Annotated in this window: 94 protein-coding genes, 4 tRNA genes and 3 pseudogenes (1 of these 101 only partly in view); 53 read left to right on the top strand and 48 right to left on the bottom strand. The window is 68.2% G+C overall.

Annotation, left to right across the window (positions count from 1 at the left end):
• Positions 1-195 precede the first annotated feature (195 nt).
• Positions 196-433, top strand: a pseudogene (locus A5692_RS30045) (cold-shock protein); the annotation flags it as partial.
• Between the two features lie 52 nt (positions 434-485).
• Here the strand turns inward: A5692_RS30045 and A5692_RS24055 are convergent.
• Positions 486-1,379, bottom strand: a pseudogene (locus A5692_RS24055) (PirG); the annotation flags it as partial.
• A 308-nt stretch (positions 1,380-1,687) separates the two neighbouring features.
• Here A5692_RS24055 and glf point away from each other — a divergent pair.
• The 11 genes from glf to A5692_RS24000 all read left to right on the top strand — a co-directional run bounded on the left by glf (position 1,688) and on the right by A5692_RS24000 (position 20,997).
• Positions 1,688-2,884 (top strand): UDP-galactopyranose mutase, encoded by a 1,197-nt coding sequence (gene glf / locus A5692_RS24050; RefSeq protein WP_068060881.1) that lies wholly within the window; start codon positions 1,688-1,690, stop codon positions 2,882-2,884.
• Positions 2,881-4,776, top strand: a complete 1,896-nt coding sequence (locus A5692_RS24045; RefSeq protein WP_068060878.1) for a glycosyltransferase — start codon at positions 2,881-2,883, stop codon at positions 4,774-4,776. Before glf ends, A5692_RS24045 begins: the two co-directional genes overlap by 4 nt.
• A complete protein-coding gene (locus A5692_RS24040) occupies positions 4,769-5,317 on the top strand; it encodes a phosphatase PAP2 family protein (RefSeq protein ID WP_068060875.1) in 549 nt (182 codons plus the stop codon). Before A5692_RS24045 ends, A5692_RS24040 begins: the two co-directional genes overlap by 8 nt.
• Positions 5,310-6,218, top strand: a complete 909-nt coding sequence (locus tag A5692_RS24035) for a decaprenyl-phosphate phosphoribosyltransferase (RefSeq protein ID WP_068060873.1) — start codon at positions 5,310-5,312, stop codon at positions 6,216-6,218. The genes A5692_RS24040 and A5692_RS24035 overlap by 8 nt, the downstream gene beginning before the upstream one ends.
• Complete coding sequence (aftB, locus tag A5692_RS24030; RefSeq protein ID WP_304528623.1) at positions 6,205-8,184, top strand: terminal beta-(1->2)-arabinofuranosyltransferase; 1,980 nt, start codon at positions 6,205-6,207, stop codon at positions 8,182-8,184. Before A5692_RS24035 ends, aftB begins: the two co-directional genes overlap by 14 nt.
• 328 nt (positions 8,185-8,512) lie before the next feature.
• Positions 8,513-9,571: a diacylglycerol acyltransferase/mycolyltransferase Ag85A gene (gene ag85A, locus A5692_RS24025; RefSeq protein ID WP_068060866.1), complete on the top strand. Its 1,059-nt coding sequence runs from the start codon at positions 8,513-8,515 to the stop codon at positions 9,569-9,571.
• 156 nt (positions 9,572-9,727) lie between these two features.
• The gene (locus A5692_RS24020) at positions 9,728-10,630 is read left to right on the top strand and encodes an esterase family protein (RefSeq protein ID WP_068060940.1); all 903 of its coding nucleotides are present in this window, start codon (positions 9,728-9,730) and stop codon (positions 10,628-10,630) included.
• A gap of 209 nt (positions 10,631-10,839) precedes the next feature.
• The gene (locus A5692_RS24015) at positions 10,840-11,850 is read left to right on the top strand and encodes a cutinase family protein (RefSeq protein ID WP_068060863.1); all 1,011 of its coding nucleotides are present in this window, start codon (positions 10,840-10,842) and stop codon (positions 11,848-11,850) included.
• Between the two features lie 287 nt (positions 11,851-12,137).
• Complete coding sequence (gene fadD32 / locus A5692_RS24010) at positions 12,138-14,036, top strand: long-chain-fatty-acid--AMP ligase FadD32 (protein ID WP_068060859.1); 1,899 nt, start codon at positions 12,138-12,140, stop codon at positions 14,034-14,036.
• Positions 14,037-14,107: 71 nt separating this feature from the next.
• The gene (pks13, locus tag A5692_RS24005) at positions 14,108-19,426 is read left to right on the top strand and encodes a polyketide synthase Pks13 (protein ID WP_068060937.1); all 5,319 of its coding nucleotides are present in this window, start codon (positions 14,108-14,110) and stop codon (positions 19,424-19,426) included.
• A 65-nt stretch (positions 19,427-19,491) separates the two neighbouring features.
• Complete coding sequence (locus A5692_RS24000) at positions 19,492-20,997, top strand: acyl-CoA carboxylase subunit beta (RefSeq protein WP_231984443.1); 1,506 nt, start codon at positions 19,492-19,494, stop codon at positions 20,995-20,997.
• A gap of 9 nt (positions 20,998-21,006) precedes the next feature.
• Here A5692_RS24000 and A5692_RS23995 read toward each other — a convergent pair whose 3' ends face one another.
• Positions 21,007-21,852, bottom strand: coding sequence for a helix-turn-helix transcriptional regulator (locus A5692_RS23995; RefSeq protein WP_068060855.1), 846 nt, complete (start codon positions 21,850-21,852; stop codon positions 21,007-21,009).
• 112 nt (positions 21,853-21,964) lie between these two features.
• Here A5692_RS23995 and A5692_RS23990 point away from each other — a divergent pair, with 112 nt between their 5' ends.
• Positions 21,965-22,900, top strand: a complete 936-nt coding sequence (locus A5692_RS23990) for an SDR family NAD(P)-dependent oxidoreductase (RefSeq protein WP_068060852.1) — start codon at positions 21,965-21,967, stop codon at positions 22,898-22,900.
• A 4-nt stretch (positions 22,901-22,904) separates the two neighbouring features.
• Here the strand turns inward: A5692_RS23990 and A5692_RS23985 are convergent, their stop codons facing one another.
• From A5692_RS23985 to A5692_RS23925, 13 genes are all read right to left on the bottom strand, one after another.
• Positions 22,905-24,677: an acyl-CoA dehydrogenase family protein gene (locus A5692_RS23985; protein ID WP_068060849.1), complete on the bottom strand. Its 1,773-nt coding sequence runs from the start codon at positions 24,675-24,677 to the stop codon at positions 22,905-22,907.
• A 10-nt stretch (positions 24,678-24,687) separates the two neighbouring features.
• The gene (locus A5692_RS23980) at positions 24,688-25,134 is read right to left on the bottom strand and encodes an FHA domain-containing protein (RefSeq protein ID WP_304528622.1); all 447 of its coding nucleotides are present in this window, start codon (positions 25,132-25,134) and stop codon (positions 24,688-24,690) included.
• Positions 25,131-25,598: a hypothetical protein gene (locus A5692_RS23975; RefSeq protein ID WP_067917644.1), complete on the bottom strand. Its 468-nt coding sequence runs from the start codon at positions 25,596-25,598 to the stop codon at positions 25,131-25,133. The genes A5692_RS23980 and A5692_RS23975 overlap by 4 nt, the downstream gene beginning before the upstream one ends.
• Before the next feature lie 123 nt (positions 25,599-25,721).
• Positions 25,722-26,228, bottom strand: coding sequence for a hypothetical protein (locus A5692_RS23970; RefSeq protein ID WP_068060845.1), 507 nt, complete (start codon positions 26,226-26,228; stop codon positions 25,722-25,724).
• Positions 26,229-26,388: 160 nt separating this feature from the next.
• The gene (locus tag A5692_RS23965; RefSeq protein WP_068060842.1) at positions 26,389-29,589 is read right to left on the bottom strand and encodes an arabinosyltransferase domain-containing protein; all 3,201 of its coding nucleotides are present in this window, start codon (positions 29,587-29,589) and stop codon (positions 26,389-26,391) included.
• Positions 29,586-32,912, bottom strand: a complete 3,327-nt coding sequence (locus A5692_RS23960) for an arabinosyltransferase domain-containing protein (RefSeq protein ID WP_156766235.1) — start codon at positions 32,910-32,912, stop codon at positions 29,586-29,588. Before A5692_RS23960 ends, A5692_RS23965 begins: the two co-directional genes overlap by 4 nt.
• Before the next feature lie 69 nt (positions 32,913-32,981).
• On the bottom strand, positions 32,982-33,605 hold the full coding sequence (locus A5692_RS23955; RefSeq protein WP_068060839.1) for a maleylpyruvate isomerase family mycothiol-dependent enzyme: 624 nt from the start codon (positions 33,603-33,605) through the stop codon (positions 32,982-32,984).
• Between the two features lie 14 nt (positions 33,606-33,619).
• Positions 33,620-36,898, bottom strand: a complete 3,279-nt coding sequence (locus A5692_RS23950) for an arabinosyltransferase domain-containing protein (RefSeq protein WP_068060836.1) — start codon at positions 36,896-36,898, stop codon at positions 33,620-33,622.
• Between the two features lie 10 nt (positions 36,899-36,908).
• Positions 36,909-38,786 carry a galactan 5-O-arabinofuranosyltransferase gene (locus A5692_RS23945; protein WP_068060833.1) on the bottom strand — a complete coding sequence of 626 codons (1,878 nt, stop codon included), beginning with the start codon at positions 38,784-38,786 and terminating at the stop codon, positions 36,909-36,911.
• Positions 38,787-38,788: 2 nt separating this feature from the next.
• A complete protein-coding gene (locus A5692_RS23940; RefSeq protein ID WP_068060830.1) occupies positions 38,789-39,565 on the bottom strand; it encodes a decaprenylphospho-beta-D-erythro-pentofuranosid-2-ulose 2-reductase in 777 nt (258 codons plus the stop codon).
• 11 nt (positions 39,566-39,576) lie between these two features.
• Positions 39,577-40,977, bottom strand: coding sequence for an FAD-binding oxidoreductase (locus tag A5692_RS23935; protein WP_068060825.1), 1,401 nt, complete (start codon positions 40,975-40,977; stop codon positions 39,577-39,579).
• 112 nt (positions 40,978-41,089) lie between these two features.
• Positions 41,090-41,518: a GtrA family protein gene (locus A5692_RS23930; protein WP_068060822.1), complete on the bottom strand. Its 429-nt coding sequence runs from the start codon at positions 41,516-41,518 to the stop codon at positions 41,090-41,092.
• 52 nt (positions 41,519-41,570) lie between these two features.
• Positions 41,571-42,050, bottom strand: a complete 480-nt coding sequence (locus A5692_RS23925) for a GreA/GreB family elongation factor (RefSeq protein WP_068060819.1) — start codon at positions 42,048-42,050, stop codon at positions 41,571-41,573.
• A gap of 186 nt (positions 42,051-42,236) precedes the next feature.
• On the opposite strand from A5692_RS23925, the gene A5692_RS23920 reads away from it, so the two are divergent.
• Complete coding sequence (locus A5692_RS23920; RefSeq protein ID WP_068060817.1) at positions 42,237-42,602, top strand: DUF732 domain-containing protein; 366 nt, start codon at positions 42,237-42,239, stop codon at positions 42,600-42,602.
• 12 nt (positions 42,603-42,614) lie between these two features.
• Here the strand turns inward: A5692_RS23920 and A5692_RS23915 are convergent, their stop codons facing one another.
• The 5 genes from A5692_RS23915 to A5692_RS23895 all read right to left on the bottom strand — a co-directional run bounded on the left by A5692_RS23915 (position 42,615) and on the right by A5692_RS23895 (position 47,774).
• Entirely contained in the window at positions 42,615-43,445 is an 831-nt protein-coding gene (locus tag A5692_RS23915) for an ABC transporter permease (protein WP_068060815.1), read from the bottom strand.
• Positions 43,442-44,467, bottom strand: a complete 1,026-nt coding sequence (locus A5692_RS23910) for a glycosyltransferase (RefSeq protein ID WP_068060813.1) — start codon at positions 44,465-44,467, stop codon at positions 43,442-43,444. Before A5692_RS23910 ends, A5692_RS23915 begins: the two co-directional genes overlap by 4 nt.
• Positions 44,464-45,261 (bottom strand): ABC transporter ATP-binding protein, encoded by a 798-nt coding sequence (locus A5692_RS23905; RefSeq protein ID WP_068060810.1) that lies wholly within the window; start codon positions 45,259-45,261, stop codon positions 44,464-44,466. The genes A5692_RS23910 and A5692_RS23905 overlap by 4 nt, the downstream gene beginning before the upstream one ends.
• Before the next feature lie 11 nt (positions 45,262-45,272).
• Positions 45,273-45,719 (bottom strand): bacterial proteasome activator family protein, encoded by a 447-nt coding sequence (locus A5692_RS23900; protein WP_231984442.1) that lies wholly within the window; start codon positions 45,717-45,719, stop codon positions 45,273-45,275.
• Positions 45,720-45,800: 81 nt separating this feature from the next.
• Positions 45,801-47,774, bottom strand: a complete 1,974-nt coding sequence (locus A5692_RS23895) for a DUF6541 family protein (protein WP_068060804.1) — start codon at positions 47,772-47,774, stop codon at positions 45,801-45,803.
• 128 nt (positions 47,775-47,902) lie between these two features.
• Here A5692_RS23895 and A5692_RS23890 point away from each other — a divergent pair, with 128 nt between their 5' ends.
• The gene (locus A5692_RS23890) at positions 47,903-49,099 is read left to right on the top strand and encodes a cysteine desulfurase-like protein (RefSeq protein ID WP_068060801.1); all 1,197 of its coding nucleotides are present in this window, start codon (positions 47,903-47,905) and stop codon (positions 49,097-49,099) included.
• Between the two features lie 121 nt (positions 49,100-49,220).
• Here the strand turns inward: A5692_RS23890 and A5692_RS23885 are convergent, their stop codons facing one another.
• Positions 49,221-50,189: an NAD(P)H-quinone oxidoreductase gene (locus A5692_RS23885; RefSeq protein WP_068060929.1), complete on the bottom strand. Its 969-nt coding sequence runs from the start codon at positions 50,187-50,189 to the stop codon at positions 49,221-49,223.
• 37 nt (positions 50,190-50,226) lie between these two features.
• On the opposite strand from A5692_RS23885, the gene A5692_RS23880 reads away from it, so the two are divergent.
• A tRNA-Ser gene (locus tag A5692_RS23880) sits at positions 50,227-50,313 on the top strand.
• Here A5692_RS23880 and A5692_RS23875 read toward each other — a convergent pair.
• The 4 genes and pseudogenes from A5692_RS23875 to A5692_RS23860 all read right to left on the bottom strand — a co-directional run bounded on the left by A5692_RS23875 (position 50,295) and on the right by A5692_RS23860 (position 53,779).
• A pseudogene (locus A5692_RS23875) lies at positions 50,295-51,432 on the bottom strand (hypothetical protein). The gene A5692_RS23880 and the pseudogene A5692_RS23875 sit on opposite strands and share 19 nt — an antisense overlap.
• A gap of 34 nt (positions 51,433-51,466) precedes the next feature.
• The gene (locus A5692_RS23870) at positions 51,467-51,658 is read right to left on the bottom strand and encodes a hypothetical protein (RefSeq protein WP_068060797.1); all 192 of its coding nucleotides are present in this window, start codon (positions 51,656-51,658) and stop codon (positions 51,467-51,469) included.
• Positions 51,659-51,687: 29 nt separating this feature from the next.
• Entirely contained in the window at positions 51,688-52,929 is a 1,242-nt protein-coding gene (gene lipE / locus A5692_RS23865) for a lipase LipE (RefSeq protein WP_068060794.1), read from the bottom strand.
• Positions 52,930-52,954: 25 nt separating this feature from the next.
• Positions 52,955-53,779 (bottom strand): crotonase/enoyl-CoA hydratase family protein, encoded by an 825-nt coding sequence (locus A5692_RS23860; protein ID WP_068060791.1) that lies wholly within the window; start codon positions 53,777-53,779, stop codon positions 52,955-52,957.
• A 23-nt stretch (positions 53,780-53,802) separates the two neighbouring features.
• Here A5692_RS23860 and A5692_RS23855 point away from each other — a divergent pair, with 23 nt between their 5' ends.
• Entirely contained in the window at positions 53,803-54,387 is a 585-nt protein-coding gene (locus A5692_RS23855) for a TIGR03086 family metal-binding protein (RefSeq protein WP_197514552.1), read from the top strand.
• Between the two features lie 14 nt (positions 54,388-54,401).
• Here the strand turns inward: A5692_RS23855 and A5692_RS23850 are convergent, their stop codons facing one another.
• Both A5692_RS23850 and hisC read right to left on the bottom strand, forming a co-directional pair.
• Positions 54,402-54,863 (bottom strand): DUF4334 domain-containing protein, encoded by a 462-nt coding sequence (locus A5692_RS23850; protein WP_068060785.1) that lies wholly within the window; start codon positions 54,861-54,863, stop codon positions 54,402-54,404.
• Positions 54,864-54,874: 11 nt separating this feature from the next.
• Positions 54,875-55,942, bottom strand: a complete 1,068-nt coding sequence (hisC, locus tag A5692_RS23845) for a histidinol-phosphate transaminase (protein ID WP_068060783.1) — start codon at positions 55,940-55,942, stop codon at positions 54,875-54,877.
• 84 nt (positions 55,943-56,026) lie between these two features.
• Between hisC and A5692_RS23840 the strand changes: the two genes are divergently transcribed.
• Positions 56,027-56,118, top strand: a tRNA-Ser gene (locus A5692_RS23840).
• A 30-nt stretch (positions 56,119-56,148) separates the two neighbouring features.
• Positions 56,149-56,221: transfer RNA gene (locus A5692_RS23835), tRNA-Arg, on the top strand.
• 206 nt (positions 56,222-56,427) lie between these two features.
• On the opposite strand, the gene A5692_RS23830 is transcribed toward A5692_RS23835, so the two are convergent.
• From A5692_RS23830 to A5692_RS23820, 3 genes are all read right to left on the bottom strand, one after another.
• On the bottom strand, positions 56,428-56,640 hold the full coding sequence (locus tag A5692_RS23830) for a hypothetical protein (protein WP_068060780.1): 213 nt from the start codon (positions 56,638-56,640) through the stop codon (positions 56,428-56,430).
• A gap of 204 nt (positions 56,641-56,844) precedes the next feature.
• A complete protein-coding gene (locus tag A5692_RS23825; RefSeq protein WP_068060772.1) occupies positions 56,845-57,360 on the bottom strand; it encodes a hypothetical protein in 516 nt (171 codons plus the stop codon).
• 19 nt (positions 57,361-57,379) lie between these two features.
• Positions 57,380-58,378 (bottom strand): phosphotransferase family protein, encoded by a 999-nt coding sequence (locus A5692_RS23820; protein WP_231984441.1) that lies wholly within the window; start codon positions 58,376-58,378, stop codon positions 57,380-57,382.
• 200 nt (positions 58,379-58,578) lie between these two features.
• Between A5692_RS23820 and A5692_RS23815 the strand changes: the two genes are divergently transcribed.
• The 5 genes from A5692_RS23815 to A5692_RS23800 all read left to right on the top strand — a co-directional run bounded on the left by A5692_RS23815 (position 58,579) and on the right by A5692_RS23800 (position 62,520).
• Positions 58,579-59,517 carry a class I SAM-dependent methyltransferase gene (locus tag A5692_RS23815; protein ID WP_068060765.1) on the top strand — a complete coding sequence of 313 codons (939 nt, stop codon included), beginning with the start codon at positions 58,579-58,581 and terminating at the stop codon, positions 59,515-59,517.
• 129 nt (positions 59,518-59,646) lie between these two features.
• A complete protein-coding gene (locus A5692_RS23810) occupies positions 59,647-59,895 on the top strand; it encodes a hypothetical protein (RefSeq protein WP_068060927.1) in 249 nt (82 codons plus the stop codon).
• A gap of 10 nt (positions 59,896-59,905) precedes the next feature.
• Positions 59,906-60,061 (top strand): DUF6131 family protein, encoded by a 156-nt coding sequence (locus A5692_RS29575; RefSeq protein WP_197514551.1) that lies wholly within the window; start codon positions 59,906-59,908, stop codon positions 60,059-60,061.
• A 151-nt stretch (positions 60,062-60,212) separates the two neighbouring features.
• Positions 60,213-60,917 (top strand): response regulator transcription factor, encoded by a 705-nt coding sequence (locus A5692_RS23805; protein WP_068060762.1) that lies wholly within the window; start codon positions 60,213-60,215, stop codon positions 60,915-60,917.
• A gap of 100 nt (positions 60,918-61,017) precedes the next feature.
• A complete protein-coding gene (locus A5692_RS23800) occupies positions 61,018-62,520 on the top strand; it encodes a cell wall metabolism sensor histidine kinase WalK (protein WP_197514550.1) in 1,503 nt (500 codons plus the stop codon).
• On the opposite strand, the gene A5692_RS23795 is transcribed toward A5692_RS23800, so the two are convergent.
• Positions 62,513-62,989, bottom strand: coding sequence for a lipoprotein LpqH (locus tag A5692_RS23795; protein ID WP_068060759.1), 477 nt, complete (start codon positions 62,987-62,989; stop codon positions 62,513-62,515). The genes A5692_RS23800 and A5692_RS23795 overlap by 8 nt on opposite strands.
• A 178-nt stretch (positions 62,990-63,167) precedes the next feature.
• On the opposite strand from A5692_RS23795, the gene A5692_RS23790 reads away from it, so the two are divergent.
• Positions 63,168-65,042, top strand: coding sequence for an alkyl/aryl-sulfatase (locus A5692_RS23790; RefSeq protein WP_369830321.1), 1,875 nt, complete (start codon positions 63,168-63,170; stop codon positions 65,040-65,042).
• Between the two features lie 74 nt (positions 65,043-65,116).
• Here the strand turns inward: A5692_RS23790 and A5692_RS23785 are convergent, their stop codons facing one another.
• Genes A5692_RS23785 through A5692_RS23765 form a run of 5 tightly spaced genes read right to left on the bottom strand, consistent with a single transcriptional unit; the run spans position 65,117 to position 69,865 of the window.
• On the bottom strand, positions 65,117-66,082 hold the full coding sequence (locus A5692_RS23785) for an NADPH:quinone oxidoreductase family protein (protein WP_068060750.1): 966 nt from the start codon (positions 66,080-66,082) through the stop codon (positions 65,117-65,119).
• Positions 66,082-66,693 carry a TetR/AcrR family transcriptional regulator gene (locus A5692_RS23780; protein ID WP_068060748.1) on the bottom strand — a complete coding sequence of 204 codons (612 nt, stop codon included), beginning with the start codon at positions 66,691-66,693 and terminating at the stop codon, positions 66,082-66,084. Before A5692_RS23780 ends, A5692_RS23785 begins: the two co-directional genes overlap by 1 nt.
• Entirely contained in the window at positions 66,690-67,997 is a 1,308-nt protein-coding gene (locus tag A5692_RS23775; RefSeq protein ID WP_068060745.1) for an acyl-CoA dehydrogenase family protein, read from the bottom strand. Before A5692_RS23775 ends, A5692_RS23780 begins: the two co-directional genes overlap by 4 nt.
• Before the next feature lie 55 nt (positions 67,998-68,052).
• Complete coding sequence (locus A5692_RS23770) at positions 68,053-68,817, bottom strand: SDR family NAD(P)-dependent oxidoreductase (RefSeq protein WP_068060741.1); 765 nt, start codon at positions 68,815-68,817, stop codon at positions 68,053-68,055.
• A 1-nt stretch (position 68,818) separates the two neighbouring features.
• On the bottom strand, positions 68,819-69,865 hold the full coding sequence (locus A5692_RS23765) for a phosphotransferase family protein (RefSeq protein WP_068060739.1): 1,047 nt from the start codon (positions 69,863-69,865) through the stop codon (positions 68,819-68,821).
• Positions 69,866-70,060: 195 nt separating this feature from the next.
• Between A5692_RS23765 and A5692_RS23760 the strand changes: the two genes are divergently transcribed.
• Positions 70,061-70,669, top strand: a complete 609-nt coding sequence (locus A5692_RS23760; RefSeq protein WP_068060736.1) for a histidine phosphatase family protein — start codon at positions 70,061-70,063, stop codon at positions 70,667-70,669.
• A 35-nt stretch (positions 70,670-70,704) separates the two neighbouring features.
• Positions 70,705-71,751: a phosphotransferase family protein gene (locus A5692_RS23755; RefSeq protein WP_068060734.1), complete on the top strand. Its 1,047-nt coding sequence runs from the start codon at positions 70,705-70,707 to the stop codon at positions 71,749-71,751.
• Positions 71,752-71,768: 17 nt separating this feature from the next.
• On the opposite strand, the gene A5692_RS23750 is transcribed toward A5692_RS23755, so the two are convergent.
• Complete coding sequence (locus tag A5692_RS23750) at positions 71,769-72,122, bottom strand: lipopolysaccharide assembly LapA domain-containing protein (RefSeq protein ID WP_067920270.1); 354 nt, start codon at positions 72,120-72,122, stop codon at positions 71,769-71,771.
• 100 nt (positions 72,123-72,222) lie between these two features.
• Between A5692_RS23750 and A5692_RS23745 the strand changes: the two genes are divergently transcribed.
• From A5692_RS23745 to A5692_RS23725, 5 genes are read left to right on the top strand one after another with little or no spacing between them, the layout of a single operon-like run.
• A complete protein-coding gene (locus tag A5692_RS23745) occupies positions 72,223-73,170 on the top strand; it encodes an ABC transporter substrate-binding protein (RefSeq protein ID WP_068060731.1) in 948 nt (315 codons plus the stop codon).
• Positions 73,167-74,258, top strand: coding sequence for an ABC transporter ATP-binding protein (locus tag A5692_RS23740; protein WP_068060727.1), 1,092 nt, complete (start codon positions 73,167-73,169; stop codon positions 74,256-74,258). Before A5692_RS23745 ends, A5692_RS23740 begins: the two co-directional genes overlap by 4 nt.
• Before the next feature lie 3 nt (positions 74,259-74,261).
• Positions 74,262-74,948: an ABC transporter permease gene (locus A5692_RS23735; RefSeq protein ID WP_068060725.1), complete on the top strand. Its 687-nt coding sequence runs from the start codon at positions 74,262-74,264 to the stop codon at positions 74,946-74,948.
• The gene (locus A5692_RS23730) at positions 74,945-75,676 is read left to right on the top strand and encodes an ABC transporter permease (RefSeq protein ID WP_068060720.1); all 732 of its coding nucleotides are present in this window, start codon (positions 74,945-74,947) and stop codon (positions 75,674-75,676) included. The genes A5692_RS23735 and A5692_RS23730 overlap by 4 nt, the downstream gene beginning before the upstream one ends.
• Complete coding sequence (locus A5692_RS23725) at positions 75,673-76,272, top strand: putative glycolipid-binding domain-containing protein (RefSeq protein ID WP_067920187.1); 600 nt, start codon at positions 75,673-75,675, stop codon at positions 76,270-76,272. The genes A5692_RS23730 and A5692_RS23725 overlap by 4 nt, the downstream gene beginning before the upstream one ends.
• Here A5692_RS23725 and A5692_RS23720 read toward each other — a convergent pair.
• A complete protein-coding gene (locus tag A5692_RS23720) occupies positions 76,235-77,179 on the bottom strand; it encodes a prephenate dehydrogenase (RefSeq protein ID WP_082963039.1) in 945 nt (314 codons plus the stop codon). The two genes, A5692_RS23725 and A5692_RS23720, sit on opposite strands and share 38 nt — an antisense overlap.
• 128 nt (positions 77,180-77,307) lie before the next feature.
• Between A5692_RS23720 and A5692_RS23715 the strand changes: the two genes are divergently transcribed.
• The 3 genes from A5692_RS23715 (at position 77,308) to A5692_RS23705 (ending at position 78,484) form a co-directional block, all read left to right on the top strand.
• The gene (locus A5692_RS23715; protein ID WP_067920185.1) at positions 77,308-77,829 is read left to right on the top strand and encodes a tRNA adenosine deaminase-associated protein; all 522 of its coding nucleotides are present in this window, start codon (positions 77,308-77,310) and stop codon (positions 77,827-77,829) included.
• Positions 77,830-77,906: 77 nt separating this feature from the next.
• Complete coding sequence (locus A5692_RS23710; RefSeq protein ID WP_068060717.1) at positions 77,907-78,365, top strand: nucleoside deaminase; 459 nt, start codon at positions 77,907-77,909, stop codon at positions 78,363-78,365.
• A gap of 29 nt (positions 78,366-78,394) precedes the next feature.
• Positions 78,395-78,484: transfer RNA gene (locus tag A5692_RS23705), tRNA-Ser, on the top strand.
• A gap of 82 nt (positions 78,485-78,566) precedes the next feature.
• On the opposite strand, the gene mtf2 is transcribed toward A5692_RS23705, so the two are convergent.
• Complete coding sequence (mtf2, locus tag A5692_RS23700; protein ID WP_082963038.1) at positions 78,567-79,409, bottom strand: fatty-acid O-methyltransferase Mtf2; 843 nt, start codon at positions 79,407-79,409, stop codon at positions 78,567-78,569.
• 192 nt (positions 79,410-79,601) lie between these two features.
• On the opposite strand from mtf2, the gene A5692_RS23695 reads away from it, so the two are divergent.
• Entirely contained in the window at positions 79,602-80,081 is a 480-nt protein-coding gene (locus A5692_RS23695) for a CAP domain-containing protein (protein ID WP_197514549.1), read from the top strand.
• Positions 80,082-80,135: 54 nt separating this feature from the next.
• Here A5692_RS23695 and A5692_RS23690 read toward each other — a convergent pair whose 3' ends face one another.
• Positions 80,136-81,269, bottom strand: a complete 1,134-nt coding sequence (locus A5692_RS23690; RefSeq protein WP_068060716.1) for a 1,4-beta-xylanase — start codon at positions 81,267-81,269, stop codon at positions 80,136-80,138.
• A 206-nt stretch (positions 81,270-81,475) separates the two neighbouring features.
• Between A5692_RS23690 and A5692_RS23685 the strand changes: the two genes are divergently transcribed.
• The 8 genes from A5692_RS23685 to A5692_RS23650 all read left to right on the top strand — a co-directional run bounded on the left by A5692_RS23685 (position 81,476) and on the right by A5692_RS23650 (position 88,310).
• Positions 81,476-81,808, top strand: coding sequence for a PE domain-containing protein (locus A5692_RS23685; RefSeq protein WP_068060712.1), 333 nt, complete (start codon positions 81,476-81,478; stop codon positions 81,806-81,808).
• Positions 81,809-81,894: 86 nt separating this feature from the next.
• Positions 81,895-82,281 carry a DUF2237 family protein gene (locus tag A5692_RS23680; protein WP_067920174.1) on the top strand — a complete coding sequence of 129 codons (387 nt, stop codon included), beginning with the start codon at positions 81,895-81,897 and terminating at the stop codon, positions 82,279-82,281.
• Positions 82,282-82,353: 72 nt separating this feature from the next.
• Positions 82,354-83,625 carry a sulfotransferase gene (locus A5692_RS23675; protein ID WP_068060710.1) on the top strand — a complete coding sequence of 424 codons (1,272 nt, stop codon included), beginning with the start codon at positions 82,354-82,356 and terminating at the stop codon, positions 83,623-83,625.
• Between the two features lie 19 nt (positions 83,626-83,644).
• Positions 83,645-84,886 (top strand): MBL fold metallo-hydrolase, encoded by a 1,242-nt coding sequence (locus tag A5692_RS23670; protein ID WP_068060705.1) that lies wholly within the window; start codon positions 83,645-83,647, stop codon positions 84,884-84,886.
• Positions 84,883-85,632 (top strand): SDR family NAD(P)-dependent oxidoreductase, encoded by a 750-nt coding sequence (locus A5692_RS23665; RefSeq protein ID WP_068060702.1) that lies wholly within the window; start codon positions 84,883-84,885, stop codon positions 85,630-85,632. The genes A5692_RS23670 and A5692_RS23665 overlap by 4 nt, the downstream gene beginning before the upstream one ends.
• A 14-nt stretch (positions 85,633-85,646) precedes the next feature.
• Positions 85,647-86,126, top strand: coding sequence for a VOC family protein (locus A5692_RS23660; RefSeq protein WP_068060699.1), 480 nt, complete (start codon positions 85,647-85,649; stop codon positions 86,124-86,126).
• 1 nt (position 86,127) lies between these two features.
• Positions 86,128-87,093: an LLM class flavin-dependent oxidoreductase gene (locus A5692_RS23655; RefSeq protein WP_068060694.1), complete on the top strand. Its 966-nt coding sequence runs from the start codon at positions 86,128-86,130 to the stop codon at positions 87,091-87,093.
• Positions 87,094-87,311: 218 nt separating this feature from the next.
• Positions 87,312-88,310 (top strand): D-2-hydroxyacid dehydrogenase family protein, encoded by a 999-nt coding sequence (locus A5692_RS23650; protein ID WP_068060692.1) that lies wholly within the window; start codon positions 87,312-87,314, stop codon positions 88,308-88,310.
• Here A5692_RS23650 and A5692_RS23645 read toward each other — a convergent pair whose 3' ends face one another.
• Genes A5692_RS23645 through A5692_RS23630 form a run of 4 tightly spaced genes read right to left on the bottom strand, consistent with a single transcriptional unit; the run spans position 88,311 to position 91,268 of the window.
• The gene (locus A5692_RS23645) at positions 88,311-88,925 is read right to left on the bottom strand and encodes a TetR/AcrR family transcriptional regulator (RefSeq protein ID WP_068060688.1); all 615 of its coding nucleotides are present in this window, start codon (positions 88,923-88,925) and stop codon (positions 88,311-88,313) included.
• Positions 88,922-89,695 carry an SDR family NAD(P)-dependent oxidoreductase gene (locus A5692_RS23640; protein WP_068060685.1) on the bottom strand — a complete coding sequence of 258 codons (774 nt, stop codon included), beginning with the start codon at positions 89,693-89,695 and terminating at the stop codon, positions 88,922-88,924. Before A5692_RS23640 ends, A5692_RS23645 begins: the two co-directional genes overlap by 4 nt.
• Positions 89,692-90,192, bottom strand: coding sequence for a VOC family protein (locus tag A5692_RS23635; RefSeq protein WP_068060683.1), 501 nt, complete (start codon positions 90,190-90,192; stop codon positions 89,692-89,694). The genes A5692_RS23640 and A5692_RS23635 overlap by 4 nt, the downstream gene beginning before the upstream one ends.
• On the bottom strand, positions 90,189-91,268 hold the full coding sequence (locus A5692_RS23630; RefSeq protein ID WP_068060680.1) for a dihydrodipicolinate reductase: 1,080 nt from the start codon (positions 91,266-91,268) through the stop codon (positions 90,189-90,191). The genes A5692_RS23635 and A5692_RS23630 overlap by 4 nt, the downstream gene beginning before the upstream one ends.
• Before the next feature lie 107 nt (positions 91,269-91,375).
• Here A5692_RS23630 and A5692_RS23625 point away from each other — a divergent pair, with 107 nt between their 5' ends.
• Entirely contained in the window at positions 91,376-92,233 is an 858-nt protein-coding gene (locus A5692_RS23625; RefSeq protein WP_068060678.1) for an SDR family NAD(P)-dependent oxidoreductase, read from the top strand.
• A 9-nt stretch (positions 92,234-92,242) separates the two neighbouring features.
• A complete protein-coding gene (locus tag A5692_RS23620) occupies positions 92,243-92,629 on the top strand; it encodes a DUF1330 domain-containing protein (RefSeq protein ID WP_068060676.1) in 387 nt (128 codons plus the stop codon).
• A gap of 3 nt (positions 92,630-92,632) precedes the next feature.
• Here the strand turns inward: A5692_RS23620 and A5692_RS23615 are convergent, their stop codons facing one another.
• Positions 92,633-93,130 carry an adenosine-specific kinase gene (locus A5692_RS23615; protein ID WP_068060670.1) on the bottom strand — a complete coding sequence of 166 codons (498 nt, stop codon included), beginning with the start codon at positions 93,128-93,130 and terminating at the stop codon, positions 92,633-92,635.
• A 335-nt stretch (positions 93,131-93,465) separates the two neighbouring features.
• Between A5692_RS23615 and A5692_RS23610 the strand changes: the two genes are divergently transcribed.
• From A5692_RS23610 to A5692_RS23595, 4 genes are read left to right on the top strand one after another with little or no spacing between them, the layout of a single operon-like run.
• A complete protein-coding gene (locus A5692_RS23610; RefSeq protein ID WP_068060668.1) occupies positions 93,466-94,542 on the top strand; it encodes an SDR family oxidoreductase in 1,077 nt (358 codons plus the stop codon).
• 41 nt (positions 94,543-94,583) lie between these two features.
• A complete protein-coding gene (locus A5692_RS23605) occupies positions 94,584-95,939 on the top strand; it encodes a wax ester/triacylglycerol synthase family O-acyltransferase (protein ID WP_068060662.1) in 1,356 nt (451 codons plus the stop codon).
• Between the two features lie 4 nt (positions 95,940-95,943).
• Complete coding sequence (locus A5692_RS23600) at positions 95,944-96,429, top strand: NUDIX domain-containing protein (protein WP_068060659.1); 486 nt, start codon at positions 95,944-95,946, stop codon at positions 96,427-96,429.
• Positions 96,430-96,475: 46 nt separating this feature from the next.
• A complete protein-coding gene (locus A5692_RS23595; RefSeq protein ID WP_068060657.1) occupies positions 96,476-97,702 on the top strand; it encodes a cytochrome P450 in 1,227 nt (408 codons plus the stop codon).
• 17 nt (positions 97,703-97,719) lie between these two features.
• Here A5692_RS23595 and A5692_RS23590 read toward each other — a convergent pair whose 3' ends face one another.
• Complete coding sequence (locus A5692_RS23590; protein WP_068060655.1) at positions 97,720-98,088, bottom strand: hypothetical protein; 369 nt, start codon at positions 98,086-98,088, stop codon at positions 97,720-97,722.
• A gap of 131 nt (positions 98,089-98,219) precedes the next feature.
• Here A5692_RS23590 and A5692_RS23585 point away from each other — a divergent pair, with 131 nt between their 5' ends.
• Positions 98,220-99,755: an HNH endonuclease signature motif containing protein gene (locus tag A5692_RS23585; RefSeq protein ID WP_068060652.1), complete on the top strand. Its 1,536-nt coding sequence runs from the start codon at positions 98,220-98,222 to the stop codon at positions 99,753-99,755.
• Here A5692_RS23585 and A5692_RS23580 read toward each other — a convergent pair.
• Positions 99,752-100,822, bottom strand: coding sequence for an ATP-dependent DNA ligase (locus tag A5692_RS23580; protein ID WP_068060650.1), 1,071 nt, complete (start codon positions 100,820-100,822; stop codon positions 99,752-99,754). The genes A5692_RS23585 and A5692_RS23580 overlap by 4 nt on opposite strands.
• Before the next feature lie 26 nt (positions 100,823-100,848).
• Here A5692_RS23580 and ligD point away from each other — a divergent pair, with 26 nt between their 5' ends.
• The gene (ligD, locus tag A5692_RS23575; RefSeq protein ID WP_068060648.1) at positions 100,849-101,883 is read left to right on the top strand and encodes a non-homologous end-joining DNA ligase; all 1,035 of its coding nucleotides are present in this window, start codon (positions 100,849-100,851) and stop codon (positions 101,881-101,883) included.
• Between the two features lie 1,699 nt (positions 101,884-103,582).
• Positions 103,583-105,580, top strand: a complete 1,998-nt coding sequence (locus A5692_RS23570) for a glycoside hydrolase family 172 protein (RefSeq protein ID WP_369830322.1) — start codon at positions 103,583-103,585, stop codon at positions 105,578-105,580.
• Here the strand turns inward: A5692_RS23570 and A5692_RS23565 are convergent.
• Positions 105,577-105,881, bottom strand: partial view of a rhomboid-like protein gene (locus A5692_RS23565; RefSeq protein ID WP_068060646.1) — the end only. The gene runs 457 nt beyond the window's last position; the window shows 305 of its 762 coding nt (coding positions 458-762); its start codon lies off the right edge, out of view; its stop codon occupies positions 105,577-105,579. The genes A5692_RS23570 and A5692_RS23565 overlap by 4 nt on opposite strands.

Raw genomic sequence — 105,881 nt, 5'->3', positions numbered from 1 at the left:
TGCTCAGGCCCGGCGTGCCCAGGCCTGGGCTGGCCAGGCCCGGAGTGCTGGCCGCGCCCCCGCCGAGCGCGGGAACCCTTCAACCAGACGGCACCGCAGAATGTTTTCTGCGGTGCCGTCGATTTTGTCCAGATTCCCGCCGCCCAATTCGTGTCGTCTCATCATTAACATTAGAAACACAAGTAACATCACCTGGTGTCTCCTAGCCGCGGGCCGACGACGCTGCTCACCGCCATCGCGGCGACTGTCGTCATCGTCTCCTGGGTGGCGGACGCAACGCGCGATCGCGGCACCGCCGGCCCGCCACCCGCCCACGACACCCAGCTGGCCGAACAGCCTCTGATCGGACTGGGCGGCGGCGTGACAGTTCGCGACATCAGCCAGGCGACCCCGTTTTCACTCGTCGCGCTCACCGGCGACCTGGCCGGCAGCGCACCCGCGGCGGCACCCGGCAGAGCGCCCGCGGCGCCCGGCAGGGCACCGGCGGCGGCCGGCAGGGCACCCGCGGCCGCACCGGGCAGGGCACCGGCCGCGCCCGGCAGGGCACCGGCGGCGCCCGGGAGCGCACCCGCGCCGCCCTGCTGCATGCCTTGCGTGATTGCCGGCATCACCAGGCCCTTGAGCAGGTCGATGGCCTGACCCGCGCCCAGCTGGTTGGCCGCCTGCATGATGTCGTTGACCAGGCCGCCACTGCCGCCGGAGCTCCCGCTGCCGCCGCCGAGGCCGGTCCCGCCGCCGATCGGCGAACCGTTACCGAAGGACGACGGGTCACCGAGGATCGGGTAGGTCCCGTCGGCGCCCGGGTCCAGGCTGGCCGGAGCGGTGATCGGCACTTCACCGGCAGCCGTCGGACTAGTGAGGCCCGGTGTGACCCCGGCCGGGCTGGTCAGCCCGGGGTTGGAAAGCGCCGGGTTGAGCCCGGCACCCGGGGTCGCCACCCCGGCGCCCGGTGTGGTCGGCAGCGCGCCGGGCGCGGTGAGCCCCGGCGTCGTGGGCGCCAGGCCAGGGCTGGCCAGACCGGGGCTGGTAAGGCCGGGGCTGGTCAAACCGGGGCTGGTGAGTCCCGGGCTGGTAAGGCCGGGGCTGGTCAAACCGGGGCTGGTGAGCCCCGGCGTCCCCAGGCCCGGCGTGCCCAGGCCTGGGCTGGCCAGGCCCGGAGTGCTGGCCGCGCCCCCGCCGAGCGCGGGAACCGGCGGCAGGTTGATGCCGAACTGCGACAGCCCCTGCGACAGCGCGCCCATCAGCTCGCCGGGCAGGTCGGTCATCATGGCCGCCTGCTTGAAGTCGTGGTGTTCGGGCTGCTTGTTGCCGGCCGTCGATTCGTAGACAAGGAAGTATGCGCAAGGACTCGCCACTGCCACGGCGGCGACCGCGCTCATGGCTGTCGAAAGCTTGCGTCGGCGTCGGTTCGGCACGGAAGTCTCCTCAATCTGGACAACTCGATCTCAACTTGTTGTGTCGGTGTGGTCCGCCGTCCTCATGTCCTTCTTGGCGAGATCCACACAGAGTCGATGGTACGAGTGAGATTGTTGTGACTGGAGTGGTGATATTGAATCGTGAGGTAATTGCCACCCCGACCGTGATCGCCCAGGCCGGAGCCTGCTGACGCCCCGTCATCGGCCCGAACGCGGATTGCTGGCCTCGCCAAATGGGTTAGGCCTGCGCGGTCGGATACCCTAAGCAACCGATGACCGCTCGTTTCGACCTCCTCGTCGTCGGCTCTGGATTTTTCGGCCTGACCATTGCCGAGCGCGTGGCTACCCAACTCGGGAAGCGCGTGCTCGTCGTGGAACGCCGTCCGCACATTGGCGGCAACGCCTATTCGGAGGCCGAGCCGCAGACGGGCATCGAGGTCCACAAATACGGCGCCCACCTGTTCCACACCTCTAATAAGAGGGTCTGGGACTACGTGCGGCAGTTCACCGACTTCACCGACTACCGGCACCGGGTGTTCGCCATGCACAACGGGCAGGCGTACCAGTTCCCGATGGGCCTGGGGCTAGTGTCGCAGTTCTTCGGCAGGTACTTCTCCCCGGACGAAGCCCGCCGGCTGATCGCCGAGCAGGCCGCCGAGATCAAGACCGAGGACGCACAGAACCTCGAGGAGAAGGCGATCTCGCTGATCGGCCGGCCGTTGTACGAGGCGTTCGTCAAGGGCTACACCGCCAAGCAATGGCAGACCGATCCCAAGGAACTGCCGGCCGCCAACATCACCCGGCTGCCGGTGCGGTACACCTTCGACAACCGGTACTTCAGCGACACCTACGAGGGCCTGCCGGTCCACGGGTACACCGCCTGGCTGCAGAACATGGCCGCCGACGACCGCATCGAGGTCAGGCTGAACACCGACTGGTTCGACGTCCGCGACCAATTGCGCGCGGACAGTCCCGACGCGCCGGTGGTCTATACCGGCCCGCTGGACCGCTACTTCGCCTACGCCGAAGGTCGGCTCGGCTGGCGCACACTCGATTTCGAGCTCGAGGTGCTGCCGATCGGGGATTTCCAGGGCACGCCGGTGATGAACTACAACGACCTCGACGTCCCCTACACCCGAATCCACGAGTTCCGCCACTTCCACCTCGAGCGCGACTACCCGACCGACAAGACGGTGATCATGCGCGAGTTCTCGCGGTTCGCCGAAGACGACGACGAGCCCTACTATCCGATCAACACCGAGGCCGACCGCGCCCTGCTGGCCGCCTACAGAGCGCGAGCGAAGGCCGAAACCGCCTCGGCCAAGGTGCTTTTCGGTGGCCGTCTCGGGACCTACCAATATCTGGACATGCACATGGCGATTGCCAGCGCACTGAACATGTACGACAACGCCCTCGCGCCGCACCTGGACGAGGGCAAGGCTCTAGTGGAGGAAGGCGCGGGGGGATGACCGCAGTAAGCCTGCTTTCCAGAATCATTCTGCCGCGTCCGGGGGAGCCCCTCGACGTGCGCAAGCTGTATCTGGAGGAATCGACCACCAACGCACGGCGGGCGCATGCGACGAGCCGCACCTCGCTGGAGATCGGCAAAGAGTCCGAGGTGTCGTTCGCCACGTACTTCAACGCTTTCCCGGCCAGCTACTGGCGCCGCTGGTCGATCTGCACGTCGGTCGTGTTGCGGGTCGAGCTGACCGGGACCGGTCGCGTCGACGTGTACCGCACCAAGTCCACCGGGGTGCGGATCTCCGTGGAGGGCCGCCAATTCGTCGGCACCGACGACCAGCCGGCCGTCGTCGAGATCGAGGTGGCGCTGAAGCCGTTCGAGGACGGCGGCTGGATCTGGTTCGACATCACCACCGACACCGCGGTCACCCTGGTGAGCGGTGGCTGGTATGCAACCGAGCCTGCCCCGGGCACGGCCAACATCGCCGTCGGCATCCCCACGTTCAATCGCCCCGCGGACTGCGTCAACGCGCTGGCCGACCTCACCGCGGACCCCTTGGTGGACAAGGTGATCGGCGCCGTGATCGTCCCGGACCAAGGCGTCCGCAAGGTGCGCGACCACCCCAACTTCGCGGCCGCGGCGGCCGGCCTGGGCAACCGGCTGTCCATGCACGACCAGCCCAACCTCGGCGGTTCCGGCGGCTACAGCCGGGTGATGTACGAGGCGCTGAAAAACACTGACTGCCAACAGATCTTGTTCATGGATGACGACATCCGCATTGAGCCCGACACCATCCTGCGGGTGCTGGCGCTGCATCGCTTCGCCAAGACGCCGATGCTGATCGGGGGTCAGATGCTCAACCTGCAGGAGCCGTCGCACCTGCACATCATGGGCGAGGTGGTCAACCAGGCGAACTTCATGTGGACCGCCGCGCCGCACGCCGAGTACGACCATGACTTCGCGGAATTCCCGTTGAACGACAAGAACTCTCGCAGCGCTCTACTGCACCGCCGCATCGACGTTGACTTCAACGGGTGGTGGACGTGCATGATCCCGCGGCAGGTCGCCGAGGAGCTCGGTCAGCCGCTGCCCTTGTTCATCAAGTGGGACGACGCGGAATACGGTCTGCGCGCCGGCGAACACGGGTACCCGACCGTCACGCTGCCCGGCGCGGCGATCTGGCACATGGCCTGGAGCGACAAGGACGACGCGATCGACTGGCAGGCCTATTACCATCTGCGCAATCGACTGGTGGTCGCCGCGATGCACTGGGACGGCGATATCACCGGTCTGATCCGCAGTCACCTCAAGGCTACGCTGAAACACCTTGCTTGCCTTGAGTATTCGACGGTGGCGATCCAGAACAAGGCCATCGACGATTTCCTGGCCGGACCTGAGCACATCTTCTCGATCCTGGAATCCGCGCTGCCCGACGTGCATCGGCTGCGCAAGGAATATCCCGACGCCGTCGTGCTGCCCGCGGCGAGCGAGCTGCCGGCGCCGTCGCACAAGACCAAGGCGATGAAGCCGCCGGTGAACCCGATGTCGATCGGGTACCGGCTGGCCCGCGGCATCATGCACAACGCGACCAAGGCCGACCCCGACGCCCACCAGCGCCCGGAGTTCAACGTGCCGACCCAGGACGCCCGTTGGTTCCGGCTGTGCACGGTCGACGGCGTCACCGTGACGACGGCCGACGGGTGCGGGGTGGTCTACCGGCAGCGCGATCGGCGCAAGATGTTCCAGCTGCTGTTCGCCTCGCTGCGCCGGCAGCGCCGGCTGGTGAGCCGGTTCGACGAGATGCGCAAGACGTACCGGGCCGCGTTGCCGGTGCTGTCCAGCAAGCAGAAGTGGGAGACGGCGCTGCTACCCGCGCACGCCGAGCGCGAGCATGCCTGACGCCCCTCCTTCGACGCCCCCTACCGGGGAGGTGGCCGCGCTGGTGGCCGTGCAGTCCGCGTTGGCCGGCCGCCCCGGAGTGCTGGCGGCAGCGCGCGGGCTGTCCCATTTCGGCGAGCACAGCATCGGCTGGCTGGCCGTCGCGGCGGCGGGCGCGCTGCTGATGCCGAAGCGCAGCTGGGACTGGCTGGTGGCCGGGGCCGGCGCGTTCGCCGCCCACGCCGCCGCCGTCCTGGTCAAGCGGGTGGTGCGGCGCAAGCGGCCGCACGACCCGGCGGTCGTGGTGAACGTCGGGACCCCGAGCCAACTGAGTTTCCCGTCGGCGCATGCCACTTCGACGACGGCCGCGGCCATCCTGATGGGCCGGATCACCGGCCTGCCGCTGCCCGCCCTGCTGGTTCCCCCGATGGCGTTGTCTCGGATGCTGCTGGGGGTGCACTATCCCAGCGACGTGGCCTGCGGCATCGCCCTCGGCGCCATCGTCGCGCGAACAACCATTCGGCTGCAGGGCCGGGCACGGGAGGTCTGGGCGAATGAGTGAGGACGTGGTGACCGGGGCCTCGGGCAACGTGGTGGTCGGGGTGGTCAAGGCGATCCGCCCCCGGCAGTGGGTCAAGAACGTCCTGGTGCTGGCCGCGCCGCTGGCCGCGTTGGGCGGCCCGGTGCACTACAACTACGCCGACGTGCTGACCAAGGTGTCCGTGGCGTTCGTGGTGTTCTGCCTGGCGGCTTCGTCGATATATCTGGTGAACGACGTCCGCGACGTCAACGCGGACCGCGAGCACCCCACCAAGAGATTCCGTCCTATCGCGGCCGGCGTCGTGCCCGAATGGCTGGCCTACACCCTCGCGGTGGTTCTCGGGGCGGCGTCGCTGGCGCTCGCTTGGTGGCTGACGCCCGACTTGGCGGTGGTGATGGCCGTCTACCTCAGCATGCAGCTGGCGTACTGTTTCGGCCTCAAACACCAGGCGGTGATGGACATCTGCATCGTGTCGTCGGCGTACCTGCTGCGGGCAATCGCCGGCGGCGCCGCGACGGGCATCCCGCTTTCGCAATGGTTCCTGCTGTCGGCGGCGTTCGCGTCGCTGTTCATGGTGGCCGGTAAGCGCTACGCCGAGCTGCAGGTCGCGGAGCGTACCGGTGCCGCGATCCGCAAGTCGTTGGAGAGCTACACCAGCACCTATCTGCGGTTCGTCTGGACGATGTCGGCCACCGCGGTGGTGCTCTGCTACGGGTTATGGGCGTTCGAGCGTGACCGCCACTCGGGATCGTGGTTTGCGGTCTCGATGGTCCCGTTCACCATCGCGATCCTGCGCTACGCCGTCGACGTCGACGGCGGGCTGGCCGGCGAGCCCGAAGACATCGCACTGCGGGACCGAGTTTTGCAGCTGCTTTTCCTGGCGTGGATCGCGACGCTTGGAGCCGCCGTTGCCTTCGGTTAGCCCCGAACTGCAGGCCCTCAAAGCGCGCATGATGCGCACCCGGCCGGTCATCAGGCGATTGGGCTGGCCGGTCTTCCCGTACACCTCGATGGTGCGGATCAGCCTGTGGATCAGCGTGGCGGTGGTCTCCGTTCTGTTCGCGTGGGGCGCCTGGCAGCGGCGCTGGATCGCCGACGACGGCCTGATCGTGTTGCGCACGGTGCGTAACCTGCTCGCCGGCAACGGCCCCGTCTTCAACCAGGGCGAGCGGGTCGAGGCCAACACGTCGACGGCCTGGACCTACCTGATGTACGTCGGCAGCTGGGTGGGCGGGCCGATGCGCATGGAATACGTGGCGCTGGCGCTGGCCCTGACGCTCTCGGTGGCGGGCGTGGCGCTGCTCATGCTGGGGGCCGCCCGGCTGTATGCGCCCAGTTTGCGGGGCCGCAAGGCCCTGATGCTGCCCGCCGGCGCGCTGGTCTACATCGCCCTGCCGCCCGCGCGCGACTTCGCCACCTCCGGTCTGGAGAGCGGGCTGACGCTGGCCTACCTCGGCTTGCTGTGGTGGATGATGGTCTGCTGGGGTCAGCCGGTGCGGAACCGCCCGGACCGCAGGCTCTTCCTCGGTGCGCTTGCCTTCGTGGCCGGCTTCAGCGTCCTGGTGCGGCCCGACTTGGCGCTGATGGGCGGGCTGGCGTTGATAATGATGCTGATCGCCGCGCGGACCTGGCGCCGCCGGGTGCTGATCGTGGTCGCGGGCGGATTGCTTCCGGTCGCCTACGAGATCTTCCGCATGGGCTACTACGGCCTGCTGGTGCCCGGTACCGCCCTGGCCAAGGATGCCGCCGGGGACAAGTGGTCCCAGGGCATGATCTACCTCTCCAACTTCGACGCGCCCTACGCGGTCTGGGTGCCGGTGGTGCTCCTCGTCCCGCTGGGCGTCCTGCTGCTGGCGGCGCGCCGCCGCCCGTCGTTTCTGCGGCCCGCGTTGGCGCCCGACTACGGCCGGGTGGCCCGCGCGGTCCAAAGCCCGCCGGCCATCGTGGCCTTCGTGCTGGTGAGCGGTCTGGTGCAGGCCCTCTACTGGATCAGGCAGGGCGGCGACTTCATGCACGGGCGGGTGCTGCTCGCGCCGCTGTTTTGCTTGCTGGCCCCGGTGGCGGTCATCCCGGTGGCCATACCGGACGGCCAGGACTATTCGCGGGAGACGGGGTATTGGGTGGCCGGCGCGGCCGGCGCGCTGTGGGTGAGCGTGGCCGGCTGGTCGTTGTGGGCGGCGAACTCCCCGGGGATGGGCGACGACGCCACCCACGTCACCTACTCCGGGATCGTCGACGAGCGCCGCTTCTACGCCCAGGCCACCGGGCACGCCCATCCCCTGACCGCCGCCGATTACCTCGGCTACCCGCGGATGGCGGCCATCCTGACCGCACTCGACAACACCCCGGACGGTGCACTGCTGCTGCCCTCGGGCAATTACATCCAGTGGGACCTGGTGCCGATGGCCAAGCCACCGCCGGGCAGCGCCGACAAGTCACTCGAAAAACCGCAGCACGCAGTGTTTTTCACCAACCTCGGCATGGTGGGCATGAACGTCGGGCTCGACGTCAGGGTGATCGACCAGATCGGATTGGCGAATCCGCTTGCGCAACACACGGAACGGTTGAAGCACGGCCGCATCGGACACGACAAGAACCTCTTCCCGGACTGGGCGATCGCCGACGGGCCCTGGGTGAAGGTATATCCCGGGATCCCGGGTTATCTGGACCAGCAGTGGGTCGCAGAGGCGGTCGCGGCCCTGCAATGCCCGGAGACCAAGTCGGTGCTGAGCTCGGTGCGCGCGCCGATGACCCCGCACCGATTCCTTTCCAACCTGCTGCATTCCTATGAATTCACCAAGTACCGGATTGACCGCGTCCCGCGCTACGAGCTCGCCAGATGCGGCTTGCCCTTACCCGAAGAGGCGCCGCCGCCACCCCGCGAGTAAGCCCCGCGCAGAAGAATTTTCGACGAATTTCACAATGCGCGCGATCCGTGGGGATGAAAAATTGCCAGCAACTTCACATTTGGGCCTTAACCAGGTGGCAGTGGGGGTCAAGCACATGCGAAAACACCGCGCAAGCGGTCGGTGTTTCGCCTGGAAATCGCCGGGTAGCGAAGGCCGGACGGCCCTTTGGGGGCCCGCCTCGATGCGACCGGGCGGCGGAAGGTGTGGTTGACTACACGAGCACTGCTGCGCGGAGATCGTATGCAGTACGACCCAATCAAGGACGCGTCCGGATGATCGGCGCGCCGAGAAGGATGAGGAAGCAAGGATGACGCTTGTCGACAGGTTTCGCGGCGCCGTGGCGGGTATGCCGCGGCGGCTCGTGGTGGCGGCCGCTGGCGCGGCGCTGCTCTCGGGCCTGATTGGCGCCGTGGGGGGCTCGGCGACCGCTGGTGCCTTCTCGCGCCCTGGTCTCCCCGTGGAATACCTGCAGGTTCCTTCCGCCGGGATGGGCCGCGATATCAAGATTCAGTTCCAAAGCGGTGGCGCCAACTCGCCCGCGCTGTACCTGCTCGACGGGATGCGCGCGCAGGACGACTTCAACGGCTGGGACATCAACACCCCGGCGTTCGAGTGGTACAACCAGTCCGGCATCTCGACGGTGATGCCGGTCGGCGGCCAGTCCAGCTTCTACTCCGACTGGTACAAGCCCGCCTGCGGTAAGGCCGGCTGCGTCACCTACAAGTGGGAGACCTTCCTGACCAGCGAGCTGCCGCAGTACCTGTCGTCCCAGAAGCAGGTCAAGCCGACCGGCAGCGCCGTGGTCGGCCTGTCGATGGCCGGGTCGTCCGCGCTGATCCTCGCCGCCTATCACCCGCAGCAGTTCGTCTACGCCGGTTCGCTGTCCGCGCTGCTGGACCCGTCCCAGGGGATGGGTCCGTCGCTGATCGGGCTGGCCATGGGTGACGCCGGTGGCTACAAGGCCGCCGACATGTGGGGTCCCAAGGAGGACCCGGCGTGGGCGCGCAACGACCCGTCGCTTCAGGTGAGCAAGCTCGTTGCCAACAACACCCGGATCTGGGTGTACTGCGGTAACGGCAAGCCGTCCGACCTCGGTGGCGACAACCTGCCGGCGAAGTTCCTCGAGGGCTTCGTGCGCACCAGCAACCTGAAGTTCCAGGACGCCTACAACCAGGCCGGTGGCCACAACGCGGTGTGGAACTTCGACGCCAACGGCACCCACGACTGGCCCTACTGGGGGGCGCAGTTGCAGGCGATGAAGCCTGACCTGCAGTCGGTGCTGGGTGCTACCCCGGGTGCCGGCCCGGCCACGGCCGCTGCGGCTGCCGGGAACGGCCAGACCGGCCAGGGCGGCCAGGGCACCTAAACCCAACAGATCACCACTAGCGGCGGAAACCCCGAGGGGTTCCCGCCGCTAGTCGTTTCCGCGTGTGACTTGTTTCACTACCCCGCGGGCGGGGGAACTACGGCGCTGGCTAGTGTGCAGACAGCGACTAGACGATGGAGGGTGGAGATGAGGGTCGTGCGGGGTATGTCGGCGCTTCTTCGGGTGTTCTCCGTGGCGCTGTTGTCGGTCGGATTGATCGGCGTGACGGTGGCGGGCGGGCCCGCCGGAACGGCGCGGGCGGCCGGTTACGAGAGCCTGATGGTGCCGTCGGCGGCGATGGGCCGTGACATCCCGGTGGCCTTCCTGGCGGGCGGTCCGCACGCGGTCTATCTGCTGGACGCCTTCAATGCCGCCCCGGACGTCAGCAATTGGGTCACCGCGGGCAACGCGATGAACACGCTGGGCGGCAAGGGGATCTCGGTAGTCGCGCCCGCGGGTGGGGCGTGGAGCATGTACACCAACTGGGAGCAGGACGGCAGCAAGCAGTGGGACACCTTTTTGTCCAGCGAGCTGCCCAACTGGCTGGCCGCCAACAAGGGCCTGGCGCCGGGCGGCCACGCGGCCGTCGGCGCATCCCAGGGTGGATACGGCGCGATGGCGCTGGCCGCCTTCCACCCTGACCGCTTCGGCTTCGCCGGTTCCCTGTCGGGCTTCTTGTACCCGTCGAGCACCAACTACAACGGCGCGATCCTGGCCGGCCTGCAGCAGTACGGCGGCGTGGACGGCAACGGGATGTGGGGTGCCCCGCAGCTGGGCCGGTGGAAGTGGCACGACCCGTACGTGCACGCCTCGCTGCTGGCGCAGAACAACACCCGCGTGTGGGTCTACAGCCCGACGAACATGGGCGGTGACGACGCGGCCATGATCGGCCAGGCGGGCGCGGCGATGGGCAGCTCCCGCGAGTTCTACCAGCAGTACCGCAGCAACGGCGGGCACAACGGTCACTTCGACTTTCCCGGTGGCGGCGACAACGGCTGGGGTTCGTGGTCGGGCCAGCTGGGAGCCATGTCGGGCGACATCGTCGGCGCCATTCGGTAGCGGCGATCGCGAGCGCGGCGAAGCCGGGCGCAGCGGGCCGCCACATTCGGCGAAGCCGGGCGAAGCGGGTCGGCGCCATTCGGTAGCACGGTCGGCGCCGTTCGCTGCCACACTGGTCCGGGCCGCGGGAGCCGGTACCGTGTAAGAGGTGCAGCAGGGGTCGGGAGGACCGCTTGGCTGCGATCCACCGACTCTGCTAGCGGGAGAACATGGCTACCAACGCCCGGCGTAAGCGCCACCGAGCCCTCGCCTGGACCGCCGCCTTGGCAATGGCGGGCGTGGTGTTGTTGGTGATCGTGCTCGTGGTGGTCTTGCTGCGCGGCCACGAGTCGCCGCCCAGCGCGGTGCCGCCCGGCGTGCTGCCTCCGCCGTCGACGACCACCCATCCCCACAAGCCCCGGCCTGCTTCGCAGGACGCGTCGTGCCCCGACGTCCAGTTGGTCAACATCCCCGGCACGTGGGAGTCGGCCCCGCAGGACGATCCGGTCAACCCGCTGCAGTTCCCCAACGCACTGTTGCACAAGGTGACTACCGCGATAACCCAGCAGTTCCCCGCGTCCCGCGTGCAGGAATACACCACGCCCTACACCGCGCAGTTCCACAACCCGCTCGCCGGTGATACCCAGATGTCGTACAACGAAAGCCGCGCCGAGGGCACCCGCGCGACGGTCCAGGCGATGACCGACATGAACGCCAAGTGCCCGCTGACCAGTTACGTAGTGATGGGCTTCTCGCAGGGCGCGGTGATCGCCGGTGACATCGCCAGTGACATCGGCAACGGCCGCGGGCCCGTGGACGACGACCTTGTGCTGGGTGTGACGTTGATCGCCGACGGCCGCCGCCAGCCCGGGGTGGGCAAGGACGTCGGGCCCAACCCGCCGGGGGAGGGTGCCGAGGTGACGCTGCACGAGGTGCCCGTGCTGTCCGGGCTGGGTCTGACCATGACCGGAGCGCGGCCCGGCGGGTTCGGCGCGCTCGACGGCAAGACGAATGAGATCTGCGCACCGGGCGACCTCATCTGCGCGGCTCCGCAAGAGGCGTTCAGCGTGGCCAACCTGCCCAACACGCTCAACACCCTCGCCGGCGGCGCCGGGCAACCCGTCCACGCGCTGTACGCGACGACGCAGTTCTGGAATCTGGACGGCCAGGCGGCGACGGATTGGACGCTGAACTGGGCGCAGGGACTGATCGCCAACGCCCCGCATCCCAAACATGGATGACCCGGCCACAGGACACAGCCGTCAGGAGCCCGTTGCCCGTGCAGATCAGCGGTACCTTGTGATTTGGTGTGCCGCGGGCCGCCCCTTAACATTAAGAGGAATTTAAGAGCTATAAGACTTTGTTGCGGATCCGGTCCTGGTAGCAGCCGCCCTGGGATGAGAAGGAGGCCGGCGCCGGTGGCGCCGCGCGAGGACTGGCCCGCGTAGAGATGGAAACGTCGGCGTGGCCGACCAGAACAAAATGCCGGCGTAGCGCCGGCCTAAAACAGGTGTGACAGGAGAGCGGAATGCCGTACCACAACCCGTTCATCGTGAATGGAAAGATCAGGTTCCCCGACAACACCAACCTGGTCAAGCACGTTGAGAAGTGGGCGAGGGTTCGCGGCGACGCGCTGTCCTACCGTTTCATCGACTACTCCACCGAGCGCGACGGGGTGTACCGCGACATCGTCTGGCGCGACTTCAGCGCCCGCAACCGTGCCGTCGGAGCCCGGCTGCAGCAGGTCACCCAGCCCGGTGACCGCATCGCCATCCTGTGCCCGCAGAACCTGGACTACCTGATCGCGTTCTTCGGCGCGCTGTACGCGGGCCGCATCGCGGTGCCGCTGTTCGACCCGGGCGAGCCGGGACACGTCGGCCGTCTGCACGCCGTGCTCGACGACTGCACCCCTTCGACGATCCTGACCACCACCGAGGCCGCTGAAGGCGTCCGCAAGTTCATCCGTGCCCGTTCGGCCAAGGAACGGCCCCGCGTGATCGCCGTCGACGCGGTGCCCAGCGAGGTGGCGTCCACCTGGGTCGAGCCCGAGGCCGACGCCAACACGATCGCCTACCTGCAGTACACCTCCGGCTCCACTCGTACCCCGACCGGCGTGCAGATCACCCATCTGAACCTGCCCACCAACGTGCTGCAGGTGCTCAACGGCCTCGAGGGCAAGGAAGGTGACCGCGGCCTGTCCTGGCTGCCGTTCTTCCACGACATGGGCCTGATCACAGCGCTGCTGTCGCCGGTGCTCGGCTACAACTTCACGTTCATGACCCCGGCCGCGTTCGTGCGCCGGCCCGGCCGCTGGATTCGGGAGATGGCGCGCAAGCCCGAAGACGCACCGGATAGCGAGGTCATCACCGTCGCCCCGAACTTCGCGTTCGAGCACGCCGCAGTGCGCGGGGTGCCGAAGGACGGCGAGCCACCGCTGGACCTGAGCAACGTCAAGGCGATCCTCAACGGCAGCGAGCCGGTGTCCCCGGCGTCGATGCGCAAGTTCTACGAGGCGTTCAAGCCGTACGGCCTGCGCGAGACCGCGATCAAGCCGTCCTACGGCCTGGCCGAGGCGACGCTGTTCGTCTCGACCACGCCCATGGACGAGGCGCCGACGGTCATCCACGTGGACCGCGACGAGCTGAACAAGCAGCGCTTCGTGGAGGTGGCCCCCGATGCGCCCACGGCCGTCGCGCAGGTCTCCGCCGGCGTCATCGGCGTCGACGAGTGGGCCGTCATCGTCGACCCCGACACCGCCAGCGAGCTGCCCGACGGACAGATCGGCGAGATCTGGTTGCACGGCAACAACATGGGCACCGGCTACTGGGGCAGGGAAGACGAGACCACCGAGACCTTCCGCAACCTGCTCAAGTCGCGCGTCAGCCAGTCACACGCCGAGGGCGCCCCGGACGACGGCATGTGGGTGCGCACCGGCGACTACGGCACCTACCACAAGGGCCACCTCTATATCGCCGGCCGGATCAAAGACCTGGTCATCATCGACGGCCGCAACCACTACCCGCAGGACCTCGAGTACTCGGCCCAGGAAGCCAGCCGCGCGCTGCGCACCGGCTACGTCGCCGCGTTCTCGGTTCCGGCCAACCAGCTCCCGCAGGTGGTGTTCGACAACCCGCACACCGGCCTGAAGTACGACCCCGATGACAGCTCCGAGCAGCTGGTGATCGTGGCCGAGCGCGCCCCCGGGACGCACAAGCTCGACTACCAGCCGATCGCGGACGAGATTCGGGCGGCCATCGCCGTCCGCCACGGGGTCACCATCCGCGACCTGCTGCTGGTGCAGGCGGGAACGATTCCGCGGACCTCCAGCGGCAAGATCGGGCGCCGCGCCTGCCGCGCCGCCTACCTCGATGGCAGCCTGCGTAGCGGCGTCGGTTCCCCGACCGCCTTCGCCGGCGCTAACGACTGAACCCAGGAACCATGGCTGAACTAGACGACCCCCAGGACCAGCAGGAGAATCTGCCCGCCAAGAAGACCGACATGCGCGCCGGCGACGATGCAGAGCGGAGCGATGAGGAGGAGCGGCGCAAAATGACGGTCCCCGAGATGCGCGAGTGGCTGCGCAACTGGGTGGGCCGGGCCGTCGGCAAGTCGCCGGACGACGTCGACGAGTCGGTGCCGATGGTGGAGCTGGGCTTGTCGTCGCGCGACGCCGTGGCGATGGCCGCCGACATCGAGGACATGACCGGTGTCACCCTGTCGGTCGCGGTGGCCTTCCAGCATCCGACCATCGAGTCGCTGGCCACCCGGATCATCGAGGGCGAGCCGGAAGTGGACACCAGCTCCGACGACGTCTCGGACTGGACGCGCAACGGCCCGGCAGAGCGGGTCGACATCGCGATCGTCGGCCTGTCCACCCGGTTGCCCGGGGACATGAACACCCCCGACGAGACGTGGCAGGCGCTGATGGAGGGCCGCGACGCCATCACCGACCTGCCCGAGGGCCGCTGGGAGGAGTTCCTCGAAGAGCCGCGGCTGGCCGAGCGGATGGCGAAGGCCCGCACCCGCGGCGGCTATCTGAAGGACATCAAGGGCTTCGACTCCGAGTTCTTCGCGGTCGCCAAGACGGAGGCCGACAACATCGACCCGCAGCAGCGGATGGCGCTGGAGCTCACCTGGGAGGCGCTCGAACACGCCCGCATCCCGGCGTCCAGCCTGCGCGGCGAGTCCGTCGGCGTCTACGTCGGCGTCTCCAACAACGACTACAGCTTCTTGGCGGTGTCCGACCCGACGGTCGCGCACCCGTACGCCATCACCGGCACCGCGACGTCGATCATCGCCAACCGGGTCTCCTACTTCTACGACTTCCGCGGCCCGTCGGTCGCGGTCGACACCGCGTGCTCGAGCTCGCTGGTGGCGATCCACCAGGCCGTCCAGGCGCTGCGCAACCGCGAAGCCGACGTCGCGGTCGCCGGCGGCGTCAACGCGCTGGTCACGCCCGTGGTGACGCTCGGTTTCGACGAGATCGGGCAGGTGTTGTCGCCCGACGGCCGGATCAAGTCGTTCTCCTCGGACGCCGACGGCTACACCCGCTCCGAGGGCGGCGGCATGCTGGTGCTCAAGCGGGTCGACGACGCCCGCCGCGACGGCGACCAGATCCTCGCCGTGATCGCGGGCAGCGCGGTCAACCACGACGGCCGGTCCAACGGCCTGATCGCCCCCAACCAGGACGCGCAGGCCGACGTGCTGCGCCGCGCATACAAGGACGCCGGCATCGACCCGCGCACCGTCGACTACATCGAGGCGCACGGCACCGGGACTGTCCTCGGTGACCCGATCGAGGCCGAGGCGCTGGGCCGCGTCGTCGGCCGTGGCCGTCCCGCCGACCGCCCGGCCCTGCTGGGTGCGGTGAAAACCAATGTGGGCCACCTGGAGTCGGCGGCCGGCGCGGCCAGCATGGCCAAGGTGGTGCTCGCCCTGCAGCACGACAAGCTGCCGCCGTCGATCAACTTCGCGGGGCCCAGCCCCTACATCGACTTCGACGCGATGCGCCTGAAGGTGATCGACCAGCCCACGGACTGGCCGCGGTACGGCGGGTACGCGCTGGCCGGGGTGTCCAGCTTCGGCTTCGGCGGGGCCAACGCGCACCTGGTGGTGCGCGAGGTCCTGCCCCGCGACGTGATCGAGCGCGAGCCCGAGCCGAAGAGCACCGCCGAGGCGGCGCCCGAAGCCGCCGAGCCCCCCGTCATGGAAGCCCACGCGCTTCGCTTCGACGACTTCGGCAACATCATCCCCGACCCCGAAGCGCCCGAGGAGGACGAGTACGAGCTGCCGGGCGTCACCGACGAGGCGCTGCGGCTCAAGGAGATCGCGCTGGAAGAGCTCGCGGCGCAGGAGGCCGCGGAGCCCACCACGCCCCTGATCCCCCTCGTCGTGTCGGCGTTCCTCACCTCGCGCAAGAAGGCGGCTGCCACCGAGCTGGCGGACTGGATGGAAAGCCCGGAGGGGCAGGCGTCGTCGCTGGAATCGATCGGGCGGTCGCTGTCGCGGCGCAACCACGGGCGCTCCCGCGCGGTGGTGCTGGCCCACGACCACGAGGAGGCCGTCAAGGGCCTGCGCGCGGTGGCCGAGGGCAAGCAGCGGCCGGGCGTGTTCAGCGTCGACGGGCCGGTCACCAACGGCCCGGTGTGGGCGATGGCCGGTTTCGGTGCGCAGCACCGCAAGATGGGCAAGAGCCTGTACCTGCGCAACGAGGTCTTCGCCGAGTGGATCGAGAAGGTCGACGCGCTGATCCAGGACGAGCGCGGCTACTCGATTCTCGAGCTGATCCTCGACGACTCGCAGGATTACGGCATCGAGACCAGCAACGTCGTCATATTCGCGATCCAGATCGCGCTGGGTGAGCTGCTCAAGCACCACGGCGCCAAACCCGCCGCGGTGGTTGGCCAGTCGCTCGGCGAGCCCGCGTCGGCCTACTTCGCCGGCGGCCTGTCGCTGGCGGACGCCGCCCGCGTGATCGCGTCGCGGTCGCACCTGATGGGCGAGGGCGAGGCGATGCTGTTCGGCGAGTACATCCGGTTCATGGCGCTCGTCGAGTACTCGGCCGACGAGCTCAAGACCGTGTTCGGCGACTTCCCGGGCCTGGAGGTGTGCGTCTACGCCGCTCCCAGCCAGACCGTCATCGGCGGGCCGCCCGAGCAGATCGACGCGATCGTCGCCCGGGCGGAATCGGAGGGCCGCTTCGCCCGCAAGCTGCAGACCAAGGGCGCCGGCCACACCTCGCAGATGGACCCGCTGCTGGGTGAGTTCTCCGCGGAGTTGCAGGGAATTCACCCGTTGAGCCCGACGGTCGGGATTTTCTCGACGGTGCACGAGGGCACCTACATCAAGCCCGGCGGCGAGCCGGTGCACGATGTCGATTACTGGGTCAAGGGCATGCGGCACTCGGTGTACTTCACCCACGGCGTGCGCAACGCCGTCGACAGCGGCCACACCACCTTCCTGGAGCTCGCGCCCAACCCGGTTGCGCTGATGCAGATCGGCCTGACCACCGCCGCCGCGGGTCTGCATGACGCCCAACTGATTCCGACGCTGGCCCGCAAGCAGGACGATGTCGAGTCGATGATCTCGGCGATGGCCCAGCTCTACGTCTACGGCCACGACCTGGACATCCGCACGCTGTTCAGCCGCGCTTCGGGACCGCAGGATTACGCGAACATCCCGCCGACGAGGTTCAAGCGCAAGGAGCACTGGCTGGACGTGCACTTCGCGCACGGCAGCAGCTCGGTGCTGATGCCGGGTAACCACGTCGCGCTGCCCGACGGCCGCCACGTGTGGGAGTACAACCCCCGCGGCCTGACGGACCTGCCCGCACTGGTGAAAGCCGCTGCGGCCGAGGTGTTTCCGGACGCGCAGCTGGCCGCGGCCGAGCAGCGTGCGGTTCCGGGTGACGGCGCCCGCCTGGTCACGACGCTGACCCGGCACCCCGGCGGCGCGTCGGTGCAGGTGCACGCCCGCGTCGACGAGTCCTTCACGCTGGTGTACGACGCGCTGGTGACCCGCGGCGGCGAGGCGGGCGACGCCCTGCCGGCCGCGGTCGGGGCGGGCGCGGCCCTGGCAGCTTCCGCCAACGGGACGGTGGCCGCGCCGGAGGCGCCCGCCGTCGAGCCCGAGGCCGAGACCCTGACGGACAGCCTGACCAACCGGTACTTCTCGGCCAGCATGGGCAAATGGTCGCCGGACTCGGGCGAGACCGTCGCCGAGCGGCTGGGCCTGATCGTCGGCTCGGCCATGGGTTACGAACCCGAGGACCTGCCGTGGGAGGTGCCGCTGATCGAGCTCGGTTTGGACTCGCTGATGGCGGTGCGGATCAAGAACCGCGTCGAATACGACTTCGACCTGCCGCCCATCCAGTTGGCCGCGGTGCGCGACGCCAACCTCTACAACATCGAGGAGCTGATCAAGTACGCGGTCGAGCACCGCGACGAGGTCGAGCAGCTGCACGAGCACCAGAAGACGCTCACGCCCGAGGAGATCGCCAAAGAGCAGGCCCAGCTCCTCAGCGGGGCAACGCCGACAACGGCGGCCGCACCCGCGCCGGACCCGCAAGCGGAGCCGGAGACGCAGCCGGCACCGCCGGCGTCGGACGCGACGATCCCGCCGCCGCCCACGGATCCGTCCGGCCCGAAGGGGGCGGCGACCAACGGCGCGAAGCCCGATCTCGCGGGGGCGCTCAGCCAGGAGGCGGTGTCCAAGGCGCTGAATTCCGATGTGCCGCCGCGTGATGCGGCCGAGCGGGTCACCTTCGCCACCTGGGCGATCGTCACGGGCAAGTCGCCGGGCGGCATCTTCAACCCGCTGCCCAAGCTCGACGAGGACACCGCGGCCAAGATGGCACAGCGGCTTTCCGAACGCGCCGACGGCGCCGTCAGCGCCGAGGACGTCCTGACGTCGGACACCATCGAGGCGCTGGCCGAGAAGGTCCGCCAGTACCTGGAGGCCGGCCAGATCGACGGCTTCGTCCGCACCCTGCGGGCGCGCCCCGAGGGCAGCTCGAAACCCGCGGTGTTCGTGTTCCATCCGGCCGGCGGTTCAACGGTGGTCTACGAGCCGCTGTTGAACCGGCTGCCCGCGGACACGCCGATGTACGGGTTCGAGCGCGTGGAGGGCACCGTCCAGGAGCGGGCCGCCCAGTACGTGCCGAAGCTGTTGGAAATGAACGCGGGCAAGCCGTTCATCCTGGCCGGCTGGTCGCTCGGCGGTGCGCTGGCATACGCGTGCGCGATCGGCTTGAAGCGTGCGGGTGAAGACGTGCGCTTCGTCGGGATGATCGACACCGTGCGCGCCGGCGAGGAGATCCCCCAGACGCAAGAGGAGACCCGCAAGCGCTGGGACCGGTACGCGAAGTTCGCCGAGCGCACCTTCAACGTCGAGATTCCGGCGATCCCCTACGAGCAGCTCGAAGAGCTCGACGACGAGGGCCAGGTCCAGTTCGTGCTGGACATCGTCCAGCAGAGCGGCGTGCAGATCCCGGGCGGCATCGTCGAGCACCAGCGGACGTCCTACCTGGACAACCGGGCGCTCGAGACCGTGCAGATCGAGCCGTACGACGGCCACGTGACCCTGTACATGGCCGACCGCTACCACGACGACGTGATCGAGTTCGAGCCGCGATATGCGGTCCGCCAGCCCGACGGCGGCTGGGGCGAGTACGTGGCCGACCTCGAGGTGGTACCCATCGGCGGGGAGCACATCCAGGCCATCGACGAACCGATCATCGGCAAGGTCGGTGCTCACCTCTCGGATGTGCTGAATAAGGTGGAGGCCGAAACCAGCCAGACGAGTGAGGTGGGCAACTAGTGACCGGTGCGGAGCCTTCTCGCGCTCACACGACAGCCGAAAAGCTGGCCGAGCTGCACGCTCGGATGGAGCTGGCTATGGAACCCGGCGGCGAGAAGGCCGTCGCCAAGCGCGAGAAGAAGGGCATCCCCAGCGCCCGCGCCCGCATCCACGCGCTGGTGGACCCGGGCACCTTCATGGAGGTCGGGGCGTTGGCCAAGACGCCGAACGACCCGAACGCGCTCTACGGCGACGGGTGCGTCACCGGGCACGCCATGATCGACGGCCGTCCGGTCGGGGTGTTCTCCCACGACCAGACGGTGTTCCAGGGCACGGTCGGCGAGATGTTCGGCCGCAAGGTGGCCCGGCTGATGGAGTGGTGCGCGATGGTCGCCTGCCCGATCATCGGCATCCAGGACTCCGGCGGGGCCCGCATCCAGGACGCCGTCACCTCGCTGGCGTGGTACGCCGAGCTGGGCCGCCGGCACGAGGCGCTGTCCGGCCTGGTGCCGCAGATCTCCCTGATCTTCGGCAAATGCGCCGGGGGAGCGGTCTATTCGCCGATCCAGGACGACCTGCTCGTCTCGGTGCGTGACCAGGGCTACTTCTTCGTCACCGGCCCCGACGTGATCAAGGAGGTCACCGGCGAGGAGGTCACGCTCGACGAGCTGGGCGGCTCCGACGCGCAGGCCCGCTACGGCAACATCCACCAGGTGGTCGACTCCGAGGCCGAGGCGTTCCAGTACGTGCGCGACTTCCTGTCGTTCCTGCCGTCGAGCACCTTCGGCCAGCCGCCGATCGTCAATCCCGGGCTGGAACCGGAGATCACCCCGACCGACCTCGAGCTCGACGCGATCGTGCCGGACTCCGACAACGCGGCCTATGACATGCACGAGATCCTGCTGCGCATCTTCGACGACGGCGACTTCCTCGACGTCGCCGCGCAGCACGGCCCGGCCATCATCACCGGATACGCGCGCGTCGACGGCCATCCCGTGGGGGTGATCGCCAACCAGCCCATGTACATGTCGGGGGCGATCGACAACGAGGCGTCCGACAAGGCGGCGCGGTTCGTCCGGTTCTGCGACGCGTTCAACATCCCGTTGGTCTTCGTGGTGGACACCCCGGGCTTCCTGCCGGGCGCCGAGGAGGAAAAGCGGGGCATCATCAAGCGCGGCGGTCGGTTCCTCTACTCGGTGGTCGAGGCCGACGTGCCGAAGGTGACCATCACCATCCGCAAGTCCTACGGCGGCGCCTATGCCGTGATGGGATCCCGGCAGCTGACCGCCGACTTCAACTTCGCCTGGCCCACCGCGCGCATCGCGGTGATCGGCGCCGAGGGGGCCGCGCAGCTGCTGATGAAGCGCTTCCCCGACCCGACCACGCCCGAGGCGCAGCAGATCAAGAAGGACTTCATCGAGGGTTACAACCTCAACATGGCGATCCCGTGGACCGCCGCCGAGCGCGGGTTCATCGACGCGGTCATCGACCCGCACGAAACCCGGCTGCTGCTCCGCAAGTCGCTGAAGCTGTTGCGGGACAAGCAGTTGTGGTTCCGCACCGCACGCAAGCACGGGCTCATCCCGGTCTAAGCGTAAGTCCTAGTCGACCAGCGCCTGGGTCCCCAGGACGATGGCGAGGGCGAGCCGCTCGGCATCCTCGGTGCCGGGTTCGGCGGTGTAGATCATGATGCGGATGTCGTCGGCGGCGACGATGAACGTGTCGCAGGCGAGAGCGATGTGGCCGACCTCGGGGTGGTCGATCACCTTGTGCCGGCCGAAGTCGTGGTGCGGTTGCGGCGCGCCGGCCTCCCAGAGTTCGACGAACCGCGGGCTGTGCGCGGCAAGTTCGCGGATCAGCGACTTCAACCGCTGGTCGGCGGGGTAGCGGGCGGCGGTCAACCGCAGGTCGGCGACCAGGCCGGCCTCGAAGTCGGCTTGCTCCCGGGGCGTGTGGACGGCTCGGGTGCCAGGGCCGATCAGGTTGCGCCAGAGGCTGTTTCGCTCATTTCCCCGCCACGCCGTGGTCGGTCCCATCAGCGCGTCATACGGGGGGTTGGCGACCAGGAGGGTCCAGGTGGCGTCGTAGACGGCGACCGGCGTGTTCGCCAGGCGGTCCAGGATTCTCTGGACGCTGGGCGTTACCCGCGACGACACCATGTGCTGCCCGGGCGTGGCGTGCCCGGCCAGCCGGAAAAGCAACTCACGCTCGGAGTCGGAGACTCGCAACGCACGGGCGAGGGCTTCGACGACCTGGATCGAGGGTGACGTGGCCCGCCCCTGTTCGAGCCTGGTCAGGTAGTCGACCGAGATTCCGGCCATCGCCGCGAGCTCTTCGCGGCGCAGCCCCGCCGCTCGCCGGCGCCCGCCGACCGGGACGCCGACCGCGGCGGGTGCAACCCGGTCACGCCACTGCCGCACCGTTCGCCCGAACCCCCACGTTTCCATCCCTTCACTGTGCGCGACGCCGGCGTCAGGGGAAAGGGGTTGTCCTGGCCCTGCCAGTCCTACGAAAACGGGACGACTGCCTGAACATCCGACGAGGGCCAAGACTGCAACCATGAACGAGATCGCTTCCGGAACCGTCTTGCTCACCGGGCCGACCGGCGGCCTGGGAAAGGCTGCGACGCTGGCCATTGCCCGCCGTCCCCAGTCCGATCGCCCCGATCTGCTGCTGGTGGGCAGGCCGGGTCAGGCGCTGACCGCGGTCGCCGAGGAGGCCAGGTCGGCGGGCGCGAACGTGCATGAAATCGCCTGTGACCTTGCGCGGCTTTCCGACGTGCGCAGCGCGGGCCGGATCGCCAAGGACTTGCTGCTGTCCGGTGCGGTGCGCCCGCTGCGCGGATTGGTGGCGAACGCCGGGCTCGGGTCTGCCGACACGCACAACGCGTCAGCGGACGGATACGAGCTGACGTTCGCCGTCAATTACCTGGCGCATGCGCAGCTCATCGGGGACCTCCTGGCCTCATTCTCCGTCCCGGCCCGCGTGGTGCTCGTCGGTTCGAACACCTACTACCAGAACGTGTTTCGCCGGTGGCTGCACGTCCCGCCGGCGCGGTGGCGCGATCCGCTGGAGCTGGCCCGGCCCACCCCCGCGGACACGCCGTCGACGTTCGAGCAATCCGGGATCGCCTATTCCAACTCGAAACTCGCGCTCCTGTATTACGCGCACGAACTGCAACGGCGCGCCCCCGCCGGAGTCAACGTGACGGTATTCGAGCCGGGATTCATGCCGGGCACAGGGCTGAGCAGGTCCCAAGGCCCCGCCGTGCAGCGGGTGGGGCGTGTCATCGAGCGAATCCCCGGGGTGTCTGCACCGCGGCAGTCTGGCCCCGCGCTGGCATCGATCGTGCTCGACGGCCGCTGGGCGCATCTGCGCGACGGCGCGTTCGTCGTCAAAGCCCAAGAGCGCGAGGTGAAACCGTTCGCGCAGGATCGTCAGCGCGAAGCGCGGCTGTGGGAGGCCACCACCGAACTGCTCGACGCTGCCAAGTGACCGCCTATCCCATCAGCGCGCCGTCGACCAGTTCGTCGAAGCGCTCGAGCGCCTCGTCACGGTCGGCGTCGATCCCGCGCAGCGCCCCGCGGTCGGCGAGGTACCGCTGCGCGTGGAGCCGGGCGACCAGCGCCTTGCGCTCCCCGCCGCGGGTCGCGCGTTCCCAGGCGGCCTGCTCAGTGAGCAGCGCGCCCGCGTAGACGTCGCCCATGAATTGGGCCAGCGGGAACAGCCGCGCCTCGGCCATGTCGCGGTCCAGTTTGGACCAGGCGGTGATCGCCGCGTCCAGATCCTCGATGCGCCCGGCGACCAGCCGGGTGGTGTCGTCGTCGTCGGACACCGAGACCGCGTCGCGCAGCCGCGCCAGCAACGCCTCGTGCGCGCGGGTCTGCTCGATGCCGCGCCGCACGTCCAGGCAGAGGATGTTGTCGGGCCCCTCCCAGATGGTGTTGACCTGCGCGTCGCGCAGCAGCCGGGCCACCGGCCAGGTCTCGATATACCCATTGCCGCCGTGGATTTCGATGGCATCGGATGCCGCGGTGATCCCGAGCCGGCAGGCCTTGAGCTTGGTGACCGGCACCGCGATGCGCTGCCGCATGCTGCGCGGCTGGCGGTGGTTGGTGGCGCCGGTGCCGTCGAAAACCATTGCCTGCGCGGCTTCGACATCGACGATCATCTCGGCCAGCTTGCGCCGCATCAGCGGCTTGTCGATGAGCGCGCCGCCGAACGCGTGCCGCCGCCGGGCGTAACACAGCGACTCGACCAGGGCGCGGCGCGCGTTGCCGAGTCCGAACAGGGCGATGCCCAGGCGCGCGGCGTTGGTCAGCTCCATCATGCGGCCCAGCCCCTTGCCGTCGGACGGGCCCGCCTCCCCGGTGGGTTCGCCGGACAGCAGAAACGCCTCGGCGTCAGCGAATTCCACCTCACCGGAGGCCACCGAGCGGGTGCCGAGCTTGTCCTTGAGGCGGCGCACTCGCACCCCGTTGCGCGACCCGTCGCGGCGGGTGCGCAGCACCAGGAAGTTGGCGACGCCGCGCGTCGAGTCGGGCGCCCCCTCAGGTTTGGCCAGCACGACGAACGCCTCGCCCGCGCAGTTGGAGGCAAACCACTTGAAGCCGTTGATAATCCAGGCGTCGCCTGCGCGGGTCGCGGTGGTCTCCAACGCGCCCAGGTCCGAGCCGCCGGTGCGTTCGGTCAGTAGCTGCGCCGTCTCGCCCGCCCACTCGCCGGAGGCGAACTTGGCCAGCACGTGCTCGCGTACGTCGGCGGGCGCGTAGGCGGCCACCAGCGACTGGACCATGCCGCCGCCCGTGCCGAGCGCGCAGCCCATCCCGATATCGGCCTGGTTGAGTAGGTAGTTCGACGCGAACAGGCCCAGACCCGAGCTGACCTTGGCGGCCCGCGCATCGTTGCGCAGGGCCTGCTGGGCGTCCAGGACCGCGCGCTTGGACTGGGTGAACGAGGCCGGCATGACGACCTGGCTGATGTCGTGGCCCCAGCGGTCGTACCGCTCGAGCCGCGGCGGGTTGCGGTCGGTCTCCTCGGCCCATCTCGCGACCGGCCCGCCCACCAGCTCGCCCATGCGCGCCAGGTGCGGCTCTATGACCCTCAGCTCGTCGGGCTGCAGGAAGTACGCCATGGTGAATTGCAGGGTGGGGTCGGTGAGGTACCAGTTGAGACCCACGGCCCCGCGGTAGCTCTCGGTCCGGTAGCGCTGGGCCTTTTCCTCGGTGCAGAAGGGCAGCCGGTCCACCGCCTCAACGGCGTAGTCGCTCATGGCACAGACGCTACGCGTTGGCGAGGAAAAGCAGACGCACCCTGCCGAGCTGGATTTCGTCGCCGTCGGCCAGCACAGCGGAGTCGACGGCCTCGCGGTTGAGATACGTGTGGTTCATGCTGCCCACGTCGACGATGCGGAATTGTCCGCCCTCGCTGAGGAATTCGGCGTGCCTGCGGCTGACCGTGATGTCGTCGAGGTAGATGTCGCTTTCCGGGTGCCGGCCCGCCGACATGAGGGGCTTGGTCAAGGCGAAACGTGACCCGGTGTTGGGCCCGCGCGTGACGACCAGCAGCGCGGAACCCGGGCTGAGTGCCGGCCTGTTCTCGACCGCCGCGTCGGCGGCGGTTGCCGGCGCGTCGAATTCGGCGGTTACGGCGGCGCCCATGTCACCGGTCAGCTCTTCCGAGCCTTCCCCCGCGGTTGGCCGGTGCGGCGGCGATCCTTCGTTGCTCACGCGGCTCGCGGCAGGTCCGGATTCGCCGCTGCCGCTTGCGATGTCGGCCGCTGCGGTGCGGGTGCCCAGCCGACGTAGGTCAGGTATAGGCCGACGAGGGCGAAGATCACGCAGAGCGTGATCCACCACGCCTGCGCGCCGATCATGTCATCCGCCAGCGACGCGAAGAACCGGGGAAAGGCCACCAGCAGGACCCCGCGCAGCACGATCAGCCAGCCGAGCAGGGAAACGATGGCGGCCGCGGCGCCTTTCCAGCTTCGGTGCGCGGCAACGATGCTCAGGCCGACCAGCAAGATGAAGGCGCCCGTCACGAAGGTCCACATCGAATTCGCCTCGAACTGCGACAGCAGCGACTGCATGTCCGAGGCGCGCGCCACCGCCGTCACGTCGACGATGACGAGGAAGGGACCGAGCACGCGCGAGAAAAAGCGCGTCGCGGTCTGTGATTGTGGTGAGTCGTTCATGGCCGTGCCTCTCATCCTCCGCCGGTCATTCGGCGATCCCCATTATCGGAGCACTTGACCGAGGCGCCGAGATAGGGACTTTTGGCCTGCGTCAGCGGGACCGAAGTGATGGCCGGACGGCGGCTATACCGGCGCCACGAACTCGGAGGTGTAAAACTCCGCCGGATTCTGCGAGTTTCCGTTTCGCCGCTCGATAATCACCCACACGCCCGTCGTGCCGGGCCGAGTGGTGTCTTGCACGGTCGCCGTGCCGTTGCCCGCCCCGTCGATGTCCATGCCGGAGAACGCGGTGCCGGGGTCGCCCGGTCCGCAGGTGCTCGACGCGGGTCGGGGCATCTGGATGAGCCCGACGTCGAAGTGGGTGCCGGGCTCGGGCTCGTCGTACAGATGCACCTCGGCGACCGTCCTCGACCCGGAGGTATGGATCAGGGCGGAACCGGTGCCGAGCATCGGGCTGGGCACCTTCGGCGCCACGCCGACGCGGCTGAAATCGCAGCGCCGCAAATAGTTGTCCAGGGCCACCGTGGTGCCGCCGTCGGCGGCCGCCGCGGTGATTTCGAACGTCGCCGCCGGGGCGGTCGCCGCGATGGTCACCGCCGCACATGTTCCCAGCCTTCTCAGCGCGCTCATGGGGCCACCTATTGTTCCGGTGTGAAGTGGATCACAGCGGAATAGGTATTAACCCCGGCGCGGTGAAATCAAACGTTTTTTGCAAACAATTACTAGATCGTCAATTTCCCCGCTTTATTTGGCAGCTGACGAATTACGGCTCGAAATCCGATAAAGGCCGCTAGGGCTTAATTCGGATTGGTCCCGGGGACCACCACCCGCTGCGGGTCGCGGTGCCCAGGTCGAGCCGCGCGGGCGTGGCCTCGGCGACGGTGTCGAACTTGCGCAGCGACCCCCAGTCCCGCCCCCAGTCGTGGGACAGGTAGGTCGACATCACGTGCGCCCGTAGCAGCAGGTCGGTGATGCCCAGCAGGCCGCCGTTCACGCCGTCCTGCCAGGTGTCGGTGTCCTGCTTCTTGGCGTTGTAGTCGGGCGTGATGCGGAACTTGGGAATCTCGGTGACGCCGTTGACGTGCAGCATCGGCTGCTGGCACGGGAAGGCCAGCCCGACCGCCCAGTCCATCAGCACCGGCTGTGTCGCGCCGACGTACTCCTGCAGCGAGCGCAGCTCCGGCACGCGCGGCGGGGTCAGCGCGATCCAGTCATCCGGCGTCAGGGACAGGTCCTCGGCGACCACCCGCACCGCGACCGCGTCGGCGGGAATCTGGGAGCGGGGGAAGCGCAGGTTGCGCCACACCTTCGGCTGCTCGCCGTAGAGGTCGTAGGGCACCAGCCGTCCGGCCGGCAGCACGGCGCCGCCGGGACCGGGCCTGCCGATTTCCAATTCCACGGTCTGCCCGTTGGTGTGGTGATGCAGGATGCTGTTGCCGGAGATGGTGCCCGCGGCGGTCACCACCACCAGCGGGTGCGCGGCGTCGGGCTTCGGCAGCTGGTACCACGCCGAGGTCAGCTTGCTCTGCTGCTGCGCCCCGGTGGTGTAGCTGCCGGCCAGCGGAACCTGATCGGGGTTGAGGCCGTAGGGCAGCGGCACGATCGAGCCGTTGATTCCCGGCGCCGTCAGCTTGAGCGGCGCGTCCCAGTCGTAGTCGGTGCCGGGCTGCGGCACCGATGTCTCCTTGACCGACTCGGCCAGGGTGCGGTCCGGCACGCCGTTGGGGGTGAAGCCGGTGGGGTTGACTCCCCCCAAGGGGCCCAACGGGCCCCAGTTGCCGGGCAGGGCCGCCATGAAGCCCGCGTTGCTGTCGGGCTCGACGAGGATGTCGTCGGCCAGCCCGCATCCCCCGCTGAACTCGCGCAGGTTGTCCCAGGCGTTGGAGTAGGTGGGGTACTGACGCACGATGCCGGCCACCATGGACGCCACGAACACCAACGCCATGAAGCCCGCGGCGATGGGAATGGGCGCCGCCGTCAGAGCACGCGCCAACCGGCCCTCGCCATGGCCGGTGTCGGCGAAGTGCAGCCACGCCGCGTACACCGCGGCAATCGCGAACAGCGCGAAAAAGATTGTGCTGATTGTGATTCCGCCGACCTTCGGCATGCTGCTGTTGAACGGCACGCCGTAGCTGGAGACGTACCACCAGCCGTTGGTGGTGGCGAAACACAACGCCAGGATGAACAGCACCGCCGCCAGGAACGCCATCCGGTTGCGCGACCAACGCAGCACCTTCGGCGACACCAGCACCGTCGTCAGCGCGGCCATCGCGGCGCCCACCGCCGCGAAGAGGCCGAAGTGGTGCACCCACTTGGTCGGGGTGAACATCAGGAAGAACATGGTGCCGAAGATGACGCCCATCAAACGCCAGGCCGGTCCGCGGGCGACGCCGGGAACTCGCTTGCGCCGCAACATGATGAACACGGCGGTGAAGAGGCACAGCGCGGTGATCAGGAAGCCGAAGCGGCGCGAGAGCGAGCCGTCCACGGTGGGCAGGATCAGGTAGTAGTAGCGCAGGTTCTCGGTGTACCAGGCCTGGCTGGGCCCGATGGCGGTGCGAATCCTGGTGGCCTCCAACACCGTTGCCAGGGTCTGGTCGGCGAACACCACGGTCAGGATCACGGTGCCGGCCGCCAGCATCGGAGCCACCAGGGGCAGCGTGCCGACCAGTCGGTGGCGGCGCACCAGGATGCGCAGGATCGGGCGACCACCGGCGACCAGCGCGGCGACCGCGATCAACCCGGTGGGCTGGACGCCGAGCGTGAACGCCGCGGTGATGACCGCCAGGGCGGCGGGCGTCAGCCTGCTGTAACGCATGGAGCGCTCGATCAGCACATAGGTGACCAGCGAACCGAGGGCGATGATCGGCTCGGGGCGCAGGCCGTTGTCGAAGGGCATCCATGCGGTCAGCAGCACCATCCCGGCGGCCCAGTTCGCGGCCTTGCTGCCGGCCACCGCCGGACCCAGCCGGGGGAGCACCTCACGCGAGAGCAGCAGCCAGCACAGGATGCCCGCGATCAGGTCGGGTAGCCGCATCCACAGGCTGGCGTCGCTGACGTGGGTCATCAGCGCCAGCAGGTTGTAGTACCAGCCGAACGGGTCCTCGGGGCTGCCGAACCAGCGGAAGTAGTTCGACATGTAGCCCGCGTGGTCGGCGACCCGGGCCATGCCCAGGATGTAGCCGTCGTCCGACGAGTTCGCCCCGATCACATGCCAGAGCACGAAGCCGAAGATCACCACGACATCGGCCAGGGTGAACGTGCGCCAGTTCGCGGGAATGAGCCGCCGCATGCGGTGGCCGTCCAACTGGTCGAGGCGCCACAGCGCGACCAGCGCGACGATGGTGGACACGATCGCCAGCACCATCGCAGCCAGCTTCAGCGTCGTCGGCGTGGTGGAGAACCGGGTGTCGATGGTCGCCGAGAACTTCAGATCCGGGGGGGCGGGGCCGCTGAGATCGGTGAACACCCCCACAATCTGCGGCCGCAGGTTCGGGTCCGGGAAACCGCCGCTGATCGGTCTGCCCGCCGAATCCTTCAGTCCGACAAAGGTGGCGAAGGCGCCGGCCTTCGTCGAGCTGATCTCGATGCGCTGACATTGCGCTGACTCGACCTGATCGCGAGGCGCGCTGGCGATCACCACGTTGCGGTCGGTGACATCCACCCGCTTGCCGTTGACGACGACGAACAGCGCGTTGAGCGCGGCGTCCTTGCCCTTCTTGGGCGCCGTGCTCAACACGACGCCGCCGTCGGGTGGCAGGGCGCGCACCGCAGAGCAGGGCACGGTTGCGGTCACGTCGACCGGGGTCAGCGAAATCAGCGGCGCGTTAACGCTATTCAGTGCGCCGTTCTGTGGCCAGTTGAGGGTCGCGGTGGTCTGCACGACGGGTAACAGCGGGGTGGCCACCGACAACACGAACCCGATCAGGCCGGCGACAGTCGCCACCCAGCGCGTCGTCCGCACGTCCTTGCCGGCCGTCGTCACGCTCATGGGAGTGCCCGAATCGGTCCCTGCCGGCTCCAGCCGTGCACTGTCATCACACCCTGTTCGATCACGGCGTCCGGCGCCTGGTCAGCCGGCACCAGCCGGAAGTACTGCTCCACGGATCCCCAGTCGCGATACCAGTCGCCACGCAGATACGTCGAGATCGTCGAGGTACGAAGCATCGCCTGGGTGACCAGGAACGGGCCGCCGGCCTCGCTGGCCTCCCAGCCGTTCGACGACGACGCCGTCTGCTTGTGATCGGGCAGGATGCGGTATTGCGGAAGTTCGGCAACGCCCAGGTGTTCGGAGAACGGTCGCTGGCACGGGAAGTTCGCCGCCGTCGCGATGTCCATCAGCACGGGCGTGTTCGACCCCATCAGCTGCTGCAGGGTTTCCAGCACCGGCACCCGCGGCGGCGTAAATGCGAACCACTGATCCGAACTCAGGTTCGGGTCGTAGGCGACGATGCGCGCCACGTTGGCCTCGGGCGGCGCCCAGGTCAGCGGGAACCGGAGGTTGCGCCACGCCGGCTCGGGGCCGATGTCGATCGGCTGCACCTCGGCCAGCGGCTGGGTGGTGCCGTCGGGACGGGCGACACCCCACTGCAATTTCAGCGACTGCCCGTACGTGAAGGTGCCGTCCTCTTTGTAGGACCAGATCGCGCCGGACGCCGACACCACGACGATCGGGCGGTCCGGGCTGCGCGGGGGCAGCTGATACCACGCCGAGGTGGCCGTGGCGGCCAGCGAGTTCTCGCCGTAGCTGCCCATCACCGGGGTGCGGGCCGGGTCGAGGCCGAACGGGAGCGCCGCGTGCGAGCCGTTGACGCCGGCTGGGCCTTTTCCGCCGGCCGTGCCGGCCGAGTCGCTCATGGCGGCGTTGGGCTTGTTGGGCGACGCGTCGGAATTCACCACGCCCGGCTTGGTCACCACCGGGTACGACCTCAGGTCATCGCCCACCCCGTCGGGTTTGAAGCCGACCGGGGTGAGACCGCCGAGCGGGCCGTCGGGGCCGAAGGTCTGTCCGGGCGCCGGCTGCAGCATGCCGGCATTGGGATCGGGCTCGGTCAGCACGTCGTCGGCCATGGCACAGCTCGTCGGGGAGAGTCCGGAGGTGATGGCGGCGAGATTGGCCTTGGCGGTGGTGTAGAGCGGGTAGCGGAACACCGCGCCTTTAGTCAGCGAGGCGACTTCGCCGACGACCATGATGCTCGCGACCACCAGCAGCGGAGTCGACGCCAGCACGCGGTTGCGCCGGTTGTCCTCGACTTCGGTGTGGCCGGCGTAGTCCATCCGGAAGTGCTGCCAGGCGGCCAGCAGCCCGGTGAGGATCGACAACGTCAGGAACATCGACGTCACCGGGTGGCTGGCGATCACCGGCTGGATGTCGTACCACGGCACCCCGTAGTTGCCGACGTAGAACCAGCCGTTGATGCCGGAGGTGGCCCACGCCAGCACGAACAACAGCGCGGTCACGTACAGGGTCAGGTTGCGGCGGTTGTGCAGGCCGATCCGGGCGAGCGCGAACGCGGTGACCGCACCCAGCGCGCCGGCCAGTCCGGCGAAGGCGCCGAACTGAACGGCCCACTTGGTCGGGGTGAACGTCAGCAGCAACAGGCCGAGGGCCGTGGTGCCGATCAACCGCCACGCCGGGCCGCTGGCCACCCCCGGTATCCCGCCGCGGCGCAGCAGGATGACCAGCATCCCGAACAGGCACAGGAAAAGCACCAGCACCGCGAATCGCCTGGACATGGACCCGTCGGGATTGGACTCCACCGTGAGGAAGTAGTACCGAAGCCAGTCCTGGTACCAGGCGATCGTCGGCCCGACCTTGTATTTGATGCGCGCCGATTCGGCGACTCCCGCCAGCGTCTGGCGGTGGAACACCACGACGGTGATCAGGGACAACGACGCAACCAGCACGGCCAGCGGTGCGAGGAGCCCGTCGGTCGCCCGGCGCCGCCGGATCGTTTGGGCGATGGCGCGCGATCCGGTCAGCAGCGCGGCGACGGCGATCAGGCCCTGCGGCGCCAGGGTCGCGGTGAGCATCGCGACGAAGACGGCGACCGCGGCCGGGGCCAGCCGTTGCAGCGCGATCGCGCGTTCGACCAGGATCCAGGTGACCAGCACGCCGAGGGCGATCAGCGGCTCGGGCCGCAGCCCGTTGTTGAACGGCAACCAGGCGGCCAGGAACACCGCGCCCGCGGTGAACACCGCCACCCGGTTGGCCGCCAGGCCGCCCCGACCGGGCCCCAGCCGGCGCAGCACCCAGTGGCTGATCACCAGCCAGCAGGCGATCCCGGCCAGTGTGGCCGGCAACCGCATCCAGACGCCGGCGGTGCTCACCGACGCCAATCTGGACAGCACCCCGAGGTACCAGTCGAACGGCGCGTCCGTCGCGCCGAAGTAGCGGTAGTAGTTGGCGATGTAGCCGGCCTTGGGGGCGACGCGGGCGATGGTCAGGTTGTAGCCGTCGTCGGACGAGGTGGCGCCGATGACGTGCCAGAGCAGCAGCGTCACGATCACCCCGGCGTCGGCGATCCAGGTGGCGATGCCGACGCGGCGCCAGGAACTCCAGCGCTCGCGGGGCCGGTAACGGGAGAGACTGGCGATCGGCGACCGCCAGTTGACCAGCGTGCCGCCGCCGCGACTGCGTCGGTCGAGCGCGGCGAGCGCGATGACGGCCGTCAGGACGGCCAGGCTGCCCACCACCATCGCCAGCCGCTTGAGGGCGGTGGGGGCGGTGATGAACCGGGTGTCGATGTCGACGCGGGCGGACAACCCGGGTTGGGCGGGCACCTTGAGGTCGGTGAAGATCCCACCGACCTGAGGCTTCTTGTCCGTGGAGAGTCGTCCGGAGGCGCCGGGGATGCCGACGAACTCCGCTCCCGTGCCGCCGGCGTCGGCCCAGGCGTGCAGCACGCTGCAGGCGCCACCGGCGACGGCGGGCCGCGGCGCCACCGCGGCGACGGTGTCGCGGAAGGCGACCACCACCGAGTCCTTGTCGGCGCGCACGAACAGGCCGTTCTTGCCGGCGTCGACGCCCCCGGCGGGCAGCGTCGAGATCACCAGGCCGCCGGCGGCGGGCAGGGTGGCGATCGCCGCGCACGGGACCGAGATGTCCAGCGCGCGCGGCGCACCGGAAACCAGGGGCGCGGTGACCTGGGTGACGTGCCCGTCCACGATGCCCTGCGGCCACAGCACCGTCGCGGTGGTTTGTCTGACCGGGAGCAGCGGGACGAGCGCACACAACAGCAGTCCGACGATCCCGGCGACGGCGGCCACCAACCGTGGGATCCGCTGCGATCGCTGATTACCGTCGGGGGACACGAGGCTCGATGGTAAGCGAAGCCGCTTAGTCCGCCGAGGACGCGGGGCCGTGCGGCGGCCCGCGCAGGCTCAGTGGGCGAGCCGCGCGGCCAGTGTCTGCAGCCCCGGACCGGTGAGGTCGGCGAGGGCCGCGGTCCGGCCGGCCATCGCCATGAGGAGCGCCTCGCCCGGCCCGGTGACCTCCGGTCCCCGGCCGTGTTCCCAGTCGACGTCGGTGGCGTGCAGGCGCAGGCCCCGGATGCGGCGGCCGGCGCCGAGCCGGGGGTTGCCGGGCACCAGGGCGAGGACCCGCTCGAGCCGATCGGCGGGGACGGTGCGCGGCCGGACCAGCGCGCGGCGGATGTCTTGATGGTGGATGGTGCCGTCGACGAGTGCGATCATCCCGCCGAAACCGGCTGTCAGCCCGCGTGGTTGGAGGTGGGCGCGCAGAAAATCGAGCAGCTGTGGGGCGCTCAGGTGGGAGAACTCGTCGACGCCCACCTGGTTGGCCCGCACGACCCGGCCTTTCGCGAAGCGCTTGAGCAGCCCCAGCGCGTCGAGCTCCTCATAGCTGATCATATGCGCCACAACGTCTTTGACCGTCCAGCCCGTGCACAGGCTGGGTGCGTCCCACTGCTGCGGCGTCAGCGTGGCGAGAAAGTCCGCCAGGTCGGCCCGCTCGGCGCGGGCCATGCTCATCAGGTCGGTCGTCATCGCCGTCCCGCTGCCTAGGTCTTGCGCAACGGCGCGGGGTTCCACAGGCCGCTGCGCGTGGCCGTCCCCAGCTGCAGGCGGGCCGGCTGTGCGTCGGCGTAATACGGCGTCAACCGTTGCAGCGACCCCCAGTCGCGCGACCAGTCGTCCTTCAGATAGGTGGCCATGGTCGTCGCCTTCACCAGCAGCTCGGTGACACCCAGCGGGCCGCCGCCGTTGTTGTCCATCACCGGCGAGTTGGCTTCGGCACCGAAACGGTCCGGCAGGATGCGCCATTTCGGGGTCTCGTCGACGCCGTTCTGGTGGCTGAACGGCCGCTGGCAGGGGAACGCCAGGCCGACCAGCCAGTCCAAGAACACGGGGTCTTTGGACCCGACCACGTCCTGCAGCGTGCGCAGCTGCGGAATCCGCGGCGGTGTGAGCGCGATCCAGTGCTGCGGCGCCAGGTCTTCGTCGTCGGCGACCAACCGGATCTGGGTGGCGTTGGCCGGGATGGCCGACAGCGGCAGCCGCAGGTTGCGCCACGCCGGCGACGCCCCCACGTCGGCGAACTGGAACGACCCGCCGGGGTGTCCGCTCGCCGCTTCGTCGTCGGTGGCCCACTGGACCTGGACTTCGCGGGGGTCGAACCGGCCGGCCGCGCTCACCACCAGCAGCGGCCGCGCACCGTCGCGGGCGGGCAGCCGGTACCAGCCCGACCGCAGGTGGGCGGGCACCTGGATGCCCGGGCGCCAGCTGCCCAGCACGGGCGTGCGTGCCGGGTCCAGGTTGTAGGGCAGCTGCGCTACCGATCCGTTGATTCCCGGCGCCGGGGTGGTGCCGCCCTCGGTGCCGGCCTCCGCGCCGGTGACCAGCCTGTCGTCGTTGATGAAACTGCGGTCACCCGGCCGCTCCATCACCGGGTCGGCCCGGACGTCGGCCGGAATGCCGTTGGGCGTGAAGGCTTCCGACAGACCCGCCCCCAGCGCTTGTGCTACTACAGGGCCCGCCGTGGCGCTCACCGGCGACAGCATGCCGGCGTTGGGGTCCTGTTCCACCAGCACGTCCTCGGCCAGGCCGCAGGACTTGCCGGTAAGCGCCTCGAGGTTGGAGCGACCCACCGACCACGCGGGGTACTGGGCGGTCATCGCCAGGGTCAACGACGCCACTTCGAAGACCACCAGCACCCAGGTCGCAATCGCCAACGGGGACTGGATGATTCCCGCCACGCGCGCCCCGTACCGGGTCTTGGGTGGGCCGTCATCGGGGGACACGAAGTGGAACCACGCCGCCAGCGCCAGCACCACGACGGTCAGCCCGAGCAGCGCGGTGGCGAAGGCGTAATGCCATGCCGGGAACGAATTCGACCATGGCACACCGAAATTCGATACGTACCACCAGCCGTTGACGCTGGCGAACGACAGGGCCGCCAGGAAGAGCACCGCCGCGGCGAACATGGTGCGGTTGCGGCGGGACCGCATCGCCACCGCGGTCACGGCGACCGCGGCCAGCGCACCCAGCGACCCGGCCAGTCCGGCGAACACGCCGAAGTGGTGCGTCCACTTGGTGGGGGTGAACATCATCGCGATGAAGGAGATGATGGTGATCCCGACGATGCGGCGGCTGGGCCCGGCGGCCGTGCCCGGAATCCGGCCCTTGCGCAACGACATGGCGACCGTGATCCCGAGCGCCAAGACGAGGGCCAACACGGCGAAGCGGCGGGCGACCGATCCGTCGGGGCTGGCCATGAACAGCCGCTCGTAGCGGATGTGTTCGTCGAACCAGCTGAGGCTGGGCCCGACGGCGCGCTTGAGCATGCTGGCCTGCACCTCACCGGCCAGGGTCTGGTCGCGGAAGATCAGGATCGCGGTGACGGTGACCGCGGCGAGCAGGGGCGCGACCAAGGGCAGCGCGCCGAACAGCTTGGATCGGCGGTGCAGGATGGTCCGCAGCGGCCCGATCGCGACCAGCAGGGCGCCGATCGAGGCGATGCCCGTCGGCCCGGAGAACAGCGTCAGCGCGCCGACGATGCAGGCGACCGCCACCGGCAGCAACCGGCTGGTGGCCACCGCACGTTCCACCGAGCACCAGGTCAACAGGATGCCCAGCGCGATGATCGGCTCGGGCCGCAGGCCGTTGTTCAGCGGCAGCCACACGGCCAGGAACATCCCGGCCGCCGTCCAGGCCGCCCCGCGGTTCTGTTTGACGGCGTGACCCAGGCGCGGCATGACCTCCCGGCTGATCACCCACCAGCACGTCAGCGCCATCGCCAGGGTGGGCAGCCGCATCCAGATGCTGGCGGTGCTGACGTGGGCCCACAGGGCCAGCAGGTCGTAGTACCAGCCGAAGGGGGCCTCCGGCGTGCCGAACCAGCGGTAGTAGTTGGCCATGTAGCCGGCGTGCTCGGAGACCCGGGCCATGGTCAGGATGTAGCCGTCGTCGGAGGTGTTCGCGCCGACGAACTGCCACCACACCAGCACCGCGATGACCAGCGCGTCCAGGCCGCTGACCGACCACCAGCGCGACGGCAGGAAGCGGCGGTGTCGGGTGCCGTCGGCGGTGTCCAGCAGGTGCAGCGCGACCAGGGCGGCGGCGGTCAGCACCAACCCGAGGATCATCGCCGCCATCTTCAGCTGGGTCGGGCTGCTGCTGTAGCGGGTGTCGATGGTCGCCGAGAAGCTCAGCCCCGGCGGGGCGGGGCCCGAGAGGTCGGTGAACACGCCGACGATCTGGGGCCGGAAGTCGTAGCCGCTCTTCTCCCCGCGCAGCGGCGACCCGGGGTGCTCCGCGTTGGGTCCCTGGGTCAGCCCGACGAACTCGGCGGTGACCTTGTCGGCGTGCGCGGTGAAGGTCAGCCGCTGACAGGCCGGGCTGAGCACCTGGCTGAGCGGGGCGGTCACCACCGCGACGTTGCGCACCACCACCACGAGGTAGTCGTTGGCGCGCTGGATGAGCAGCCCGCGGTCGACGGCCTTGGGGGCCTGCTTGGGCACCGTCGACAACAGCACCGTCTTGCCGGCGTTCGGCGCGACGACCAGCCCGGCGGCGGCCTGGCAGGGCACCGTGACGTTGAGGTCGGTCGCCACGTATCCGATCAGCGGCGCGTCGACGCTCTGGAAGGCGCCGTTCTGCGGCCAGTTGAGCTGGGCGGTGGTCTGGTTGACCGGCAGCAGCGGGGTGGCGATGGCCAGCAGGGCCCCGAGCAGCCCCGCGACGGTGGCAACCAACCGGGCGATCCGGTGGTTACCACCCGTGTCGGTCACGGTGGTAGATGCTAGTTCTTCGACGCGCGGCGGCGAGGTGTCGGTGCTCATCAGCGACCCGTCAGTGGCTTGTCGACGGTTTGCGGATCGCCACCACGAACGGGCCGGCACCGTGGACGACGAACTGGGGGCTGTCGAACAGGGCGGCCCGCAGGTCGACGGTGTAGCGCCGGACGTTGGGCTGGTTGGGATACACGTCCTCGGCGAGCCGCAGCGTGTAGTTGCCGTTCGCGCCGCGGCGCATGAGAAAGACCGTGGGCGGCGGCCAGGGACAGGTGTCGAGCGCGTGGATGAGCTCGTCGGCGGATTTGAGCTTGGACCACTTCTTGATCTGGGCGGCCCGCAGGTCGAATTGGGCGAGAGGGTTGGCGTAGTGCGACGTCAGTCCCTGGAAGCCCCAATAGGGATAGAAGGACAGGAAGCTGTAGTCGGCGGTCATCACCACGGTCTGGTCGCGCGGCCTGCCGGTCACGGTCGCAATGGTGTGGTCGATGTCGGGGTAGAACTTCTCCGAGCTCGGCGGGCGCCGGTCGCCGCGCTGGCCGTTGCCGTCGGTGTCGGTGTAGGCGATGGTGAGGTCGGGGCGCAGCACGTCGGGAATGTCCTGGCTGAACGCGATGGCGGCGGCCAGGCCGACGGCCGCGGCGACGGGAAGGGCCGCGCGGCTCCGCGCGGACAGCGCCCGCACCGCCTCGACGAAGCCGAACGCTCCCGCGGCCACCAGCAGCACGGTGAGGGTGGGCTGGAGCCGGAACGACAGCAGCGTGGTGCGCGCGAGCGTGGTCAGCATCGACAGCAGCGACCACAGGTAGACGGCCAGCACGCCGACGGCCAGGGCGCCGGCCCGCACCGACGATCGGGCCCGCAGCACCAGCCAGAGGGCGCCGAGCAGGCAGACCGCCCCGAGCAGCGAGAACTGCAGCATCGGGAAGGTCAGGACGGCGCCGTCGGCCGGCAGGTAGTGCTGGGCGCTGCCGGAGTTGCTGACCGGGCTGCGGGCCGCACGCAGCAGGAACGGCAGCCAGGTGGTGCTCGCGATGGCCGCGGCGATGACGGCGATGACGGCCAGCCGGCGCAGCGGGTCCAGCGCGGCCCCGGGGCCGCCTTGCCGCCAGCGCACCGCGGCCAGCCACAGGGCCATCAACAGGACGGTGAACGCGCCGAAGGCGAACAACAGCGTGTACCAGGTGGCCGTCCAGCCGAGGAATAGTCCGGTGCCGACCACCGCCGCCCAGCCGCCCCCACGCTCGCGGCCGCGCAGGCCCGACCAGGTCAGCACCAGCACCGGCGGCAGCAGCAGGGTGATCATCGCGGCGTAGGGCTCGGGCGAGCCATAGGCGAGGGTCGCCGCCGCCGTCGCCGTCGTGACGATCAACGCGTACTCGAAGCGGACCATCCGCCACCACAGCACCAGGGCGACCGCGGCGGCGATGGTGATCGAGGTGACGGCCCACGGCTTGTAGAGCTCCCAGGCCGGCGTGCCGCTCAGGGCCGCGGCCCGGCCGCCGATCCAGAACCAGCCCGGCGGGTAGAACGGCGGCAACCCGAGGTAGGTCATGTCGCGCAGGGCGGGGCTGTCGGCGAGCCGGGTCAGGTACTCGGTGCGGAATTGCTGGTCGACGGAGATGCCGAACAGGTAGAGCTTGGTCGCGCCCAGCGGCATGCCCAGCGTCACGACGGTGAACGCGGACACGAACGCCAGCCCGCCCAGTTGGGCGGCCCACCGATACCGGCCGGACCGTCCCCACGCCCACCCGACGGCCACCAGGCCGGCCAGGCAGCCGACCTGCCCCACCGTGGTCAGCGCGTGCAGCTGGTTGGACGACGGGAAGGCCGGCCACTGGACGCGGGAGATGGCGGCCAGTGACACGACCGCGACGACGACGGCCACCGCGGCCGCCAGCGCCATCTGGCCCAGGGCGGCCAGCGCGTTACGCATGATCAGATTGGCAGCCTGCGGAAGACGCTCCGCGGAATGTGTCGCAACACCATCATCACGTAACGGAATGCTGCCGGCGCCCAAACCAATTCCTTACCCTTTGCGGCCGCGGTCACCGCGAGGTTGGCGACATACTCCTTGTCCACGGTGAGCGGGGCCTCCTTGACGTGCGCGCTCATCCGGGTACGCACCTGGCCCGGGCGGATCACCAGAACGCGGACCCCGTACTCGCGCAGCGCTTCACCGAGCCCCAGATAGAAGCCGTCCAACCCGGCCTTGGTCGAGCCGTAGACGAAGTTGGACCGCCGGACCCGCTCGCCGGCCGCCGAGCTCATCGCGATGATCTGGCCGAACCCCTGGGCGCGCATCTTCTCGCCGAGCAGCACCCCCACCGAAACCGCTGCCGTGTAGTTGATCTCGGCGGCCAGCACGGCCTTGCGCTGGTCCTGCCACAGCTCCTCGGCGTCGCCGAGGATGCCGAAGGCGACGATCGCCACGTCAATGTCTTTGCCGGCCCCGCCGGCATTGAACGCCTCATCCATCATCTTGGGGTGGCTGTCGGGATCGGTGGCCTCGAAGTCGATCAGCTCCACCGACCGCGCGCCCGCCGCCTTCATCTGGGCGACGGCAGCGTCGCGCCCCGGGTCATTGGGCATGGCGGCCAGCACAATTCGGGCGTGCGCGTTCTGCAGGTAGCGCTCGCAGATGGCCAGCCCGATCTCGGACGTACCGCCGAGCAGCAGGATGGTCTGCGGGTTCCCCACGGCATCTAAGACCATTGACGCACCATTTACAGCAGCTCCAAACGTCGGGCCATGTCGGAGGCGAACACCCCGGCGGGATCCACCTTGCGGCGCACGGCGATCCATTCGTCGATGCGTGGGTACATGGCGTGGAAGGTCTCGGCGCTCACCCGGGAATCCTTGGCGGTGTAGACCCGGCCCCCGAATTCCAGGACGCGCCGGTCGAGTTCGTTGAGGAACTCGTTGATGCCGGGCTTGTTCGGGAAGTCCATCGCGACGTTCCAGCCCGCCATCGGGAAACTCAGCGGCGCGCGGTTGCCCGGGCCGAACAGTTTGAACACGTTCAGCGCCGAATAGTGGCCGCGGGTCTGGATCCAGCGGATGATGGCCTTGAACTCGTCCATCGCGTCGGGCGGCACCAGGAACTGGTGCTGCGCGAAACCCATTGGGCCGTAAGCGTTGTTCCAGCCGCTGACCAGGTCGAGCATGTGGTAGAACTGCGACAGGTTCATGACCTTGCCGGTGTAGTTTCCGCCCAGCCGGTAGTACACCTCGCCGATGGCCATGAAGGACAGCTTGTTCATCGCGCTGACCGGAAAGATGTCCGGCACCGTCAACAGTTGCGGCGCGTCGAATTTCAGCGGGTTCTTGGCGAGCTTCTTGGGCAGTTGGTCCAGCTTGGCCAGGCTGCCGCGGCTGATGGCGGCGCGGCCGAGCTTGGGTGGCGGACTGATCAGGTCGAACCAAGCGCTGGAGTAGGTGTAGTTGGCCTCGCTGCCGTCGAGGTGGGCCGCGACCGTCTCGTCGAGGTCCTTGGTGGCCACCCCGTCGGCGATGAAGTACGCGGTTTCCGTCGGCGTCATCTCGATGGTCGCGCGCAGGACGATCCCGGTCAGGCCGTTGCCGCCGACGGTGACCCAGAACAGCTCGGCGTCGCAAGCGTCCGGGCCGTCGGGGGTGACGGTGCGGACGGTGCCGTCGGCCATCAGCAGGTCCATCGAGCGCACGTGGTTGCCGAAGCTGCCCGCGCTGTGGTGGTTCTTGCCGTGGATGTCGCAGGCGATCGCGCCGCCGACCGTGACCTGGCGGGTGCCGGGCAGCACCGGAACCCACAGGCCGAACGGCAGCGCCGCCTTCATCAGCTGGTCCAGGCTAACGCCGGCGTCGACGTCGACCAGTCGGGTGTCGGCGCTGATCGAGTGGATGCGGTTGAGGCCGGTCATGTCGATCACCAGGCCGCCGCCGTTTTGGGCGTTGTCGCCGTAGGACCGGCCCAGCCCGCGGGCGATCACGCCCCGCCCGTGCGGGCCGCCGGATTCGGCTACCCGGGCGACGGCCTTGGCGATCACCTCGGGATCGCGGGGGGAGAGCACCTCGGCCACCGAGGGCGCGGTGCGGCCAAAGCCGGTCAGCCGGGTGGTGGTGGTTACAGCGTCGGTGCTCAACATCGTCAAAGAGGGTACCGCTTGGTCCGGTGACGATGCGGGACGCTTGCGTCCCGCTGTGGGGGTACCTCCCGCTCGCGGGGGAAAGGCGGACAATCCGGTCCAGAACGTCGCCTCAGCGGATGCGGAAGATTACCGCCCGCTGGACGATGAAGTTGATCACCGTCGCGGTACCCTGCGCGATCACGAACGCGACCGGGATCGCCCACCCGCGATAGTGCAAAAGCGCCAGGCACAGATGGTTGAGCCCGACCTGCACGGCGAAGGTGATGCCGTAGAGAACCATGACCGCGACGAAGCGCGCGGTGCTCGGCGCCGCCTGGAACGTCCACCGGCGGTTGATCAGGTAGGCGGTGATGGTGCCGACGACGAAACTGGTGGCCTTGGCCAGGTCGACCTGGACGCCCACCGCCTTGTACAGGATCAGGTACAGGCCGAAGTCCACGATCCCCGCCAGGCCGCCGGTGACGACGAACCGCGTCACCTGTGTCGTCAGACTGAGCTGCGGGCTCGGCGGGGCGGCATCGGGCAGCGGGGCAACCATTGGGGGGAGTCTATCGGGGCCGCCGGAACGGCCAGGGACACGGCGGGACGGGTCAGCGGGGGAGTTTGACCGCTATCAGCTCGACCTGATCCTGGCCCTGCGGCGTCGAGTAGGTCACCGTGTCGCCCGCCTTGTGCCCGGCCAGCGCCTGGGCCAGCGGGCTGCGCGCGGTCAACGTCTCGCCTTCCCGGCCGACGGGCGTCTCCTCGACGATCGAGATCACGTTCATCGTGACCACCTCACCGTCGGAGAACCGCAGGGTCACCTCTGTGCCACCGGGCAGCGTCTCCGACTCGTCGGGTTGCGACGGCCCGGTCCGCAGCCGGCGGTCCAGCTCATTGATCCGGTCGCTGAGCCCGACCAACTCCTCGGCGCGCTGGATCGCCTCGGCCGCGTCGCCGTGATCACCCACCATGCCGCGGTCGTTCCTGACCTCGACCTCGAGGCGGTCGCGCCGCTGCCGCAGCCGCTCCAGCTCCGCGGCCAGGTTCTCCCGTGCCGCGTCCGCCGCTGATTGGACCTTCTTGCTCACGTCGATGGACCTTTCGCCCAGTTTGCTCGGGTGGCGTTCCAGTGTTACACCACGGCGAGGCGGCCGCCACCATTATCGGGGAAGCGCCCGACCGCGTTGCGGAACCGATATCCGATCGGTTTGCGGGATCCCGAACGGCTTCTCGAAGCCGTCCTCCGGACGCCGCGGGTGCCTATCGTTGTAAGTATGAACGTCGGTCTCCGGGCGTGGTCGGCACTCGGTGCGGGCCTGCTGTCCGTTGTCGCGGTGTTCTGCTCCGCCCCGGCGATGGCGGATCCGCCGGACGACGCCTTCCTGGGGGCCTTGGCCGATAACGGGATCACCATGAACGACCCCGGCACCGCGATCTCGATGGCCCACACCGTCTGCGCCGGGCTGGACAAGAGCCAGAAATCGAGTGTCCTGGCGATGAAGGTGATGAAGGACACGAACCTCTCGGCCCGGCAGGCGGGGTTCTTCGTCGGGCTGTCCGTCTCCGCCTACTGCCCGCAATATAAAGGGCAGATCGACGGGTCGTTGGACTGGCTGAATCCCGGGCCTCCGCTGATGTGAGCCGGTGCCCGGCTACACCCAGTACGGCACGCGGGCGCGGTACTGCCGCATCGCGAACGCCGCCAGCACCCAGCCGACGACCGTCAGCACCGCCACCACGGCCCAGTGCCGCAGCTCCTGGTGGGCGCCCAGCAGCGGGGCCCGAACGATGTCGAGGTAGTGCAGCAGCGGGTTGAGCTCGACGATGCTCGACCATCGTCCCGCCCCCTGCTGCCTCAAGGTGTCGTCGTTCCAGATGATCGGCGTCATGAAGAACAGCAGCTGCACGACCGAGAACAGCAGCGGACCGATGTCGCGGTAGCGGGTCGCCAGGATGCCGAAACACAATGACACCCAGATGCAATTGAGCACGATCAGCCCCAGCGCGGGGATCACCGACAGATCCGCCCACGACCACGGCTTGGGGAAGATGATCGCGATGACGACGTAGATGACGATGTTGTGCGCGAACAGGATCATCTGCCGCCACACCAGCCGGTAGACGTGCACGCTCAGCGGTGTCGGCAATTGCTTGATCAGTCCCTCGTTGGCGACGAAGACGTCGGCCCCCTCGAGGATCGCCGCGTTGATCAGGTTCCAGATGATCAGGCCCAGCGTGACGTACGGCAGGTGTACGGAGAGCTCGAGGTGAAACAGCTTGGAATACAGGCCGCCCATGGCGACGGCGGTGGTGCCGGTCGCGATGGTGATCCAGAACGGACCCAGCACCGAACGGCGGTAGCGCTGCTTGATGTCCTGCCAGCCCAGGTGCAGCCACAGCTCGTGCCGGCGAAAACCGGCCACCAGGTCGCCCCGGGCGCGGGTGAAGGTCCGCGACTGGGCCGCGGCGTCGAGAAACGTCACTGGGGTCCTCCCGGGTCCGATGGTGGCGACCCGCTTCGCCCGGCTTCGGCTGTTCGCAGCGACCCGCTTCGCCCGGCTTCGCCGCGCTTGCGATCGCCGAGGCCGCGCTTGCGATCGCCACCAGGCTTGCCGAACTGCTCGTGGCGTCCCAAGCGCCGCAACCGGATCCACTCGGCCAGGCCTTTGGGGTCGCGGCGGGTCACCAGGAAGTACCAGCCGAACCGAACCCACTCCTGGACCAGCAGCTTGCGCAGGCCCGGTTGGGCCAACAGGTAGCCGCGGTTGCGATAGGTGTAGAACCGCTTGTTGGGGTCGTCGGGGTATTGGGTGTGCATGCGACCGCCCAGGATCGGGCGGAATTCCGCGGAACCGCAGGGGTGCAGGTAGATCGTGTCCAGGCAGGTGCCGAACGGCAGGCCCGATCGCACCAGGCGCCGGTGCATCTCGACCTCGTCGCCGCGGATGAACAGCCGCAGGTCGGGGACGCCGATCGCATCGAGGGTGTCCGCCCGGAACAGCGCGCCGTTGAACAGCGACGCTATCCCGGGCAGCAGGTCCTGCCCCGCTTCGGTGCGCAATTCGCTTGCGCGCCTGCGCCATACCAGGCCGCGGCGCAGCGGGAACGCGAGCCGCTCCGGGTCGTCGGCGTTGCACACCATCGGCGACACTTCGGCCAGGGCGTGCCTTTGGGCGCACGCGAGCAGGGTGGCCAGCACGTGCGAGTCCTGTGGGCGCCCGTCGTCGTCGGCCAGCCACACCCAGTCGGCTCCCTGGGCCAATGCGTGCAACATTCCCAGTGCGAAACCGCCTGCGCCACCGAGGTTTCGGCGGGACGCCAGGTAGGTGGTCGGGATCGGCTGGCCGGCCACCAGGTCGCTCACCCGGCCGGAACCGGGGCCGTCGTTGTCGACGACGATCAGGTGGTCGGGTAGCCGGGTCTGGCTGCTCAGCGTGCCCAGCGACTTGGCCAGCTCGTCGGGTCGCCGGTGCGTGACGACGACGGCGATGACGGTTTCGGTCATATCTCGTTGCGCGTTTCGGCCAGCACCTCGCGCACGTGCCGGGCGGCGTCATCCCCCTCGTAGGCGCGCACCACCTCTTCTATCCCGCCGGCCATCCGGATCACGCCGTGGTCGATCCACATCGCGGTCTTGCACAGGCGCGCGAGGAATTCGTTGGAATGGCTGGCGAACACCAGGATTCCGGATCGTTCCACCAGGCTCTGCAGCCGGGACTGGGCCTTCTTCATGAAGTCGGCGTCGACCGCACCCAGGCCTTCGTCGAGCAGCAGGATCTCGGGGTCGATGCTGGTGACCACGCCCATCGCCAGCCGCACCCGCATCCCGGTGGAATACGTGCGCAGCGGCATCGACAGGTAGTCGCCCAACTCGGTGAACTCGGCGATCTCGTCCACCTTGGCCATCATCTGCTTCCGGGTCTGCCCCAAGAACAGTCCGCGGATGATGATGTTCTCGTAACCGGAGATCTCGGGGTCCATCCCGACGCCCAGGTCGAAGATGGGCGCGACCCGGCCGGTGACCTCCGCCCAGCCGCGGGTGGGTTCGTAGATACCCGAAAGCAGCCGCAGCAGAGTCGATTTCCCCGCGCCGTTGTGGCCGACCAGACCGACCCGGTCGCCGAGCTCGAGGGACAGGGTGATGTCCCGTAGCGCCTCGACGACGACCACGTTGGAGCTGTTGCGCCCGATCGTGCCGCCCGCCTTGCCCAGGAAGGCTTTCTTCAGGGAGCGCGACTTCGCGTCGAAAATGGGAAATTCCACCCACGCGTTGTGCGTCTCGATGTGAGGACCCGCCACCGTGCTGCGCTTTACAGGTACTGACCGTGCCCGGACCCGCCCGGCTTGCTGACACCTGGGGGAAGCGCACCCTGGCGCATGTTCTCCAGCTGCGCGCGGGCGGCCATCTGCTGGGCGAACAGCGCCGTCTGGATGCCGTGGAACAGCCCTTCCAGCCAGCCGACCAACTGGGCCTGGGCGATGCGCAATTCGGCGTCCGACGGCGCCGAGTCCTCGTTGAACGGCAGGGTGAGGCGGTCGAGCTCTTCGCGTAGTTCCGGAGCCAGGCCCTCCTCGAGTTCGCGGATGCTGGTGGCGTGGATCTCGCGCAGGCGGTTGCGGCTGGCCTCGTCGAGCGGTGCGGCGCGCACCTCCTCGAGCAGTTGCTTGATCATCGTCCCGATGCGCATCACCTTCGCGGGCTGCTCAACCAGATCGGTCAGGGAGCGCTCGTCGGCGTCTTCCTCCGGCGCCGACATCAGCCGCGGATCCACGTCGCCGATGATCTCGATGCCATCGTCGTCGTTGCGGGTAGTCAATCCATCACCATCCTTTGCGGACTAAGAGTGCGGCGCCGCGCCGCTTCCGCGCCATTCGTAGATTCGGGCTCCACCATTGTCGTAGATCAGCGTCCACGACTGCGATTTATCCAGTGACACTAGTCCGTCGGGTACGGCGAACCCGCGGACCGTCGGCTGGCTGGTGTAGATGTACCGGATGTTGAGCGCTTTGATCGCCTCGACCACCCTTGGGTCGGAATCCCCCCTTCGGGCGTAGGCCCAGAAGATGTAGCGGTTGGGGCCGGGTCCCATCTGCTGCGGGTAGTCGTAATGGGTCCACAGCGGGTGCAGGTCGGCGACGGCATACATCCATGCGGTGCCGTCGGTGTTGGCGTTGCCGATCACGGTGCTGTGCGCCTCGGGCAGCGTGGCCAGGTAGGCCATGGCCATCAGGTCGCGCTGGTCGATCATCACCGAGTCGTACTTGTCGCCGAACAGCACCAGGTGTCGATAGAAGTAGTGGCGGGCGGTGAAGACGGTCGTCGCCACCAGCAGGACCGCCGTCGCCGCGGTCCACGCCGGCGCGGGTAAGGGTTTGAGTCGGCCGGCGACTCGTTGGGCGCCGGCCACCACCACCATGACGATCAGAAACAATGCGACCCCGGCCATCGGTTCCAGCAGCAGGGTGATCGCGGCCGAGATCCGGCGCGGATCCTTGTAGAAGAACTCCCCGAACGCACCGGCAATCGCACCGACCGGGCCGCCGAGCGGCGTTCCGGCGTCGACGTCGACCACTACGAGCAACAGCCACAGCGCCAGCGGCCACCAGATCCTCTTGTAGGCGAAGGCGATCCCGCCGAGGATCGCCAGCGACATCAGGCCGTACTGGTACGGGAAGTCGTTGAGGTGACGCGAGTGCTGGAAGACGGCGTCCCACACCCCCCGCTTCTTGCTGAGCTTGGTCAAAAACGAGTGCCCGGCGATGATGTCTTCCTGTTGGCGGACGCTGATGAATTGCGGCAACAGGATCAGCGCGGTCGCCACGGCCACGCCTGCGAGCGTCACGGCGTCGGCGACGCGGGCGCGGACCGGGTGCCACAGCACGTCCAACATCCACCAGGCGACGACGAACAGCACGACGATGAACCCGCCGGTCAGGTGGACCGACATCACCCCCACGAAGGCCAGCACGGCGGCCGGGATGCGGTCGCGGTGGCGCAGCGTCGAGGCGATCAGCACGAACGTGGGGACGACGACCCCGTAGGCCGCCAGGTTGGGCATCGCGGCGACACCGAACTCGACGTAGGGGAGGGCGGTGAACGACACCGACAGCGCGGCGGTGGTGGCGGCCGCGCCGGCGGTGCGCCATTGCCCCCAGTGCGAGCGCAGCAGCCGCCAGGTCAGCATCGCTGCGCTGCTGGGGAACAGCCAGATCGAGGCCGCCACCGAGCTCAGCGTGTAGCCGGTGGTGGGCGCGGCCCCGGTGAGCTGACAGAACACCGCCACCCACGCGTGGAAGACCGACGGGTAGTACAGCGTCTGGTGCGTTTCGACGTTGCGCAGCTCGCCCATGTGGGTGGACGACGCCTGCCCGGTGTCCAGGATGAACCGCACCTCGTTGGCGTGCCAGACGGCGTCCCAGGTGCTGGGGATGGTCTGCCACCGGGTGGCCAGGCCGCGGTAGGCCGCCCACATGATGAGCAGGGACCCCAGCAGCACCCCGGCCGCGACGAGGATCGCGGGCCAGCGGCCGATCCCGCGCGCTTCGGCCTCGGTGTCACGGTAGCGGCCGAGCAGCAGCTGCAGGACCGTCATCACCAGGCACACCGCGGCCAACGTCGCCAGCGCCGTCCAACCATTCCACGGGATTCCGACCGCGCCGAACGGGATGATCGCCAGCGCGACGGCGCCGTAGGTCAGCGCCGGGCCGACCGCGACCGCGACGGGCCAACTCAGCTGACTGATGCGCGCGATGATCGCTCCGGGCGCTATCAGCAAAAACAATGCGATCAGCGTTCCGAACCAGAGCCCCACTCGACTAGTATGGCTGGCCGGGTGTCCTGCCCCTCCGAAGCCACTGGCTGGCCTCAACGGCTCGAGCGTTCCGGGCACCCGCTACCGTCACAGTTTCGCGGAAATGCGCAAGCTCTAAGGTGGCTGGCATGGCTTACGACGTCGCCCGGGTGCGCGGACTGCATCCGTCGCTGGGTGACGGGTGGGTGCACTTCGATGCGCCCACCGGGATGCTCATCCCCGATTCCGTCGCGACCACCGTTTCGACCGCCTTCCGCAGGTCCAGCGCCACCACGGTCGGCGCGCATCCGTCCGCGCAGCGCAGCGCCGCCATCCTCGAGGCGGCGCGGGCGGCGGTGGCGGACCTGTTCAACGTGGACCCGGCGGGCGTGGTGCTCGGGGCCGACCGGGCGATCCTGCTGTCGGCGCTGGCCGAGGCGTCGTCCTCGCGGGCGGGGCTGGGCTACGAGGTGATCGTCAGCCGCCTGGACGACGAGGCGAACATCGCCCCCTGGCTGCGGGCGGCGCATCGCTACGGCGCCAAGGTGAAGTGGGCCGAGATCGACATCGAGACCGGTGAGCTGCCGACCTGGCAGTGGGAGGGCCTGATCGGGAAGTCGACCAGGCTGGTGGCCGTCGCGTCGGCGTCCGCGACGCTGGGCACGGTCACCGACCTCCGCGCGATGACCAAGCTGGTGCACGACGTCGGCGGGCTGGTGGTGGTCGACCATTCCGCGGCGGCGCCGTACCGGTTGCTCGACGTGCGGGAAACCGACGCGGACGTGGTGGCGGTGAACGCCCTCGCGTGGGGCGGTCCGCCGATCGGCGCGGTGGTGTTCCGCGATCCGGCGCTGCTCAATTCGTTCAGCTCCATCTCCACCGACCCGAAGGCCACCGGCGCGGCGCGTCTCGAGATCGGCGCGCACCAGTTCGGTCTGCTGGCCGGGGTGGTCGCCAGCATCGAGTATCTGGCGGTGCTCGACGAGTCGGCCCGCGGCAGCCGGCGCGAACGCCTGTCGGTGTCGATGCAATCGGCCAGTTCGTATCTGAACCGGATCTTCGATTACCTCATGGTGTCGCTGCGGTCGTTGCCGCTGGTGATGGTGATCGGCCGTCCGGAGGTGCGGATACCCGTGGTGAGCTTTGCGCTGAACGGCGTGCCCGCAGAGCGGGTGGTGCAGCGGTTGGCGGACAACGGGATTCTGGCCGTCAGCAACGAGAACTCCCGCGCGCTCGACGTGCTGGGCGTCAACGACGTCGGCGGAGCGGTGACCGTCGGGCTGGCGCATTACTCGACGACGGCCGAGGTCGACCAGTTGGTGCGCGCCCTGGCGTCCCTGGGCTGAGCCTCTCGGGTCCGTGAGCGGCTGCTCGGGTTCCGCGAGCCTAACCGGGCTGCGAAAAATCGGCCCGGATTTCGCGGCCACGTTAGGCTCGCGAGCGGGCGGTACCCCAGCCCGCGGGCTGCTAGACCGTCAGCACGATCTTTCCGGTCACCTTGCTCGACGTCAGCAGTTGATGCGCCTCACCGGCCTGCTGAATCGGCATGCGCGCGCCGATGATCGGCCGGACGCGCCCCTCGGCGATCATCGGCCACACCGAGCCGATCACCGCCTGCACGATCTCCGTCTTGCTGTTCGGCCCGGTCACCGGGCGGGCCCGCAGCGTGGTGCCGATCACCCGGGCGCGCTTCGCCAACAGCTTGGCGATGTTCAGCTCGCCCTTGATGCCGCCCTGCATGCCGATGATGACCAGCTGCCCGTCGGTGGCCAGGGCGTCGATATTGCGGTCCAGGTAGGCGGCGCCCATGATGTCGAGGATTACGTCGGCTCCGCCGCTGTCTTGCAGCCGCTCGACGAAGTCTTCGTCGCGGTAGTTGATGGTGATCTCGGCGCCCAGCTCACGGCAGAATTCCAGCTTCTCCGCCGAACCGGCCGTGACGGCCACCCGGGCGCCCAACGCCCGCGCGACCTGGATCGCGTGGCTTCCGATGCCGCTGGCGCCGCCGTGCACCAGCAGCAGCTGGCCAGTGCCCAGATGGGCGGTGAGCACCAGGTTGGACCACACCGTGCAGGCCACTTCCGGCAGCCCGGCCGCGTCGATCAGGTCGACACGAGAGGGGACCGGCATCACCTGACCGGCGGGAACGGCGACGTACTCGGCGTACCCGCCGCCCGCCAGCAGCGCGCAAACGTGTTGTCCGACAGTCCAATCCGTCACACCCTCGCCGGTCTCGGCGACCACGCCGGACACCTCCATGCCGATGATGTCGCTGGCGCCCGGCGGCGGGGGATATTTACCGGCGGCCTGCAGCAGGTCGGCGCGGTTCACGCCGGCGGCGGCGACCTGGATCAGCACCTCGCCGGGCCCGGCGGACACGTCGGGCACGTCTTGCCAGGAAAGGCGATCGGGGGATTCGGCGACGATGGCGCGCATGGTGGCCACGCTACCGACCCCCGTTACGCTTATCGGCGGTGGCGTGGCAGAGCGGCCTAATGCACTCGCCTTGAAAGCGAGAGACGGCTAACACCGTCCGGGGGTTCAAATCCCTCCGCCACCGCGCGTGTCAGTCCGCTGGTGCAGCGTCGGCGCGTAGCGCAGCAGCGCCCCGATGCCGTCGGCCGGGGCGATCCGCTCGTCGGTGCGCACCAGCGACGCCCCGACCGCAATCGCGAACAGCGGCAGGGCTTCGTCGGCGCGCAGCGTCTTGGCCGCGGCCGCGCCCTGCTCGGACAGCACGTTCGCGTTGGGGGCGACGGTGGTCAGATCGGCGTCGGTGACCACGGCGGCGTCGCCGATGTCACCGATGATCAACGTGTCCACCGCGCCCTGGCGCAGGGCCGAGCACACCGCGCCCAGCCCCTCGGCGGCCAGCCCCGATTGCCGGCCCATCTCGGCGGTGAACCGATCGGCCGCGTCGTCGATGACCCGCAACCGTCGGCTGACGAACGCGGCTTCGATGGCCCGCTGAACTTCTTCGTCGTCGTGACCGCTGTGTCGCGCACCCACCTGCAGCTGAATCGCCCGCTCGCAGTCGATCTAGCAGGGCGGATAGCAGGTCCGAGCGTGACCCCACTTCCCCGACGACGAAGATCATCTCGATGGACTTGTCGTCGACCAGCTCGCCGACCCGGTCGGCGACGGCTCGCACGTTCTTGCGGGCGGCTTCGTCGGTGCGCGGTTGCGGGTCGCCGTATCCGGCGGTTTCGGCGCCGGCGGCCTTGTGCACGGGGTAGCCGCCACCGTCGACGGTTTCGGTGCGCAGGGTGCAGTTGACGTGGGTGGTGATGTCGGCGCCGGTGTGGTCGACCACCACCAGCAGGTAGTCCGGGTAGTCGAAGCCGAGTTCGACGATCGGTAGCACGAAAGGCAATTCGGAGACGCGCACGATCGTTTCGGCGGTGGGACGGGTGAGGTGCTCGTTGAGGAGCACGCCCCGGGCGCCGGCCACCACGCCGCGACCGCTGCGGCCGATCGGCGGGCGCAGGCCCCGCACGGCGCGCCCGATGTCGTCGATCACCGCCGAGCCGGTGCCCTGTCTGTCGAGTTCTTCTTTCAGCGCACGCCATTTGAGCTCGAGCTGGGCTTCGGCGTCGTGGGTGTCGTGCGAGTCGTCGAAGTAGACCGACGCGAATGGGCCGGGGGAAGCCAGCAGCTTGCGGAAGCGTTCAGAGTCCATGTCTTTGGGTGCCCGGCGGGCCGGGCCGCAAACCCTAGTAGCTGCGGTCGCCTTCGCTGTTGTCGAAGAAGCGCCACTCGCCGTCCGCTTCGACTTCCATGCGCCAGCCCAGTTCGTTGCCCTCGACCGCCTCATCGGCGAACCAGGCGTGCGCCTTGTCGGCGCTGTCGATGTCCTTGGTCGCGACGACGTCGCCCTTGGGGTTGAGCACTCGGTAGGTAGCCATGCCGGCAGTGTTCCCACCGCCGGGCGCCCTCAACCGGCGGGAATCTCGGCGGCGATGGTGTCCATCAGGGCGGTGTAGCGCTTGGCTTCCGGGTCGCGGCCGGGCTTGCCGCTGCTGATCACACCGGCCGCCAGACCGCGCGCGGGGTCGGCCCAGATCGCGATGTTGACCAGGCCGAGGTTGCCGAAAGCGTTGGGCGCGTGCAGCCCGAACGGCCCCCACCGGTCGGTCCCGAGGATGAAGCCGGTGCCCCACCGGGCCGGTTGCAGCCCCACCGCGAAATCCGGCCGCAAGCGCCGGCATTCCTTGACCGCGCCGTACATCGTCTCCGGGCTCACCACCCGCACGCCGTCCAGATTGCCACCGCGGCGCCAGATTTCGGCGAACCGGGACATCTCGTTGGCAGTCGACACCGTGTTGGACGACGGGATGATCGTGGTGAGGAACAGCGGGGTATTGGTGATCGGGATCATCTCGTGCACGGTTCCGCCGATCGCCTTGCGGAAGATCTGCGCCACTATCGGTGGGAGTGGGCGCCCCGTCGCGTGGCTGGGGGCGACCAGTGGCAGGTCCTCTTCGGCGACACCGAAGTTCGTCCACCGGAAGCCGAGCGGGTCGAGGATCTCGGTGGCCAGAATTTCGCGAATTTCCTTGCCGGTGGCCGCGTATACGATCTCGCGGATCAGCGGACCCCAGGTCAGCGCGTGGTACATGTGGAACAGCCCGGGGCGGTAGATCGGCCGCAATTCGCCGAGCTTCTGTTGCGCGTATTCGTGGTCGTCCGCGCGTTTGACGTCCGGTTTGGGCCCGGTGGGGAAGGGCAGCCCGGCGCTGTGGGTCATCACGTGCCGGATGGTGATCCGGTGCTTGCCGTGGCTGGTGAAAGTGGGGATGTAGTCGCACACCCGGTCGTCGAGTGAGAAGACACCGCGCTCGACGAGCATGTGCACCACGGTCGCCGCGATGCCCTTGGCCGCCGAGTAGACGCAGAACGGCGTGTCCGTCGTGACGGGGATCTTCTGGGCGTCGGGTGGGTCGCTCGGGGCGTTGCCCCAGCCGTGGCCGATCGCCCGGTTGAGCACGACGCGCCCGTGCCGCCGGATGCACAGCTGGATGGCCGGGTGGAAGCCGGCCTCATACCAGTGCCGCGCGGCCCCCCAGATCCGGTCGACGGCGGCGCTGTCGACCTCGGAGTGGTCCTCGGCGCCGATCGCCGTCACGGCGTCCAGGTCGGACGGGACGCGGATCTTGCCGTCTGGTGTCGTCGTCACGTCAGCGAGGGTACGTGGCCCCGCATCACTCCCCGGTGAATCGCGGTGGGCGCTTCTCGAAGGTCGCCGCGATGCCCTCGGTCAGGTCCTTCGACGGCAGGAAGGCGGCGTTCCAGGCGGCGACGTAGCGCAGGCTCTCCGACACGGCCGCGGTGCGCTGCTGGTCGAGGACGTCCTTGACGCCGTGGACGGCCAGCGGCGGGTTGGCGGCGATCTCGGCCGCGGTGGCGTGCGCGGCGGCCAGCGAAGCCTCGGCGTCTGCGTACACGTCGTTGACCAGACCGATCTTCTCGGCACGGGCCGCGTCGATGTCCTTGCCGGTCAGCGCCAGTTCACGCAGGTGCCCGTCGCTGAGGATGTACGGCAGGCGGGCCAGGCTGCCGACGTCGGCGACGATGGCCAGCTTGACCTCGCGCACCGAGAACTTGGCGTCGGCGCTCGCGTAGCGGATGTCGACCGCGGAGATCAGGTCGACGCCGCCGCCGATGCACCAACCGTGCACCGACGCGATCGTCGGGGTGCGGCAGTCAGCGACCGCGGTGATCGCGCCCTGCATGCGCTTGACCTCGCGGTGGAAGACCGCGCGCGGGCCGGCCAGCGCGTCGCCGGACAGCAGCGGGGTGAACGAGCCGCCCATCGCGGGCACGTCCAGGCCGTAGCTGAAGTTCTTGCCGGAACCGGTCAGCACGATGGCCCGCACCTCGGGGTCGGCGTCCAGGGCCGCGAACAGCTCCGGCATCTCCGACCAGAACGCCGGGCCCATCGCGTTGCCCTTGCCCGGCCCGATCAGCGTCACCTGCGCAACGTGATCTTTGGTTTCCACCGTGACGGATTCGTATGCTTGCGCCATATCGAGACCGTAGCGTGGCAAACATGGCTCCTGATTTGCGGCCCGGCCCACATTCCCCGCCCGCCGACGAACTGCACAGCGCCGAGGACACGCTCGGGGTGTTGCAGCGCGTGCTGCACACGATCGCGATCGACGACCTGTCCCGGCGGACGCCGTGCAGCGAGTTCGACGTGGCGCAGCTGACCGAGCATCTGCTGAAGTCGATCGCGGGGCTCGGGGGCATGGTGGGCGCCGAGATCCCGGAGCGCGAGCAAGGCGATTCGGTGGAACGGCAGGTGGTCGCCGCGGCCCGGCCGGCGCTGGATGCCTGGCATCGCCGCGGCCTGGACGGCACGGTGCCGTTCGGCAAGAGCGAGATGCCCGCCAAGACGGCGTGCGGCATCTTCTCGGTCGAATTCCTGGTCCACGCTTGGGATTACGCCGCGGCGGTGGACCACGAGCTCAACGCCCCGCAACCACTGTCCGAATACGTATTGGGGTTGGCGCGCACCATCATCCGGCCGGAGATTCGTGCCGGTGCCGGGTTCGACGACCCGGTGGAGCTGCCCGACGACGCCGGCGCGCTCGAGCACCTGGTCGCGTTCACCGGACGCAACCCGGCCCGCTAACGGTTCTCGAGCCGCTACGCCCGCTCGAGATAGAAGTAGTAATACCGGCCATTATCGCGGACGCCCTTGCCGTTCATGATGCCCATCACGGCGTTGTCGTCGATCTTCTTGAAGTGGTCGTGCACGGGCTGGCCGTCGTAGACCATCGTCGCGGTGACCTCGCCGCGGAACTCTTCGAGCCACAGGCTGGCCTCGCCCTTGCCCATCTCCACGTTCGAGAACTTGTTGCCGTCGGCGTCCAGGCAGACCAGCGGCTGCACGTCCCGAGCCGACTTGAAGGTCTTGCCGAACCAGCCGGCCTTCTCGAGCTGGCCGTTCATCCGGTGGCCAGTGCGGAACTCGCCGCCCTTCCACTCGCCCAGCATGCCCTCGATCGTCGCGGGCTCCAGGCCGGCCCAGAAGTCGTCGAGCTCGGCGTCGGGGATGTCACCGTCACGCTCCTTGAACTCGGTGAACTGTTTGCGCGCCAAGTCCAATGGACTGCTCCTTACGGTTCGGTGCGGGAAATCCACTCCCGGGCGAAGTGCAACAGGGCATCATTCTCCTCCACCGCACCGATGGTGATGCGCACCCCCTCGCCGGCGAACGGGCGGACCACCAGCCGCGCGTCGGCGGCCTGTTCGGTGAAGTCCGTGGTACGAGAACCCAGCGGCAGCCAGACGAAGTTCGCCTGCGACGGCGGCAGGGTGAACCCGGCGTCGCGCAACCCCGTGCTGACGCGGGTGCGCTCGGCGACCAGCGCGTCGGTCCGCGCCATCAGCTCGTCGGACGCCTCCAGCGACGCGATGGCGGCCGCCTGGGCGACGTTGGTCACGGCGAACGGCATGACGACCTTGTCCAGCGCGGTGATCAGGTCCGGGTGACCGATTGCATAACCGACGCGCAATCCCGCGAGCCCGTAGGCCTTCGAAAACGTCCGCAGCACAATGACGTTGCTGCGCGATAGGGCGAGCTCCAGGCTGTTGGGCAGCATCCCGTCGCGGATGTATTCGACGTAGGCCTCGTCGATGGCGATCAGGACCTGCGGCGGCACGGCTTCGACGAAATGGGCGAGGGCGTCCGGATCGACCACCGTCGACGTCGGATTGTTCGGGTTGCAGACGAAGATCAGCCGGGTGCGATCGGTGATCGCGGCGAGCATGGCGTCGAGGTCGTGCGTGTGGTCGCTCAGCGGCACTTTGACCGCGGTCGCGCCCGACACCTGGACGATGGGCAGGTAGCACTCGAAGCTGCGCCAGCCCATCATGACTTCGTCGCCGGCCGCGGAGGTGATCTGCACCAGCTGCTGGCACAGGCTGACCGAACCGCTACCTACCGCGATGTGCTCGGTTGCGACGGACGAGCCCAGGTGCATGGCCAGGGCCGCTTTGAGGTCGACGCTGGCGTTGTCCGGGTAGCGGTTGACGACGGCGACCGCGCGCTCGATCGCCGCGTGCACACTGGGCAGCGGACCGTACACGGTCTCGTTGCTGGCCAGCTTGATGGAGCCCGGCACGTTCTTGCCGGGCACGTAGACTGGCAGTCCGACCAGTTCGGGACGCAAGCGGGCGGTCACTTCGACAGTTTATGTCGCGGATGTGTACGCTATGGCCGGTTCCGCGAGACCGGAAAGGGGTCGGGTACCCTCGAACAGTCCAAGGGAGGCGTGCCAGAGCGGCCGAATGGGGCTCACTGCTAATGAGTTGTCCCCCTCAAAGGGGACCGGAGGTTCAAATCCTCTCGCCTCCGCCAAGGAACACGACGCAAGACAACTGAACACGGGCGCCCGTAGCTCAACGGATAGAGCATCTGACTACGGATCAGAAGGTTAGGGGTTCGAATCCCTTCGGGCGCGCTCATCACCTGTATGACCTCCGTTGACGCTTGACATTTCATCTTCGGCTGATCCTTGACGACCGGAGTTCCTGAGCGCCGAAGCGGTCTAGTGAGACGCGCGGGGCCGACGTGTGAAGCTACCCCTGTTGTCGGAGCGACGTTGCAGCCGGCTGACGACGAAAATCTGTGCGGCCCAAAGCCTGCGCGGATCGCGTGCCACGTCTGCTAAGCGAATTGGCGCGTCGGGGTGCTCTTGAGGTATCGGCTTTGTAGGCGGTTGATGTGCGCCTGCGCTTCGGCGATGTCCCGGTGCAGGGCGGTCGCTTCGGCCCCAACGCCGCGGGCTTCCAGCCAGGTCAGTTGGCGCGTCATTTTGTCCAGCACCTCCCACAGAGCCCGGATCAGCTCGACGGCTTGGGCGGCATCGCTTTCACCCATCAGAAGATGGTTGCATCAATGGCCTGTTGTTGACAGGGCAATGGCCGATTTGGAACGCGGTATTTAACGGAACGTAGAGCGTGCTAGCTGATGCGTCGCAACGCATAACGCGAGAGCCGTTGACACCAGACGGCTGCGAATGCACCAGCCCCTATGGATCAAAAGGTTCGGGGTTCAAATCCGCTCGGGACAAAGGGAGAGGATCTAGCGACCCCCGAATGGTCCCCCGAACGGGCCCCGGCGCTGCGGGACGGTCACGGTCTGGGTGACGGTGCTGGTTTCGGTACTCGGCGAAGCCGTGACGGTGCTCGGCGTATCCGTTGTGGTGGGCGTGTCCGCGGAAGTCGGAGTGTCGGTGCTCGACGGCGGGGCGGTCTCGGTGACCGTCTCGGTCGGCACACCGCCGCCGCCTCCACCGCCTCCGTTGTGGTGCCGGGGCGGCTCCGTCGTCGTCGTGGTGGTGACGGTGGTGGACGAGGTGGTAGTGGTCGTCGCCGCCGGGGTGTGAGCGGACGAACCGGTGGCAAGCTTGACCACCGCGAAAGCCAGCGCGGCCAACACGATCACCCCGACCGCGCCTGCGGCGACCAGCGTGGCCGGACGGCGGTACCAGGGCGTCGGCGGCTCGGGTTCGGGCGTCGGCTCGTCGTAATACCCGCCATACCGGGCGGCCTGGGTGGGCTCGGAGTAGTAGTCGGCTTCTTCGGGGTAGGGCGGCACGAAGGGAGATGCTAGTGGATCAGGGCGCGCTCTCGATCAGGCCCAACGCGCGCTCGAAGAGGTGAACCGTGGCCGCGTGCAATTGGTCGCCGACCTCTTTCTCGGCCTTGCCCGCACAGGCCCGGGCGAGCGTGCCCTCGATGACGATGCCCAGCTTGAAGCAGGCCAGCACGGTGTACCAGGTGATGTCCGACAGGTCGCGGGTGGTGTTGGCGGCGTAGCGCTGGAAGAGCTCGTCGGTGCTGGCCAGCCCGTCCTGCCCGCCCAGGGCGTGGCTGAACACGCTGGACCCGTCGGGCTGGCGCCAGGTCGCCAGCAGCCAGCCCAGGTCCAGCAGCGGGTCCCCGATCGTGCACATCTCCCAGTCGACGATCGCGACAACGTCCGGGCCGGTGTTGGAGAACATCACGTTGGCGGCGTGGTAGTCGCCGTGCATGATCCCGGGTGTCCAGGTTGCCGGCCGGTGGCGTTGCAGCCAGGCCGACACCTCGTCGATCCCCGGGATCTGCGGGCCGGGGTAGCCCTCGTACTCGCTGTAGGAGTCCAGCTCGGACAGCCAGCGCGGGACCTGGCGTTCCAGGAAGCCCTCCGGCTTGCCGAAATCACCCAGACCGACGGCGACATGGTCGACGGCGCCCAGCTTGGCCAGCGCGTCGGCCATCGAAAGGCCCATGCCGTGCCGCACGCTGGGATCACCCGCATGCAACGGCGGCAGCCCCTCCCCGGCGTTGAATCCCTCGACCGGGTCCATCAGGTAGAAGACGGCGTCGCCCAGCACGCCGGGGTCCTCGCACGCGGCGATCAGGTGGGGGTGTGGCACGTCGGAGCCGGCCAGGGCGGCAAGGACTTTCGTTTCCCGCAGGATCACGCTGTTGCTCCGGGGACGCAGGTGCCGCGGTCCCCGGCGCAACACGTACGGCCGGCCGGCCCTGATGAACCGGATCATGACGTTCTGGGTTCCGCCGGTGACGGCGGTGACGTCCTCCAGCGGGCCTTCGCCGAGTCCCCGCTCGGACATCCAGGCCGCGACGGCGTCCAGGTTCACGGCATACACGTTCAGCCGATGCCGATCTCGTCCATGCCAGCGCTCCTTTGCTGCAACCCTGTGGGCCGTCTGGGAAAAAGCGTAGGCCACCACCGGGAGCAAGCTCCGGGCGGCGGAGCCTGGAACAATAGTGTGGGCAACTAACTGAATCTCGCGCCTGGAAGGAACTGGCGATGCCGCGTACCGACAACGATTCCTGGGACATCACCCAAAGCGTGGGAGCCACCGCACTTGGCGTCGCGGCGGCGCGGGCCGCCGAGACGGAGAGCGAGAACCCGCTCATCAACGACCCGTTCGCGCGCGTGTTCGTGGACGCGGCCGGCGAAGGCATGTGGAGCATCTATGCCGATCCCGCGCTGCTGGCCAAGGCGATGGAGCTCGAGCCCGACGTCCGCACGCGCATCCAGCTGATGATCGACTTCATGGCCACGCGGACAGCCTTTTTCGACGAGTTCTTTCTGGGCGCGGCCGACTCCGGCGTACGACAGGTGGTGATCCTGGCCGCCGGCCTGGACGCGCGCACCTGGCGGCTGCCGTGGCCCGACGGCACGGTCGTCTACGAGCTCGATCAGCCCAAGGTCCTGGAGTTCAAATCCACCACGCTGCGCAACCACGGCGCGCAACCTAGGGCGCGGCTGGTGAACGTGCCCATCGACCTGCGCCAGGACTGGCCGAAGGCGTTGCAGGACGCGGGGTTTGACGCGTCGCAGCCCGCCGCCTGGTCGGCTGAGGGCCTGGTGCGTTATCTGCCGGCGCAGGGCCAGGACCTGTTGTTCGAGCGCGTCCATTCGCTCAGCGCCGACGGCAGCTGGCTGGCCTCCAACGTGCCGGGTGCCGGGTTCACCGACCCCGACCTGGTCCAGCGCCAGCGTGAGGACATGCGGCGCATGCGGGCCGCGGCGGCCAAGCTGGTCGATGCCGAGATCACCGACTTCGACGACCTCTGGTATGCCGAAGAGCGCACTCCGGTCGACGCCTGGTTGCGGGAGCGTGGCTGGGACGTCGCCACGGCGACATTCGCCGAGTTGATGGGTCGTTACGGTCGCAGCGTTCCGCAGGACGCCGCGACCGCGATGCCGCCCACCCTGTATGTTTCCGCGCAGCGGCGTTAGCTAGCGCGTCAAACCACTTCGATTCGCTCCCCGGGCTCCGCTGGCGCACTGCCGAATTCACTCGCGACGAATGTTTAGACATAAGTCGAACGGGTAACTATGGTGCACGAGAAATTTTTCTCGACCACATTGGAGGTCACCATGCGTGGCAGCGGAATCATCGGCACCATTGCCCTGGTATGGCTGCTCATCGGGGTGTTCGCGGCATGGCAACGCGACTACTTCAAAGGTGACTCGACCAGCTGTGTCACGGCGGGAAACATTGCGTTGACCGTCATTGCGGGGCCTTTGAATTACGGGGGCGTCAACCCGAAAGTCAAGGACTGTCATGTTCCGCAGCCCAGTTCAATGCCTGGTGTTCTACTGCCCCTCAACTAAAGGAGTCGTCATGATTGTCTTGGGCGTAGTCCTGCTTATTCTCGGGTTTGTATTCAGCATCCCATTGCTGTGGGAAATCGGTGTCGTGGTCTTGGTCATCGGCGCCGTGTTGTGGATCATGGGCTCGATCGGTCGTCCAGTCGCCGGCCGGCGCTATTGGTATTAGCCACCACGCCGGAAAACGGGATCGCGCGACTGCCCGGCAGTCGCGCGATTCCGTTCACAGGTGACGCAAAGCTTGGCCATAGCGGCGGCTCAGCGCGCTGCGCATACTGGAACCTGTGACACAGCCCCGAGCCTCCGTCGAGCGGGTTGTCATGTGCCGCGCGGACGGCAATCCGATCAACGTGTTGGTCGTGGACGACGAGTCCGTCCTGGCCGAGATGGTGTCCATGGCGTTGCGGTACGAGGGGTGGAACATCGCCACCGCCGGCGACGGGGCTTCGGCCATCGCCGCCGCCCGGGCCCAGCGCCCCGACGTGGTCGTCCTCGATGTGATGCTGCCCGACATGAGCGGGCTCGACGTCCTTCACAAGCTGCGTGAAGAGAACCCGCAGCTTCCGGTGCTGCTGCTGACGGCCAAGGATGCGGTGGAAGACCGCATCGCCGGGCTGACCGCGGGCGGCGACGACTACGTCACCAAACCGTTCAGCATCGAAGAGGTGGTGCTGCGGCTGCGCGCGCTGCTGCGGCGCACCGGGGTGACCACGGTGGACAGCGGCGCCCAGCTGGTCGTCGGCGACCTGGTGCTCGACGAGGACAGCCACGAGGTCACCCGGGCCGGCGAGCCGATCGCGTTGACCTCCACCGAGTTCGAGCTGCTGCGGTTCATGATGCGCAACTCCAAGCGGGTGCTGAGCAAGGCCCAGATCCTCGACCGGGTGTGGAGCTATGACTTCGGCGGCCGGTCCAACATCGTCGAGCTCTACATCTCCTATCTGCGCAAGAAGATCGACAACGGTCGCGACCCCATGATCCACACGCTGCGTGGCGCGGGTTATGTCCTCAAGCCGGCCCGCTAGGAGCGATCGCAAGCGCGGCGAAGCCGGGCGAAGCGGGTCGCGACCGTGGGGTAGGAGCGATCGCAAGCGCGGCGAAGCCGGGCGAAGCGGGTCGCGACCGTTGGTCAGTGCGCGGCGCGCCTGGTCACTGCGGCTGCGGCTGCTGGTCGGGCAGATCGTCGTGCTGGCCATCGTGTGCGTCGGCATCACCGCTGCGACCGAACTGGCGCTCAACCACCACCTGGTGAAGCAGCTCGACGGGCAACTCGCCGGCACGTCGTTCCGCTCGGCGCTGATGTATCCCGAACCGAACCGCCCGGGATGGCGCCACGAGCACTCCTTCTATCCGCGGCCGGGTCCCGGCCCGCGATTCCTCGACGCCCCCGGTCAGCCGGCGGGGATGGTGGCCGCGGTCGTCAATCACGGCAAGACCGTCGACGCGGGCTACCTGACGAGCAGCGGCACCCGCGCCGCGTTGACCTCCACGGCCCAGAACCAACTCGAACAGGTCGCCGACAGTCGCGCACCGGTCACCGTGGACCTGGATGGCCTCGGCCGATACCGGGTGGTCGCCGCTCCGAGCCGGAACGGGGGCGACACGATCGTCACCGGCCTGTCGATGTCCAACGTCGACGCCACCCTGATCCGGATGTTGATCATCTTCGGGATCGTCACCGTGATCGCCCTGGCGGCCGCGACGATCGCCGGTGTCGTCATCATCCGCCGGGCTCTTGCACCGCTGCGCCGGGTCGCGCAGACGGCGAGCAAGGTGGCCGACCTGCCGCTGGACCGCGGTGAGGTCGAGCTGCCGGTCCGGGTGCGCGAATCGGACGCCAATCCCTCCACCGAGGTGGGCCAACTCGGGTCGGCCCTCAACCGGATGCTGGACCACATCGCGTCCGCCCTGTCGGCGCGGCAGGCCAGCGAGACCCGAGTCCGTCAATTCGTCGCCGACGCCAGCCACGAACTGCGCACGCCCCTGGCCGCTATCCGCGGCTACACCGAACTCACCCAACGCATGGGTGACGACCGCGATGCGGTGGCGCACGCGATGAGCCGGGTGGCCTCCGAGACGGAACGGATGACGCGGCTCGTCGAGGACCTGCTGCTGCTCGCCCGCCTTGACTCCGGCCGGCCGCTGGAACGCGAACCGGTCGACTTGTCGCGGGTGGCCGTCGACGCGGTCAACGACGCGCATGTCGCCGGCCCGGACCATCAGTGGGAACTCGACCTGCCGGAGGAACCCGTGATCGTCACCGGTGACGCGGCCCGGCTCCACCAGGTGCTGGCCAACCTGCTCGCCAACGCCCGATTGCACACCGGCGCGGGCACGGTCGTGACGACTCGGCTGAGCACCGAGCCGGAACACACCGTGCTGCGGGTGATCGACAACGGGCCCGGCATCCCGGCGGCGCTGCAATCGGAGGTGTTCGAGCGGTTCGCCCGCGGCGATACCTCTCGTTCCCGCAAGGGCGGCAGTACCGGGCTGGGGCTGGCGATCGTGTCCGCGGTCGTCAAGGCCCACAACGGGACCATCGCGGTGAACAGCTCACCCGGCCACACCGAGTTCACGGTGCGGTTGCCGCTCAACGGGTGGCAACCGCCCGCGACCTCGACTAGCTAGAGCAGGTGACGTCGATTTCGAACGGCTTGTTCACGGGTTGCATGGGGTTGGCCATGTCGACCCCGGTGGCCGTTCCGGTGATCTTGTAGCTGTTGCCGTTCTTCTCGGCGGAGGCGTTGCCCTGGCCGGTTCCGGACGTGTACCCGAGGGTCACACCGTTGACATTGCCCAGGCCAACGGATTTCACCTGCGGCGGGTTGGCGTCGGTGAGCACGGCGGCGATGCCGGTGGCTGCGCCACCGATCGCGATGTTGACGGTGCCGCCCGCGGACGTGCACACGACCGAGCCGCTCACGTTCTGGTCCTTGCCGTCGATGAGGACCTTGGTTCCGCTGGCAGCGCCCGCCGAGGTGTTCACGGCTGAGCTGGTGCCCGAACCGCCCGAACCCTGCTTGTTGCTCGAACAGCCGGAAATTCCGGCGGCCAGAATTGCCGCTCCAGCCACCGCGACCGTCAGTCCACGCTTCACGTGATCTCCTTTGCCCGAAAGTTGCGACCCTCGGCATTGAGGGCCGTCTGGGGCAGTATGCGGGTTAACTGGACCGAACATCTAGCATTCGGGGGAATTGTTTCTGTGGCCGTTGATCACTGGACAGGATGCGGTGGATCGGCTTCGCGGAATGGCGCGTTGGTGGCACTGTATTGGCGTGGAGCGCACACCCCCCACCGCGGTCATCGAGGCGGCGCACCGCGCGCACGCGCTGCCACTGGATGACGACGCGGACTTTCACAGCGCCGATCGCGGGTTCATCGCCGCGCTGTCCCCGTGCGTCATCAAGGCGGCCGACGGCCGGGTGGTGTGGGACAACGACGCCTACTCCTTCCTCGGCGGCCCCGCTCCGACATCGGTGCACCCGAGCTTGTGGCGGCAGTCGACGCTGGCCGCCAAACAAGGCCTCTACGAAGTGGTTCCCGGCATCTACCAGGTCCGTGGCCTCGACATCTCGAACGTCACGTTCGTCGAGACCGACACCGGCGTCATCGTCATCGACCCGTTGGTGTCCACCGAGGTCGCGGCGGCGGCGCTGGCGTTGTATCGCGCCCACCGCGGCGGCGAGCGTCCCGTCGTCGCGGTGATCTACACCCACAGCCACGTCGACCACTTCGGCGGCGTGCTGGGCGTCACCACACAGGCGGACGTGGACGCCGGCGCGGTGGCCGTGCTGGCGCCGGAAGGCTTTGCCGAGCACGCCGTCCGGGAGAACGTCTACGCCGGGCCGGCCATGACGCGGCGGGCGACCTACATGTATGGCACGCTGCTGCCCCGTGGGCCGATGGACCAGGTCGGTTGCGGGCTGGGCCAGGCTACGTCGACCGGCGAGGTGGCGATCATCGTCCCCACCGTCGACGTCCGCGAGACCGGCGAGAGGCACACCATCGACGGCGTGGAGATCGAGTTCCAGATGGCGCCCGGCACCGAGGCGCCCGCCGAAATGCATTTCTACTTCCCGCGTTTCCGCGCGTTGTGCATGGCCGAGAACGCCACCCACAATCTGCACAACCTGCTGACGCTGCGCGGCGCCCTGGTGCGCGACCCGCACGCTTGGTCCGGTTACCTCACCGAGGCGATCGACACCTTCGCCGACCGCACCGACGTGGTGTTCGCGTCGCACCACTGGCCCACCTGGGGCAGGGAGAACATCGTCGAATTTCTTTCGCTGCAGCGCGACCTCTATGCCTACCTGCACGACCAGACGCTGCGGCTGCTCAACCGCGGCTACACCGGGGTCGAGATCGCGGAGTTGTTCCAGATGCCGCCGGCGCTCGAGCGTGCCTGGCACACCCACGGGTATTACGGCTCGGTCAGCCATAACGTGAAGGCCGTCTACCAGCGCTACATGGGCTGGTTCGACGGCAACCCGGCCAGGCTGTGGCCGCACCCGCCGGAGGCCCTCGCTCCCCGCTATGTCGAGGCGATGGGCGGGATCGACCGGGTTGTTCAGCTGGCCCGGACGGCGTTCGACTCCGGCGACTTCCGCTGGGCGGCAACCCTGCTCGACCATGCCGTCTTCACCGACAGCGGTCATGCCGACGCGCGTGCGTTGTACGCCGACACGCTCGAGCAGCTAGCCTACGGCGCCGAGAACGCGACGTGGCGCAACTTCTTCCTCAGCGGCGCAACGGAATTGCGGGACGGAAACTTCGGCACGGCGGCTCAGGTCGCGTCGCCCACGATGCTGTCGCAGCTGACCCCCGAGCAGATCTTCGACAGCCTCGCCATCCGGGTCGACGGGCCGCGCAGCTGGGATCTCGACATCGCCATCGACATCGCCTTCACCGATCTGGCCGCCAACTACCGGCTCACCCTGCGCAACGGGGTGCTCGTCCACCGCAAGACGGCGGCCGAACCGGCGACGGCAACCGTCACGGTCAACCTGGACAACAAGTCTCGACTGCTCACGGCGGTGCTGGGTGACTTCGCCTCACCCGGGCTACAGGTATCCGGTGACCAGGCGGCGCTGCGGGCCCTCCTGGGTGCGCTGGACCAGCCCGACCCGGGCTTCAACATCGTCACGCCGTGACGTCGAGATCGCCCTGAGGGCTGCTTGGGCCCTGGATTTCACGACCATGGCGGCGATCTCGGCGCCAGACCGCGTCATACGTCGATGACGATCTTGCCCAACACCTTGCGGTCGGCCACGTGCCGCAGCGCGGCGGCGGTCTCGGACAGCGGGAATCGCGCACCGATGTACGGGCGGACTGTGCCGGCGGCGAACATCTCCGACAATTCCCGCATGTCACGGACGGCCTCGTCGGGATGGTCGTTCATGAAGGTGCGGATCTCCATGCCGCGCACGCAGATGTCCTTGAGCAGAACGAGATTGAGCGGGATCGCCGGTATGGACCCAGCGGCGTAGCCCAGAGTGACGAAGGTGCCGCCGCGCGCCAGTGCGCGCAGCGCCGGCTCGGCGTACGGTCCGCCGACGGGATCGATGACCACTCGGGCGGCATCGCCGGTGAGCTCGCGGATACGCGCCTTCAAGTCCTCCCGGTCGTAGTCGACCGTCGCCTCGGCACCGCGTCGCAGGCACAGGTCGAGCTTTTCGGGGCTCGAAGCCGCGGCCAGCACCCGGGCCTTCATGGCGACGGCCAGGTCGACCGCGGCCAGCCCCACACCGCCCGCGGCGCCCAGCACGACGACCCAATCCCCTTCTGCCACCGCGGCGGTCGAGCGCAGCGCGTGATACGCGGTGCGGTACGTCACGCCGAAGGCCGCGGCCGACGCGAAGTCCGCGTCGTCGGGGATGAGCGTCGCCTGGCTCGCGTCCAGCAGTGCGCGTTCGGCGAACGCCCCGAAGGTGGTTCCGGACACTCGCTGCCCCGGCTCGAACGGCGCGCCCTCGCCAGTGGCGATCACCTCGCCGGCGATCTCGTTGCCCGGTATGAACGGCGGCGGGATCTTGACCTGGTACTTACCGGCGATGAACAGGAGGTCGGGGAAATTCACGGCGGCGGCGTGCACGCGCACCAGCAGCTGCCCCGCGGCCGGGACCGGCTCGTCGACGTCCTCGAGAACCAGGTCTTCCGGTGTGCCATAGGAACGGCAGACCACCGCGCGCATCAGCTGACCCCCAGACCGCGCAGGCAGAATCCGACCAGGTGCGCGATGTCGTCGGACCCGGGCCGGTCGGCCGACCCCACGTATCGCCGCATGGTCGCGGCCGTGCAACTGAACACCACCTCGACGTCACGCTCGACGTCGCTGCTGCCCAGCGCCGCAACGGGTTCGACGAGCAGGTCGCGCAGCGGCCGCATCATCTCCTGATCGACCGTCGGCCAATTGGTGCGGGGGGACATCTGGCCCGCCGCCGCCCGGCTCATGCTGATCAGGTGCGGGTCGGCGACCTGCGCCAGGGTGCCCTCGATCCAGCGCGCGACCCGCTCGCGCGGCTCGGTCTCCTTGGCCATCTGGTGCTCGAGGTAGGACACCACGATGCCGACGCCGCGCTCCATGACGGCCAGGATGAGATCGTCCTTGCCGGCGAAATAGCGGTAGAACGCCTTGTTCGACGTGCCGGCCTCGGCGACGATGTCGCTGACCCGCGGTGGTTCCGGCGCGACCCGCTCCATGACACGCACCGCGGCGGCCAGGATGCGCTCCACCTCCTCGGTGGCCTCCCGCTGGCGGTCGTCGAGCGCCCGCTCGACCGCCGCGATCACCCTGGTGCTCACGGCGAATCGGGAAGCGCTGGAACCCGGTCGATGAGGTCGCCGTACTTGGTGCGCGCGGCCTCCCGGCGGATATCAAGCAGCTCACTGGGCCACTCGGGGTCCTCGGCCTCGTATCCCTTGAGCAGCAGCCGGGCCAGGTTGACCTTATGGGCCTCGGTCGGCCCGTCGGCCAGGCCGAGCGCCACGCCGCCGAGCAGCACGTTGACCAGCGGCAGCTGGTCGGTGGTGCCCAGTGCGCCGTGCACCTGGATCGCGCGCAGCCCAATCGATTTGAGCACTTGGGACGCCAGGATCTTGCAGGCGCCGATCTCGGCGCGGGCAGCGTGCTCGCCGGCGGTGTCGATCAGCCACGCCGCGTGCAGCACCGCCAGCCGGAACGGCATCAACTCGGTGTACGAGTCGGCGACGAACGCCTGCACCAGCTGCTTGTCGGCCAGCGAACTACCTTGAGTGAAACGGCTTTTCGCGCGTCGTGCCATCATCTCCACCGCACGTTGGGCCACCCCGATCGACCGCATCGCGTGGTGCAGCCGCCCACCGGCCAGCCGGGTCTGCAGAATCATGAAGCCCTGGCCGGGTTCACCCAGCAGCGCGTCCGACGGCACGCGCACCCCGTCGTAGTGCACCAACGAATGTCCCGGTTCGTGCGGCAGCGCCCCGACCAGATGATGGGTGGCCTCGATGGTCAGGCCTTCGGTACCCGCCGGCACCAAGAACGTCGACGCGCCGCGGTGGACCGGCACGTCGGGGTCGGTGATCGCGACGACGATGAAGAACGAGGCCACGGAGGCGTTGGAGGAGAAGTACTTTCGTCCGGTGATCACCCAGTCGTCGCCGTCGCGGAAGGCGCGGGTTCGAAACACCCGCGGATCGGCGCCGCCCTGCGGTTCGGTCATGGAAAAGCAGGAGAAGATCTCCCCGGACAACAGCCCGGCGAGGTAGCGGTCCTTCTGCTGCTGCGTTCCGAAGCGGGCGATGATCTCCGCGTTCCCGGTGTCGGGCGCCTGCGTGCCGAACACGATCGGCGCCCACGGGCTGCGGCCCAGGATTTCGTTGATCAACGTCAGCTTGACCGCGCCGAAGCCCTGCCCGCCGAGTTCGGGGCCCAGGTGCGGTGCCCACAACCCGTGGTCGCGCACCTGCCGTTTGAGCGGATCGACGATGCGGCGGCGCTCGTCGTTCAGCGGCAGGAACTCGCAACCCGGGAACAGCACTTCGAGGGGTTCCACCTCGTGGCGGACGAAGTCGCGGACCCAGTCGAGCTTCTGCTGGAATTCCGGTTCGGTGGAGAAGTCCCAGGACATTCGAATGCTCCTACTCGTTCATTGGTCCGCGGTCGTCGGTGGCGACGCACCGACGTCAGGGAATTCCGCCGTCGGCGCGCAGGATCGAACCGGTGGTGAAACTGGACGCGTCGGATGCCAAAAACAATGCCGCTCCGACGATTTCGGTCGGTTCCCCGGCGCGCTGCAGCGCCAGGTGCCCGAACGGCTTGCTCTGGGCCGCCTCGAGGTTCCACGCCTTGCTCACGTCGGTGAGAAACGGCCCGGCCATCAGCGTGTTGACGCGCACGGACGGCCCGTACGCCTTCGCCAGTGCCTCGGTCATCGCGTTGAGCCCGGCCTTGGCGGCGGCGTAGGGGACGATGTCGGGCGTGGGGCGCAGCGACCCTGCCGTGCTCACGTTGATGATGGATCCTCGCCCGGCCGCGACCATTCGCTCGCCCACCAAGGCCGACAACCGGAATGGGCCCTTGAGGTTGAGGTTGACCACAGCGTCGAACAACTTCTCGGTGACGTCGGTCAGCTTGTCGTACAGCGGTGACATGCCGGCGTTGTTGATCAGCGTGTCCACCTTGCCGAACCGGTCATAGGTCGCCTCGACCAACCCGTCGAGCTGGTCCCAGCGGCCGACGTGCACCTGATACGGCAGGGCGGAGCGCCCGGTTTCGGCCTCGATCTCCTTGGCGGTGGCCACGCAGTTGTCGATGTTGCGGCTGGCGATCACGACGTCGGCGCCGCAGCGTGCCGCTGCGAACGCCATTTCGCGGCCCAGCCCGCGGCTGCCGCCGGTGACCAGCACGACCCGGTCGGTGAGATCGAAAAGCTGGTCGGCGTAACCCATTTCAGCGGCCTCCGGAGGGCAAAGAGCGGGCGAGCTCGGCCGCCGTCGCGATCAGCTGCGGGATCATCGTCCCGAAGGCGTCTTGGACCTTGGGTTCAACCTTCCCGGTGCGCACTCCCGCAGCGTAGGTCTTTTCCAGCACGATGCCGAGCTTCCAATTCGCCAGCACCAGGTAGTAGTCGATGTTCTCGGTGGAGAGCCCGCTGTCCGTCTCGTAATGCCGGAGTAATTCGCTCCGGCTGGGCATGCCCCTCATGTCCAGATAGAACCCGTCGGCGCGCGGCTCTTCGCCGTCGTAGCCCAGCAGGCACCACGCCAAATCCAGCAGCGGATCGCCGACCGTCGTCATCTCCCAGTCCACGATCGCGGCCAGCCGCGCCGGCGCGCCGTGGGCGAACATCACGTTGGCGAATTGGTAGTCGCCGTGCATGATGCCGGGCCGGTAGTGCGCCGGCCGGTTGTTTCGCAGCCAGTCCGCGGCCACGTCCAGGCCGGGCAGCTCGCGCACCTTGTAGGTCTCGAGGAACGCCAGCCAGCGATCCACCTGCCGGTCGTGGAATCCGTCCGGGCGGCCGAAACCCTCGAGACCTTGGGCGCGCCAATCCACCCGGCCCAGCTTGGCGGCGCCCTCGACGAGTTCGAAGGCCAGTCCGCGGCGGGCGTTCAGGTCGGTGTCGAACGGCGGTTGCCATCCGCCGTCCATCGGGCTCCACCCGTCGATGGCCTGCATGACGTAGAACGGCATGCCGAGCACGGCACCGGTGTCGTCGGCGGCGATCAGGGCGGCGTGCGGGACGTCGGTGCCGGACAACGCTCGCACCAGCCGGATCTCGCGCAGCAGGCCGTCGATGCGCGCGGCGTCGGCGCGGGCGCCGGGCATTCGCAGCACCATCCGCTCACCGCCGCGGTCGAGCCGGTAGAGGGTGTTCTGCGAACCGCCCTTCAGCTGCTCCAGCCTCGGTTGCTCGCCGCTTCCCGGCGCGTCGTTCGCGTCCAGCCAACGCGCGAGAACGCCCGCGTCCAATTGGGCCTGGCCTACCGTCGTCATCCGCACACCCCGCTCTCTGCGCGGAGAATAGCATTCTCCCGCGGAGGCGCGGGGCTTTCGGATCAGTCCGGCTTGTCGCGGTGAGCAGAAACCCCGGTGCCCTGAAGTGGCCGTCGCCGCGCCCCCATTTGGCGCGGGGCCGGTCGGCGTGCTTTGAATGAACACGTCGCGCTCAGCACAGACAGGAACAAACACATGCAACTGCTTCTGGTCCGGCACGCGCTGCCCCTGCGCAGCGAACACGGTGAGGGCTCCGATCCCGACCTGTCGGACGAGGGATTCGCCCAGATCGAGCGGCTACCCAAGGCGCTGGACCGGTTTCCTATTTCCCGGGTGGTGAGCAGCCCCCAGCGGCGTGCCATCCAGACCGCCGAGCCGGTCGCGGCGGCACGGGAACTCACGGTCGAGATCGACGACCGATTTGCCGAATACGACCGTGACCTTCCGCTCTACATCCCCGTCGAGCAGATCCGCGAGGAGATGCCCGAGGAGTGGGCGCGCCTGGCCCAGGGTCACCTGCCGAGCGCGGTAGACGAGGACGCCTTCCTGGCGCGGGTGCGCGCGGCCGTCGACGACCTCGTCGCCGCCGCCGATCCCGAGGACACCGTCGCGGTGTTCAGCCACGGCGGGGTGATCAACGTTCTGTTGCACCAGATCCTGGGGACGTCGCGGCTGTTGTCGTTTCCGGTCGACTACGCCTCGATCACCCGGCTGCTGTTCTCGCGGTCCGGTCAGGCGACGGTCGCGGGGGTCAATGCGGTCGAGCACGTGTGGGACCTGCTGCCACGAAATCAGCGGTGGTGAGCGGGACCGCCCTGTGGCGGTGGTAAACAAGTCCGGTGACTTCAGCTGACCAACTCGAAGGGCTCGACCTGGCCTCGCTGGACTCCTACCTGCGTTCGCTGGGCATCGGACGCGAGGGCGAGTTGCGCGCGGAGTTCATCTCCGGTGGCCGGTCCAATCTGACGTTCCGGGTCTACGACGACGCGACCAGTTGGCTGGTGCGGCGCCCGCCGCTGCACGGGCTGACCCCGTCGGCGCACGACATGGCGCGCGAGTACCGGGTGGTCGCCGCCCTGTGGGACACACCCGTCCCCGTGGCGCGCGCGATCGCGCTGTGCGAGGACGAATCCGTGCTGGGTGCGCCGTTCCAGATCGTCGAATTCGTCGCCGGTCAGGTGGTGCGCCGCCGCGCCCAGCTCGAAGCCTTCAGCCACACCGTCATCGAGGGTTGCGTCGACTCGCTGATCCGGGTCCTCGTCGACCTGCACAACGTCGACCCCGCGGCCGTGGGCCTGGCGGATTTCGGCAAGCCCAGCGGGTACCTGGAGCGCCAGGTGCGGCGGTGGGGCTCGCAGTGGGCGTTGGTGCGGCTGCCCGACGACCGCCGTGACGCCGACGTCGAGCGCCTGCATGCCGGTCTGCAGGAAGCCATTCCCCAACAGAGCCGCACGTCGATCGTGCACGGCGACTACCGGATCGACAACACCATCCTGGACACCGACGACCCGACGAAGGTGCGCGCCGTCGTCGACTGGGAGCTGTCCACCCTCGGTGACCCGCTGTCCGACGCGGCGCTGATGTGCGTGTACCGCGACCCCGCGCTGGACCTGATCGTCAACGCCCAGGCCGCGTGGACGTCGCCGCTGCTGCCGACCGCCGACGAGTTGGCCGACCGGTATTCACTCGTGGCCGGGCTGCCGCTGGCGCATTGGGAGTTCTACATGGCGCTGGCCTACTTCAAGCTCGCGATCATCGCCGCGGGCATCGACTTCCGCAGACGGATGTCGGACCAGGCGCGCGGGCTGGACACCGACCACACACCGGAGGTCGTGGCGCCGCTGATCTCCCGCGGGCTGGCGGAGCTGGCCAAGCTACCCCGCTGAGGCGCGCCCGCGGCGCGCTAACCCTTGCGCGAGGCTGCGTGGTGCTTCTTCGCCGCCCGCCGTAGCTGAAGGATCCGCGCGGTGCCGACGGCCACCGTGATCAGCCCGCCCACCACGGCCGCCAGCAGGATGGCCACCCCCAGCGGCAGTCTCCAGTGCCAGCCCAAGAACGTAAAGGGCGTCTCCACCGTGTTCTGAGTGATGAAGATCAGCAACAGAATCAGGATCAGGAAGCCGCCGATCAGGGACGACCACAGCGCACCGGCGCGGGTGAACCCGATCGCCGGTTCCCTGGGCGCCTTGCCCGGTTCGGGCGCCGCGGCGGGCTTGGCGGGCGGCTGGCTGGGCGAGGCAGGGGTGTGGCTGCTCATGGTGTCATCTTTGTCCCATCGGGCAAAGAATGAAACCAAACCGCGCAACCGGGCCGCCTGGTCCCGGCGCCCGCGCGGTTCTGCCGTTAGTGTCGGCGGTATGAGGATGCCGTCGCGCGTGCACCGCGCGATGATCCAAGCGACGGTCTGGCTCACGGCGATCTGCGTCCTATCGGCGTGCAGCAGCTCCGACCCGCTGGGCGGCGCCGTCCGCAGCCCCAAATCGATCGTCGTGGGGTCCGGCGACTTCCCGGAATCACACATCATCGCCGAGATCTATGCACAAGCGTTGCAGGCCAACGGATTCGAGGTGGGCCGACGGATGGGGATCGGCAGCCGGGAGACCTATATCCCCGCGCTCAAAGACCATTCGATCGACCTGGTGCCCGAGTACATCGGCAACCTGCTGCTCTACTTCGCGCCCGACTCGACGGCGACCGTACTGGACGCCGTCGAGTTGGAGCTCGACCACAAACTTCCGGGGGATCTGGCGATCCTGACACCCTCGCCGGCCTCCGACACCGACACCGTGACCGTGACCGGCGGGACGGCTAATGCCTGGAAGCTGAAGACAATCGCCGACTTGGCGGGCTATTCGGCGGACGTGAGGTTCGGCGCACCCTCGGCGTTCGCGACGCGGCCGGCCGGCCTGCCGGGGTTGCGGCAGAAGTACGGGCTCGACATCAGCCCCGCCGACTTCGTCGCGATCGACGACGGCGGCGGCGCGGTAACGGTGCGCGCCCTGGTGGAGGGAAGGGTCAACGCCGCAAACGTTTTCACCACGTCACCGGCCATCCCGCAGAACCATTTGGTGGTGCTCGAAGACCCCGCGCACAACTTCTTGGCCGGCAACATCGTGCCGCTGGTCAACTCGCAGAAGAAGTCGGACCGGCTCAAGGAGGTGCTGGACGCCGTGTCGGCGAGGCTGACCACCGCGGGGGTGGCCGGACTCAACGCCGCGGTGGCGGGAAACTCCGGCGTCGACCCAGACCAGGCCGCGCGGAAATGGCTGCGGGACAACGGCTTCAATCATCCGGTCGGGCAATGATCGTCTTCGACGACGTCAGCAAGGCCTTCGCCGACGGGACCACCGCGGTGGACCGGTTGAGCCTGACCATTCCGACTGGGAAGTTGACCGTCTTCGTCGGTTCGTCGGGCAGCGGCAAGACCACGGCGCTGCGCATGATCAACCGCATGATCGAGCCGACGTCCGGCGCCATCACCGTCGACGGGGTGGACGTGTCCAGCCTCGACCCGGTGCGGCTGCGCCTCGGTATCGGCTACGTCATCCAGCACGCCGGACTGATGCCGCACCTTCGGGTGATCGACAACGTCGCAACGGTTCCGGTGCTCAAGGGCCAGTCCCGGCGGTCGGCCCGCGCCGCCGCCTATGGGGTGCTCGAACGAGTCGGGTTGGACGCCAAGCTCGCCGGCCGCTACCCGGCGCAGCTATCCGGCGGTGAGCAACAACGCGTCGGCGTGGCGCGCGCACTGGCGGCCGACCCGCCCATCCTGTTGATGGACGAGCCGTTCTCGGCCGTCGACCCCGTCGTGCGGCTCGATCTGCAGAACGAAATCCTGCGCCTGCAAAGCGAATTGCAAAAGACGATCGTCTTCGTCACCCACGACATCGACGAGGCGCTCAAGCTCGCCGACAAGGTCGCGGTGTTCCGGGCCGGGTCGCTGCAGCAGTACGACGACCCCGCGCGGCTGTTGTCGCGCCCGGCCAACGATTTCGTGGCGAGGTTCATCGGCCTGGGCCGCGGCTACCGATGGTTGCAACTCATCGATGCCGCCGGCCTGCCGCTACACGACGTGCAACGCATCCGCGCCGACGACCTGCCCAATGTGTGCCCGGCAAGCGGCTGGGCGGTGGTGGTGGACGGCGCCGGCGCGCCGCTGGGCTGGATCGACACCGAAGGGCTGCGCCGTCATCGCGGGGGAGCCTCGTTGTCCGACAGCATGAGCGGCATCGGCTCGCTGTTTCGTCCCCGCGGAAATCTCAGCCAGGCGCTGGACGCGGCGCTCTCGTCGCCGTCGGGGATGGGCGTCGCCGTCGACGACGGCGGCCGGGTCATCGGCGGTGTGCTGGCCGGCGACGTGCTGGACGCGGTGGAAGCCCGACGGCGGGACTGAGCGATGCACTACCTGCTCACCCACCTCAACGACGCCTGGGCGCTGACTCTCGTCCATCTGCGGCTGTCGCTGGTGCCGGTGCTCATCGGGTTAGCGGTGGCCGTCCCACTGGGCGCGGCGGTGCAGCGCGCGCCGGTTGCGCGCCGGCTGACGACGGCGACCGCCAGCGTCGTGTTCACCATCCCGTCGCTGGCGCTGTTCGTGGTCTTGCCGATGATCATCGGGACCCGGATCCTCGACGAGGCCAATGTGATGGTCGCGCTGACCGCCTACACCGCGGCGTTGCTGGTGCGGGCGGTGCTCGAGGCGCTGGACGCGGTGCCGGCCCCGGTGCGCGACGCCGCCACCGCGGTCGGCTACTCGCCGATCATCCGGATGCTGAAAGTCGAACTACCGCTGTCTATTCCGGTCCTGGTGGCCGGGTTGCGGGTGGTGGTGGTCACCAACATCGCGATGGTCTCGGTCGGTTCGGTGATTGGCATCGGCGGCCTGGGGGCCTGGTTCACCGAGGGTTACCAGACCGACAAGAGCGACCAGATCCTCGCGGGCATCATCGCGCTCTTCGCGCTGGCGATCGTCATCGACGCGTTGATCGTGGTGGCCGGCCGGCTGGTCACACCGTGGGAGCGCGCCGGGCGCACCCCGCGACGACGGCCGGTGGTGGCCCCGATCGTGGGTGGCGCGCGATGAACTTCGTGCAGCGCGCCGTCACCTACCTGTTGACCGCCGACAACTGGACGGGCCCGGTCGGACTGGCGGCGCGTGTCCTCGAGCATCTCGAGTACACGGCAATCGCGGTGGGCGCCTCGGCCCTGATCGCCGTTCCCGCTGGGCTGATCATCGGACACACCGGCCGCGGCACCTTGCTGGTGGTCGGCGCGGTCAACGGTCTTCGCGCACTGCCGACCCTGGGCGTGCTGCTGCTCGGAACGCTGCTGTTCGGGCTGGGCCTGGGGCCGCCGCTGGTCGCCCTGATGCTGCTGGGTGTCCCGGCGCTGCTGGCCGGCACGTATGCGGGAATCGCCAACGTCGACCCGACCGTGGTCGACGCCGGCCGCGCGATGGGAATGACGGAGGCCCAGGTGCTCTGGGTGGAGGCGCGCAACGCGATGCCGTTGATCCTGGGCGGGTTGCGCAGCGCGACGCTGCAGGTGGTCGCCACCGCGACGGTCGCGGCCTACGCCAGTCTCGGCGGGCTGGGCAGATACCTGATCGACGGAATCAAGGAGCGCGAGTTTCACCTCGCCCTGGTCGGCGCCTTGATGGTGGCCGTGTTGGCGTTGGCGCTCGACGGGCTGCTGGCGTTGGCGGTGTGGGCGTCGGTGCCCGGCGGCGACCGCCTGCGCAAGACCGCCGGCAACCGCGAGCGCCGGGCAGGTACGCCACGGCTGGGGGGACGATTTACGGTAGGTGAGTGAACACAGATTCCTCGGATTCGACTCGGCGGGTATGGCAGGCGATGCTCACCTGGCGTGCACAGGACGTATCGCGGATGGAATCGGTACGAATTCAGGTGTCCGGCAAGAGAATCAAGGCCAACGGCCGCATCGTGGCGGCCGCAACGGCAACCAATCCGGCGTTCGGGGCGTACTACGACCTGCAGACCGATGAGACCGGCGCCACCAAGCGGCTCGGCATGACCGTCACGCTGGCCGAGCGGGAACGTGTGATCTCCATCGCCCGTGACGAAGAGAACATGTGGCTGGTGACGGATCATCAGGGCGAGCGCCGCGCGGGCTACAACGGCGCCCTGGACTGCGACGTGGTGTTCAGCCCGTTCTTCAACGCGTTGCCCATCCGCAGGCTCGGCCTCCACGAACGGGCGGACTCGGTCACGTTGCCGGTGGTCTATGTCAATCTGCCTGACATGTCCATCACCGCGGACCTGGTGAGCTACACCAGCTCGGGCGGTCTCGACGGCATCAAGCTGCGCTCCCCGGTCGCCGACACCGTCGTGAGCGTCGACGAAGAGGGGTTCATCGTCGACTATCCAGGCTTGGCAGAGCGGATCTGATCACCCCGCCCGCCCGGCCGGCGGCGGCCAACTCCTCGCGCCAGTTGTCGGCGCCGATGAGGACGTGGAAGATCTCGGAACGCGGGAAGCTGTCGTAGCGCGTCCGGGCGGCGTGCCCGGCCTCGACGAGTTCGGCCACCGATTTGTGCCCGACCAGTGAGTCGCGGGCCCGGCTCAGTAGCTCGATGACCCGGTCGGCGGCCGGCACCAGCTGGTCGGCGTTGCCCTCGCACATCGCGCGCACCAGGTCCGGGGCGGTGGCGGCCACCCTGGTGCCGTCGCGGAACGATCCGGCGGCCAGCGCGAAGGCCAGCGGGACGTCCCCCGCGATGATCGCCAGCGCCTCGGCGAGCAGGTGCGGCAGGTGCGAGATGGCGGCCGCCGCGGCGTCGTGATCGTCGGACTTGGCCGGCACCACCACCGCGCCGCAATCGAGCGCCAGCGTCATCACCATCGACCACACCACCGGGTCGACGTGGTCGTCCACGCTGATCACCCACGGCGCCCTGGTGAACAGGGCGGGGTTGCCCGCGGCCCAACCCGAATGAGCGGTGCCGGTCATCGGGTGTCCGCCGACGAACCGTTGCCGCAGGCCGGCGGCGACGACCTCGTCGAGCACCGCCCGTTTGACGCTGGTGACGTCGGTCAACGGGCAGTTCGGGGCCAGTTCGCCGATGTGGGCGAGCATGCCGGCCAGCGCCGGCATGGGCACCGCCAGCACGATCAGCGCGCCGGTGTCGGCGGCGCGGGTCAGCATGGCGGTCAGGTCGGTGCTGGCGTCGAAACCGTCGGCGGTGGCCCCGTGTGCACCCTCCACCGACCGGTTGTAGCCGAACACCTCCCGGCCCGCGGCTCTGGCGGCCCGCATGATCGAGCCGCCGATCAGCCCCAGCCCGAGCACGCACACGGGTGGTCGAGAAACAGGGCTAGCCACAGACCAAGGTTGGCACAATCCGGCGGCGCGGTGCGGTCAGACGTTGCCGCGTTTCGCTCCATCTGGTCAGGGGGCATCGTCTGCGACTACCGTAAGCGGCCATGGGAGCACAACGGGCCTCAGCCCAAGGCCTGTCTGCCGATACGCCGGACGGTTTCGGCGTAGCGGTCGTGCGCGAAGAGGGTCAGTGGCGGTGTTCCCCGATGGCCCGCAAATCGCTGACGAGCCTGAAGGCCGCCGAGACGGAGCTGCGGGAACTGCGCAGCTCCGGCGCCGTGTTCGGGCTGCTCGACGTGGATGACGAGTTCTTCGTGATCGTGCGCCCGGCGCCGTCCGGGACGCGGTTGCTGCTGTCGGACGCCACCGCGGCATTGGACTACGACATCGCCGCCGAAGTGCTGGACAAACTTGACGCCGACATCGACCCCGAGGACCTGGAGGAATCGGACCCCTTCGAGGAGGGGGACCTGGGGCTGCTGTCCGATATCGGCCTGCCCGAGGCGGTGCTGGGCGTCATCCTCGACGAGGCCGACCTGTACGCGGACGAGCAGCTCGGCCGCATCGCCCGGGAGATGGGCTTCGCCGACCAGTTGTCGGCCGTGATCGACCGCATCGGTCGGTGATCGCAAGCGCTGGCGGTGGGGGCACCCCCGCTTGCGGGGGACCGGGCGCGGCGGGTCGCCGCCATCAAGCCCCGTCGGTGATCGGCGACGAAGACCTGATCCGTGCCGCGTTGTCGGCCGCGGCGACGGCGGGTCCCCGCGACGTGCCCATCGGTGCGGTGGTCGTCGGCGCCGACGGAACCGAACTGGCCCGCGCGGTCAATGCCCGGGAAGCCCTGGGCGATCCCACGGCGCACGCCGAGATCCTGGCGCTGCGCGCGGCCGCCGGCGTGCTCGGCGACGGCTGGCGGCTGGAGGGCGCCACGCTGGCCGTCACCGTCGAACCGTGCACCATGTGCGCCGGCGCGCTGGTCCTGGCCCGCATCGGCCGGCTTGTGTTCGGCGCGTGGGAACCGAAGACCGGAGCGGTCGGATCCTTATGGGACGTGGTCCGCGATCGGCGGCTCAACCATCGGCCGGAAGTGCGCGGCGGCGTGCTCGCCGAAGAGTGCGCCGCACCGCTGGAGGCCTTCTTCGCTCGCCAGCGATTGGGGTGAGTGGCCGGTGGTCAGATAAGCTGCTCGGCGGTGGCGTGTCCGAGCGGCCTAAGGAGCACGCCTCGAAAGCGTGTGACGGCTAACACCGTCCGAGGGTTCAAATCCCTCCGCCACCGCCAAACGCCCCAAACCGCGTCCAGCAACTCGGGCTGCGGTCCGCGGTTCCCACCGCGGCCGGGCGTTCTCCGCACGGAGACCGCCTCACGGCTTGACGAAGCAGTACATCCGGTATTCCGTGGGTCCCCCAGTTCGGAAGCCCTGGTACGTATTCCACACGAATCGGTAGCCGCGGGTTACGGCAAAGCTGTGCGCGAAGGCGGGCACAAGTGCATTGACCGCCGCCATCCACCACTGTGAATTGTTCTCCATCCCGCGCATGACCTCTGAATTGATCACCCGCTGCGAGACGATCCGCATCGGGGCGTCGGCTAATTGTGCCTCCCAGGTGGCAAGCCCCTCGGTGAGACGGAAATCGGCATAGAGAAAATGCCCGCCCGCGCGCAGCACACGCACTACCTCGCAGAGGAAGCGGGGAAATTGCGCGTAAAGGTGCGAGGATTCGATATTGATCACCGCGTCGAACGATTCGTCCGGGAAAGGCAGGTTCTCGGCGTCGCCTTCGACGAACTTCAGGCCGGCGAGACGGTGTCTTTCCCGGCAGAAGGCGATACCGGCCGAGTTCAAGTCCAGCCCGGTGTATGAGGCAGGGCGCAGGGTTCTCATGAGGTATGAGCTCCCACCGCCGTGGCCGCAACCCACCTCGAGGACGTGCTTACCGCTGAGATCCACCTGCGTCGCCGTGCGGTGATAAAGCTGAATGAAATACCGGTTCGGCTCGTCGGAGGGCGAAAGCGGAATGCCCATCGGTGGATCTTCCTCGTAGCCGTAGTTGAGGAACAACACGTCTTTGACGGACAGCTTGCGGGTTAAGTAGCGGTAGAAGAATTTCTGATAGAAATACTCGTGGATATACTTCGCATACTTCAGATTGACCGTGTCCAGGAGCCTGCGACGAAAGCCGCGCTGTTGACCCTGCAGCGCCATCGGCGGAGCATAGCAAACGCCGGCACGGTTTTGATCACATTCGAGGCGGCCGACATAATCCGGATTGTCCGCGCGCTTGGCGACCGTTCTTCGTTGTGAGTGCGCCGATTTCCTTCTGATCCTCGGCATGCTTGGTCGAAGGTGGATAGCATTGCCCTACGGAGAACTGCCAGGCGCGCGGCAAGAGGCCACATGACGAAGAACATCGCGATCGTCGCCCTCTTCTGGTGTTGCAGTGCGCTCGTCGCGACTCCGGGCACCGTCGCTGGATTCGTCGCCTACGCAGACGATCCGGGCACCGTGCTGTACAACGGCGTCAACGGACTTCGTCAGCCATGCGCGCCACTCAGCGACGACCCGCGGTTGCGGGCGGCGGCGCAGCGGCACGCCGACGATATGCTGCGCACCGGTCTAAGCGGCCATATCGGTTCCGATGGTTCTTCGCCGCGGACGCGCATCGCAGATGCCGGCTACAGCAGGACCCCCGCCACGGGGGAGATCGTCTATTGGGGCACCGGATCAGCGGCGAATCCGACCCAGGCCCTCGACTCGTGGATGCAAAGCCCTCCACACCGGGGAATCATCGTGAACTGCGCTTTCACGGCGGCCGGCTTCGCCACCGCCTGGGACGGCAACAAGATGACCGTGGTGGGCGACTTCGCGGCTCCGTAAGTGCCGCGGACGGCCGGGGCGATTCGACCGCGTTCTCGAGCCGGTGCCGAATCTCTAGGCCTGAGTTCCGGCCAGCTTTCGGGTCGTCAGTGCTTCGCTGTCCCTGAAGGGTCGGCCGTCGGGCCCGAGCAGGTCGTGGAACCAGACCTTGGGGATCGTCGTGTACGGGTGGTCCCACGATTCCCAGGGAAAGTAGGTCTGCGTCTTCCCGGCGACCAGACCCCAGTTGATGGCACCGACGTTGTGGCGCTTGGCCACCGGCAGAATTCCCTCGACCGTGCTGCCCCGCGGCCGCGCCATGTACTCCGTGCACAGGATCGGCCTGCCCAGCGGGGTGAGCTCGCCGATCCGGGACTCGAAGCCCGCTGGGTCGGCATAGGAATGGAATGTGATCACGTCGGCGTTGGCCAGCTGAATGTCGCTGATCGCGCTGCGGCCCTGGGGCTGTCCCCAGTCGCCGCGCCACACGCCACTGGTGAGCGGCTGGCTGGGGTCCACCGCGCGCGCCCATCGGAACACCTGTGGGAGCAGGTTTCCGACAAGTTGTTCCTTGTCGGTGCGCTCGGCGTTGCGGTACTGGCGCGCCGGGTTGTCGGGCTCGTTCCACAGGTCCCAGCCCAGGATGCGGTCGTCGTTGCGGAACTGCGTCAGCACCCCGGTGACGTAGTCGCGCATGACGCCGGCGTAGCGGGGGTCGCCAAGGCGTTCGGCGCCCGGGCTCTGCACCCAGCCGGAGTTGTGCACGCCGGGCGTCGGCGCGCGCTGTCGGCCCGCCCGGGGCGCCGGGTCCCAGCACGAGTCGAAGAACACGAACAGCGGTTTGATGCGGTGGCGCGCGGCGATGTCGACGAACTGCGCGAGCCGCGCCTGGAAGCCCCGCTGGTCCTGGGCCCACAGCTGATCGTGCAGGAACACCCGCGCGGTGTTGTGCCCGTAGAACCTGGCCCAGCCGAGCTCGGTGTCGATCCGCCGCGGGTCGTAGGTGTCGGCCTGGAACATCTCGAGCTGGTTGATGGCGTTGGAGGTGATGAAGTTCGACCCGACGAGGAAGCCCTGCGCCTGGTACCAGCGGTTGGCCCGGTCGGCGGGCCAGCGGCCCGGCTCCTCCGCGGAGGCGCGGGGGGCTCGCGCCAGCGCGGTACCTGCTGCCAGCAGAAGTGGCAGCTTGAGGGCCATTCTTCGGTGCACGATGTGACGATAAATTTTCCCGGCGATTTCCCCGGGATTTGCTCAGCGCGTCGCGCCGGCTTGAGGTGGGAATTGTTATCGCCCCGTCACCCGGAGCCGTCCGTGGGGCCGGGCAAACCTACCTAAAGAAAGTTTTGTAGACACGAACAGTTGCCTATTGCTACTATCGCCCCACGACATCATCCGGTGTGTTGAGGAGTAGTCCCGTGCAGGCACTGTCATTCGATCCGGCCGCCGCGAACATCGGGTCCGACGTCGTCCGCGGTGCGACGCAGGGGCTGCAGGCCGGTATGGCCGCGGCCCCGTCGACCACGGCCGTGGTGCCCGCCGGGGCCGACGAGGTGTCGGCACAGGCCGCCGTCGCGTTCGCCGCGGAGGCCACCGCCTTTCTGGCGCTGCACACCGCCGCGCAACAAGAGCTGGCCCGCACGGGCACCGCGATCGTCGACATCGCCCGCATGTACACGGAGGTCGACGCTGCCGCGGCCGGCAGCGTGCTCGGCACCCGCCTGCTGACCGCCTACCGGATGGCGGGATAGCGACCGGCCCGGGCCCGGAGAAATTTGCCGGACGGGGACGGCAAAGTTACTTCAAACTTCACCCGACCGAGCGCGATACTGAATCCGTGCGCGAGCGAAACGTGTTAGGCGGTCCACTGGAACCGTGCGGCACGGAGCCACTGACCGGGTACTACCGCGACGGCTGTTGCTCGACGGGGCCCGAGGACCTCGGCCGGCACACGATCTGCGCGGTCATGACGGCCGAATTCCTGGAGCACCAGCGTTCCATCGGCAACGACTTGCTGACACCGGTTCCCGAATACCGGTTCCCCGGACTGCTGCCCGGTGACCGTTGGTGTGTCACGGCGCTGAATTGGCTTCGGGCGCATCAGGATGGCTGCGCCGCGCCGGTGGTGTTGGCCTCCACGCACGAGCGCACCCTCGAGGTGGTGCCGCTGGAGGCGTTGCAGGAACACAAGGTCGACGTGCCCGACGACTTGGCGAACCTGTAGGGAACCACACCGGATCGACGTCTAGCGTCTGTGTCATATTTGCCGTCGACGACACGTCGAAAAGAGGATCCGGTGAGCTCTGCCGTTGACGATATCGACTTCGACGATCTGACCGCGCCCAAGCTGACCGACGTCCAACGCCAGATCCTGGAGTTCACCGAGGCCAGAGTCGTCGAGTTCGACATCGACCGGATGCTCGCGGAGGCGGTCGAGCAGGCCGGGCTGACGACAGTGGCCGATCTCGACGACGTCGACGGCTTCGGCGATCGACTCGAGGCGCACATAGCGGCCATCGAAGGCGACGAGGGCCTGCGTCAGCTCACGCGCTCATCACTGCGGCAACGCGTCGTGCGATTGCTGCGCAACCGGTTGTCGCTGACCGATCTCCTCACGCGGTATCCGGAAATCGAAGCCATCCCGATCGAGAACCCGTTCATCGTCGTCGGCATGCCGCGATCGGGCACCACTCATCTGGTGAATCTCATTGCCGCCGACCCTCGTCGGCGGGCGCTGCCGTACTGGGAGAGCCAGGAACCCTTTCCCGCTCGCGGCCAGGGCCCCGACATCTCCGGGGTGGATCCGCGCTACGCGCGGGCCAAGTCCGAGCACGACGCGCTCATGGCCAGCGCCCCGGTGGTGGCGGCCATGCACGACCGATTCCCCGAGGCGATCGAGGAGGAGGTGGAACTGCTCGACCTCGATATGGCCGCTTATGTCCTGGAATGGCATGCGCGCGTACCGGATTGGCGCGACTACTACCTGAACCTGGACCAGACCCGGCACTACGCATACCTGCGGAAAGTCCTCCAGGCGTTGACTTTCCTGCGCGGCCCGCGGACCTGGGTCCTGAAAAGCCCGCAGCACTGCGAGCAGCTCGGTCCGCTCCTGGCGACGTTTCCCGACGCGACAGTGGCTTTCACGCACCGGGATCCCGTCGCGGTGATCCAGTCGGCGGTCACCATGATGGCCTACTCCGATCGGCTGCGCCGAACGAGCATCGATCCGGACTGGCTGCTCGACTACTGGACCGACCGCGTGCACCGGCTGCTGAGCGCGTGCGTGCGCGACCGCGACCTGGTGCCGGTCGAACGCAGCGTCGACATCAGCTTCCATCAGCTGAACGCCGGCGAAATGCCGGTGCTCGAGCGGCTTTACCAATGCGGCGGCGTCGAACTGACACCGAAGGTGCGGGAGCGGTTCCAGAAGTACCTGGAGGGCAATCCGCGGGGCAAACATGGTCGCATCCGCTACGACCTGCATCGGCACTTCGGCATCACGGCCGACGAGCTGCGCCGACGATTCGACTTCTACTTCGACAAGTTCGACGTCCAGGCCGAGACGTAGCCCGAAGGGAACGAGAACGATGAGCTTCGAACCGGTCTACCGCAGCAGGCCCGGGGCCGACGCCATGCGGCCCGCGGCCGCCGACCGGGCCGAGGAGATCGCGCCCGGGCTGTGGTGTTCACCGGGGCTCTCGAACGCCTATCTGCTCACCACGCGCGAGGGCCGGGTGATCGTCAACACCGGCATGGGGTTCGAGGGCCCGGTGCATCGCGCGAACTTCGACGCCGTCGACCCCTCGCCGGTGCGCTACGTCATCTTCACCCAGGGCCACGTCGACCACGTCGGCGGCCTGGACAGCGTGCGCGACCCCGGCACGACCGTGGTCGCGCAGGCGAACTGGACGTTGTGGCGCGACGACAACGAGCGCCTCATCCCGTACCGCGCCAGCCGCAGCGCCTTCGCGTTCAAGGACACCCTGGCCGCCGGCATCCAAGCCGTTCAGCGGCGCCTCGGTAGCACCCGGTTGGCCGGCCAGAGCATTCCCGTCGTGGACCTCGACTTCGAAGACACGCTGACCCTGCAGCTCGGGGGCCGGCGGATGGAGCTGATCTCGGTGCCCGGCGGCGAAACCACCGATTCGCTGGTGGTGTGGCTGACGGATGAGCGGATCTGCTTGTGCGGGAACACCTTCGGCCCGCTGTTCGGGCACATTCCCAACCTGGTCACCATGCGCGGCGACCGGTACCGCGACGCCCTGACCGCGATCGCGTCGGTGGAGCGAGTGCGCGACCTGAGGCCCGAACTCCTCGTGACCGGCCATTTCGAACCGATCGCGGGCGCCAAGCGCATCCACGCCGAACTGAGCCGGCTGTGCGACGCCATCCGCTACGTCCACGACCAGACCGTCGAGGGAATGAACGCCGGCAAGGACGTCCGGACCCTGATGCGCGAGATCACGTTGCCCGCGGAATGCGAAGTGGGGCAAGGCTATGGAAAGGTGGCCTGGGACGTGCGGGCCGTCTGGGAGACCTACTCCGGCTGGTTTCACCACGGGTCGACCACCGAACTCTATCCGGTCGAGTTCGATGCCGTGGCCGCCGACGTTGTCGAACTGGCCGGGGCCGACGCTCTATTGGTTCGGGCCCGGGAACACCTTGCCGCCGGCCGCCCGCTGCACGCCATCCACCTGGCCGAGCTTGTCCCGCCAGACGACGCCGGGGCACGGTCCGTGCTGCGGGACGCCCATGAAAAACTGCTGGCCGGGAGCTCCAACTTCTGGGAAAGTGCCTGGCTCAGAAACCAGATAGCGAGGAACGCATGACGGCGCGCGTCAGCTTCGACTTCACGGGCACCACGGCGCTGATCACCGGCGGCACCAGCGGAATCGGGCACGCGACCGCCGTCTTGTTCCGCGACGCCGGGGCGCGCGTCGCCGTCACCGGGACCAAGCCGGCGCCGGACGACTACGAGACCGACCTGTCCGGCATGGACTATCACCGGCTGCAGATCAGCGACCCGGAGTCGATCGACGCGCTGGCGCAGAAGTTCACCCGCCTCGACGTGCTGGTCAACAACGCCGGCGCCAATTTCCCCCGCGGCCTGGACGAATCGAAGCCGGACGGGTTCGAGGCGTCGGTCGCGCTGAACCTCACCGGACCCTATCGGCTGACCGTCGGGCTCTATCGCGCCCTGAAGGCGTCGACCGCGGCCGGCGGTGCCAGCGTGGTGAACCTCGCGTCGATGTCCGCGCTCCGGGCCGTGCCGTTGGTGCCCGGCTACGGCGCGGCGAAGGCCGGGATCGTCTGCATTACCAGGAACCTCGCGGTCAAGTGGGCCGGAAAGGGAATCCGGGTGAACGCGGTGGCGCCAGGCGCCATCGATACCCCGATGACCGCGCCAATGCACGGCTCGGCCGAGTTGGTGGAGACCGAGTTGGTGCATATCCCGTTGCGCCGCTTCGGGTCCGTGGGGGAGATCGCCCCCACCATCGCCTTCTTGTGCACCGAGCAAAGTAGCTATACCAGCGGCGCGGTGTTCGTTGTCGACGCCGCGTCGGACTGCGTCTGAGACACGAGGAGAACATGGCAATCGCGCTGCGACCCGAGGACTTCTACCACACCGGCATCGTCGTGCCCGACCTCGATGCGGCCATGGCCCGGCTGAGCGCGCTGGGCGGCTACCGGTGGATCACCCCGATGAGCTACACCCTGCCGTTCCGCACCGCGACCGGCGTCCGCGAACTGACCTCCACGATCGTCTACTCGTTGCAGAGCCCGCACGTCGAACTCGTCCAGGAGGTGCCCGGGACTCCGTGGACCGCCGCGCCCGGCAACGCGGTCCATCACATCGGCTACTTCAGCGACGACCTGGCCACGAGCGGACAGGTTCTGCAGGACAACGGCTTCACCCTCGAGATGACAGCCGACGTGGCCGGCTCCCACCTCGGCCTGTTCGCCTACTACACGGACGCTTTCGGCACGCGCATCGAGATCGTCGACCGCGCGCTGTTTCCCGACTTCCCGGCGTTTCTGCGGTCGATGGCGGGCCCGGGGGAGGCGTGACGTGTTGCTGACGGTGTTGCGCTTCAACTTCGCGTCCCCGCAGGGCGAAGCGCGCACGCAGAGCGCGTTGTTGTCGGCCGCCCTCGAGTTGGCGCAGTGGGGTGAGTCGCGCGGCATCACCTCGGTCAGCGTCGACGAGCACCACGCGACCGGACACGGCTGGAGTTGCAACCCCATCATGGCGTCGGCGATGTTCCTGGCGCGGACTTCGAGGCTGATCGCCAGCGTCGACTGTGCCCTGGGCCCGCTCTGGAATCCGGTACGCCTCGCCGAGGACATCGCGTTGGTCGACAACATGAGCCGGGGCCGGCTGCACACCACGCTCGGCCTGGGTTACCGCGCGATCGAATACGAGGCTTTGGGAACCGAGTTCACGCAGCGCGGTGCGCTGATGGACGGACTGCTCGAGCGCATGCTCTCGGTGTGGTCCGGGGCCGACGCGGGAATCTGTGCCGGCACCTGGACGCGGCCGCATCCACCGCTTTATGTCGGGGGCGGCGCGCGGGCCACGGCGCGGCGAGCGGCGCGATTCCGGTTGCCGCTCAGCCTGGCCGACCACCTGCCCGACATCGCCGCCTTCTACCGCGAGTTGTGTGCCGACGCGGGCATGACGCCGCTCATCCTCATGCCGGGGCCGGTCAACCGCGGGATGATCTTCCTGCACGAGGACCCCGACCGGGCCTGGGCGGAGCTGGGCGACCACATCCTTTGGGAGGCCGTCACTTACGGCGGATGGTCAACCGACCAGCGGTCCCTCATGCATTTGCCCGGCGTGCAAACGCTGGACCAGGTCAAGGCGTCGGGACGGTACCGGTTCCTGACCCCCGATGAGCTGATCGCCGAGGTGCGCGACGCCGACAACTACGGGCCGCTCGTGATGCATCCGCTGGTCGGCGGCATGCCCGTCGACGAAGCGTGGAAGTCGGTCCAGTTGCTCACCGACAAGGTGCTGCCCGCGCTCAGCTAATTGCGCCGAAGTTCCGATTGCGCATGCGAACAAGGGGTATGCGGCCCACCATGAGAACTGAAGCGAGAAGAGCCCTGGGGGTCCTCGGCGGCTGAGCCGCGCCCGGTCAACCCGTAACGGGGCCACGATGACGAATCCGGCCCCGCCGCACCATTCCGCGCCGGCGAGCAGCCCCTCGCGCGCGCCCGACAGCGGCGACCTGAGGTTGAATGGGGGGCATGGCGAACCCCGCGTCCCAGGTGGCGATCCTCGATGACTACGCGGGCGTGGCACTGCGGCTTGCCGACTGGTCGCCGGTGCAAACCCGTTCCCGCGTGACGGTTTTCGACCGCCACCTGTCCGAGGAAGAGGCGGCGGAGGCGCTGCGGCCCTTCGACGTCATCTGTACCCTGCGCGAGCGGATGGCGCTGCCGCGGACGCTGCTCGAGCGGTTGCCGAAACTCAAGCTGATCACCATCGTCGGCACCAGCCTGCCCAACCTGGACCTGGCCGCGGCCACCGAGCGGGGGATCCTGGTCGCCAACACCGATTTCGCCCACCCGCGGTTCCGCTCGGTCCAGGACGCCACGCCCGAGTTCGCCTGGGGACTGCTGATCGCCACGGTGCGCAACCTGGCCGAAGAGCACCGCCGCATGCGAGACGGCGGCTGGCAGGTGACGACGGGTCTCACGCTGTCCGGCAAGACGCTCGGGCTGCTCGGCCTCGGCCGGGTGGGCACGCGGATGGCCGGATACGCGAAAGCCTTTGGCATGGAGGTCATCGCGTGGAGCCAGAACCTCACCGCGGACGCCGCCGCGGCGGTGGGCGCGCGCCGGGTCGACAAGGCGGCGCTGTTCGAGGAGGCCGACGTGGTGTCCATCCATGTGGTGCTCTCCGAGCGCACGCGCGGCCTGGTCGGCGAGCCCGAGCTGGCCCTGATGAAGCCGCAAGCGTACCTGATCAACACGTCGCGAGGGCCGATCGTGGACGAGGCCGCGATGATCGCCGCCCTCACGGCGCGCCGCATCGCCGGCGCCGGACTCGACGTCTACGACATCGAACCGCTGCCGACGGATCACCCGTTGCGGGTGCTCCCGAACGTCACCCTGTCGCCCCACCTGGGGTACGTCACCCGCGAAATGCTCGGTGCCTTCTACTCCGACACCGTTGAGTCGGTGGTCGCCTGGCTGGACGGGGCCCCCATTCGGATCGCCAACCCCGAGGCGTCGCGGGGGTGATCAGCCGCGCTTGCGTCTCCAGTGCGGACTCTTGACCGCTTCCAGCGCCTCGGTGACGTAGCGGTCCAATGGCCACGCGCGACCGGGCCGGCGGACCCATTGCTGGAAGCCGAAATCGGCCGCGGCGAAGGCGAGTTGGACCAGCAGGCCGGGACGGATGTCGGCGTCGGGGTTCACGCCCATGCGCCCCGCGATCAGCTTGGCCGCCCGCTCCTTGTCCGCGGGCGTGTGGACCGTGACCTTGCCCAGCAGACCGGGCGCCACCAGCAGCGCTTCTCGCCACTCGTCGGTGTCGGCCTGCTCGAATGACCGGGTCCGCGTGACGATGGCGTTGATCAACGCGACGTCCGGGGACTCGTTCGCGGGCCGCTGCTCGAGCAGGTTGACGATCGCGGCGCCGCCATGGCGAACGGGGGCGAGCAGCAGGTCTTCCTTCGTCGGCACGTGCCGGAAGAAGGTGCGCGCCGAAACACCCGCGGCGGCGGCGATCTCTTCCGTGGTGACGGCGTCGTACCCCCGCTCGACGAACAGCCGGAACGCCGCGCGCCTGATGTCGGCCCGGATCTGCGCGCGCTGCCGATCGCGCAGCGACTCGGGTCTGTCGGGCGAGCTCACCGGAAGCAGCCGATCCCGCCGTCGACGTGAATGGTCTGTCCGGTGATGAACGTCGAGTCGGTGCCCAGCAGGAACGCCACCAACGCGCCCACGTCGGTGCGGACATCGCCGATGCGCTTCATCGGTACGCGTCCGACGGCCTTCTCGTACTCCCTGGGCGCGAACGACTTCCAGAACTTGACGCCATCGGATTCGGCGAATGGGCAGATGACGTTGACGCGGATGTTGTCTCGCCCCCACTCCAGGGCGGCGACCTTCGACAGGCCCCGGATGGCCTCCTTGGCGGCGGCGTAGCCACCCCACTTCGGCTCACCGCCGGTGCCCGTGCCCGAGCCGAGGTTGACGATCGACCCGCCGCCCGCTTCGACCATGACGGGGTGTACGGCTTGCATGAGCAGGAAGGTCGCACGTGGGCCGACGTCGTGGCCGAGCGCGAAGTCTTCGGTGGTGATGTCGACGAATGCCTTGGGCTCGTTGGTGGCGATCGCGTTGTTGACCAGGCCGTGGACCATACCGAAGGCGTCGACGGCGGCCGTCACGATACGCGGTGCGCTGGCCGGGTCACGCAGGTCGGCGGTCAGCTTCTCGACGCGGCCCAGCGCCGACAGCTCCTCGGTCGTCGTGCCCAGCAGTTCGTCCTGGATGTCGACCAGCAGCACCGATGCGCCGCGCTCCAGCAGTGCGGCGGCGGTGCCCTTGCCCACACCCTGGGCGGCGCCGGTGACGATCGCGACGTGGCCGCGCATCGATTCGGGGTGCGAGTAGCTCATGTCGCGGGCCCCATTTGTAGCGGCACCCCGCGGTGCATCTCGTATGTGCTGCGCGCGCCGCCGGGAAGTTCGATGAACTCGATCGTGGTCCCGTCCGGGTCCTTGACGAAAAACATTCGCACGCCGCCGATCTCGAAGGGCTCCTGGTCGGGGGAGTGTCCGGCCGCGGTCACACGGCGGTGGGTGGCGTCGAGGTCGGTCACCGACAGGGCGACGTTGTGGATCCCGGTGACGCCGCGGAGTGCCGGCCGGTGCTCTGGAGTGTTCGTGCCCAGCGACAGCAGTTCGACCATCAACCCGCCGAGCAATCCGCCCACCACCCGGCCTTCCTGCTTGCGGGAGGCGTGCAGCGCGGCGTCGAAAGGCTCACCGGAGATCAGGGTTTCGAAGACGACCTCCATGCCGAGCAGGTCGCGGTAGAACGCCAGGGCGCGGTCCATGTCGGAGACCCCGACGACGAGGTGGCAGAACGAGACGTCGCCGAGGACGCCGGTCATGACGCCGCGAGGCCTAGAGCGGGGCGGCCCGCGAACAGGGGCAGGTCGAGATAGGTCTTGATCCCGGGTTCGGCCGCGCAGACGTCGGGGATGGCGTTGACGCAGTGGTTGGCCGTGGCCACCACGCCGGGATTCTTCACCAGCCCTTCGGCGATCGTCTCGGGTTGCAGGCCCTTGAAGGTGAGGCTCACGGTGGGATCGCCGGTGATCTCGACCTCGAACCGTTCGCCACGTCCGCCGAAATCCCAGGCCGGGTCCAGGTTTTCCTCGCCCATCAGCCAGTTGACCGCCGCCGTGATGACCGGTTCGCCGTCCACCAGGGCCTGCCAGCGGAACCGGCGAGCGGCCACGGCACCCGTCGTGATCGGAAACGGGGCGTAGTCGATGTCGGAGGTCGCGACCGCGACGTCCTGGATGGTCCTGATGTTTGGGTCGATGCGAAAACCCATGTGGTCGGCGATCATTCGAACCGACTGCTTGAAGCCCCCGTCCAGCAGGCCGGCCATGGGCCCCTGCATGGCTTCCTCGGGGGTACCGCCGAATCCCATGATGTGGCGCACGACGTCGGGGGCGTTGTAGGTGCGGATGTCGGAGAATTCCTCGGCGCGGACATGGGTGACGGCCGACGAGAGCGAGGACAGCATCAGCGGGAACCGCTCCGTGATGCCGCCGGGGTGGATCCCCGAACCGTGCAGGGTCACCCCGCCTTCGATCGCGGCGTCGGCGACGGCCCGGTGCCGCGGGTTGGTGGGGTCGGGGTATACCCAGCCGACCGGCGTGACGACGTTCTTGCCGGATCGCAGGATCGCGATCACCTCGTCGTCGTTGGGCACCAACGGGCTGTAGACGACGCAGTCGGCGTCCAGCGCCAGGATCTGCTCAGCGCTGGACGTGGCAGTGACACCGAGGTCGCCGGTTCCCAGGATCCGACCGACGTCGACCCCGTTCTTGTCCGCCGAGTGCACCCAGCAGCCGGTCAGCTCCAACTGCGGATGATTGAGCACGCACGCGATGGCCGCCTTGCCGACGCCCCCGGTCGCCCATTGGATGACGCGGAGCTTGGACGGACTGCTCATCTGGGTGACCTCCGAATCGCATGCCTTTACACGTCGATGACCGGAATGGCACAGTATGACCCGCTGACAGTGACTGTCAACATCGGCCCGGCGTAGGAAGGCCCGTCATGAATGCCCTGGACGGCAAAGTCGCGATCGTGACGGGAACCAGCCGCGGTGTGGGCGTCGGCATCGCCCACGAGCTGCTCCGGGCCGGCGCCACCGTCGTCGGCTGTTCACGTTCGCCGCTGGACGCCATCCCCGATGTCGAACCCGAGTGGGCGGGGCGGGCCTCACAAAAGGTCTGCGACCAAGGGGACTACCGCGCGATCGACTCGTTCGTCGCCGACGTCGTCGCCGAGCACGGCCGCATCGACATCCTGGTCAACAATGCCGGCGGGACGGTTCCGGCGCCACACGCGGAGAGCATTCCCGCACTGGTGCAACGCATTCAGGGTGCGCCGCCGAGCGACGACGAGTATGAGCGCACGGCTCTCTTTCACGCGTTCGCGGTGCAGATGAACCTGATCAGCCCCCTTTGGTTCGCGATCCGCGCGTACCGGCAGATGCGCACCCAGGACGGGGTCGGTTGCATCATCAACATCTCCAGCGGGGCCGGGCATCCGGCGGGGTCGCCGACGTTGGTCTCCTACGGCGCCGCCAAGAGCGGGCTCAACCATCTCACCCGATCGCTGGCCGAGGAGTGGGGACCCAAGGTCCGGGTCAACTGCATCGCCCTGGGGCCGACCATGACCGAGAACTTTCGGTCGTTCGTGCTCCCGAAAGACGACCCCACCGGCGCAAAGTATTTCGCGGCTGTCCCGCTGCATCGGGCGGGCGAACCGGCGGAGGTGGGCCGGGTCTGCGTATTCCTCGCCGGCGGGGAGGCCGACTTCGTCAACGGCACCACCATCGAGCATGACGGCGGCATGTTGCCCGGCGTCCTGTACGAAGCGGGCCTGAAGACCATCACCGATCTGCTGTAATCGTCTTTCATGAGCCACTCCCTGGAGCCCACTCCCGAACAGTTCGCGGCCCTGGCCACCCGGCCCGCCGACGAGCCGGTGGTGATGGTCAACCTGTTGAAGTTCAAGACCCCGGGCGGACGGGAGTCCTACCAGCGCTACGCCCTGGAGGTCGCGCCACACCTGCGGCGGGTGGGTGCCACCGTCCGTTACGCGGGAACCGCACCGGCCTTTGTGATCGGTGACGATGAAAAGCCTTGGTGGGATGCCATTCTGGTCGTCGAGTATCCGTCACCGCAGGCATTCATGGATATGGTGAGCACTCCTGAGTACGCCGAGGTTCACCAACACCGCGCCGCCGGCCTGGAGCGCGGTGACCTGATCGCCACGTCGGTATGGTCAGTCGCGGGCGACTGAGACTCAGAGCTTGTAACCGATTGCGCGCAGCAGATCGTGGCGCTCGGCCACCTCACGATCGCCTTCCACCGCGACGGGCGTCTGCCCGTCGATGACGCCAATGATGCCGCGACCGCGCGGAGAAACAGCAACCAGGACATCAACCGGGTTGGCAGTGGCGCAGTAGATCCCGCAGACTTCGGGCACCGACTTCACGGGATTGAGGACGTTGACCGGAAAGCCCTCACGCAAGAAGATCACGAAGCTATGCCCGGCCGCGATGGCCAGCGCCGCGCGCGTCGCCAAGTCGACCAAATCGGCGTCGTTGCCGCTGCGGCGAACCAACCGCGGCCCCGACGCCTCGCAGAAGGCCACTCCGAACCGCAGCGACGGGCTGACTCCGGCCAGGGCCTCGTGCAGGTCTTCGACGGTTTTGACGAAATGTGCCTGGCCGATGATTACGTTGACATCCTCGGGCTTGTCAACGGCCACCACATCCCACGTCAGCGATGTTGTCGTCACCAGCCCATGCTGCCACCGGCTACGGCCGCCCGAAAGACTTCTTTGCCGCCTCTTTGCCAATCGAACCAACTGAGGACCAATGACTTGTGTGCTGGGTTCAAAAAACCCGTCCTAACGCCGCCGGTAGCCGATAGCGTCTCTCATCGACGGCCCGTTTCAGTAGGGGAAAGAGCGATGAACGCCTTGCTCGATCTCATCGAGGAAAGACACCACGTGCGCGTGCCGTTTGATCGGGCCACACAGTGGAGTTTCCGCCCGAGGGTGCGCCGCGGGACCGCAGAACTTGCCCACCGCAACCATTTCGGTAACAAAACCATCGGCTCAGGAGTGCAGCGATGACCGTCTTGATGACCGGGTTTCCCGGCTTTCTCGGTAGCGCGTTGCTGCCGGGCATCCTCAGGCGCACCGGCGAGTCGGCCATCTGTCTAGTGCAACCGAAGTTCGGCACGCTGGCACGGCGACGCGTGGACGAACTGAGCTCCGCGGAACCGTTTCTCGACGGGCGGATCCGGCTAGTCGAAGGCGACATCACCCAACCCGGTCTCGGCGTTGCACCAGATACCTTCGCCGAGGTCACCGAGGCGTGGCACCTGGCCGCCGTGTACGACTTGGCGGTGCCGCGCGACGTGGCGGTCCGGGTCAACGTCGACGGCACCCGAAACGTCCTGGATGCGCTCGGACGCTGTCGGAGCCTGACGCGCCTGCACCACTTCAGCACCTGCTACGTCAGCGGCCGCTATGCCGGCCCGTTCAGCGAGGATGACCTCGAAGTCGGTGCGCCGTTCAACAACTACTACGAAGAGACCAAGCACCTCGCCGAGGCGGAGGTGCGCTGGCATATGGCCGCGGGCATGCCCGCCACGATCTATCGCCCCTCGATTGTCGTCGGCGACAGCCGTACCGGGCAGACACAAAAATTCGACGGCCCCTACTTCGTCATGCAGTGGTTGCTGCGACAGCCTCGCTACGCGATCTTCCCGATGGTGGGTGATCCCATGAAGACGCGCGTCAACGTGGTCCCGCGCGACTTCGTCGTCGACGCGGTCGGATATCTGAGCGGCCTTTCGGTTTCGGAGGGGCGCACCTATCAGCTGGCGGATCCGCGTCCCCTCACGGTCGATGAGATGGCGGATACGCTGGCCCAGGCGACGGGTCGCGAACTGCTCAAGATCCGGCTGCCCCTGAAATTGACGAAAGCTGCACTGGCGCACGTTCCGGGGCTCTACCGCCTGATGCGGATCCCTCCCGAGGCGGTCGATTACTTCGCCCAGCCCACCTTCTACTTGACCGATCATTGTCGGGCCGATCTCGCCGGCAGTGGTATCGAGCCGCCCGCGTTCCGCAGCTATGTCGATCGACTCGTGGATTTCATGCGCAGCCATCCTGACATCGGCTCGGCGGCGATGTTCTGAAGTGCGCCGTCGCCCGGCGCCAGTCGGGGTCTAATGGGTGGATGGAACTGATGATGCCCACCGACGCGATATTTCTGCTGGGAGAGTCGCGGGAACACCCCATGCACGTCGGTGGCTTGCAGTTGTTCGAGATGCCGGACGGCGCCGGTCCCGGCTTCGTCCGGGACCTCTATGACCGGTTGATCGCGCAGCAGGATTTTCAGCCCACCTTCCGCAAGCATCCGGCGACGTTCGTCGGCGGAATCGCAAACCTGGGCTGGTCCTACGACAACGACGTCGACGTCGACTACCACGTCCGGCGCTCGGCGGTGCCGTCACCCGGTCGGATCCGTGAATTGCTGGAGCTGACGTCGCGCTGGCACAGCAGCCTGCTGGACCGTCACCGCCCCCTGTGGGAGACGCACATCATCGAGGGCCTCAAGGATGGCCGGTTCGCCATCTACACCAAGGTTCACCATGCACTGATCGACGGCGTCTCCGCGCAGAAACTGATGCAGCGCGCGTTGTCGACAGACCCCGAGGACGCCGAGATGCGCGCGCCGTGGAGCCTGCCCAAGAGTAAACGCAAGAGCAGCCCGGTGAGCCCGTTGCGTTCGGCGCTGCGTGCGGCGGGATCGCTTGCGGCACTTGCCCCGTCGACGGTCTCGCTGGCCCGGGCGGCGTTGCTCGAGCAGCAGCTGACGTTGCCCTTCGGAGCCCCGCGCACCATGCTGAACGTCAAGATCGGCGGCGCGCGCCGCTGCGCCGCGCAGTCATGGTCGCTGGACCGCATCAAAGGCGTCAAGAAGGCCGCCGGGGTCACCGTCAACGACGTCGTGCTGGCGATGTGTTCGGGCGCCCTGCGCTACTACCTGCTCGAGCAGAACGCGCTGCCGGACACCCCGCTGATCGCGATGGTCCCGGTGAGCCTGCGCACCGAGGACGAGGCCGACGCCGGGGGCAACCTCGTCGGCGCCATCCTGTGCAATCTCGCCACCGCTACCGACGATCCCGCGCAGCGACTGCAGACCATCAGCGATTCGATGCGCCGGAACAAGACGGTGTTCTCGCAGTTGCCCCGCTTCCAGGCGCTGGCGCTGTCCGCGGCCAACACGTCGGCGCTGGCTCTGGCGGCCGTCCCGGGCTGGGTGGCCTCCACGTCGCCGCCGTTCAACATCATCATCTCGAACGTGCCCGGGCCCACCCAGCCGATCTACTACGGGGGCGCCCGCCTCGACGGCAACTACCCGATGTCCATCGCGCTGGACGGCCAGGCGCTGAACATCACCCTCGCCAACAACGCCGGCAATCTCGATTTCGGCCTCGTGGGATGCCGGCGGAGCGTGCCGCACCTGCAGCGCCTGCTGGCGCACCTGGAGTCGTCGCTAAAGGACCTGGAACGTTCGGTCGGGTCCTGAGCGGATGCCGAGGCTCAGTGCGGGTGTGCTGTTGTATCGGACCCGCGGCGGCGTAGTCGAGGTCTTGATCGCGCATCCGGGCGGCCCGTTCTGGGCGCGAAAAGACAACGGGGCCTGGTCGATTCCCAAAGGTGAGTACGCCGACGGGGAGGATCCGTGGGTGGCCGCGCAACGCGAGTTCTTCGAAGAGCTGGGGCTTTCGGTGCCGGTCGGAACCCGCCTGGACCTCGGACAACTCAAGCAGTCCGGCGGCAAGGTGGTCACCGCCTTCGCCGTGAGTGGTGACCTCGACGTGACCGACGCGCGCAGCAACACCTTCGAATTGGAGTGGCCGAAGGGGTCGGGAACGGTGCGGGAGTTCCCGGAGGTCGACCGGGTGGGCTGGTTTTCAGTGGCGCAGGCGCGCGTCAAGCTGCTGAAGGGCCAGCTCGGGTTTCTTGACCGACTGATGGCGCATACGGATTTGACGGGATTACCCGAAGGGACCTGATACGCAGGCATCTCGGCCGGAAGCGGACGACGGGCAGAATGGCCGCATGACGACCGCGCCGACCGACTCCCAGGGCTTGTTGTTGCAGCTGCTGGACCCGGTCAACCGGCCCGACCCCTATCGGCTTTGCGCACAGTTTCGCGATGGCGGAGCCTTGAAGCTGCCCGAGGCCAACCTGGCCGTGTTCTTGAGTTACCGAGACTGCGACGAAGTGTTGCGGCACCCGTCGTCGAGCAGCGACAACGTCAACTCGACGGTCGCGAAGCGCCAAGGCGAGGCCGGGACGGCACCACGCAGGCAGGGGCCGCCGGGTTTCCTGTTTCTCGATCCGCCCGACCACACCCGCCTGCGCAGGCTGGTGAGCAAGGCGTTTGCGCCGAAGGTGGTGAGCGCGCTGGAGCCCGACATTCGTGCGCTGGTCGACGGGATGCTCGATCGGGTCGCCGAGAGGGGCCACTTCGAGGTCGTCGAGGATTTCGCCTACCCGCTGCCGGTCGCGGTGATCTGCCGGTTGCTCGGTGTGGCGCTCGACGACGAGCCGCAGTTCAGCCGGGCGTCGGCGTTGTTGGCTCAGGCGCTGGACCCGTTTTCGACGATCACCGGCGTGCCACCGGACATCGCGCACCAACGACAACAAGCCGGGGCCTGGCTGCGCGAATACTTCCACGGGCTGATCGACCGCCGCCGTTCACAACCTGGAGACGACCTGCTGTCGGGGCTGATCGCGGTGGAGGAGTCCGGCGATCAACTCACCGAGGAGGAGATCGTCTCCACCTGCAACCTGCTCCTGATCGCCGGACACGAGACCACGGTGAACCTCATCGGGAATGCGATGCTGGCAATGCTGCGCAATCCCGGGCAGTGGGCTGCCCTGGGTGCCGACCCCGGTCGAGCGCCGGCGATCGTGGAAGAGACGCTGCGCTACGACCCGCCCGTGCAGTTGGTCGGCCGAATCGCTCTCGCGGACATGGTGATTGGTGGGGTCGAGGTGCCGGCGGGCGACGTGATGATGCTCCTGCTCGCCGCAGCCCATCGTGATCCCGCGGAATTCGATCGGCCCGATGTGTTCGATCCGGACCGGAAGGGGTTGCGGCACTTGGGCTTTGGCCGGGGAGCCCACTACTGCCTGGGCGCGCCGCTGGCCCGGCTGGAGGCCGGCGTGGCGCTGTCGGCGGTGACGGCGCGCTTCCCGGGCGCACGGCTGGACGGTGAGCCGCAATACAAGGCCAACGTCACGCTGCGGGGGCTGTCGCGCCTGCAACTCGCGGTTTAGGTCGGCCGCGGTATAGCTCAGCCGCGCTCCCACGGCGGGCTTTCGCCCATCTTCTGGTAGTACTTCGCCAGGTGGCTCTTGACCCGATCGACGTCCGTCTTCGGTAGGTCGATGCCGCCGCGCGCGCCGTCCATGATGGCGCCCGCGGCCATCACCCCGCGCGGGACCGCCTGAAGGTCGCCGCCGACGACGTCGGCGATGAGCAGCTTATACGCCGTGAAGTTGTCCTTCTTGCCGTTGTCGTACCAGACGTGGGCGTCGCGGTACTTCCCGTTCGGCTGCTCCTCGGCCCCGGCCCACTTGCGGACCCGCTTCTCGGCGGCGTCACCATCCCACTTGCGGTCGCGATCGGCCAACGGCAGGTCTTGAAACGCTGTCACTGACATGTCGTTCGCGTGCCCGCCCGCTGCGGGCATTAAACGCTCCTGCGCCGCCGGTTATGCACAGTTGGATGTTTGTCCACAGGCTGGCGCTCGAGCGGTGCTCGGCGTCGTCGGTCGGGCCTACTATCGAAAGCATGTTCGAAGCCAGGTTGCCGACCGTCGAGGAGCTGGCGCGCGCCGAGGACGCGGAACTGACGGCCGCCATCGCCGAGTGCGCACGGGTAGAGGCGGCGGCCTCGGCGCGCAGGCTGGCCGCCATCGCGGAGCTGGTGCACCGCCGGGCCGACGGGCCGACCAGCTCCGCCCACTGGTCCTGCGACAACTGGGATGCCGTGGCCGCGGAAGTCGCCGCGGCACAAAACATCAGCCACGCCATGGCTTCGGGGCAGATGTACCTGGCCGCCGCGTTGCGCAATCGGCTGCCCCGGGTCACGGCTCTCTTTGCCGAGGGCACCATCAGCGCCCGCTTGGCGGCGACCATCGTGTGGCACACCGACCTCGTGAAGGACCCGGACACCCTGCAATTGATCGACACCACGCTGGCCGAAGACGCCGCGCGGTTCGGGCCGATGTCGGTCAACAAGACCGCGCAGGCCATCGACGTTGTGGTGGACCAGTACGATCCCGGCGCCCTGCGGCGCACTCGCGCCGCGGCCCGCAGCCGCGACGTCGTCATCGATCAATCCGATGACGAGTCGGGCACCGCCGCCGTGTGGGGTCGGCTCTATGCGCACGACGCGGCCATGTTGGACCGGCGCCTGCTGCAGATGGCCGGGGAGCTGTGCGGAGACGATCCGCGCACCGTCGCCCAGCGCCGTGCCGACGCGTTGGGAGCCTTGGCCGCCGGCTCGGACCGGCTCGCCTGTGGTTGCGGCAACGCGGACTGCCCGGCCGGCGCCGAGGCGGACGGGCGGGCGAGCGGCGTGGTAATCCACGTCGTCGCCGACGCTTCGACGCTGCAGGCCAGCCCGGACCCGCACATGTCGGGCGAGCGGCGTTCGCGGCCCATCACGGCCCGGACGACCTTGGCGGAGGCCCTGGCCCCCGATCCCGAGGCCGACGTCCCCGATCCCCGCCCGCCCGCGCTGATTCCCGGCGGCGGCATGATCTCGCCGGCGCTGGTCGCCGAGCTGATCCGTGGCGGGGCCAAAGTCCAACCAGTGCGCCATCCCGCCAACGCAGAGCCCGAGCCGGGTTACCGCCCGTCGGCCGAGCTGGAGCGGTTCATCCGGTGCCGGGACATGACGTGCCGGTTCCCCGGTTGTGATCGACCCGCCGAGTTCACCGACATCGACCACACGGTGCCCTACCCGCTGGGCCCTACCCACGCGTCCAACCTCAAGTGCTTATGCAGGAAGCACCACCTGCTGAAGACTTTTTGGACGGGTTGGCGCGACCAGCAACGGCCGGACGGCACCGTGGTGTGGACGTCACCGACCGGGCGGACGTACATCACCCGTCCGGGCAGTCGGCTTCTGTTTCCGGTACTGTGCGCCCCGACGGGCGAATTATCCAGTGCCCCAACGAACTATCGTCCCTGCGGCGATCGCGGCGTGATGATGCCCACTCGCCGGCGGACCCGACAAGAAGACCGAGCCCGCCGCATCGATGCCGAACGCGCGCTCAACGCCGCCCACATCGCCGAACGCAACCAGCCGCCGCCCTTCTAGCCCGGTCCGAGTCCGGGCACGATGTCACCGAGGCTGAAGGTGACCGGCTGCTCGAGTTGTTCGTATGTGCACGAGCGCGGGTCGCGGTCGGGCCGCCACCGGTTGAACTGCGCGGTGTGCCGAAAACGCCGGCCTTCCATATGGTCGTAGCGGACCTCGACCACGCGCTCGGGTCGCAGCGGCACGAACGAAAGATCCTTGCCCGCGTTCCAGCGCGAGAACTCGTTCTTGCGCGGCGTTCGTTCGCCGGCCTCGTGGGCGGCCCAGTTCCACGGGTGATCGTCGAAGTCGGTGACCAGCGGCTGGAGTTCGGCGAACAGGCGCCGCCGTTCGGCCATCGGGAAGGCGCCGATGACCCCGACGGACGCCAGTTGTCCGTCGTCCTGGTAGAGCCCGAGCAGCAGCGAGCCGATCGAGTCGCCGCCGGACTTGTGCACGCGGTAGCCGGCGACCACGCAGTCTGCGGTCCGTTCATGCTTGATCTTGAACATGACCCGTTTGTCGGGCTGATAGGTGACGGTCAGCGGTTTGGCGATGACCCCGTCGAGGCCGGCGCCCTCGAACTCGTCGAACCAGCGCCGCGCGAGGTCGATGTCGGTGGTGGCCGGCGTGACATGGATCGACGGGCCGGAGCCCCCCAGCGCCTCGACGAGGGCCGCGCGTCGCTCGCTGAACGGCCGCCGCGTGTAGTCGTCGTCGCCCAGGGCGAGCAAGTCGAACGCGATGAAGGACGCCGGCGTCGTCTCGGCGAGCATCCGCACCCGCGAGTCCGCCGGGTGGATGCGTTGTTGTAGCGCCTCGAAATCCAGGCCTTTGCCGGTAGCGATGACGATCTCCCCGTCGATGACGCAACGCTCCGGCAGCTCCGCCCGGACCGCGGCCACCAGCTCGGGAAAGTAGCGCGTCATGGGCCGTTCGTTGCGGCTGCCCAGCTCCACTTCGTCCCGGTCCCGGAAACAGATGGACCGGAACCCGTCCCATTTGGGTTCGTACGATGCGTCTGGCGGGATTGACCGCACCGATTTGGCCAGCATCGGCGACACCGGGGGCATGACAGGTAAGTCCATAGGCCGATTGTGCTGGAATCGTCGGTATGGCTGCTGCAGAAGAGCTCGATGTCGACGGTATTGCGGTGCGCTTGACCAACCCGGACAAGGTCTACTTCCCCGAGTTGGGCTCCAAAGGCACCAAGCGGAGACTCGTCGAGTACTACCTCGCAGTGGCTGCCGGACCGATGCTCGCGACGCTCCGCGACCGGCCGACCCATCTGCAGCGCTTCCCGGATGGCGTCGACGGCGAGGAGATCTACCAGAAACGCATCCCGCGGCACCATCCCGACTACCTGCAGACCTGCCGGGTGAGGTTTCCCTCCGGACGCACCGCGGACGCGCTCAAGGTCACGCACCCCGCGGCGATCGTCTGGGCGGCCCAGATGGGCACCATCACGCTGCACCCCTGGCAGGTGCGGTGCCCCGACACCGACCATCCCGACGAGTTGCGCATCGACCTGGACCCGCAGCCCGGCGTCGCCTTCGAGCAGGCGCGTACGGTCGCCGTCGACGTGTTGCGGCCGTTACTCGACGAGCTTGGTCTGGTCGGCTACCCGAAGACCTCCGGCGGCCGGGGGATCCACGTCTTCCTGCGGATCGCCACGGACTGGGACTTCATCGCGGTGCGTCGCGCCGGCATCGCGCTGGCCCGCGAAGTGGAGCGCCGCGCGCCCGAGGCCGTCACCACGTCATGGTGGAAAGAGCAGCGCGGCGAGCGCATCTTCATCGACTTCAATCAAAACGCCCGGGACCGCACCATGGCGTCGGCCTACTCGGTGCGGCCCACCCCGATGGCGACGGTGTCGACGCCGCTCACCTGGGACGAGCTGGCCGGCGCGGAACCCGACGACTACACCATCGCCTCCGTTCCCGGCCTGGTGAAGGGCCGCGACGACCCGTGGGCCGCGATGGACGACGCGGCGCAGTCGATCGCGCCCCTACTGGAGATGGCCGACGACGATGAGGAGCGCGGCCTGGGGGACCTGCCGTATCCGCCGAACTACCCGAAAATGCCCGGCGAACCGAAACGCGTTCAGCCCAGCCGGGATACGGACCGGAAGAACGATGGCGGCCGCTGAACCGGCCGGAGATTGTGGTTGCGCCCCAGAAACGACCCCTCGAAGTCACCTGGCGAACCTGACGCTTCTGGGGCAACAACTTTCAGCACAACTCTACTGCTGACCGCCTGCTCTGGCGAGACCATCGGGCAGATTGAAGAGATTTCTGCCGCCGCGACCAGCGGGAGTACCCGGACCGCCGACATCCCGCGTCCCAAGGACGCGACCGAGAACCGAACACCGGCCATCGGGAAGGCTTGAAGCACAAGTCACTTCGACGTATCAGGCCGCCCTGCGGCGGTTGGCCGCCGCTACGGCGAGAGCGCAACGGCGGCCAACCGTACGTGAACTGGTGACCCGATGCAAGCAGTGGATCACGACCGGGCGGGCGTGTGACTGGCCGCCCTTGCGGCCAGTTCTACGGCGTGCAGCTGATTGAGGTGCCGGTGCTGGTGCACGAGATGGTAGGCAGCGTACATCCGGAGCTTGCCAATGCGGTGAAGCCCAGGACCACGCCGAGAACGACTTTGTACTTCAAACGAGACATGAACACTCCGTTCGCCGATGAAGAAATGTTTCGCCCGAGGAGAGTTATAGTACGTGAGTAAAACGCGGAATGATGTGGGATTCAACAAATTTCAGGCGATCTACGTCAATTGTCTGACTGCACGACACCCATTTCCGCGAAACGTCGCAGAGCTGATTCCCTTGTGCCGCAGGGCTGGAGGAGATTCGTCACAGTGACTGACGAGCCGGCATGGCTCGGCGAGCGGACGCTCGAGTCTGCACGGCAATGGCGCGCGCACCTATCTGCGGCAGGACAGCAACCAACACGCCGGGTAATGCCCTGCCGATGCGAAATTGCTTGATTACCAAGCATCGTCACAAATCCAGGCGGCGGCTAGTCGGGTACGCTGACTGGCACGCTTAGGCAACTGCGGTGCCCCTGAGCAGGCCTAAGAGCGGACCATGCCAAGTAAGGCGTGCCAGTAGCGCAACCCCCGACGGCCGCCGGGCAACCTAACTGCAGGTGAGATTAGGGACCCGTGCAGGTTATTCCGGTGGTGGCAGTGCTGCAGTCAATCGTCAGCGGTACCGTGCAGCCGGAGCTTGTCAATGCGGTAGCGGCCAGGATCAGTCCGAGGGCAACCTTGTACTTCATGCGAGACATGAACCACTCCATCCGTTAGCGGAGAGACGTACGCCCGAGGTGAGCAATATTACGTGAGTGCAATGCGGAACACGATGGGATTCACCAAATTTCCGGCGATCGACGTGTCAACACTTTGAAAGCGGGCCGTGGCCCTCGGGTGAACCGCCGCACGCCGTGGGTTAAATCCGCCGCGCTGGGCCGCATTTAGCGCATTTGGCATTCATTCCTCGGCAAACGTCCACGCAGGCAACGGGTCTGGCATGGCCCGGCGTACCATCCAGGCTGGATCTTAAAGATATCCAGCCAATGCCAAACGTGCTCGCTGGAGTTGAGAAACGTACTACAGGTCTTGAAAAGGACACGAACAGCGTATCTCGGTATGCCCCATGGACCGCGCTGGCGCATTCGTCTTGGCTAACCCTCAACAGCTTGAATGCATTTCATGTGAGCGCCGCGGCGCAGCGATTCGGAGTTAGATTCCAAATTCGGTCAACCCGACCGGGAAAAGTAGGCTGTGTCGCTGTGCAGGTCGCAACTCGTGCGTGGTGCGTGGTGTCGGTCTTGGCGCTGTCGGCGGCCGTCGGCGTCACCGCGGCGGCGCAAGCGCCGGCTGAGCCGGTCGCCAGCGGCGCCGGTGACCGGCTGATCGGCTGGGACACTTACCGTCGGCTCGATCTGTTGCCTTATCTGCGCAGCGACGCCCAAGCCTTGCAGGTTTCCAGCTTTGATCGCAGCGGCGGCGATTTCGACCTCTCCACCGGGAATCGCAACGGCACCGGTGGGTGTCTGGCCGACGGCGGTGCCGGTTGCGTCATCGCGGAAGATCGCGGTGCCGGCGAGGTGGATTCGATCTGGCTCACCCGCGACGGCGGCAAGGTGACCAAAATCGGAAACATCCGCGTCGAACTGGACGGGCGCACGGTGGTGGACGCTCCTCTGCAGTCGGTTGTCAACGGCGCACTTGGTGCGCCGTTCGAATGGCCCCTGGTGGCCAACGCGACTCAGTCGCCGGGTGGGGTGTACATCAAGGTGCCGATGCCCTACCGGCAGTCGATGCGCATCAGCGTGGCATCGAATCTCGAGTACTACCACGTCGATTACCGGCAATTCTCGACGACGGGGGGTGTCACGACTTTCTCGCCCTCCGATCCCGCCCTCGACGTGCTCGCCGCGCTCCGCGACGCGGGCACGGCCGATCCGAAGCCGGCCGGCCCCCCTGCCGCTCACGACAAGCGGACAGTTGCGCCTCCCGCCGGCGCAGGGGTGACGATCGCGGAAATGGCTGGGCCAGGCAGCATTTCGGCCATAAAACTGCGACTCCCCGAACCCACGGACCAGCTCCTGAGCGGCCTACGACTGCAGATGGAGTTCGACGGCCGGACCACGGTCGACTCCCCACTCGGGGAATTCTTCGGCGCCGGACTGGGCGTCAACAGCGTGCGATCGCTGATGTTCGCCGCGGTCCCCGATCCTGGCGGATCGTTGTCGTTGTCCGCGTGGTGGCCGATGCCGTTCGCCCACGACACCCGCATCACGCTCGTGAACACCACCGACGACGCGGTAGGCGGAATCGAGAGCGACGTGACGATCGCGCCCGACGCACGGTGGGCGCCGGCGCTGGCCGCCGGCCGCGCCGGCTATTTCACCGCCCGCTCGCATGCCGCGCCAACCATCCAGGGCCAGGATTGGCTCTTCGCCGACGAACGGGGCCACGGGAAATTCGTGGGTGTCAGCCACACCATTCGTGGCTTCCGGATCAAGACGGCCTTCAGCGATGCCGCCCCGTACTTTCTCGAAGGAGCCGAGCGCGTGTATACCGACGGCTCCGCGTCACCCCAGTGGTATGGCACCGGCACCGAGGACCTCTACGAGGGCGGCTGGTATTTCAAGGACGGGACCCGCTTCAGCGGCCCGCTCACCGGACAACCCGATCGGCGCACGGCCACCGGCGGCTGTGCGGACTACTGCGTCGCCGTCTACCGGCTCATGCTGGCTGACGCCATCGACTACCACTCCGCGCTCCGCTTCGGCATCGAGCACGGAAAGCGGAACATGGTCCAACCCGACTACAGCTCAACCGCTTTCCTCTACGCCCAACCGAATGAGACTCTCGCGCCCGGCGACGACGTCCGCCCGGGTGATCCGGTCAGCCGGCTCCTGCACGGCTACGCCGACGCCGACGCCTCGGACCGGTTGCTGGTCAGCGAATACGAGGGCGCCGAAGACACCCGTCCGGTCATCGGTTCGGTCCGCGGCACCAGCGCCGCGATCACGTTCCACGTCGACACCGACCCGGGCAACCACGGCATCCTGTTGCGGCGCACGTCGGATCAGGCGGACGGCTTCCAGTCGGCGGACGTCGCCATCGACGGCGTCCCGGTCGGCACCTGGCTGCAACCGCGCGCCAACGCTTTTCACCGCTGGCTCGACGACGCCTACCTCTTGCCGCCCTCGGCGACTGCGGGCAAAGCGCAGCTGACGGTCACCCTGACGCCCGCGCCCGACTCCCCGCCCTGGACCGCGAGTCGCTACCAGGTGGAGACACTCTCCGGGTCAACCGACTAGACCGCGGCCGATCGCATCACCCGGGTGGCAAGGAGTGCCATCCCCACGCCAGTCACACCACCGATCGGCGCGATCAGCGACGACCATCCCGACAGCACGAAATAGCCGAACGTGGCGCCGACGGCGAGCAGCGCCGCGTGCGCGGGCGTCCACCGCGTGATCGACGGCAGCCGGAAGGACAGGCCCATGCCCAGCAGCAGTGCCAGCACGTGACCGAACGCGGTGAAGTCCGCGTCGAAAGTCGCCACCAACGCGATGCCGATCCACCACCCCACCCAGGCCGCCCGCCAGCGCAACGGGA

The organism is Mycobacterium sp. E342, assembly GCF_001667665.1.
Classification (GTDB): Bacteria; Actinomycetota; Actinomycetes; order Mycobacteriales; family Mycobacteriaceae; genus Mycobacterium.
This window is presented reverse-complemented; position numbering and strand designations above follow the sequence as displayed.

Bases quoted from the DNA above. Each gene is read 5' to 3' on its own strand.
- A5692_RS23665 (WP_068060702.1), top strand. From the start codon at position 84,883: ATGACGGCGCGCGTCAGCTTCGACTTCACGGGCACCACGGCGCTGATC.
- A5692_RS23760 (WP_068060736.1), top strand. From the start codon at position 70,061: ATGCAACTGCTTCTGGTCCGGCACGCGCTGCCCCTGCGCAGCGAACAC.
- A5692_RS23815 (WP_068060765.1), top strand. From the start codon at position 58,579: ATGCCGCGTACCGACAACGATTCCTGGGACATCACCCAAAGCGTGGGA.
- A5692_RS23830 (WP_068060780.1), bottom strand. From the start codon at position 56,640: ATGGGTGAAAGCGATGCCGCCCAAGCCGTCGAGCTGATCCGGGCTCTG.
- A5692_RS23820 (WP_231984441.1), bottom strand. From the start codon at position 58,378: ATGTCCGAGCGGGGACTCGGCGAAGGCCCGCTGGAGGACGTCACCGCC.
- A5692_RS23985 (WP_068060849.1), bottom strand. From the start codon at position 24,677: ATGAGCGACTACGCCGTTGAGGCGGTGGACCGGCTGCCCTTCTGCACC.
- A5692_RS23695 (WP_197514549.1), top strand. From the start codon at position 79,602: ATGACGAAGAACATCGCGATCGTCGCCCTCTTCTGGTGTTGCAGTGCG.
- A5692_RS24040 (WP_068060875.1), top strand. From the start codon at position 4,769: ATGCCTGACGCCCCTCCTTCGACGCCCCCTACCGGGGAGGTGGCCGCG.
- A5692_RS23785 (WP_068060750.1), bottom strand. From the start codon at position 66,082: ATGCGCGCGGTGGTCTGCCGTTCCTATGGCACACCGGAAGACCTGGTT.
- A5692_RS23940 (WP_068060830.1), bottom strand. From the start codon at position 39,565: ATGGTCTTAGATGCCGTGGGGAACCCGCAGACCATCCTGCTGCTCGGC.
- A5692_RS23585 (WP_068060652.1), top strand. From the start codon at position 98,220: ATGTTCGAAGCCAGGTTGCCGACCGTCGAGGAGCTGGCGCGCGCCGAG.
- A5692_RS23595 (WP_068060657.1), top strand. From the start codon at position 96,476: ATGACGACCGCGCCGACCGACTCCCAGGGCTTGTTGTTGCAGCTGCTG.
- A5692_RS23920 (WP_068060817.1), top strand. From the start codon at position 42,237: ATGAACGTCGGTCTCCGGGCGTGGTCGGCACTCGGTGCGGGCCTGCTG.
- A5692_RS23660 (WP_068060699.1), top strand. From the start codon at position 85,647: ATGGCAATCGCGCTGCGACCCGAGGACTTCTACCACACCGGCATCGTC.
- A5692_RS23610 (WP_068060668.1), top strand. From the start codon at position 93,466: ATGACCGTCTTGATGACCGGGTTTCCCGGCTTTCTCGGTAGCGCGTTG.
- A5692_RS23945 (WP_068060833.1), bottom strand. From the start codon at position 38,786: ATGCGTAACGCGCTGGCCGCCCTGGGCCAGATGGCGCTGGCGGCCGCG.
- A5692_RS23730 (WP_068060720.1), top strand. From the start codon at position 74,945: ATGAACTTCGTGCAGCGCGCCGTCACCTACCTGTTGACCGCCGACAAC.
- mtf2 (WP_082963038.1), bottom strand. From the start codon at position 79,409: ATGGCGCTGCAGGGTCAACAGCGCGGCTTTCGTCGCAGGCTCCTGGAC.
- A5692_RS23975 (WP_067917644.1), bottom strand. From the start codon at position 25,598: ATGAACGACTCACCACAATCACAGACCGCGACGCGCTTTTTCTCGCGC.
- A5692_RS23950 (WP_068060836.1), bottom strand. From the start codon at position 36,898: ATGAGCACCGACACCTCGCCGCCGCGCGTCGAAGAACTAGCATCTACC.
- A5692_RS23970 (WP_068060845.1), bottom strand. From the start codon at position 26,228: ATGAGCGCGCTGAGAAGGCTGGGAACATGTGCGGCGGTGACCATCGCG.
- A5692_RS23635 (WP_068060683.1), bottom strand. From the start codon at position 90,192: ATGACCGGCGTCCTCGGCGACGTCTCGTTCTGCCACCTCGTCGTCGGG.
- ag85A (WP_068060866.1), top strand. From the start codon at position 8,513: ATGACGCTTGTCGACAGGTTTCGCGGCGCCGTGGCGGGTATGCCGCGG.
- A5692_RS23625 (WP_068060678.1), top strand. From the start codon at position 91,376: ATGAATGCCCTGGACGGCAAAGTCGCGATCGTGACGGGAACCAGCCGC.
- A5692_RS23715 (WP_067920185.1), top strand. From the start codon at position 77,308: ATGGGAGCACAACGGGCCTCAGCCCAAGGCCTGTCTGCCGATACGCCG.
- A5692_RS23750 (WP_067920270.1), bottom strand. From the start codon at position 72,122: ATGAGCAGCCACACCCCTGCCTCGCCCAGCCAGCCGCCCGCCAAGCCC.
- A5692_RS23735 (WP_068060725.1), top strand. From the start codon at position 74,262: ATGCACTACCTGCTCACCCACCTCAACGACGCCTGGGCGCTGACTCTC.
- A5692_RS23910 (WP_068060813.1), bottom strand. From the start codon at position 44,467: ATGACCGAAACCGTCATCGCCGTCGTCGTCACGCACCGGCGACCCGAC.
- A5692_RS23590 (WP_068060655.1), bottom strand. From the start codon at position 98,088: ATGTCAGTGACAGCGTTTCAAGACCTGCCGTTGGCCGATCGCGACCGC.
- A5692_RS23765 (WP_068060739.1), bottom strand. From the start codon at position 69,865: ATGACGACGGTAGGCCAGGCCCAATTGGACGCGGGCGTTCTCGCGCGT.
- A5692_RS23930 (WP_068060822.1), bottom strand. From the start codon at position 41,518: ATGGTTGCCCCGCTGCCCGATGCCGCCCCGCCGAGCCCGCAGCTCAGT.
- fadD32 (WP_068060859.1), top strand. From the start codon at position 12,138: ATGCCGTACCACAACCCGTTCATCGTGAATGGAAAGATCAGGTTCCCC.
- A5692_RS23890 (WP_068060801.1), top strand. From the start codon at position 47,903: ATGGCTTACGACGTCGCCCGGGTGCGCGGACTGCATCCGTCGCTGGGT.
- A5692_RS24000 (WP_231984443.1), top strand. From the start codon at position 19,492: ATGGAGCTGGCTATGGAACCCGGCGGCGAGAAGGCCGTCGCCAAGCGC.
- A5692_RS23990 (WP_068060852.1), top strand. From the start codon at position 21,965: ATGAACGAGATCGCTTCCGGAACCGTCTTGCTCACCGGGCCGACCGGC.
- pks13 (WP_068060937.1), top strand. From the start codon at position 14,108: ATGCGCGCCGGCGACGATGCAGAGCGGAGCGATGAGGAGGAGCGGCGC.
- A5692_RS23900 (WP_231984442.1), bottom strand. From the start codon at position 45,719: ATGTCGGCGCCGGAGGAAGACGCCGACGAGCGCTCCCTGACCGATCTG.
- A5692_RS23740 (WP_068060727.1), top strand. From the start codon at position 73,167: ATGATCGTCTTCGACGACGTCAGCAAGGCCTTCGCCGACGGGACCACC.
- ligD (WP_068060648.1), top strand. From the start codon at position 100,849: ATGGCTGCTGCAGAAGAGCTCGATGTCGACGGTATTGCGGTGCGCTTG.
- A5692_RS29575 (WP_197514551.1), top strand. From the start codon at position 59,906: ATGATTGTCTTGGGCGTAGTCCTGCTTATTCTCGGGTTTGTATTCAGC.
- A5692_RS23580 (WP_068060650.1), bottom strand. From the start codon at position 100,822: ATGGACTTACCTGTCATGCCCCCGGTGTCGCCGATGCTGGCCAAATCG.
- A5692_RS23605 (WP_068060662.1), top strand. From the start codon at position 94,584: ATGGAACTGATGATGCCCACCGACGCGATATTTCTGCTGGGAGAGTCG.
- A5692_RS23770 (WP_068060741.1), bottom strand. From the start codon at position 68,817: ATGGGTTACGCCGACCAGCTTTTCGATCTCACCGACCGGGTCGTGCTG.
- A5692_RS24035 (WP_068060873.1), top strand. From the start codon at position 5,310: ATGAGTGAGGACGTGGTGACCGGGGCCTCGGGCAACGTGGTGGTCGGG.
- A5692_RS23805 (WP_068060762.1), top strand. From the start codon at position 60,213: ATGTGCCGCGCGGACGGCAATCCGATCAACGTGTTGGTCGTGGACGAC.
- A5692_RS23885 (WP_068060929.1), bottom strand. From the start codon at position 50,189: ATGCGCGCCATCGTCGCCGAATCCCCCGATCGCCTTTCCTGGCAAGAC.
- A5692_RS23650 (WP_068060692.1), top strand. From the start codon at position 87,312: ATGGCGAACCCCGCGTCCCAGGTGGCGATCCTCGATGACTACGCGGGC.
- A5692_RS23870 (WP_068060797.1), bottom strand. From the start codon at position 51,658: ATGGCTACCTACCGAGTGCTCAACCCCAAGGGCGACGTCGTCGCGACC.
- A5692_RS23935 (WP_068060825.1), bottom strand. From the start codon at position 40,977: ATGTTGAGCACCGACGCTGTAACCACCACCACCCGGCTGACCGGCTTT.
- A5692_RS23955 (WP_068060839.1), bottom strand. From the start codon at position 33,605: ATGACGACCGACCTGATGAGCATGGCCCGCGCCGAGCGGGCCGACCTG.
- A5692_RS23630 (WP_068060680.1), bottom strand. From the start codon at position 91,268: ATGAGCAGTCCGTCCAAGCTCCGCGTCATCCAATGGGCGACCGGGGGC.
- A5692_RS23670 (WP_068060705.1), top strand. From the start codon at position 83,645: ATGAGCTTCGAACCGGTCTACCGCAGCAGGCCCGGGGCCGACGCCATG.
- glf (WP_068060881.1), top strand. From the start codon at position 1,688: ATGACCGCTCGTTTCGACCTCCTCGTCGTCGGCTCTGGATTTTTCGGC.
- A5692_RS23620 (WP_068060676.1), top strand. From the start codon at position 92,243: ATGAGCCACTCCCTGGAGCCCACTCCCGAACAGTTCGCGGCCCTGGCC.
- A5692_RS24045 (WP_068060878.1), top strand. From the start codon at position 2,881: ATGACCGCAGTAAGCCTGCTTTCCAGAATCATTCTGCCGCGTCCGGGG.
- A5692_RS23745 (WP_068060731.1), top strand. From the start codon at position 72,223: ATGAGGATGCCGTCGCGCGTGCACCGCGCGATGATCCAAGCGACGGTC.
- A5692_RS23600 (WP_068060659.1), top strand. From the start codon at position 95,944: ATGCCGAGGCTCAGTGCGGGTGTGCTGTTGTATCGGACCCGCGGCGGC.
- A5692_RS24015 (WP_068060863.1), top strand. From the start codon at position 10,840: ATGGCTACCAACGCCCGGCGTAAGCGCCACCGAGCCCTCGCCTGGACC.
- A5692_RS23855 (WP_197514552.1), top strand. From the start codon at position 53,803: ATGGCTCCTGATTTGCGGCCCGGCCCACATTCCCCGCCCGCCGACGAA.
- A5692_RS23995 (WP_068060855.1), bottom strand. From the start codon at position 21,852: ATGGAAACGTGGGGGTTCGGGCGAACGGTGCGGCAGTGGCGTGACCGG.
- A5692_RS23965 (WP_068060842.1), bottom strand. From the start codon at position 29,589: ATGAGCGTGACGACGGCCGGCAAGGACGTGCGGACGACGCGCTGGGTG.
- A5692_RS23860 (WP_068060791.1), bottom strand. From the start codon at position 53,779: ATGGCGCAAGCATACGAATCCGTCACGGTGGAAACCAAAGATCACGTT.
- A5692_RS23640 (WP_068060685.1), bottom strand. From the start codon at position 89,695: ATGAGCTACTCGCACCCCGAATCGATGCGCGGCCACGTCGCGATCGTC.
- A5692_RS23775 (WP_068060745.1), bottom strand. From the start codon at position 67,997: ATGTCCTGGGACTTCTCCACCGAACCGGAATTCCAGCAGAAGCTCGAC.